Here is a 115,343-nt window from a genome sequence, read left to right on the forward strand (position 1 = left end):
CCCAGATCGAGCTTGGCGAGGCCGCGATTGCACAAGATCAGCGCGTGACCGGGGGCGAGCGCCGCCGCTTGTTCCAGGGCTGCCAGCGCTTCGCTGGGGCGCCCGGCGCCGCGCAGCGCGTTGCCTTCGTTCATCCAGGCGTCGGCGAAACCGGGCGCGATCTGGCGCGCGCGGACGAATTTGGCGCGGGCTGCGTCGAAACGCCGATGGGCAAGATCGATCTGCCCCGACAGGTTCAGCGCATCGACGGCGTTGGGATCGGCGGCGATCAATGCGGCGTAGATCGCATCGGCTTCGTTCAGCCTTCCGGCCTGATGCAGCGCCAAGGCTTGTTCGAGGCTGGCCACTAACGCGGCCAAATCAACTCGAGGCTGACATCCTCGTCCGCCGCCATGTTCTCGACGATCTGGACGACTTTGGCGCCGGCGCGCATTTCCTCGGCGAGATCCTTGGCGACACGGCCGATCTCGCGGCGCTCCGTCCCCGGCAGCTTGTCGAATTGCCGCTTGGCGTTGGCGATATCCATGCGATCGCCCGATTCGGACGCCAAACGCGCGGCGCGCGACGCATCGGTCGTCCCGCCCGACACGCGTTCGATCGCGGCGGCGAAGATCTCCAACGTGCGCTGACGCGTCTCGGGCGTCTCTTTGGGCGGCAAAGTCACCATGTTCGACGCCGGAAATTGCGTCAAAAACCAAGAAATATCAACTTCAAGCGCCCGATAGGGGTTTCCGGCGTCCGATGGCGACCCCGGCAGGATTCGAACCTGCGACCACTTGCTTAGAAGGCAAGTGCTCTATCCAGCTGAGCTACGGGGTCCGGCCGTCGGCGAAAATTCAGCGAACGCGGTCGTATTTGAAATTATCGGCGTAGCTCTTCGGTCTGACCCGCGAGGCATGTGGAATGGCCACTTCATAGGCGATTCCATGGCGCTGGGCGTAGGACAAAGCCTCGTCCTGGGTCTCGAAAACCAGGCGGATCTGGCCGTCGGTATCCGGCGAGCCCGCCCAGCCCATCAGCGGGTCGGCGCGCTTGGCCGCCGCCGGCTCGAACTCCAAAACCCAGTTCTGGGTCTTCGCCTTACCCGATTGCATGGCGTTTTTGGACGGGCGGTAGATGCGCGCGGGCTTGCTCATGGCGGATTTGGCTCGTGAAACGGCTGAATCGCCGGGACCGGCCCCGGCGTCCCGAAACATGGCGTCGCCCGCGCCCGAAGGCAACCCTTATCGGCACGGGGCGGCCGGACCGCTACCGGCCGCCATCTATGTTTTATGGATATTTCTTGAATCGTTATCTTTCAACCAATAGAGTATAATCGTATTCAGAGAAAAATATCCTTTCTTTTATCCAAAACAAAACGGAGATGCGGCATGGGCAAATCCGTCTCGAAGAAGCGCGCGGCGCATGACGGCAAGCCGCACGCCCTCGCCCCGCCCGTGGTGATGGCGCCAGACGCCAAATTGCCCGGCGGCCAGGCTTGGCGCCCTTCGCATCCGGCGCAAAATTTCCTCGGCTTCGTCGCGGCGCGCGGCTTTCCTGCGACACTCGCCGGGCCCGGCGCCGCAACGATCCGCATTCGCATCAAGCATTGCGTCGCCTACGGGGCGCGCTCGTTCCATCTGAAGCCGGACGGCAAAGGCCCGCGCTACGCCGTCGTGCTCGAACCCAAGCGCGGCGCCGACCTGCCGCCCGAAGGGCTCTACGACCTTGTGTCGGAATGCGGCTATATCGGGCGGCTGGCCGACGTGCGATTGCGCCACGTGCCCGAAGCGTTGCGCGCATCGATCGGTGGGCCGCTTTACTTCAACGTTTTGTGACGGGGTGGCGAAGCCGGGGCGTTGCGACTAAATTCGCCGCATGGCCGTCCTCCCGCCCACATTCGCTTTGCCGCACGCTTTCCTCGGGCTCGAAAACCGCGCGCCCGGCGCGAAATTCTGCGTCGCCGGTATTCCGTTCGATCTCGGCACGACCAACCGCCCGGGGGCCCGTTTCGGACCCGCGGGCATTCGCGCCGCGTCGGTGATGCTGCGCGACGGCGCGCATCCGAACTCGCGCCTCGACCCCGCGTCGCTCGATCTCGCCGATATCGGCAATTTCGACATCGTGCTCGGCGATATCGCCGCGAGCTACGCCAAGATCGAGGCGCAAGCCGCCAAGATCGGCCATTTGCTGGCGCTGGGCGGCGATCACGGCGCCACGCTGCCGCTGCTGCGCGCATTGCGCAAACGCCTGGGCAAGCCGGTCGCCCTCGCCCATTTCGACGCGCATATCGACACCTGGCCGACCAGCTTCGGCCAGGCGCTGGGCCACGGCTCGGTCTTCTATCGCGCGATCGAGGAAGGCTTGGTCGATCCCGCCCGGATGATCCAGATCGGCATCCGCAGCCCGGCCGATCCCGAGGTTTGGGATTGGACGATCGGCAAAGGCGTGACGATCCTCGATGCGCAGACAGTCCACGCGCGCGGGCCCGCTTTCGTCGCGGCCGAAATACGCCGCGTGCTGGGCGACGCGCCCGCCTACCTTTCCTTCGACATCGACGCGCTCGACCCCGCCTTTGCCCCCGGCACGGGCACGCCGGAAATCGGCGGTCTCGCAACCTGGCAAACCCAAGCGATCCTGCGCGCGCTGGGCGGCATCGATTGGATCGGCATGGATTTGATGGAAGTCGCGCCCGCTTACGATCACGCGGAGATCACGTCGCTCGCCGCCGCGACGATCGTTTGGGAATATTTGGCGCTCGTCGCCGTGCGCTAAGGGAATACGGCGGAAAAATGACATGCGCTGCACGCAGACCAGCGGACACGTCGCACATATCGATGACTCTTGAATCCGAAGCCCAAACGGTCACATAACGGCGTCGACGCAAGTCGCACGTGCCCCAGGCCCACGAGGCAGCGCTAAGAGGCAGGGCGGGAAGTTCGCGAAGAACCTCCACGTCTCTCGACCACCAGCGCTCGAGGTCAAGCAACGACGTCACGCGTCCTTTCGGGGTTTGCGCCCCGGGGGGAACGGGATTTCGCCGCGATCGACCTCGGGGGTTCTTCAACCCTCCGGCAACGCATCCGTCCGAATTCCGTCCTTCCAGGCGCGTTTGCTTGTGAGGATGCCGACCAATGGCCTTGTCCAATCTGCGTATCGCCGTCTCGCCGTTGAAGCGACGAAGCGCCGTCCAGCCTTTGCCCGTTCCCGCCGATCTGCCGACGGTCGACGCCGTCGTGGCGCGCGAGAAGCCGCAGGAGCCGGTGCACGCCTTGCGCCCGGAAACCCTGCGCTTGGCCGCGCGCCGCTTCGTCGCGGGTTTCCCGGGCGACGTTCTGTACGCGGTGAAGTGCAACGCCGACCCGCGCGTGCTGCGCGCGCTGTGGGACGGCGGCGTACGTCATTTCGACGGCGCCTCGCCCGCCGAGATCGCGCTGGTGCGTTCGATGTTCGGGACCGACGCGCATATCGCCTATATGCATCCCGTGCGCGCGCGTGCGGCGATCCGCGAGGCTTATGCGCGCCACGCGGTGCGCGATTTCGTGCTCGATGCGGATGACGAACTCGACAAGCTGCTCGCCGAAACCAAGGCGAAGCCGGGCGAGTTGACGCTCATCGTGCGCTTGGCGCTGCCCAAGGGCGGCGCGCGCTACGACCTCTCCGGCAAATTCGGCGCGGAATTCGACGCGGCCGTGGCGTTGCTGCGCCGGGCGCGTCCGCTCGCGCGCGAACTCGGGATCTCGTTCCATGTCGGCTCGCAATGCGTCGATCCGGCGGCCTACGCGCGCGCCATTGAGTTGGCGGATCGCGTGGCGGGCGAAGCCGGCGTGCGCGTCGATCTGCTCGACGTGGGCGGCGGCTTCCCCGTGACCTATCCCGATATCGACGTGCCCCCGCTCGGCGCATTCTTCGCCGAGATCGAGGCCGCGCACGCGAACGCCGCGCATCTGCGCCACGCGAAGCTTTGGGCGGAGCCCGGCCGCGCGCTGGTCGCGGGCGGCGGTTCGGTGATCGTGCAGGTGCAAGCGCGGCGCGGAACCATGCTCTATCTCAACGACGGCATTTACGGATCGTTGTCGGATGCGGGCTATCCCGGCTTCCGTTTTCCGGTGCGTTGCCTTCGCGCGTCGGAGGCGCCGACCCGCGATTTCGAATTCTTCGGCCCGACTTGCGATTCCGCCGATCGGATGGCCGGGCCCTTCCCGCTGCCCGCCGATATCGCGGAGGGCGATTGGATCGAAATCGGCCAGCTCGGCGCCTATGGCGCGGCGTTGCGCACCGCGTTCAACGGTTTCGAGCGCGCGCATTTGGTCGAAGTCGCCGACGCGCCGATGCTGACTACACCGGGCTTGGACGATTGAGGGTCAGTCGCGCGCGCGATACCAGGCGATCGTGCGCGCGATGCCTTCCTCCAAGCCGATTTTGGGCCTGAAGCCCAGGATCGTTTCGGCGCGCGCGGTGTCGGCGACCTTGCGCGCCTCGCCCGCCGGCTTGTCCACGTCCCAGCGCACGCTTGTTCCCGGCGCGCCATGGCGCAAAATCGCTGCGACGACCTCGGCGACCGTATAGCCGCGCCCGCTGCCCAGATTGATCGGCCCCTTGCCGAGCCCGCGTTCGTAACTCGCGAGCAAACCGTCGACCGCGTCTTCGACGTAAAGGAAATCGCGCACGGCGCTGCCGTCGCCCCATACGGTCAGCGGATTCTCGCCGCCCAGAGCACGGCCGATCAAGGCGGGTACCACCAAAGCGGTTTGCGGATCGAAGTCGTCCCACGGCCCGAACGTGTTCACCGGGCGCAGGATCGCGAAATTCTTGGCGCCGTATTGCACCTCGAACGCTTCGATCAGCTTTTCGGCCATGCGCTTCGACCAAGCGACGAACTCGTTGCCGGGATGCGGATTGGCCGACCATGCTTGATCTTCGACATAGCGTTCACCCGGCGGATAGACCGACACGGTCGAGACATAGACGACGCGCGCCACACCGGCTTCGCGCGCCGCGTTCAGCGCGTTGAAGCAGGACAGCGTGTTGTCGTGCAGCATTTCGGCCGCGCGCTTGATCTGAATACCGATCGAGCCGCGTGTCCCCGCCATATGGAACAGCCCGTCGCAACCCGCGACCGCTTGGCGCGCGAAGCTTGGCTCCTTCAAATCGCCCGCGACGAATTCCACGCCCGGCCCGAAGCCGGTCGCGGGAATGCGCCGCGCCACGGCGCGCACTTTTGCGCCCTTGGCCAAAAGCCGGGGAATGAGATTGCGGCCGTAAAGCCCCGTGGCGCCCGTGACCAGGATCTTCTTGCCTGCGTAAAGCGCGTCGGAGTCTGCGTTCGCCATTGCGCGGCATTATGAGAATCATTCCGAATCATGTCCATACTGGCGGTTATGGACGCGACCGCCTTGCTCAACGCCGCACTCGAACGTCATCGCGCGGGCGATGTCGAAGGGGCCGCGCGTTATTACGAGCAGGTTTTGGCGCTGCAACCGGACAATGTCGACGCGCTGAACCTGCTGGGCTTGACGCTGCATCAGCGCGGACGCGACGCCGATGCGATCGCCCCGCTCGAACGCGCGGTCGCGGTGCAGCCCGCTTTCGCCGGGGCGTGGCTCCATTTGGGCACGGTGCTGCGCCGGGTGAATCGCCCGCAAGACGCCGCGCGCGCCTATGCCCGCGTGGCGGAGGTCGCCCCCGCTTCGGCGCTCGGGCCGATGGGGTTGGGCCAGATCGCCGAATTCGCGGGCGACCGCGCGGCCGCCAAGCGCCATTACCTCGACGCGACGACGCGCGAGCCGGGTCACGGCGGTGCCCATTTCGCGCTCGGCACGCTGCTCGCCAATGACGGCGATCTGCGCAATGGGCTCGACCATGTGCGCCAGGCGATCGCGCTCGATCCCGCCGCCCCCGACCATCACCTCGCCTTGGCGACGCTGCTCTTCGTCGCGGGCGATTCGGCGGGCGCCATCGCCGCGTACAAAAAATGCCTCGAAATTGCGCCCGGTCATCTCGACGCGTGGGCGAGCCTGATCGCCGCGCTTTGCGCGGGCAACGACGCAACCGCAGCACAAGAAGCCCTCGATGCGATGCGGCTTCACGCGCCGGCGAACGATCCGCGCGTCGATATGGCGCAAGGTCAGCTCGCCAATCTGCAGGGAAAGCCCGCGGCAGCGATCACGGCGCTGAGCCGCGCTTTGCGCAACATGATCGGCGCGGCGCCCGATGCGCGCCTTCGCGACGTCGCGCGCATACTGGGCGAACAGGCGCATGCGCTCGACATGGTGCGCCGCGAGCGCATCGCCGCCGCGTGCGATGTGCTGGGCACGCTGCTGCCGCTGTTCGACGACTACGCGACCGCCGATGCGTTGTTCGCCGCCGCGGCGAAGCTCGGCCGCTTGCGCGCGCTCAAAAACCGTATCGCCGTTTCGCTCTACGATCCCGATTTGACGCTCGATCGGCGCAAGGCGCTGCATCTCGATTTCGCCGAAGCGATGCGCGACGGCACGGCCGCGCCGCCGGCACCTTGGGTGCGCAAGCCGGGCGAGAAAATCCGCATCGGCTATGTCTCGTCGGATTTCCGCCGCCATCCGGTCGCACGCTCGATGCGGCCCTTGTTCCGCGCGGTCGACCGCGAACGCTTCGCGGTCTACGGCTATAATCTTGCGTTCGGCGAAGACGATGTCTCGCGCGAATTCGCCGCGATGGCGGATGGCTGGCACCATCTCGCGGCGCGGCCCGACGCGGAACTGGCCGAGATCGTGCGGCGCGACGGCATCGATATTCTGGTGCATGTCGCCGGGCATTTCGACGAGAACCGCCTGGGCCTTGCGTGGCGGCGTGCCGCCCCCGTGCAGGTCAGCCTGTTCGATGCGGCGACCAGCGGCATCGCCGCGATCGATTATCTGATCGCCGACCGGCATCTCGTCCCCCGGCAAAGCGGCGAGTTTTATGCCGAATGCGTGATACGCCTGCCCAATCTCTATATTCATCCCTGGCTTGCCGAAGCGCGCCAACTGGCGCCGCGTGCGGCGGGCGCACCGATCGTGTTCGCGTCGTTCTCCAACCCGACCAAGCTCAACGGCCGCACGTTGGAAACCTGGGCGCAAGTTTTGCGCACGATCGAGGGCGCAACGCTGTTGCTGGGCCATGCCCGCGCGATGGACGAGCCCGAAATCCGCCGGCGCTTCCAAGCGCATTTCGCGCAAGCCGGGATCGATCCCGCGCGCATCGCCGTGCGACCCTATGTCGCCGACTTGGCCGCACATCTCGCGTCCTATGACGACGTCGACGTGGTGCTCGACCCGTTCCCGTTCAACGGTTCGACCAGCACGTTCGAAGCCTTGTCGATGGGCGTGCCAGTCGTTTCATTGACCGGCGACACGATGATGTCGCGCTGGAGCGGGGCGATGCTGGCGCAACTGGGCCTCGAACGTTGCCGGGCGGCGAATATCGGCGATTTCGTACGCGTCGCCGCCGATCTGGCCGCCGACGTCGCGTGGCGCAATGCGTTGCGCGCCGATTTGCCGGACCGGGTGAAGCATTCGGCGCTGGTCGACGAGAAACGCTGGATGCGCCGTCTCGAACGCGCCTATCGCGCTTTCGCGCGCCGCGCGATACTGGGTGGATCATGACCGACGACCTCGCCGAACTTCGCCGCCGCGCCCTCGCCCTCGCTTTGGGCGACAAGTCACCCGACGCCGATTTCGAGAATGCGGCGCGCGCCTTGGCCGCCCGCGCCGATAGCGGCGAGTTGGCGGATCTCGCCCGGCTGTTCGGCCGCGCCGCGCGCCTTGCCCCGCCGCCGCCCGCCAAGGGCGCAGCATTGGAAGTCTCCGGCGAAGCGCGCATCGTGCGCGTCCTCGCCCCGCTCGGCCTGCGCGTGGCGTTCGATATCGGCGCCAATCGCGGCAATTGGACGGCTTCCGCCCTCGCCCATTGGCCGGATTGCGCGGTGCATGGGTTCGAGGTCGTGCCAGACACGTTCCAACACTATGCCGGGCGTTTCGCGAACGACGCGCGCGTGCGCGCCAATCCGTTCGGCCTCGCCCATGTCGACGGCGAGATTGATATCAACGTATATGCCGGGTTCGACGAACTCGCCTCGATCGCGCCGTTTCCGCACGCGGCGCCCTCGCGCGTCGTGCGCTGCCCGGTGCGCCGCGCCGACGGCTACGCCGCCGCGAACGGAATCGCGCGCATCGACTACGCCAAGATCGACGTCGAAGGGGCCGAACATCTCGTCTTCGACGGCTTCGGCGCGATGTTGAACGAAGGCCGGATCGACGCGCTGCAATTCGAATACGGCCGCGTCAACATCCTGACCCACAGGTTGCTGATCGATTTCCATTTCATGCTGACGAATCTCGGCTATCGCGTCGGCAAAGCCGGCCCGTCGGGCGTGCGCTTCGCCGATTATTCGCTGGCCGACGAGGATTTCGAGAACGCGAACTACGTCGCCGTGCGCGCCGCGCGTGCGGACATGATCGCGGCGCTCAGCGCGCCCTAAAGGGGAAACCCGGGTCGGTGTGGCGGGATTCGAACTCGCGACTTCTTGCTCCCAAAGCAAGCGCTCTACCAGGCTGAGCTACACACCGTTTCCCCGGAACCCTTCCCTACACGGGGCCCGGGCCGGAGGCAACCGCGCCGCACGAGGGCGTAATTCCGACGGCTTTTTCGCGAATTCCGGGCGTCCGGTCCCTAAATGACCGCCGAAACGCCGGCGCGAAACCTCTTTTTAAGGAGTTTCCGCTTTAAAGGACACAATCCAAAAATTTGAAATTCCGCGAGATCGGAGAAAGTCTTATGGCGCCCGCCCGCACGACTTCGGTTTCAAGCCGCATGATGATGCTTTTCGGCGCCCTCACCCTGGCGCTGATCTACTTGAACGCCGGCGACATTTGGACGGCGGCGACACGGTTTCTGAACAGCGGCACCGTAACGGCGTTGACCCAGGCCGATCGCGCGATCTTCGAGGCGCTGTCGCCGTTGCGCCAGCAACGCGGCGCGACCGCCACGGCCTTGCAGACGCAAGACGATCCCAAAGCCCAGATCGCCGAAATCCGCCGCCTGGTCGCCGAGCGCACCGAGCGCGCGATCGAAGCCTTGCGCCATTCGGGCGTGGCCGGCGCCGACCGCGACGCGGCGGAGATGCGCGATCTGATGGCCGCGATGGCGGCACGCGGCGCGTCGGTCGATCGCGAAGCGGCCAAGCCGCGCGCGCAACGCGCGCTTCCCGCGATCAACGATTGGGTCTCCGCCGCCGACGATATTCTGGCGCGTTTCGACCAAACCTCGGACCGCTTGGCGACGACCGTGCGCGGCACGGACCCGACCTTCGCCGAATTCGTGCAGTTCCGGCTGACCAGCTGGACGATCCGCTCGAATTTCGGGTCCCAATGTTCCTATCTGCGCCCGACCGTCGCTTCGGGAAGCGCGATGACGCCGGAACAGCATCGCGAGATCGGCCGGTATCGCGGGATCGTCGCCAACCGTTTCGACGAAATGAGCGATCTGCTCAAGAGCCCCGGCGCATCGCCGGCACTCGCCCGCGCCGTCGCCGAAGCCAAGCAGGCCTCGGAAGCATCGATCGCCCGGATGGACGCCATCCTCGCCAAGCTTGGAACGGGCCAACCCGCCGCGCCGGCGGCCGAATGGACCGCGGTGTGCAACGCGCCGTTCGAGAAGATGGTCGCGATCGGCACGATGGCGCTCGACCTCGCCGTCGCGCGCGCCGAAACGATGCGCGCCGACGCGATCGTGGCGTTCGCGATCTCCGCGGCGGTGATGGTCTTCGTACTCGGCCTCGCCGCCTACGCGATGTTCGCCGTGCGCAGCCGCGTGGTCGCCGCCTTCGCCGCGTTGATCCCGGCGATCGGCCGTTTGGGTACCGGCGACTACGCCACGCCGGTGCCGAAATGGCGCCATGCCGACGAATTCGGCAGCGTCGCCGACGCGCTGGAAGCCTTGCGCGAAAGTGCCGCGAACGCCGAACGCTTGAGCGCCGAACAAGCCGCCCAGCGCGAAGCGCAGATCAAGCGCGCCGCCGAACTGGCGCGGCTTTGCGCCGAACTCGACGCCGTCGCGAAGGAGTTGACCGGCAAGCTCGAAGCGTCGACGGCCGATCTGTCGGGCACCGCCAATGCGATGCGCGAAATCGCGAAATCGTCGAGCAGCAACGCGTCGAGCGTGGCGTCGGCCGCCGAGGAAGCGACCGAGAACGTCAATTCCGTCGCCGCCGCGACCGAAGAATTGACCGCGTCGATCGGCGAAATCTCGTCGCGCGTCCAATCCAGCGCCAAGGAAGCCAAGGAAGCCGCCGAGCAAGCCGCGAGCACGAACGCGCTCGTCGCCGATCTGGCGCAGCGCGCGCAGGAAATCGGCGAAGTCGTCAAGCTCATCGCCGGGATCGCCGCGCAAACCAATCTCCTCGCCCTCAACGCCACGATCGAAGCCGCCCGTGCCGGCGACGCCGGCAAGGGTTTCGCCGTCGTCGCGTCGGAGGTCAAAAACCTCGCAACCCAGACCGGCAAGGCGACGGAGGATATTTCCCGCCAGGTGCAGGACATCCAATCCTCGACCGAGCGGACGGTCGCGGCGATCAACGCCATCGTCGAGGCGATCCGCCGCATCGACGGCGGCGCCACGGCCATCGCCGCCGCGATCGAAGAACAGGGCAGCGCCACGCAGGAGATCTCGCGCAGCGTCCAGCAAGCGGCCTCGGGCACGCGACAAGTCACGTCGAGCGTGGCGGGCGTCGCGGATTCGAGCACGAAGACCGAAGCCGCCGCCGATCGCGTCCTGGGATCGGTCACCGCGCTCGCGCATGACAGCCGCTCGCTGAACGCCGCGCTCGACGACTTCCTGGCGAAAATCAAAACGGTCTGAGGCGGCGGGTTTTAGATACCGAGGCCGCCCAGCGACTTGCCGCCGTCGACGAACAGCGTCTGGCCGGTCACGAAGCTGGTTTTGGGCGATGCCAGGAAGGCGATCGCGGTCGCGATCTCGTCGGGCGACGCGGCTTTGCCCGACGGCTCCAGGCTTTCCCATGCCGCGAACATCTCGGCCGGGGCCGAGCGCGTCATCGGCGTATCGGTGAAGCCGGGCGCGACCGAGTTCACCGCGATCTGCTTGGCGCGCAGTTCCATCGCCATCGCGCGCGTGAGGCCGATCACGGCGGCTTTCGACGCGACGTAATGCGCGAAGCGTGTCCCCCCGAGCGCGCCGCGCGAAGAGATCGTGACGATCCGCCCGCCCGGCTTCATCCGCCGCGCGGCTTCCTGCGCTGGGATGAACGTGCCGACGACGTTCACGTCGAGCATGCGGCGGAACTGATCCTCGGTCAGATCGAGGAATTGCGCATCGTTGTAGATGCCCGCCGCCGTCACCATCGCGTCGACGCGATCGGCTTGATCGAGGGCGGCCGCGACCGACGCGCGATCGCACACGTCGCAAGGCGCCGCGAACACGTCGAGCCCGCCCGCGCGCAGCTTGGCGCAAGCGGCGGCGAGCGTGTCGGCCGTGCGGTCCATCGCGAAGACGCGGAACCCGTCCTCGGCCAGACGCTTGGCGGCGGCAAGCCCGATCCCTTGCGCGGCCCCGGTGACGAAGGCGACGGGACTCGTCACGTCGCGTAGCCGAAAAGATGCGGCACGAACAACGTGATCGCCGGGAACAGGATCAGCAGCAGCAGCGCGACGGCCAGCGGCAGGATGAAGGCCCAGATTTCCCGGTTGATCTCGCGCATCGGCACTTTGGACAGCGCCGACAGCACGAACAGGATCAATCCGTAAGGCGGCGAGATGATCGCGATCATGAAATTGACGATCACGACGACGCCGAAATGGACGAGATCGATGCCCAGCGCCTTCACCGTCGGCAGCAGGATCGGCACGAAGACCAGCAGCATGACCGACCCGTCGAGCACCGTGCCCAGGATCAGGAACATCAGGTTCACGACCAGCATGAACCCGACTTGCGAGAACTCGTTCGCCGCGAACCAGCGCGCCACGGCGTCGGCGACGCCTTCGTTGGTGATCGCGTAGTTTACGATGAAGGACGAGACGATCAGCATCATCACGATCGTCGATTGGCGCGAGGATTCGCGGGACACATCGACGAATTTCGCGAAGGACAGGTTCCGGTACCAGACGAAGCCGATCAGCGCGGCCCAAAACGCGGCGACGGCCGCCGCTTCGGTCGGCGTGAAGATCCCAAGCCAAATGCCGCCGAGCAGCACGACCGGCAGCGTCATCGGCACGGCCGCCTGCGCCAGCACGCCCGGTACGGCGCGCAGCGGCACTACGTCGCCGCGCGGCAGATCGCGACGCTTGGCGACGATGTAGATCCAGGCGGAAATCGACGCCGCCATCAGCAAACCCGGCACGATGCCGGCCAGGAACAGCGCGCCGATCGAAGCGCCCGACAGCAGCGCATAGAGCACCATCGGGATCGACGGCGGAATCAACGGCCCGAGCAGCGAGGCCGATGCGGCGATCGCGCAGGCGAAACCGGCGGGATAGCCGCCTTGGCTGCGCATCATCCGCACCGCGACCATGCCCGCCCCGGCCACGTCGGACACCGCACTGCCGGTCATCGACGACATGACGAGATTCATCAGCACGGTCACGTGCCCGTGGCCGCCGCGCAAGCGGCCGACCAGCGCGCTGCCCGCGTTCCACAAACGGTCGGAAATCGTGACCGCGTTCATGATGTTGGCGGTCAGCACGAACAGGGGTACTGCGATCAGCAGGCTTAAACCCAGCGTGCTGTTCAGCGTCTGGTCGGCGAGCAGGCCGATATCCTGGCGCGTGACGGCGAGATACGCGATGCCCGAGGCGAACATCGACGCCGCGACCGGCAAGCGCAGCACCGCCGCGACGACGAAGACGGTCAGCAATGCGGTCATTCCGACGGACATGATTCAGCCGAGCAGATTGTTGGTTTGGTCGGCGGGATCGCCGTCGCGCACCCGGGCGCGCCAATCGCCGAAAATCGCGTCGTAGCATTTGAACGCCAAGCGCACAGCCCACGCGGCGATGTAGATCAAGAAGCACGAATAGACGAAATCGAGACGCCATTCGAGCGCCGAGGTGCGCTCGCGCCACAGGAACAAGATGTAGTCGGCGACCAGCGGCCACGCGTAAGCAAAGATCGCGGCGAACAAAGCACCCTGCAGAATCAGGATGACGCGGCGCGCGCGCGGCGAGGAGATGTCCCAGACGATGTCGAAGGCGACGTGATCCTTGTCCTTCGTGACGAAGGAGTCGGCGATGAACATCGCCCAGATCAGCATGATCATGCCGAGTTCGTCGGCCCAGGAGATCGGGCGGTTCATGACGTAGCGCATGAACACGCCCGCCAGCGTCACCGCGAAGGTCGCCGCGAGCAGCAGCGCGGAAACGGCCTCGGCCGTGCCCCTCAAGATTTCGAACGCGCGTCGCAACATCGCCAGTTCCGATCGAAAAAGGCCCCGGCGATTCGCGCCGGGGCCCATCGTTTCAGCGGATCGCTTCGACCTTTTCGGCCAGACCCGGCTTCCAGCGCGCCATCATGCCGGATTCCTTGTACTGCTCCATCACCGCCGCGCGGAAGGCGGGGATGTCCGGCTCGACGATCTTGATCCCGGCGGCGCGGAACGTATCGGCCGCCGATTTCTCGTCCTCCAGCGTCTTGGCGATTTCGAAATCGGCCGCTTCGCGCGAAGCCGCGCGCAGTTCCGCCTGCTGGGCGGGTGTGAGCTTGTCGAAGGCCGGCTTGGCGATCGCGAAGAACACCGGTTGGACGAGGTGGCGCGTCAAGATCACCTGCGCGGTCACTTCGTTGAACTTCCAATCGCGCGTCATGTTGATCGGATTGTCCTGCGCGTCGATCGATCCGGTCTTGAGGCCGAGATAGACTTCCGTGATCGGCATCGACACGGCCGTGGCGCCCAGCGCCTTGGCCAGCATCTGGAAGGCCGGGCCCGGCGGCATGCGCATCTTCACGCCCGCCAGATCGCCGGGCAGGCGCACCGGCTTGTCCATGCGCAAGTTCACCGTGCGCGTGCCGAGATACGCGGTGTCGAGGATGACGATGCCCATCTTCGACGCCACGTCGTCGGCGAATTCCTTGCCGATGTCGGACCGGAACGTCTTGATCAGATGATCGGCGTCGCGGAACAGATAGGCCGCGCTGAACACGCCGTATTCCGGCAACTGGCCTTCGATCTCGAACGTGACCGGGCTCGCCATTTCCAGGTTTCCGCGCTGCATCGCGGGCAGTTCGGTGCCCTGGCGGAACAGCGAGCTGGCCGTATGGACCGACACGCGGATCTGGCCGGGGAACTTCGCTTCCATCCGCGTCTTGATCATGCGGAAGGCGTCGCTCAACGGCGACTGATCGGGCGCCGCCGTCGAAATGCGGATTTCGGTCTGCGCGACGGCGGGCGCCGACGCGAGGCCGCCCAGCAGCAACGCGGCGGCGGCGAGTTTCAGAAACGACTTCATAGGCTTTTCGCTCCTTGAATGAGGGAGGGTTCAGCGCGGCTCTTGGATGACGACCGACAGCTTGCCGATCGTCTCAATCTCGGCGTCGACTTTGTCGCCGGGTTTCAGGAAGGTCTGTTTGGGCACGCCCACGCCCGCGGGCGTGCCGGTCAGCAGCAGATCGCCCGGGTCGAGCGTCATGATCTTCGACGCCGTCGAAATCTGTTCGGCGATCGAGAAGATCATGTCGGTCGAGCGGCCGTTCTGTTTGAGCTCGCCGTTCACCCACAGCTTCAGGCCGATATCCTGCGGGTTGGCGATCGCCGAGGCGGGCACGAAGCGCGGGCCCGTCGGGCAGCACGTGTCGTTCGCCTTACCGGCGACCCAGTCGAGCTTGTAGAAGGTCTCCGGCGCGCGGTTGTGGTCGCGCGCGGAGAAATCGATCGACACGGTGTAGCCCGCGACATACGACAGCGCGTCGTCGACCGACACATTGCGCGCGCGCTTGCCGATCACGGCGGCGAGTTCGATTTCCCAATCGAACGCCTTGGTGCCGATCGGCTGATGGACGGTCGCGCCCTCGCCCACGATGGCGTTGCGCGGCGGCTTCATGAAGAAGAACAGACGCTGGTCTTCCTTCTTCGCCCCCGGCATGCCCATCTCGGCAAGGTGATCGAAATAATTGGCGCCCGCGCACAAGATCTTGCCCGGATAGAGCAAGGGCGCGAGACGGCGCGAAGGCGTCACCGCATCGGCGGCGTCGACCAGCGTTGCGGCCTTGTCGAGCGCGGCTTGGGTTCTGGACCAATCGGCGAAGACATCGACGACATTGTCGATCCCGGCGAGTCCGGCGCGCGCCAAGGACGGCCCCAGGCGATAAAGCTTTTCGCCGACTTCCAGGACCGCGACCGGCTTGCCGCCCGCCTCGACCGTCGCCAACGCCCATTGCGCCGCGTCCCTTTTCGCCATTCTGCAACCCCCTGCCGTACAACACGAAACGACGCTTGGCGCCGTTCGCGCGCTTGACTTTGTATGAAGAAAGGCTAATTTTATGAAATCTGAGAGTCAATACGAAAAATGACATCCGTCATGGAAGAAATCGACGAACTGTCCCAATCCGAGCGCGCCTATCGCGTGCTTCGCCGCGAGATCCTTCACGGCGACGTGATGCCCGGCGAACGCTTGCGCGCGGCCGATCTGCAGGATCGCTACGATCTGGGACTGACCCCGATCCGCGAAGCGCTGATGCGCCTCACTTCCGAAAGCCTCGTCGAGGGCGAAGCCAATCGCGGCTCGCGCGCGCGCGACGTATCGATCGCGGAGCTGCGCGATTTGATGGCCACGCGCCGCGAGATCGAACGCATGTGCTTGGCCGCGTCGATCGCGCACGGCGACGCGCAATGGGAAGCGGAGATCGTCGCGAGCCTGCATCTGTTGACGCGCGGCGCCCTGCCCGCGTCGGACGGCGATCGCGATACGGCGGCACAATGGGAGGCGTTGCATCGCCGCTTCCACACGGCGCTGATCGCAGCTTGCGGTTCGCCGTGGCAATTGCGCTTCTGGAACATGCTCGCCGACCACTCGGAGCGTTATCGCAAGGTGCGCCTGTTGCGCCATCGCGAGAAAAACGCCGAAGTGCGCGACGCGCATGCCGAACACGCCGCGATCGCCGACGCGGTGTTGAGGCGCGACGCCGAACGCGCCATCGCGCTGATGGACGCGCATCTGACCGCGACCGAAAACTCCGTCGCCCGTCTGCTGGAAGCGGGCATGCGCGACGCCGGAAAGTAACAGGAGCTAAACTTGATCGTCCGTTCCGCCGTCCTCGAAGGTACCGTCGCCGAAGCCGATCGCGCGACGTTCGACGCGCTCGCGCGCAATGCGATCCTGCCCGCGATCACCCGCTATCCCGGCATCCGCGAAGTGCGCTTGCGCAAACCGGCCGAAACGGAAGCCGGCGCGCCGCCGGTCTATATGATCTTCGATCTTTATTTCGACGATTTGGCGGCGATGCATGCCGCCCTCGCCAGCCCCGTGCGCCAGGAAGTGCGCACAGAAATCGGCGCGGCGATGAAGTTCTTCACCGGCCGCGTCTATCATCTCGTGCTGGAAGATTTCGCGAAGCTCAAGCCCTGAACATCGCGTGGACCATCCGGTCGCCGGGTTTGATTCCCAGGCGCTGGACGGTGCCGCCGTTCAATTCCAGCACCGCGCGCACCACACCGCGCGATTCGATCGTCGTCTCGTCCATCGGCACGGCGCGCTCGTGGATATGGACGATCAACCCCGTCTTGTCGGCGAACAGCATGTCGAGCGGGATCAGCGTATTGCGCATCCACATCGCGACGGGCGAGTCCCGCTTGAAGTCGAACAACATGCCCGCATCGGCCGCCATCTGACGGCGATACATAAGGCCCAACGTGCGGCGCTGGTCGTTATCCGCGAACTCGACCGTGAATTTATGCGTCCTGCCGCCGCTGACGATTTCCAGCGGCCCCTTCTCGAAGGTCACGCCGGCGGCGTTTTGCGCGAGAACGGGGGATGCGGCGAAGGCCGCGAGCCCGGCGAGGAATAAACGGCGTTGGATGATCATGGTCGCGATTCCTATCACGCCGCGCGGGCGCGCCCCAAGAGGGCGCGTATTTCCGCGCGGATCGGCCCGTCGCGCGGTTCGTCGGCGAGCGTGGTGAACCAATGCTCGGGCCGGACTTGGTCCTTACGGCGATGCCAGGTGAGTGCCCGAAGCATTTCCTCGGCTTCCGGCGGCAAGCGATCGGGAATGTCGTGCCCCGCGACCTGCGCCCATAGGCCGGTCCAGGCGCGCGCAACACTCCATGGATTGTAGCCGCCGCCGCCGGTGATGAGGGTCGGCACGCCCAACGACAGCAATGCGGCCCCAGCGCGCCACAACGCCAAATTCGACAGGCCGAGATTCGACAGCGGATCGTCGGCGAGCGCATCCGCCCCGCCTTGCACGATCAGCGCTTGCGGCTTGAACGCGACGAGTGCGGGCAGGATCGCATCTTCGACCAGCAGCGCGAATTCGCTGTCGTTCAAATCGGCGGGCACGGGGAAATTCGTCGCGATCCTGCCCGCCGTTTCGTGAGCCGCACCGGTATTCGGCCAGCGCCCGGCTTCGTGGATTGAATAGAGGCGCACGCGTTCTTCGCCCGCCAAGGCCGCTTCGACGCCGTCGCAATGATGCGCGTCGAGATCGACATAGGCCACGCGCGTGAGCCCGCGGTCCAGCAAACGCAAAATCGCCAGCACGGGATCATTGAGATAGCAGAAGCCCGAGGCTTGATCCTTGCGCCCATGATGCGTGCCGCCCGCCGGGCTGTAGATGCGCGTGGCTTGCCCCGCCGCCAAACGCTCGGCGGCCGCGAGCGAGGCGCCGCACGCGGTCGCGGGGCGGCGGAAAATCTCGCCGAACACCGGATTGCCGCCGCGCCCGATATTGTGGCGTTCCGACGTCGCGTCATCGACGCTTTGCGCCGCTTCGGCCGCGATCAGCGCGTCGATATAGGCGGGATCGTGGAAGCGGATCAGCTCGTCGCGCGTCGCGATCGGGCTGTCGAGAAAGCGTTCCGCCGGCAGCCAGCCCAGCGCCCGGCACAGATCGATGCAGGTCGACACGCGCGGGATCGCCAACGGGTGGTTCGAGCCGTAGCGCGAGCGCCGATAGATTTCCGAACCGATGAACAACGCCATGCGCAAGAAGCTGGAGCCCCTTGCGTGCCGCGTCAACCCGTCGTATAGCCAAAACGTTCGCACGGGGTGCCGGCACTGGGTCGGCTGAGATCATACCCGTCTAACCTGATCCGGGTCATGCCGGCGTAGGGAATGCGGAAACCACCCTCTCTCCATTTGCGATCCGCGCGCCTTGTCTATGACGGCGTGCCGCTGTTCGAAAGCCTCGACGCCGAATTCGCGGCCGGGCGCTTCACCTGCTTGCTCGGGCCCTCGGGTGTCGGCAAATCGACGTTACTGCGCGCTTTCGCCGGGTTGGCCGAAGTCGGCCCGGACGCGGTTTCGCCCGAGCTCCCGCGCGTCGCCTGGATGGCGCAGGACGATCTGCTCTGTCCGTGGCTCGACGCGCTGGGCAATGTGACGCTGGGTGCGTCGTTGCGCGGCGAAAAAGCCGATCTCACGAAGGCGCGCGGTCTGTTGGCGCAAGTCGGCCTTGGTGATCGCGCGAACGCCGCCCCACACGAGCTTTCCGGCGGACAGCGCCAGCGCGTCGCCCTCGCCCGCACGCTTTACGAGGATCAGGACGTGGTGCTGATGGACGAGCCCTTCGCAGGCCTCGACGCGCCCACGCGCTGGCGGTTGCAGGAACTCGCCGCGACGCTGCTGGCCGGCCGCACCGTGTTGTTGGTCACGCATGACCCGCGCGAGGCGCTGCGTCTCGGCCACGATATCCGCGTTCTCGCCGGGCGGCCGGTGAAACTCGGCCCCGTGCTGTCGCCATCCGGTGCCACGCCGCGCGCGCTGGACGACATGGCGCTGCTGGCGATGGAAACGAAGCTGATCGGCGAGATCGCGGACGGTGCGACATGATCCGCGCCGTGATCATCGCGATGGGCTTCGTCGCCGCCTGGTATGCGCTGGTCACGGCAACGGGCGTGCCGCATTACATCCTGCCCGGCCCCGCGCGCGTCGCTGCCGCCTTCGCCGACAATGCGGGTTTCATCGCCGAAAATGCAGCGATCACGTTCCTGGAAATCGTGCTCGGCATGCTCGTCGGTTTGCTCGCAGGCCTGTCCTGCGCGCTGGCGTTGGCCATGTCGCGCCTGTTGCGCGTCTGGATGCTGCCGCTGATCGTCGCGAGCCAGGCAATCCCGGTTTTCGCCATCGCGCCCTTGTTGGTGCTGTGGCTTGGCTACGGGATCGCGTCGAAAATCGCGGCGGCGGCGTTGATCATCTTCTTCCCCGTCGCGTCGGCCTTCTACGACGGGCTCGCGCGCACCAATGCCGGCTTCCTCGACCTCGCGCGCACGATGGGTGCGACGAAACCGCTGATCCTGCTGCGCCTGCGCTTCCCCGCTGCCCTGCCCGCACTTGCCTCCGGCATTCGCGTCGCTGCCGCGATCGCGCCCATCGGCGCGGTGATCGGCGAATGGGTCGGCGCCTCGGCCGGCCTCGGCTTCGTCATGCTGCAATCCAATGCGCAGATGCGCGTCGATCTGGTGTTCGCAGCACTGATCGTGCTCGCCGCCTTCGCGCTGATTTTCTACGCCGCCATCGATCGTTTGATGACGGCGCTTGTTCCGTGGGACCCGAAAAGGATCGATCGATGAATCTCTCCCGCCGCGCTTTGCTCGCCGCTTCCGCCGCTTTTCTCGCCGCCCCGTCGATCTTGCGCGCACAAGCCGGGAAGGAGTTCACCGTGTTGCTTGATTGGTTCGTCAATCCGAACCATGGGCCGATCATCGCGGCGCAAGAACTCGGTTATTTCCGCGAAGCGGGCCTCGACGCCAAGATCGTGCCGCCGACCGATCCCAACGATCCGCCGCGCTTGGTCGCCGCCGGACGCGGCGACGTCGCGGTCTCGTATCAGCATTCGCTGGTTCTGCAGGCCGTGCAGGACATTCCGCTGATGCGCATTGGTGCTCTGATCGACACGCCGCTCTCGACGATCACGGCGCTGGCCGACGGCCCGATCCGCTCCCTCGCCGATTTCAAGGGCAAGCGGATCGGCTATTCGATCTCTGGCATCCAGACGGCATTGGTGCGCGCGATGTTGAATTCGGCGGGTGTCACAATCGACGACGTGCAAATGATCAACGTCAATTTCTCGCTGTCGCCCGCTTTGCTCGCGGGCCGGGTCGAAGGCGTCATCGGCGCACTCAGAAATTTCGAGCTGCATCAGCTCGACCTCGAAGGCAAGCCGGGCCGCGCCTTCTTTCTGGAGGAACATGGCATTCCGCTGCATGACGGCTTGATCTTCGTCGCCAACCGCGAACGCGCCAAAGCGAAAGACCCGGCCTTGCGTGGCTTCCTCGACGCGGTGGAGCGCGGCGCCCAATACTGCGTCAACAATCCCGACGACGCATGGAAGCTGTTCCTAAAGGGCCGCACGCAGCTCGACAACGAGCTCAACCGCCGCGCCTGGAAATCGACGCTGCCGCGCTGGGCGCATTCGCCCGCCGCCCTCGACCGCGCGCGCTACAAGCGCTTCGCCGAATTCCTGGCGGCGTCGAAGCTGATCGCCAAGGAACCCGATCTCGATAGTTTCGTGATGGCGCTTTAGACTTTTTCCGCCAGCCGCGCGGCTTCGGCGCGGATCTCGGCTTCCTGCACCTCGACCTGGCGGCGCCACATCTGGGCGTAGAGCCCGCCAAGCGCCAACAGTTCGGTGTGGCGGCCGCGCTCAGCGACGCGGCCCTTGTCGAGCACGACGATCTGATCGGCATCGACGACGGTCGACAGGCGGTGCGCGATGGTCAACGTCGTCGTGCCCGCCGAAATCTGGCGCAGCGATTCCTGGATTTCCTTTTCGGTGCGCGTATCGAGCGCCGAGGTCGCCTCGTCGAAGACCAGCAGCTTGGGCCGCTTCAGGATCGTGCGCGCGATCGACACGCGCTGGCGCTCGCCGCCCGACAGCTTCAAGCCGCGCTCGCCGACCCGCGATTCGTAACCGTCGGGCAGCGACATGACGAAATCGTGGATGCGCGCGAGCTTGGCCGCCGCGATCACTTCGTCCTGCGACGCGTCGGGCCGGCCATAGGCGATGTTGTAGCCGATCGTATCGTTGAACAGCACCGTGTCCTGCGGGACGATGCCGATCGCCGCGCGCAAACTGGCTTGCGTCACGTCGCGGATGTCCTGACCGTCGATCAGGATGCGCCCGCTATCGACGTCGTAGAAGCGGAACAGCAAGCGCGAGATCGTCGATTTGCCCGCACCGGACGCGCCCACGATGGCGATCATGTGACCCGGCTCGACCTCGAAATCCACGCCGTGCAGGATGGAGCGGCGCGGATCGTAGCCGAACCCGACATGCTCGAAGCGCAGACGCGCCCCTTCGACCCGGAGTGCGGGCGCGCCGGGCTTGTCGACGATTTCCTCGCGCGCGTGCAGCAGGCGGAACATCGAGCTCATATCGATCAGCGCTTGGCGCACTTCGCGATAGACCATGCCGAGGAAATTGAGCGGCAGATAAAGCTGGATCAGGTAGGCGTTCACCAGCACGAAGCCGCCGACCGTCATGCGGCCCGCGGCGACTTCGGTGGCGGCGAGCAGCATCACCGCCGTCAAGCCGATCGCGATGGTGAAACCTTGGCCGACGTTCAGCAGCGACAGCGAGGTCTTCGACAGGATCGCCGCGCGCTCGTAGGAATCCAAGGAAACGTCAAAGCGCCGCGCCTCATGCGCCTCGTTGCCGAAATATTTGACGGTCTCGTAATTCAGCAGCGAGTCGATCGCTTTGGTCGACGCTTCGCCTTCCGCTTCCAGCATTTTGCGCCGATAGCGCAAGCGCCACGCCGTGATCGCGAAGGTGTAGGCGACGTAAAGCCCGATGGTGACGAGCGTGACGGCGGCGAAGCGCCAATCGTAGAGCCACCACAAAATGCCGCAGACCATCGCGATTTCCAGAATCGTCGGGATGATCTGGAAGATCAGGAAATGCAGAAGGTTCTCGATCCCGGCCGTCCCGCGCTCGATGGCGCGGTTGAGGCCGCCGGTCTGCCGGTCGAGATGGAAGCGCAGCGACAGGCGATGGAGATGCTGGAAGGTTTCGAGCGCCACTCGGTGCATCGCCTGATGCGCCACGCGCGCGAACACGATTTCGCGCAACTCGGTGAAGATTTGCGACATGACCCGCGCGGCGCCATACGCCATGACGATGGCGATCGGCACGACGATTTCCGCCCCGCCCGCCCCCGACAGCGCATCGACCGCGCGCTTATAGAAGATCGGCACCGTCACGGTGGCGAGCTTGGCGCCGACCAGCATCAATAGCGCGATCGCCACGCGAATGCGGATCTCCGGCCGGTCCTTGGGCCAGAGATAGGGCAACAGGCGGCGGATCATGCCCACGTCTTGCGCGGGATCGACACCGGGAACGTTGAGCGGATCGGAAGGCTGGGAACGACGTCGCATCGGCCCTATGTAGGGCGCCCGAGACCGCTTCGCCAGGGCGTTGCTGTTTCCGGCGGTGACTTATTGCGCCGCGTCGGGCCGGCCGGTCGCCGCCGGGGCCAGCGCCAGCGTCATCGCGCGCAGCAAGGCGGTCTTGCGGAAGGGCTTGGAGATATAGTCGGTCATCCCCGCTTCCAGCGCCTTTTCGCGGTCGCTTTCGAACGCGTTGGCGGTGACCGCGACGATCGGCACCCGCCCGGCGATTCCCGGCATCGCGCGGATCGCTTGCGTCGCCCCATACCCGTCCATCTCGGGCATGTTGACGTCCATCAAGATCAGATCGAACGCCTTGCCGCGCTGCGCTTCGATCGCCTCGAGGCCGTTCTCGGCGGTGCCGATCTCCACGCCCAGCGGTTCCAGCATCGCTTCGACGATCATGCGGTTGGTTTGATTGTCTTCGGCGACCAATACGCGCACCGGCCGGCCGAACCCGCCGGCAACGGAAGCGAATTCGCGCGCCCAATCGACGTCCTTGCGCGCCGTATCGGCCCGCTCCTCGGCCGCCAATCGCAAGGGCACGGCGAAGGAGAACACGCTGCCCTGGCCGGGTTTGGAATCCGCGCGCACATCGCCGCCCATGCGCGCGACGAGGCGCTTGCTGATCGCCAAGCCCAGCCCCGTGCCGCCGAAGCGGCGCGCGATCGACCCGTCGAGCTGCTCGAATTCGCGGAACAGCAGCGGCAAGCGATCCGACGCGATGCCGATCCCGGTATCGATCACGCGCACGATCAAGCGGCTGCGGCCGTCGGCCTCCGGCCGCGCGGACATTTCCACGTCCACGCGCCCGCGTTCGGTGAATTTGACCGCGTTCGACAGCAGGTTCAGCAGCACTTGGCGCAAACGGCCCGCGTCGCCGACCAGCCGCGACGGCACATCGTCGGCCGAGCTCCATTCCAGGATCAAACCTTTCGCCCGCGCGCGCGGCTGGACGATATCGACCGTCGCGCGCACCAGCGCGCGCGGATCGAAGGGCAGATCCTCGAATTCCAGACGCCCGGCTTCGAGTTTCGAGAAATCGAGCACGTCGTTGATGATCTGCAACAACGCTTCCGATGCGTCGCGGATCGCGTCGACATAGCGGCGCTGCGTGGGATCGAGCGTCGTGTCGTTGAGCAAGCCCGCCATGCCCATGACGCCATTGATCGGCGTGCGCACCTCGTGGCTCATCGTCGCCAGGAAGTTCGACTTGGCTTCGTTCGCGGCTTCGGCGGCTTCCTTCGCGTTGCGCAAGGCTTGCGTGATGCGATGCTCCGACGTCACATCCTGCAGAATGTGAATCTGCCCGCCTTGGTGCGAAGGAATGCCGATCACGCGGATCGTGCGCCCGTCGCCCAGCGTACGCTCGTAGCGCGCGCCGTTATTGAGGCGCGCCAGCGCCGTCATCGACCAGGATTCGCGCGCATTGGCGGGTATATCGTAGATCGACGAACCCGCATGCAGCTGCATCAGATCGAAGCCCAGCATGCCGGGTTCGAGCTTGCCGTCGACATACGGGAACATTTCGGCGTAACGCTTGTTCCACAAGATCACGCGGCCCGTGGCGTCGAGCATCAGGAACCCGTCGCGCAAGGATTCGATGCCGTCGCGCAAGGTGCGTTCGCTATCCTCGGCCGAAATGCGCGCCAGCGCCAAGGCTTGGCGCGCTTCCATTTCCGCCGTCAGGTCGCGGCCCGATCCGCGATAGCCCGCGAAATTACCGTCGAAATCGTAGAAGGGCTTGCCCGAGACCGAGAAGAATTGCCGCCGCCCCAGCCTGTCCACACGCTCGAACGTGAAGTCGCGGAAGGGGTCGCGCCGCTCGAGCAACGCCAGATGCGCCTTCATCTGCGCATCGCTCACGCCCATCAAGGGCGTTTCCTCGATCCGCATGCCGTATTGCTTGGCCAGGCCCAAGCCCCACGGGTCTTGCCCGCCGGTCGAGAACCAGGTGAAGCGCAGATGCTTATCCTGTTCCCAGAACCAATCGGCGGTGGTTTCGGCGAAATCGCGGAAGCGCTGCTCGCGCTCCTCCAGCCGCGACTGGATGCGCGACAGCTCCTCCAGCCGGCGATGGAGCTGCATGGCGAGGGCCAGAATCGACAGCCCCGCGACCAGCGCCAAGCCCACCAGCAGCGCGTCCGAGCGCGTGATTTCGTCCACCGCCCGGACGAAAAACGCGCCGATATCGAAGGTGCGCAATCCGTCCACGCCGCTTAAGCGATCCCCGCGCGATTAAGGTTTACGGACCCTACAATCCCCGCCCCCGCCCGGCAAGCGACGGCAAGTCAATACCTTGCAAATCCACCTTCGGCTCCGCTAAATTCCCCGCATCAGAGCCGGGCCATTCAGCGAAGTCCGGCGCAATCAATCTTTCAGGAGAGGCCCCTTCATGTTGCTCCGTCGCGATTTCCTCAAAACCTCCGTCGCCGCCGGCGCGCTCGCCGGCCTGTCGGCCCCCGCTTTCGCCCAGACGATGGATCGTCTGCGCATGTATATCCCCGCGGCCCCGGGCGGCGGCTGGGACCAAACGGGCCGCACGATGGAACAGGCGATGCGCGCCGCCGGTATCGTCAACAATTTCCAATTCGAGAACGTGCCGGGTGCCGGCGGCGCCGTCGGCCTGCCCCGCTTCCTGGGTATGCGTGGCCAAAGCGACATTTTGATGGTCGCAGGGCTCGTGATGATCGGCTCGCTGATCGCGAATAAAAGCCCGGTGAAGATCACCGACGCCACGCCGATCGCGCGCCTGACCGGCGAATATCAAGTCGTCGTGGTGCCGCCGAATTCGCCGCACCAAGATATGCGCAGCCTCGCGGCGGCCGTGAAGGCCAATCCGGGTGCCGTGTCGTGGGCCGGCGGTTCGGCCGGCGGCACCGATCACATCCTGGTCGGCATGATCGGCCAGACTTTGGGCGTTGAGCCCAAGGCGATGAGCTATGTCGCGTTCTCGGGCGGCGGGCCTGCCCAAGCCGCGTTGCTCGGCGGCCAGACCACGGCCGGCGTTTCGGGCTGGGGCGAATTCGCCGAACAGGTCAAGGCCGGGCGCCTACGCGCGATCGGCTATTCCTCGCCCACGCGCGATCCCGGCATCAACGTGCCCACGCTGAAGGAACAGGGCATCGACGTCGAACTCGCCAATTGGCGCGGCGTGTTCGCCGCCCCCGGCATCAACGCCACCCAGCGCGCGGCGCTGACGGCGGTGGTCGAGCGTATGGCGAATTCGGCACAGTGGAAGGACGAGTGCACGAAGCGCGACTGGGTCCAAATCCTCATGTCGGGCGACGAATTCGGCCGTTACGTGTCGGCCGAAGTCACGCGCATCGAAGGCGTGCTCAAAAATCTGGGTCTCGCCACCTGATTCGATTGCGAAACCGGCGGTACCGCTTTTTCCAAGGGCGGTACCGCCGGTTTTTTCTTTGCGCCGGGGAATCATGAATTTCAAACTCACCGCCGACTCTTGGGTCGGCATCGCGGTTCTGGTCTTCGCCGGCATCGTCTATTACGAAGCCGCACAGATTCCCGCCTCGCCGCTTTACGCGCGCGTCGGCCCCGCCGTGTTCCCCTTCTTCATTTCCGGCGCCATGGCGCTGCTGGGCGTCGCGTTGCTCGTCCAGGGCTTGCGCGGCGGCTGGTCGCACGAAGACCCCGAATTGACGCTGAAGCCCGATTGGCGCGCGGTGTTCTGGGTGGCGTTGGGCCTTGGCATCAATCTCGCCGCGATCGCCGATCTCGGCTTCACGCTCGCCTCGGCGCTGATGTTCGCCTGCGTCTCGCGCTGCTTCGGCTCCAAGCGCCCGATCGCCGATTTCGGCGTCGGCCTCGCGTTGGCGGCGTTCGCGTATTTCGGCTTCTCGATCGGCCTCGGCATCAATATCGGCGAAGGCATCCTGGAAAAACTGGTGTTCTGATGGAAACGCTCGCCGATCTCGCCACCGGTTTTTCCGTCGCATTGACGCCGACCAATCTTCTGTTCGCGCTGGTCGGCACGCTGCTGGGCACGGCGATCGGCGTGCTGCCGGGCCTGGGGCCCGCGCTCACGATCGCGCTGCTGCTGCCGATCACCTACAAGGTCGACGCGACGGGCGCCTTCATCCTGTTCGCGGGCATCTATTACGGCGCGATGTATGGCGGCTCGACGACGTCGATCCTTTTGAACACGCCGGGCGAGAGCGCCACGATCGTCACCGCCCTCGAAGGCAACAAGATGGCCAAGCGCGGCCGTGCGGGGGCGGCGCTGGCCACCTCCGCCATCGGATCCTTCGTCGCGGGCACGATCGGCACAATCGGCATCACCTTCGTGGCGCCCATCGTCGTCGAACTGGCGCTCAAATTCGGCCCCGCCGATTATTTCAGCCTGATGATCCTCGCCTTCGTCACCGTGTCGGCGGTGCTGGGCAATTCGGCGATCCGCGGGCTCGCCAGCCTCGCCTTCGGCATTTGGCTGGGCCTTATCGGCATCGACATGCAAACGGGCCAGGCGCGCTTCACCTTCGGCCTGATCGAATTGCTCGACGGGATCAACGTGATCGTCGTCGCGGTCGGCCTGTTCGCCGTGGGCGAAACCTTGTGGCTCGCCTCGCGCCACGCCCATGGCAAGGACGAGTTGCTGCCGATGTCCGGTTCGCTGTGGATGACGCGCGAGGAATGGCAGCGCAGCTGGAAGCCTTGGCTGCGTGGCACGGGGCTCGGCTTCTCGATCGGCGCGCTGCCCGCGGGCGGCGCCGAAATTCCGACGTTCTTGTCCTATTACATCGAGAAGAAACTCTCGACGAAGCCCGAGGAATTCGGCCACGGCGCGATCGAGGGCGTGGCCGGCCCCGAAGCCGCCAACAACGCGTCGGCCGCCGGCGTGCTCGTGCCGATGCTCACGCTCGGCCTGCCGACCTCGGCCACCGCCGCGATCATGCTGTCGGCGTTCCAAAGCTACGGCATCAATCCGGGCCCGTTGCTGTTCGAAACCCAGGCGACATTGGTGTGGGGCCTGATCGCCTCGCTCTACATCGCCAATGTCATGCTGCTGGTGATGAACCTGCCGATGGTCGCGGTGTGGGTGAAGATCCTCGCGATCCCCAAGCCCTGGCTCTATGCCGGCATCATGGTGTTCGCGACGATCGGCACCTATGGCATCAGCCAGAGCGTGATCGACCTTGCCCTGCTCTATGCGGTCGGGATCGCCGGCTATTTCATGCGCCGCTTCGACTTCCCCACCGCCCCGGTCATCATCGGCATGATCCTGGGCCCGCTGGCCGAACAGGAGCTGCGCCGCGCGCTGACGATCAGCCAGGGCGACATGACCGTGTTCCTGACGCGCCCGCTCTCGGCCTCGCTGCTGGCGCTGGCCGCCATCGCCCTGTTCGGGCCGGTATTGTGGAAGCTCGCCAACCGGCGCAGTTAACGCGCCGGACAGGCGAATAGATCGGTGCCGTCGGGCCCGGGCGGCAACAGCGCCTCCATCGGGCGGCATTGGCCGTCCCAACAGATCGTGTAGTCGCGGGTCAGCCCCGAACGGCGCAGCGTCACATGCGTGAGCGGCGCGACGCGGGGGCTGTAGTGATACCAGCCGTCGCGCAACACGGCGTCGGACGGCGGCTCCATCCCCGCCCCGCTGCCCTGAATGCGCGCGCCGACGGGCAGGATCTTGCCGTCGTCCGTGACGCGCCAATCCTCCTCCCACCGGATCTTTTCGATCGAGTGGGTCCAGGCGAGCGTGAATTCCTGCGCCGGCACCGTCGCCCCGATCAGCGACGGCCAGACGCCAAGGCAGAGAACCGCGAGCCCGTTCACGCCCGCGCGGGCGCTTGGCGCGTGCGCCACCAATGCCAGGCGATGAACACGGCCGACAGGGCGAAGCCGAGTTCGTCGGTGATGGGAACGGCCGCGATCAGCAAGGCCGCCGCGATCGTCGCGATGGCGCGGTCGATCCAGCCCATCGGTCCGATCAAATAGCCGCTGGCCGCGCCCCCCCACAGGCCGATCGCCAGCAGCGCCTTGAAGGTGATGTAGACCACCGCCAACGGGCTGTCGGTTTGCAGCAGCAACGCCGGATCGTAGACGAACATGAACGGGATCACGAACCCGGCCAGCGCCACGCGCACGGCGATCACGCCGATTTTCATCGCCGATTCCTTCGCGATCGACGACGCCGCGAAGGCCGCCAGTGCGACCGGCGGCGTGAGGTCCGCCATGATGCCGAAATAGAAGACGAACATGTGCGACTGGAGAAGTTCCACGCCCATGCCGAGCAACGCCGGCGCCACCATCGACGCGGTGATGATGTAGTTGGGGATCGTGGGGATGCCCATGCCGAGCACGAGGCACACGACCATGGTCAGGATCAGCGCCAGAATCTTGCTGTCCCCCGCCACGCCCACGACGATGCGCGCGAAAGTGCCGCCCAGCCCCGTCATGGTCAGCGTGCCGATGATGATGCCGACCAGTGCGCACGCGATCGCCACCGCGATGGCGTTGCGGGCACCTTCGGCCAAGCTGTCGAGCATGATGTCGTAGGTCTCGCGCGCGCCCTTGAAGAACGCGGTGACGAGCAACAGCGCCGCCACGATCCCGACCAACAGGTTGAGATTCTCGGTCTTGAGATAAAGCCCGCCGAGAATGCCGAGCACGATCCACAGGAAGAACCGGAACGGCATCGCGCCGAGCTTGGCGGCGATGCGCCCACCCAGGATCAGCACCACGGTGAAGCCGAGGCCGACCGTGCCCGCGTAAAGCGGCGTGAAGCCCGCGAACAGCAGATAGACCAGGATCACCAGCGGCAGCAGCAAATACCAGCTTTTCTTGATCGCCTGCCACGCCGATGGGCATTGATCCTTCGGCAGGCCGGAGAGATTCAACCGCTTGGCTTCCAGATGCACCATCCAGAAGGCCGACGCAAAATAAAGAATGGCGGGGATCGTCGCGGCGAGTGCGATTTCGGCGTAAGGCCGGTCGAGATTCTCGGCCATGATGAAGGCGACCGCACCCATCACCGGCGGCATGATCTGGCCGCCCATGCTGGCGGTCGCTTCGACGGCGCCCGCGAATGCCGGGCGATAGCCGAAGCGCTTCATCAGTGGAATGGTGAACTGGCCGGTCGACACGACGTTGGCGACACCCGACCCATTGATCGTGCCCATCAGCGCCGATGAGACGACCGAGACCTTCGCCGGACCGCCGGTGTAATGCCCGACCGTGCCCATCGCGATATCGTTGAACAGCTGAATCATCCCCGCCTTCTCGAGGAAGGTGCCGAACAGGATGAACAGGAAGATGAAGGTCGCTGAGACTTGGATCGGAATGCCGTAGATGCCTTCCACGCCGCGATAGAGCTGGTGGAGGATCAGATCGAAATCGTAGCCGCGATGGCCGTAAGGGAACGGCAGAATGTCGCCGAAGAAAAGATAGACCAGGAACAGCGCGCAGATCAGCGGCAGCGCCACGCCCATCACGCGGCGCGCGGCTTCGAAGACCATAACGATGATGATCGACCCCACCACCATGTCCATCGGCGTGGGGTCGGGATAGGTCATCAGCTCGATATGGAAGACCCAGTGATAGAAGCCGAGCGCGAACGCCGCGATCGCGAGGATCCAATCGTAGAACGGCACGCGTTCGCGCGTTTCGCCGGGCAGCAGCCGCGAACGGAACAGCAGGAACACCAAAAACAGCACGAACCCGACATGCACCGATCGCACGATGATGCTGGAAATCGGGTTGAAGGCGGCCGTGTAGATCTGGAACAGCGAAAAGATCACGCCCATCCAAAACACGACCTTGCCCGCGAAGCCGTGCAACGTGGGTACGTGTCCCGCCGCTTCCTCCGCCTGTCGCAAGGCTTCTTGGGAGATTTCCTCGTCGCCTTTCGGCAGTGCGGCGTTCGTCATGTGCGGGACCGGAGAAAAAAGGGACTGAAATAGAACCGGCGGCGGCCCGTTAAAGCCGCCGCCGGATTGGCGTCAGATTACCCGACGCTTCGATTACTTCAAGAGGCCGCGCTCGCGATAGTAACGCGCCGCGCCCGGGTGCAACGGGGCCGGCGGGTTCTGGAAGGCATCTTCAAGCTTGATGCCCCGCGCGGCGGCGGCGCTGGCCACCATGCGGTCCAGGTTTTCGAACATCGCCTTGGTCATGGTGTAGACCTGATCTTCCGAGACGCGATCCGACGTCACCAGGAAGTTCTTGATCTGCACCGTCGCGACCGCCTCGTCCTGGCCGCGATACGTGCCTGCGGGCACCGTGCCGGGCTGATAGGCCGCGTCGCCCACCTTCGCGATGACGTCCGCCGGAACGGCGACGATCACGATATCGCTGGTCGACGCGACGTCGCGGATCGCGGCGACGCCCAGACCCGCCGAGATCAGCGTGGCGTCGAGCTGGCGGTTCTTGATCAGATCGACCGACTGGCCGAACGGCAGGAACTGCACCTGCGAGAAGCCCGTCCCCAGATTCTGCGGACCGCCATAGCCCAGACCCGCGGCCTGGAAGATCGCGCGCGCGTTGACTTCCGTGCCCGAACGCGCCGCACCGACCGAGATGCGCTTGCCGCGCAGATCGGCCAGCGACTTCACGCCCGATTCCTTCGACGCGACGATCTGGATGTAGTTGGAATAGAGACCGCCGATCGTACGCACGCGGGTCAGCGGCTGCGCGAAGCCGACTTCGGCGTTGCCGCGCACGGCGTCCGACAGCGCGTCGCCCAGCGTGAACGCGATTTCCGCGCGGCCCTGCTGGACGAGGTTGAGGTTTTCGACCGACGCGGCGGTCGCCTGGTGCTGCACGCGCGCCTGGGGCATCGCTTGCGCGTAGATGGCTTCGAGCGCCTGGCCGAGCGGGTAATAGACGCCCGTCGTGCCGCCCGAAACGATATTGATGAACTGCGCGTTGGCCGGGGCCGCCGTCGCCAGGACGGCGCCGAGCGCCGCCGCCGCGAAAGCCAATTTGCCGTGAAACGCCATCGTGTCCTCCCTTGTGGTTGCGCTACATAAGCGTTGCGCGTTTGTGCAGGATCGATCCGAAGCGGTCAAGCCGTACAAGCACTTTCGCAAGAGCGAACGTCATGGCCGCCGGAACATTCGTGCGGATTGACGCCGGCACGCCGGATCGGGCTATCTCTCACCAGCGAATCTCCAGCGATCGGCTGTGCCATGAATCTCTCCGGCGAATACAAGCTGCCTTTGCCCCGCCAAGCCGTGTGGGAAGGATTGAACGATCCCGACGTGTTGAAACGCTGCATTCCCGGCTGCGAAGAACTGATCAAAAGCAGCGACACCGAAATGTCGGCGAAGGTCGCGCTGAAGATCGGCCCGATGTCTGCCAAATTTTCGGGCAAGGTCACGCTGTCGGAGATCGACCCGCCCAAGGGCTACAAGATCGCGGGCGAAGGTCAGGGCGGTGTGGCGGGTTTCGGCAAAGGCTCGGCCGTCGTCAGTCTCGAGGAAGACGGTCCGGCCGGGACGATCCTGCGCTACACGGCCGACTCCCAAGTCGGCGGCAAGATCGCACAACTCGGCTCGCGCCTGATCGACGCCACCGCCAAGAAATTGGCCGACGAGTTTTTCGGCAAGTTCGCCGCCGCAATGGCCGAACGTGCCGGTCCGCAAGCCGCAACGCCCGGGTCCGATGGCGCGGCCGATGGTTCTGCCGCAGTGCAAACAAGCGCCCCTACCCCGGTTTCGGCGCCGCCGGCCGCTGGCGGCGGCCTGTCGCCCGCGGTTTGGATACCGGCTTTGGTCGTCGCGCTGGCCGCCGTCTACTGGCTCGCTTCGCGATAATCCCGAACGTCATCGACGCGTGCTTGACGCCGCGCCATTTGGCGCGGGAGACTTGATCAATACGTACACATGGGGGGAGCACCATGCCGAAAGTTTCGCTGACCGTGAACGGACGTGCCGTTTCGGCCGATGTTGAAGGCCGCACACTGCTGGTCCAACTGCTGCGCGAGAAGCTGGGCCTGACCGGCACGCATGTCGGTTGCGACACCAGCCAGTGCGGCGCTTGCGTCGTGCATATCGACGGCAAGTCGGTCAAGAGCTGCACCTATCTCGCCGTGGCCGCCGAAGGCGCCAACGTCACGACGATCGAGGGCCTCGCGAACGGCAACGAGCTCCACCCGATGCAGGCGGCGTTCAAGGAACATCACGGCCTGCAATGCGGCTTCTGCACGCCGGGCATGGTGATGAGCGCGGTCGATCTCGCCAAGCGCAATTCCAATCCCAGCGAACACGAAGTCCGCGAATGGCTCGAAGGCAATATCTGCCGCTGCACGGGCTATCACAACATCGTCAAAGCCGTGCAAGCCGGCGCCAAAGCGATGGCGGGGGCCAAGGCCGCCGCCGACTGATCCCAACCGCACGACAAAAAGATGCGGGCACACCGACGTTCTGAACGACACGCGGTTTCAGGGAGGATGATATGGGAGCGGAAGGGATCGGCGCCGCCGTCCGGCGCAAGGAAGATTTCCGGTTTTTGACCGGTCGCGGCAACTACACCGACGACATCAATCGCCCGGGCCAGACGCACGCTTACTTCCTGCGCAGCCAAGTCGCCCACGCGACGATCGGCAATATCGACACCGCCAAGGCCGCCAAGGCGCCGGGCGTGGTCGCGATCTTCACCGGGGCCGATTTCGCCGCCGACGGCAAAGGCGGCCTGCCCTGCGGCTGGCTGGTCAAAAACAAAGACGGCTCGCCGATGCAGGAGCCGCCGCACCCCGTCCTCGCTCAAGGCAAGGTGCGCCATGTCGGCGACCCGATCGCCGTGGTCATCGCCGAAACGCGCGAGCAGGCCAAAGACGCCGCCGAATTGATCGACGTGCAGCTCACCGAACTTCCCGTCGTCGGCACAATGGCCGATGCGGTGAAGCCGGGTGCGGCCAAGGTCCATGACGGCGGCAATGTCTGCTACGACTGGCATATCGGCGACAAGGACGCGTGCGACGCCGCGTTCAAGAAGGCGTTCAAGGTCGCGAAGCTCGACCTCGTCAACAACCGCCTGATCCCCAACGCGATGGAGCCGCGTGCCGCGATCGGCGATTTCGATCGCGCGACGGGCGAATACACGCTCTACACCACCAGCCAGAACCCGCATGTCATCCGTCTGCTGATGGGTGCCTTCGTGCTGCAAATCCCCGAAAGCCGTTTGCGCGTCGTCGCCCCCGATGTGGGCGGCGGTTTCGGTTCGAAGATTTTCCACTACGCCGAAGAAGCGACGGTGACGTGGGCGTCAGCGAAGGTCGGCCGCCCGATCAAGTGGACTTGCGATCGCGCCGAATCCTTCATGTCCGATGCACATGGCCGCGATCACGTCAGCCACGCCGAAATGGCGATGGATAAGGACGGCAAGTTCCTCGCGCTGCGGGTCAAGACGGACGCCAATATGGGCGCCTATCTCTCGACTTTCGCGCCGGCGGTGCCGACCTATCTCTACGCCACGCTGCTGGCGGGCACCTACACGACGCCGGTCATCTACGCCGAAGTGCGCGCCCTGTTCACCAACACGGTGCCGGTCGATGCGTATCGCGGCGCCGGTCGCCCCGAGGCGACGTTCCTGCTCGAGCGTCTCGTCGACAATTGCGCCGCCGAGATGGGCATGGATCGCGTCGAGATCCGCAAGCGGAACTTCATCCCCGCCGATGCCTTCCCCTATCAAACGCCGGTCGCGTTGCAATACGACAGCGGCGATTATCAAGCGACACTCGCCTCGGCGCTGAAAATCGCCGACTGGGCCGGGTTCGAGGCGCGCCGTGTGGCCGCCGCGAAGAAGGGCAAGCTGCGCGGGATCGGTATTTCGACCTATCTCGAAGCTTGCGGCATCGCGCCGTCGGCGGTGGTGGGATCGCTGGGGGCGCGGGCGGGTCTTTACGAATGCGCGAATATCCGCGTGCATCCGACCGGCTCGGTCACCGTGTTCACCGGTTGCCATAGCCACGGCCAAGGCCACGAGACGACCTATGCGCAGTTGGTCGCCGATCGTCTCGGCATTTCGATCGATCAGATCGAGGTCTCGCATGGCGATACGAACAAGATCCCGTTCGGCATGGGCACCTATGGCTCGCGTTCGCTGGCCGTCGGCGGCACCGCCATCGTCAAGGCGCTCGACAAGATCGTCGACAAGGCCAAGAAGATCGCAGCGCATCTGCTCGAAGCCTCGCCCGCCGATATCGAATTGAAGGACGGCAAATTCGTCGTCGCGGGCACGGACAAGGCCAAGGCGTTCGGCGAGATCTCGCTGGCCGCCTATGTGCCGCATAACTACCCGATCGACACGGTCGAACCGGGCCTCGAAGAAACCGCGTTCTACGATCCCAAGAACTTCACCTTCCCCGGCGGCTGCCATATCTGCGAGGTCGAGATCGACCCCGATACCGGCGTCACCAAGGTGGTGAAGTTCACGGCCGTGGACGATGTGGGCCGGGTCGTCAATCCGATGATCGTCGAAGGCCAAGTTCATGGCGGCCTCGCCCAAGGCATCGGCCAAGCGCTGCTGGAAACTTGCGTCTACGACGAAAACGGCCAGCTACGCTCGGGCTCGTACATGGACTACACGATGCCCCGCGCCGACGACCTGCCCAGCTTCGACGTCGCCACCCAAAGTACGCTTTGCACCCATAATCCGCTGGGCGTAAAGGGTGTGGGCGAAGTCGGCGCGATCGGCTCGCCCCCCGCCGTGATCAACGCGGTGGTGGATGCGCTGCGCGAGACGGGTGTACGCCATATCGACATGCCCGCAACGCCCTCTAAGATCTGGGCGCTGCTGAATTCCGGCCGCCGCGCCGCGGCCGAGTGAGGGAGACGGACGATGTATGATTTCGCCTATCACAAACCCGCCAGCGTCGCCGACGCGGTGAAGCTGCTCGGCGCCGACGGCGAGGCGAAGCCCCTCGCCGGCGGCCAGACTTTGATCCCCACCCTCAAGCAGCGCCTCGCCCGCCCCTCGGCGGTCGTCGATCTGGGCGCCATCAAGGACCTCGCCGGTATCTCCGTCGCCGGCGGTAAGGTCACGATCGGCGCCATGACCAAGCATGCCGATGTCGCCGCCTCGGCTGACGTCAAGAAGGCCATCCCGGCGCTCGCCGCGCTCGCGGGCGGCATCGGCGATCCGGCCGTGCGCCATCGCGGCACGATCGGCGGGTCGATCGCCAATAACGATCCGGCCGCCGACTACCCGGCCGCGTGCTTGGCGCTAGGCGCCACGATCAAGACCAACAAGCGCGAAATCGCGGCGGACGATTTCTTCCGCGGCATGTTCGAAACGGCGTTGGACGCGGGCGAGCTGATCGTCTCGGTTTCCTTCCCCGTCGCCGAGAAGGCCGCGTATCAGAAATTCGACCAGCCCGCCTCGCGCTACGCGCTGGTCGGCGTGTTCGTCGCCAAGACCGCTAGCGGCGTGCGCGTCGCGGTGACGGGTGCCGCCGCGTCGGTCTTCCGCTGGAAGGAAGCCGAAGCGGCCCTTTCGAAGAACTTCGCGGCCGCTGCGCTCGACGGCGTCAAGGCCTCGGCGAACGGTCTCAACTCCGATATCCACGGTTCGGCCGAGTATCGCGCCCATCTGATCGGCGTGATGGCCAAACGCGCGGTGGCGGCGGCCTAAGACCGCCCCGTACCAAGACTATGGGCCGGCGTCCTTCGGGCGCCGGCCTTTTTCTTTGGTGCGCATGAGCGAAACTCTCGCGCAATCAAAGCATAGCGGGTCGAAGCTAAGGCCCTTCCGGAGCGGCCCGGCGGCGTGCGATGCTGGGGCTTCATCGCATCTGGACACCGGACTCCCATGGAATTGCCGAAAACGGTCGAAGCCACGCTCGACCTGCTCGCCGCCAAGAACTACGTCGCCGACCGCAGCCTCGCGACCGCCTTGCTGCTCTCGCTCAAACTCGGCCGCCCCTTGTTCCTGGAGGGCGAGCCGGGAACCGGCAAGACCGAGATCGCCAAGGTTCTGGCCGCGAGCCTGGGCCGCAAGCTGATCCGCCTGCAATGCTACGAAGGCTTGGACGCCGCCGCCGCCGTCTATGAGTGGAACTATCCGCGCCAGATGATGGAAATCCGCCTCGCCGAAGCGGGCGGCGACAGCAAGACGACGCTGGAAAGCGAGATCTTCTCGGAGCGTTTCCTGATCCGCCGCCCGTTGCTGGAAGCACTGGCCCCCGATCCCGCCGGCCCGCCGGTGCTGCTGATCGACGAACTCGACCGCGCCGACGAACCGTTCGAGGCCTATCTGCTCGAAGTCCTGTCGGATTGGCAGGTAACGATTCCGGAATTGGGCACGGTCAAGGCCCCCGCCCCGCCGCTGACCATCGTCACGTCCAACCGCACGCGTGAAATCCACGACGCGTTGAAGCGCCGCTGCTTCTACGCCTGGGTCGACTTCCCCGACGCCGCGCGCGAATTGCAGATCGTGCGTAGCAAATGCCCGGGCGTGGGCGAGAAACTGTCGCGCCAAGTCGTCGGCTTCGTGCAGAAGCTGCGCGGCGAAGAGCTTTTCAAGCAGCCGGGTGTCGCCGAAACGCTCGACTGGACCAACGCGCTGGTCGCCCTCGACCGTATCGCGCTCGATCCCGCGACGATCGACGACACGCTGGGCGCCTTGCTCAAATACCAGGACGATATCGCGCGCATTCGCGGCACGACCGCGATGAAGCTGCTGCAGTCGGTGGAAGAAACGGCCGCATGAGCGACGGCGAAGGCACGCTGGTCGAGAACATCGTGCGCTTCGCGCGGCTGCTGCGCGCGGCCGGTATTCCTGTCGGCCCCGGCCGCGCGATCGAGGCCGTGCGCGCCGTCGGTGCGGCGGGTGTGGCCAGCAAATCCGATCTTTATTGGTCGCTGCACGCCACGCTGGTCAATCGCCGCGATCAGCGCGAAGTCTTCGACCAAGCCTTCCGCATGTTTTGGCGCGATCCCAAGCTGCTCGAACGCGCGATGAGCACGCTGCTGCCGCCCTCGCCCGTCGGCGACGACAAGGGCGAGGTCGAGGAACCGCTGCGTCGCGTGGCCGAAGCGTTCAATACCGTCGATCGCGCGCCCAGGCCCGTCGAGCAGCAGGAAGACGAAGAGCGTTTCGACGCGGCGATGACGTTCTCCGAGCGCGAACTCCTGCAAAAGAAGGATTTCGAGCAGATGTCGGCCGACGAGATCGCGCGCGCCCAACACGCCATGGCGCGGCTCGTTTCGCCCTTCCCCATGCGGCGCACGCGCCGCCATCGCCCCGACAAACGCGGACGGCGCCTCGACCATCGCGCGACGATCCGCGCGATGCTGCGCTCGGGCGGCGATATGGCGACCCTCGCCTTCAAGGCCCCGCGCGTCGAGGAGCCGCCCTTGGTCGTGCTGCTCGATATCTCGGGCTCGATGGAACGCTACGCGCGCATGCTGCTGCATTTCCTGCATCTTCTGGCGACCGACCGGGCGCGCTTGCAGGTCTTCCTGTTCGGCACGCGCCTCACCAACGTCACGCGCGCGATGCGCCAGAAGGATGTCGACAAGGCGTTGTCGAGGATCGCCGAGCTGGTCGAGGATTGGTCCGGCGGGACGCGCATCGGCGCCTGCTTGCGCGAATTCAATTGGCGCTGGTCGCGGCGCAGCCTGGCGCGCTCGCCCACGGTGCTTCTTGTGACGGACGGGCTCGATCGCGAAGCGGGCGACGGTTTGGCCGTGGAGGCCGAGCGTCTGGCCAAATCCTGCGGGCGGCTCGTCTGGCTCAACCCCCTCTTGCGCTACGACCGCTTCGAACCCAAATCTTTGGGGATCCGGGCGATCCTGCCGTTCGTCGACGAGTTCCGCCCGGTCCATAATCTCGACTCGCTCGAAGCGCTGGTCGAAGCCCTGGGCGAAGCCCCGCGCATTCGGGGCCGTTACGTTTGGCGAGGGATGGCCGCATGACCGAAGACGTGCTCGACCAAGCCGAAGCTTGGCGCCGCGAAGGCCGCAAAGTGGCGCTCGCCACCGTGGTCACGACCTGGGGCTCGTCGCCCCGGCCCGTCGGCTCGCAACTCGCCGTCGACGGCGAAGGCAAGTTCTTGGGCTCGGTCTCCGGCGGCTGCATCGAAGGGGCCGTCATCAAGGAAGCGCTCGCCGCGATCGGCGACGGCAAGCCGCGCTTGCTCGATTTCGGCGTGACCAACGAGCAAGCCTGGGAAGTCGGCCTCGCCTGCGGCGGCAAGGTCCAGGTCTTCGTCGAGAAATTGGGCTGACGCGATGGACTCCGCCATTCTCGCCGCGTTGCAGGAAGCCCGCCGCGCCAAGCGGCCGGTGGCGCTCGCCACGAATTTGCGCTCCGGCGCGCAGAAGCTGATCTTCAAGGACGGCACCGAAGGTCCGTTGTGCCTGGACGTCGACATGATCATCGGCATGCAGGACATGCTGGCGCGCGATGAGTCCGGCACGCTGCAAACCGGTGCGGGGCCGGTCTTCGTGCAGGTTCACAACCCGCCGCCGCGTTTGATCGTCGTCGGTGCGGTCCATATCGCCGATCCGCTCGCGCGCATGGGCGTGATGGCGGGCTATGGCGTCACACTGATCGATCCGCGCCGCGCCTTCGCCACGTCGCAGCGTTTCGAAGAATACGCCGTTTCGACCGATTGGCCGGACGACGCGATGGCGGAGTTGAAGCCCGATACGCGCAGCGCCATCGTCACGCTGACCCATGATCCGAAGATCGACGACCCCGCCCTCGACGCCGCACTCAAATCGCCGGCCTTCTATATCGGGGCACTCGGTTCGCGGAAGACGCACGCGGCACGCCTCGCGCGCTTGAAGGAACTCGGCCACGACGACGCGACGCTCGCGCGCATTCGCGGGCCCGTCGGGCTCGATATCGGCGCGTTGTCGCCCGCCGAAATCGCGGTGTCGATCGTCGCGCAAATCGTCCAGGCGCGCCGGAAGCCCTGATGTTTTTCGGCCCCGTCCCGCCCGCCCAAGCCGAAGGGGCGATCCTCGCCCATGGCGTGCGCGCGGGTGCGGTGTCCTTGCGCAAAGGCCGCAAGCTCAACGCGGCCGATATCGAGGCGCTCAAAGCCTCGGGTGTCGCGTTGGTGATCGTCGCAAGGCTCGACGCCGACGACGTGGCCGAGGACGACGCGGCGCATGCGTTGGCCAAAGCGTTGGCGGGCGACGGCATCGAGGTCGCGGCCCCCTTCACCGGGCGCTGCAATCTGTTCGCCAAAGTCCCCGGCCTCGTGCGCATCGACGCCGCCAAGATCGACGCGATCAACGCCGTGCACGAAGCGATCACCGTGGCGACGCTCGCCGATCTCGCGCCCGCCGAACCGCGCACGATGCTGGCGACCGTCAAGATCATTCCCTTCGCGGCACCGCGCGCGGCGCTGGAGAAATGTTTGGCGCTCGCCGCAAACGCCGTGACCTTCGCGCCCTTCACGCCCAAACGCGCGGCGCTGATCCAAACGCGCCTGCCCGGCACCAAGCCATCGGTGCTCGACAAGACCGAGGACGCGACGCGCCAACGTCTCGCGGCGTTGGGCGCCACGTTGAAATCCGCGCGCATCTGCGATCACGACGCCGCCGCGATCGCGCAGGAACTTCGCGCCGCATCCGGTTGCGATCCCATCCTGGTCATCGGCGCCTCGGCCGTCGTCGATCGACGCGATGCGATCCCCGCCGCGATCGAAGCGGCGGGCGGCAATGTCGAGCATTTCGGCATGCCGGTCGATCCCGGCAATCTGCTGCTCGTCGCACGCCTTGGCGGTGCCAGCGTGATCGGTCTGCCCGGCTGCGCGCGTTCGCCCAAGCTCAACGGTTTCGATTGGGTGCTGCGCCGTCATGCGGCGGGTTTACCCATCGGTCGCGACGCGATATCGCGGATGGGCGTGGGCGGTTTGCTCGCCGAAATCCCGCGCCCGACCCCGCGTGCGGGCGAATCCCCTTCCCCCAAAGCGCCGAAGATCGCTGCCATCGTGCTCGCCGCCGGCAAATCCAGCCGCATGGCGCCCGCCAACAAGCTGTTCGTCGAGATCGACGGCCAAACGATGCTGTCGCGCGCCTTGGCCGCCGCCACGCGATCGCAAGCCGCCCACACCATCGTCGTGGTCGGCAACGACGCGGTGCGCGCCAAGGCCGCGCTACCGCCCGACGTCGCGGTCGTCGAGAACCCGGATTTCGCTTCGGGTCTCGCAAGCTCCGTCCGCGCGGGCATCGCGCAAGTGCCGGCGGATTGCGACGGCGCGGTCGTGTTGCTCGGCGACATGCCGTTGGTTACGGCGGCGCATGTCGATCGCCTGATCGCCGCCTTTTCGCCCATCGAAGGCCGCGCGATTTGCGTTTCGGCCTTCGACGGCAAGCGCGGCAATCCCGTCCTCTGGGGCCGCGATTTCTTCGCCGAAATCCTCGCCCTCGATGGCGATCAGGGTGCACGCGTCGTTATGCGCAAACACGAAGACATGCTCTGCGAAGTGCCGATGCCGGATGACGGCGTGCTGGTCGATCTCGATACCGCCGAAGCCTTGGCCGCCTTCCGCGCGGCGCGGGAGAAATCCGCGTGACCCTGCGCCGGCATTTTCCATTGTTGAACCAGACGGGTCCGCGCGTCGCCTATCTCGATAGCGGTGCGACGGCGCAAACGCCCGATATCGTGCTCGACGCTGTACGTGCGTTCGAGACCGGCGCGCGCGCCAACGTCAAACGCGGCGTGCATCGTTTGGCCGAAGCGGCGACCGAGGCTTACGCGAATGCGCGCGCGCAGATCGCCACATATCTTTCGGTGCCCGCCGAGGAGATCGTGTTCACCAGCGGCTGTACGGCTGCCATCAATCTCGTCGCGAATTCCTTCGGCGCGTTGCTGAAGCCCGGCGACGAGATCGCGGTCTCGGAACTGGAGCATCATTCCAACATCGTGCCGTGGCACATGTTGGCTGCGCGCAGCGGCGTGAAGGTCACTTTCCTGCCGGTCGATGGCCAAGGCCGCATCGTGCCGCAAGCCCTGTCGCCGCGCACGAAGCTCGTTGCGCTCGCCCATGTGTCGAACGTGACGGGCGCGGTTCTCGACGTCCCGGCGATCGTGGCGGAAGCCAAGCGCGTCGGCGCGCGCGTGCTGCTCGACGGCGCGCAGCGCACGCCGCACGGGCCGGTCGATATCCCCGCCCTGGGCGTCGACTTCTACGCCTTCAGCGGCCACAAGACCTTCGCGCCGCATGGCGTGGGCGTGTTGTGGGCGCGAGCCGAATTGCTCGACGCGATGCCGCCCTTCCTGGGCGGCGGCGAGATGATCGCGAGCGTCACCACGCAAGGCTTCACGCCGGCCAAGGCGCCCGCGAAGTTCGAAGCGGGCACGCCGCCGATCTCCGGCGCGATCGGCTTGGGGGCGGCGTGCGAATGGCTCGGCACGCTCGATTGGGCGGCGATTGCGGCGCATGAGCTGCGTTTGACCGGCCGCTTGCTCGACGGATTGCGCGCGATCGATGGTGTGACCGTGATCGGGCCGCAAGGCTTGCAAGGCCGCGCACCCGTCGTGTCGTTTGATCTCGCGGGCGCCCACCCGCACGATATCTGCCAGATCATGGATCGGCATGGCGTGGCGTTGCGCGGCGGGCATCATTGCGCGCAACCGCTGCACGCGAAATTCGATCTCGCAGGCACGACGCGCGCATCGCTCGCGCTCTACTGCGAAGAGGACGACATCGACCTGTTCTTCGCCGGCCTCGCCGACGCCAAGCGCGTGCTGACATGAACGACGCGCTTTATCACGACGCGTTGATGGCGCTGGCCAAGGACCGCACGCACGCGGCCGCGTTGCCGCCGGGAACGGGCGTCACGGTCGACAATCCGCTGTGCGGCGATCGCGTGACGCTCGACGGCAAGATCGAGAACGGGATCGCGCGCGACATTCGTCACAAGGTGCGTGGATGCGCGTTATGCCAAGCGTCGGCGGCGGCGTTGGCGCGCGTGTTGGACGGAAAACCCGCCGCGGCCACCCTCGCCGAAGCCCAAGCGGCGGTCGAATCGGTGCTCGCGGGCGGGTGCGCCCCGGCCCCGTGGGACGCGTTTGCGCCCGTCGCGCGGCACAAAAGCCGGCACGACTGCGTTAAGCTCGCGTTTTCGGCCGTAAAAACGCTCTTTTCCGGCACTTGATTTGCGCCGCACAAGCGGGTACACAGGCCCGCTTTCGCGAAGGATGTCCCCTTCGTCTAGAGGCCTAGGACACCACCCTTTCACGGTGGTGACAGGGGTTCGAATCCCCTAGGGGACGCCATTCCGGAACAAAACTGAGAACTCCAGCTTTGTTCGTCGCCTGCCCCGAAATGGCAGCTTCGGCCAAAGCCGATTTCATCCCAGATATATGGATTTCGGTTCCGGAAACGCGAACCGTACTCACGAATTTTCGAAGATATGTCTGCCGAATTTTCGGATCGCCGTTGCGCAGCCGATCGCCAACGGATTGCACGAGAGCATCGAGCTTCTTGTCGTCGATGATCATAAGCTCGGCTTGACGGGTGGGCTTTCTGGCAATCTCTTGCTCGGCCATCAGCTGATCGCGGCGTTTGGTCAAATCGGTAATCCTCGGCTTCAGGCTCGGATCCTCCGCTGAGACCGTTCCCGTCTCGACAAGCCTCAACAGATTGCCAAGGCTCTTCACGACATCTGCAATCTCTCGCTCGAGGCGGACGACATCCTCTCCGGATTTATTGAGTCGCTTCGCGGCCGCCGCGACATATCCCTCGACCAGCGAACGAAGGCGCTCGGGCGTGAAGACACGTCCCGTCAATTCGTCGAGTACGACACCGTCCAACCAATCCATGGGTACGCGGTTTCCCGCACACTGAGTCGCCCCTTGCTTCAACCTGGTCGAGCACGAGTAATATCGATACCGGCCTCCCTTACCCGTATTTATGACCATCGCACCGCCGCAGGATTCACAGCGGACTATGCCGGCAAGCAATGTCGGGCCGTTCACGAGGCGTGGTGCAATGGTGGTAGAGCGCCGCGCCGTCAGGCTCGACTGAACTTTTGAGAACAACTCTTCGCTAACGATTGGCGGCGTCGGATTTACGACCCACTCCGATTGCGGACGGGGTCGCTTGTTACGCGTATCGAATTGATTGAAATATCGACGCCCAACATATGTCGAATCACGAAGAAGGCCATGCAAACTGCCGATCCCCCACGGACGTCCGCGCCGACGCGAGCCGCGTGAGTTAAGAAGTTTGCATATCTCTTTTATGCCGAACGGCCTACCGAAACGCTCTCCTGCCGCGAGCTCGAAGACTTCGCGAACCTGATCGGCTTCGAGCGGCTCAACGGCGAGGCGTTTCTTCGCCTTCTTTCCACGCCATTCTGCAATTTCCACCAAATAGCCGAACGGTGGCGGCGCTCCATTCCAAAACCCTTGGGCCGCATTTGCGAGCATTGCGCGCGAAGTATGCTTCGCATTTTCGCGGCTTTGCATTTCGTCGATGATATTCAACATCTTTCGAACGACCTCACCTGTCGGATCGCTCGAAATTTCTTGGGTTGCCGCGACAAGAGATACACCGCGCTTCCGAAGATCGCGTACATAGATTTCGGAATGGAGCGTGTCTCTTGAAAATCTCGAAAAGGAATGCACAACAACGACATCAAACGGTCGCGGATCGTCTTTCGAAGCCTCGATCATTTTTTGAAAAATCGGACGGCCATCATCAAGCGCAGAGGCTCCCGGTTCTTCAAAGACCTGAACGACGCACCAACCTTTGCCTTCGCAGAACGACCTGCAACGCGCGACCTGATCCGGCATCGACAAATCCGCCTCGGCTTGCCGGGCGGTCGAGACACGAGCGTAGATCGCTGCACGCATAGTCATTTCGTCTCCTTATCGACAGCGAGCACGGCCTCGACCAAATCGCCGAAGAGCGAACCGAACATCTGGACCTCCACCTCTGAGACTTCGGCCACGATGATCTCAGCCTTCACGCGATAGTCCTTCGGCGCGGTGCGGGATGCGCGCGCGCGTTTGGCGGGAGAGGAATCTCCGGATTGCGAGGTCAAAGCCCGCGATGACGCCGCGGGCGGATGGCTGGGCCGAGTTGCCATGCCCAGAAGTTTGCGGCCACCGACTTAACTTCGGCCGTCGCGCCAGCCCCAAACTGATGGACCGCAGCACAGGCATCACTTCAACGCCTTCCATAAGTATCTGAATACACGACGCATTCGACTATCTCGACTGACCTTTAGCTCCGAACGCCCATGCGCGGCTGGGATCTGTAACTCGGAGCTTACCGCCGCAACGCCGCCATCCGTTTCCAGAATGAGCGCAGACTGCTGCGGGCCGCTTTTGATTTGCGCCGAACTAACGTTCGCGAAGTTGTTTGCCGTATACGCCAGAGAGCCACGCCGCTCGAAAGTTGGAAAAATAAGCTCACCGGATTCCAATAAAGCACGCGTTGTCAAAGTCTTGTGACCCTCTGCGATACACAAGATCAAATAGTCTTTGACTGACAATCCAAGAGCATCGGCCGTCTCTTTAGCCGACTCATAAGCCTCACCCTGGCTCGCAAACCGCAACTCGATCATCGAGCAATCCTTGAGGCGAGACTATTTACGCTAGCTTAATACCATTTTGGTATAATTAAAACGATTTTGGTACAAATTGGGTAACTCCTGGTCAATCATGGCAAAACCCAAGAAATCTCCGCCGAATCGAATTCGGGAATGGCGCGAAGCCCGAAAGATGTCGCGCGCCGCCTTGGCAGAACGCGTTGGGACAGTAGCGGCCCAGATCCAAAAGCTCGAACTCGGCCTTCGTCAGCTCACGCAGACTTGGATGTCGAAGCTTGCGCCAGCACTGGGCTGCGCTCCCGCCGACCTCCTCCCCGAAAGCGATCAGCACGGATTGCCCGATCGAGAGAACGCGGTCGCGACGAAGCTACTGGCCAGAGCCATAACCGCACTACTAGATGCAAGACTGCCGATCGACCTGCTCACCGAACGGCTCGAGCAGTTCGGATTACCGACGGCGACCATAGATCTCGCGTCAAAAGTTCTGCTTCACATCGGCAAACAAACTGAAACGACGAGTGATCGAAATGAATTGATCGAGATTGTCACTGCCACGCTCGTGGCCTCCGCTGCTGCGCAACCTGCGCCTGGCATTCTGGCGAACTTAGGGCAAATTGACGCTGAGACCCTCCTTTCCAAATTGATCGACAGCGCCGACGACAGTCTGTCAGGGCAGTTTGGATTTGATGCCGAAACAAAGGAACGTTTTCGAACAATCGCGGCGACATTAGCGACGGGTGGCGTTGTTACGTTCGATAGCTTCGGTCGCGCATTGATCAAGCTCCCAAATGAAAATACACCGAAGCAGATCGTTCCATTTCTTGGAATACCTGGATCGCCATCGTTCTATGTGCCCAGATCCAGACGCGAATACATCAACTGGAATTCAAAGGCATTCGCTCTGATTAAACCAGCTGGTCCTAATGCATTTGTCATTGAGTTAGCAAAGGATTCCGGAACCGGACAGGTCAGGAGCGGAGAGAAAATTATAGTGGATCCTGATGTTGTACCGAGCAAACACGAAGAGATTGTTCTATTTGAGAGAATTCATTTTCAAGATCCAGAAGATTTATACTTTCTTGCACAGATTGAACACGATGATCGCCCACAGTCCCACGACGAGGCTTGGGACTATAGTTATGTAAGGTACAACTTCGATGGAACGATCTATGCGGAACTACGGCAGCGGCGTTCACAGATCTTCTGCGTCGGCGTCGCCCTCTACAAACTACCGACGCCTAACATCGACATTTGATCTGTGAGAAAAAGCCGACGAAGACGCCGACTATCCACTATCTCGGTTCAATATAGGCCGCATATGACCGTGACTAGCGCAGCAACAGTCGCGAGAAGAGCGCACACCAGATAAAGCGTGCGGCAAAGCGCAAAGAATCTGATTCCGAAACGACTCTCGCCGCGGCGTCGGTTGGACGCTTCACGCCCGACGCGCGCGGCGATCGCGAACGCGACGACGATGCCGGGGATGACGGCCGCATCCACGGCTTTGCCGCCGGGCGCCCCGGATAGTTGCATGGCGAGAACGATGGCGCCGGCGACCACCAGCGCTACCGTATCGAGCGGGCGCGGCAGCGCGCCATGCGCGGCGTTTTCGAACCGGCGAAATGTCAGCAATGGGCTCATAGGCTCCGCCAAACCTCGATAATCGGATATCGATACGTCAGAGATGGGTACCGTTGCACGAAATCGAAGACATCACGCTCCCACGGTAATTGCAGACAAGCTTGAGATCATTTCATTTCTCGCTTTATTGTCTGGATCACTTTCACCAACTGAGGCCGCTTATCGAGGAGCTTCAGAAGAATCATCGTCGGATGACTGGGGATCGCGTGACCCAACACATACTTACTGAAACTGTTGGGAGAGCCAGTCAGTAAGTCGCTTAGAGATTTTTTCGAATTTTTTCCGTAAGGTTGAATATCCGAAATCTTTGCGACAACTCGCTGAGCGAGCATCCGCACGCCGCGCGCGTACTCCGCCTTCATTTCGGCGAGCGCGCGATCGGCGGCCGCACCGTCATCGCGCCACTGTATTCCGTCGCCACCGCCTTCCGGGAACCATCCCGCCATTCTGACGACGCGCTTCATACCCTTGAACTCGACCGATATAGCGCGCTCGCCGCGATACAACGTTTCGCCCGTCTCGGGATGGATCCGAACATATGGCACTCGTTTTGTTGCCATGACCGTCTCCTTGCATAACCATTTTTAACCTTAAAGGTTACATTTTAAGTTATCAATCTCAAGTGTCGTCCTGAGAGGGCTCTATAGTGACCGGGAGTGATCAATTTCCCTCGTCGTCGCTGTCGACCTCCAGTTCAGCCAAGGGCGGTGCGACGTCGGCGGCAACGGTCTCTTCCGCGGCTGACACGGGTTCGCCCGACGCTTGATCCAAAAAAATGCGGCGACGTACCTCCGCGAGATCGAGTTGGGCCGTGTCGATATCCTGTAACAAGGCGCCGAGCCCAAGGAGGTCGAACCCGCGCCTCGCCATGTCAGGCCCCAGGATATGAAGTACGGCGCCCGTCATCGCGCGGCTCACGACATCTATACGCCGGGCGTCGGCGGCGCGCTTGCGCGCCCGGGCGAGCTTGACCTCTGATTCGAGCGCTTCGAGCTCCAACGCAAGCCTTTCGTACGTTTGCTGCGCGTCCAACACTTCTGGCGTGTCGCCGCCCTTGGGGATTTCCTTCGCCATGCCGCCATCGCCCTCTTCCAGCCAGGCCTCAGGACCCGGCACCACGACCTGATTATGCATGGCGACACTGAATATCCGGCGACGCGGGCCCTTCGGACGCCGGCAAGCGTTGTCCGCCAGGGCGTCGGCCGCGTTCTAACGGCCACGCCGCCGATGCGTACCCAAGCCCCCTATCACTTCCTATCGACAGCCAGAACCGAAGGTCGGCGGGCGCGAGCCCGCACGCCATTTGAGACCATCAACAAGGAGGACAGCGGGCTGGGTCAGGGCAGACAGAAGGTTCCGGAGAAACTGGCTGCGCCAGCACGAGATCTTTAGTGCCACGGGTTTACCCTCCCGGGTGTCCAGATCGGGAAATCCGTTCAGGGCGCAATAACGCATCCTGCGCTTTTGTGAGGGACAGGATGCATGCTCAGAGGTGAATTTCGATGGCAACGTATGACAGCGAACTAGATTGGGACAGCCTGAAACAGGGCCGCCTCGAAGAAGGCAATCACGACGAATTGGGCCTGACCGGGAGTGGCCGCGCCGCTCGGCAAGCCCCGGTTCATCTGCGACTACGCACCCGCCCCGCGCCACGACGGATTGCGCCCCTGCTGAGCAGTGGCGTGGTGACTGGTATTGCCTATCGACCGACCGGTGCCCACGGGGTCGCCCCGTTTCATTTTGCCCATAGCTTCGTCTCCCGCCCTCGAACCTGGACCCGCCCCCGGGCGGTCGAAAAGGGCGAGCGCGTCCAGCTGTTTCCACGCAAGGGCGAGGTCGCTGGCTTACGGGCGATCCCGGAGGCCCGGTATCACGACCGGCATCGGGTCTGGACGATCCCCAAGTCTCATCCCTTCGCGCAGTCGCCGGAGGGCCAAGCGATGCGGAATGGCTTCGCCGGTGTCGCTCATTACCGTCGTCGCGCGGGCCAAGGTGCGGTCCGGCGGACCGACACCGGCCGGGCGTTCCAAAACTACATAGAGCGGACGTACTTGTCTGAAGCCAAGCGCGCCGAAGAGGTTGAAAGCGATGCCAATGGCCCAATCTCGATGGGTACGCTCGGGCCTGCGATCGATGCTCGACGCGCGTTTTGGCACGCTGTCGAAGAGCGCGAACGGCGCAATGACGCGCGGCTGCAATGCCGGATCATCGCCGAGCTTCCCCATTGGCTCGCCCCCGCCGACCGGCGTGAGATTGTCGAACGCCTCGGGGCCGCCTTCGACGAACGTGGCCTTGGCTGGTGGGCAGTCGTGCATCGGCCTGACGTGGCAAAGGGCTCCGACCCGAGAAATTTCCATCTCCACGTCGTCTATCACGATCGGCCCGTCACCCATGTCCGGATCCGGTTCGACGGCACCGCCGACGGCCCTGTTATCGACGGGATCGCCTTTGCCGAGCGTAAGGATCGCGGGGCGCAGGGCGAAGAGTGGGTCGTGGCGCTGAAACGCCGCTATGCCGAGATTGTGAACGACGTCGTGGCGCGATGGGCCACGCGGGAGAACCGAACTGTACCATTTTGGTACTTCCCTGGCACATATGCGGATCTCGGGATCGAGATCGAAGGTCAGCGCCATTTGGGCGCCAAGCGCACGGCGCTCGAGCGGTTCGGCGTGGCGACGCTGGTTGGCAGCGCAAATGCGGACCGTGCGGATCCCGCCGGCGACGCGGCCCTCCAGGACTTCGCAAACCGCCGACGCCGGGCGCGGCTGACTATTCGTTTCGACCAACGAAAAGCGGATGCCATCGATCCCAACACCAAACTCGGGGCTCGGCTGCGCGAGGCGACGGCCGACGCCACCGCCGCCGGGATTACAGCGGCGCACGCCGGCAAATCCTTCTACGAGGCGGTCGCCTTGCGCGAGGACCCGTTGGACGCGCCCGTGGTCCGGGACGCTCTCGCCCGCCTCCCGGCCGAGACCTCGGCGGTGCCGCCAGCACCCACGCGCGAGCTGCGCCTGGAGGTCCGCGTGCGCGGACTCGACCGACTGGCCGCCGCTGAGCCCGAGGGCTCGCCGATCGGCGTTGAACTCGCGCGACGCAAGGCCGAACTACTCGCCTGGGAGGGTGCGGGTTCGCCCGATGCAGCGATCCGTGATCGCCGCCGTCTTGAAGACGCGCTGGCGGCGGCGGCGTGCGACTACGATCGAGCCCTCGCGCGGTTCGAGAAGCATGCCGAGGCGGCCGCCTGGATCGCGATCGCCGCCGACTTGGCGAAAGCCTATGGCGCCTGGCGGCGCTGGTGCGTCGGGTCCGGCCGCGTGGAAGTCCGCACCCTGCCCCCGGGCCTCGATCGGCTGCCCACGCTGTCGGCGTTGCCGACGGGCTGGGAGAGCCAAGTGGCGGTCCCCGCCCCCAAGGCCCGCCGGCGCAACGACGGCATCGACGAGACGGCATGGATCGAGCTTGCGGCGCGGCGGCGAATGGCCGAGTGCGCGGAGCTCGCGCGCATGATGACGCGGAACGGGATTACCGGCGCTCGCCTGGAGGCGACAGTAGCGGCCGAGATCGGTGTTCCGGCCGGCGGGTTGGCGCGGGCATTCGACGCGCTGGCCGAAACGGCCGGCGCCCGCGTACGACGGCTCGCGCGGTCAATCCAACGCGACCGCGGCTGACGCGGTAAGAAATTGGCGTTGTCACCGATGTGAATCGGCATGTCACCGTTGAATTCGCTTGGAAATTCGATGGCGCGCGATCAGCGTTGTCACAGCTCGCGCATGATTCGGCGCGAACTGTGACAATCGGTATGAAAACCACCAGTTTTAACGTGCCGGAAAGAGGATCGTTGTCACAGCTGTGAATGCAGGTTTCTCCGTTGAATTAGCACGAAAATTCGATAGCGCGTGAGTCGCGTTGTCACAGGCGTTTTGATCCGTGCTTTAGCTGTGACAACGCACCATTTTGGACATTGTCGCTAAAGCGACAGAAATGGACGTTGTTTGTGGGGACAAGGCAGCGTTCGTGGATCGAGCGAGGGGCCGGGTAAATGGCCGTAAGACCGGACAATCATCGAAGAAAAGCGTAATCCCGCATCGCGACTGGCGGCTAGACCGGCAAGACGCAACAATGGTCAAATAAGCGGCGTCGAAGTACCGATCGCGTAAATGAAAAGCTGTAGAGGAACAAAAAATTGCGTTGGGTAGCTGCAAGTCAAAAAGCGAATGAGTCCGTCACACTTGAGAAGCGCCTTTGGGATGCCGCCGATCAGTTCCGGGCAAATTCGGGCCTAAAGGCCCAAGAATATTCCGGCCCCATCCTGGGCCTGATCTTCCTGCGCTTCGCCGAGGTGCGCTTTGCCGCCCAGCGCGCCAAGCTCGAAAAGGCCGGCGCCTCGTCGCGCCGCGGCAGCCGCGTCGATGATCCCGCCGCCTATCACGCTGACAATGTCATCTACCTTGCCCCCGAGGCTCGCTTCGACTTTTTGCTGACGCTGCCCGAGGCCGCCGACATCGGCGCCAAGGTCAACGCCGCAATGCGCGAAGTTGAGAAGCAAAATCCACAGCTTGCTGGCGTGTTACCCAAGACCTACAACCTCTTCACCGGCACCCTGTTGAAACAGCTGCTGAAGAAGATCTCCGAGATCCCGGCCACACTCGAATTCGACGCCTTCGGCCGCATCTACGAATATTTCCTCGGCGAATTCGCGATGAGCGAGGGCCAAGGCGGCGGCGAGTTCTACACGCCCGCCAGCATCGTGCAGCTACTCGCCCAGGTGATCGAACCCTTCCACGGCCGCATCCTCGATCCCGCCTGCGGCTCGGGCGGCATGTTCGTACAGTCGGCGCGTTTCGTGGCGGAGCATCATAAGAACCCCGCCGCCGAACTTTCGATTTGCGGCGTGGAAAAAACCGATGAGACGGGCCGCCTCGCCCGCCTCAATCTCGCCGTGCACGGGCTGGAGGGCGATATCCGCCACGGCGGCAACGTCAACAGCTACTATGACGACCCGCATACGGCCACGGGCGCGTTCGACTTCGTGCTCGCCAATCCACCCTTCAATGTAAACGCGGTGGACAAGGATCGGCTGAAGGACATGGTGGGGGCTAGCCGCCGCTTCCCCTTCGGTCTGCCGAAAACCGATAACGCCAATTATCTGTGGATCCAGCTCTTCTACTCATCGCTCAATGCCAACGGCCGCGCCGGCTTCGTCATGGCCAACTCAGCCTCCGACGCGCGCTCCAGCGAACAAGAGATTCGGCAGAAGCTGATCGAGGCACGAGCGGTGGACGTGATGGTCGCCGTTGGCCCCAACATGTTCTACACCGTCACCCTGCCCTGCACGCTGTGGTTCCTCGATCGGGGCAAAGCAAAGACCAAGCGCGCTGACTCCGTGCTGTTTATCGATGCCCGCCACATCTACCGGCAGGTGGACCGCGCGCACCGCGACTGGACGCAAGCGCAGATCGGCTTCATCGCCAACCTCGTGCGCCTCTATCGCGGCGAAGCGCCCGACCTAACCGTGGGCGGCGAGGAGACAGTCGCCAAATTGAAGGAGATTTTTGGCAAGAAGCTTGCTTATGCCGACATCCTGGGCCTGTGTAAGGCAGCAACGCTCAAAGAAATAGAAGCGCAAGGCTGGTCGCTCAACCCCGGCCGATATGTGGGTGTGGCCCCCGGCGAGGAAGTGAGCGACGAAGACTTCAAAGCGCAGCTTGAAACGCTGAACGAGGAGTTGGAAACGCTCAACGCCCAGGCTCGGAAGCTGGAAAAGACCATTGCCACCAATGTGGCGGGGATCTTGGAGGCGTGAGGATGACCAGGTTTCCAAATACAAAATTAGAAGCCTGCGTCGATCTCCTCGCTGGATTCGCCTTCAAGAGTAAGCTATTCACGAACAATCTCAGCGACATTCCTCTGGTCAAAGGGGAAAATGTTAGCCAGGGTTGTATACTTTGGGAAATTTCAAAGCGTTGGCCTGCGGCCGATTGGGCAGATATCAAGAAGTACCAACTACAGCCGGGCGACGTTGTAATAGCGATGGATCGGCCTTGGGTGCCAGCGGGCCTAAAGTGGGCTTACATCCGTACAAACGATCCGAAGGCACTACTTGTTCAGCGGTGCGCTCGGCTACGAAGCAACACTTCGAGACTAGATCAAGATTTTCTACGCTTCGTCATTGGAAGCTCTGGTTTCGAGTCATACGTCAGACCGATAACGACAGGCGTAAATGTTCCACACATTAGCGGCAAACAGATTCTTGATTACGAGTTTCCGCTCCCGCCCGTCCCGATCCAACGCCGTATCGCGGGTATCCTGTCGGCCTATGACGAGCTGATCGCGAATAGCCAGCGGCGCATTGAGATTCTAGAGTCAATGGCCCGCGCCCTCTATCGCGAGTGGTTCGTCTACTTCCGTTTCCCCAGTCACGAAAACCACCCACGCGTCCCGTCACCCATCGGCAATATCCCAGAGGGGTGGGAGGTGAAGTCGTTCTCAGGAATTGCAACCTATCTAAATGGATATGCGTTCAAGCCGGATGACTGGGGTGACGAAGGCAAGCCGATCATTAAAATCAAGGAATTGAAGGCTGGCATCACAGCGCAAACTCCACGCAATCCAGGCAATAGCATTCCCAGCAAGTACTGTGTTCGTGATGGAGATGTCTTGTTCTCGTGGTCTGCTGATCTAGACGCATACCTTTGGATGGGAGGCGAAGCGCTACTGAATCAACATCTTTTCAATGTGCTGCCATCCGATGGCTTCACTCGTAGCTACTGCTTTCATGCACTTAAGGAAGAGATGCCGCGTTTTCGCGCACTGAGTTTGGGTGCCACAATGCATCACATCAAAAGATCCGCACTCGATCAGGTCACTACCGTCGTTCCACCAGTCGCATTGCGGTTTAAATTTGAGCAAGTCATCCAACCCCTACACCAGCAACTGATCACTCTGACAAAGCGCGTTCAGAACCTCCGCCGCACGCGCGACCTGCTACTGCCGCGTCTCCTTTCCGGCCAGATCGACGTCGAAGCGATCGCCGCATGAGCATCAAGACCAACCTTAGCCGACTTGAGCGCGTACCCCTTCGTGAAGCGTGGAGGCACGAAGCGGGCGACTTCACGCCCTGGCTGGCGGAGGCAGACAATCTCGATGCACTGGCGCAAGCCCTCGGGTTGAGCGAGTTGGAGGTTGTGGCGACGGAGCACTATGTCGGCGACTTCAAACTCGACATCCTTTGCACGGATGGTGACCAGCAGGTCATCATCGAAAACCAGCTCGCCGAGACCGATCACAAGCATCTCGGCCAGATCCTCGCTTACGCGGCCGGCGTGGGTGCGCGCAAAGTGATCTGGGTGGCGGAATCCTTCCGGCCCGAACACGTGGCCGCGCTACGGTTCCTCAACGAGAATACGACCGACGACCTCAGCTTCTTCGGCGTGCAAGTCGAATTGTGGCGGATCGGCAGTTCCCCGCTGGCACCCAAGTTCGAAGTCGTGGTCCAGCCCGACAACTGGGCCAAGACGGGCCGCGAGCAGGCGCGCGCCGCCGCGTCCGCGTCGCCCACCAAGCAGTTGCAGCTCAAGTTCTGGTCGGCCCTGATAGAGCGATTGGCAAAGAACGCGCCGCAAATCCGGCCGCAGAAGCCGCGACCGCAGCATTGGCTGAACAACTCGATCGGCCGCGCCGGTTTTGGCCTCAACATTACGGCGAACACCCGCGATGCGCGCCTCGGTGTCGAGCTCTGGATGCCCGGCGAGGAGGCGAAGAGGCGATTTGCGCGGCTCATCGAGCAACGCCCGAACATCGAACTTCAGCTCGGTTTCCAGCTCGACTGGCAAGACCTACCCGACGCAATGGCCTGCCGAATTGCGACATGGCTCCCCGACGCTTCCATCGAGGACGAAAGTCGCTGGGACGAATACCTCGCATGGTTGGAGCAGCGGCTTGTCGTGATGGATAGGGTGCTGCGGCCGATCGTGAAGGCGCTGCCGTGAGTCCTAGCGCCTACACCGAAAACCAGCTCGTCGAGCAGCCCGCCATTGGGCTGTTTGCGGCGCTTGGTTGGCAAACGGTGTCGGCGCTCGAGGAAACGTTCGGCAAAGATGGCACGCTTGGCCGCGAGACCAAGGGCGAGGTCGTGCTGGCGGAACGCCTGCGGGTGGCGCTCACGAAGCTCAACCCTGCCCTGCCTGGCGAGGCGATCCAAACCGCCATCGACGAACTCGCCCGCGATCGCTCGGCAATGAGCCTCGAAGCGGCCAATCGCGAAATCTATCGGCTAATGAAGGACGGCATCCCGGTCTCCCTCCCCGACCGCGAGAACGGCGGGCAGAAGACCGAGCGCTTGCGCGTGATCGATTGGGGAAACCCGCAACAGAACGACTTCCTGCTCGTCAGTCAGTTCAGTGTCGTCGGCAGCCTCTATACCTGCCGACCCGATTTGGTCGGCTTTGTGAACGGTCTGCCCTGGGTGGTGGTCGAACTCAAAAAACCCGGCGTAACGGCACGCTCGGCCTTCGACGAGAACTTGACGCACTACAAGCAGCAGATTCCGCAGCTCTTCTGGTTCAACGCCCTTCTGATCGCCAGCAACGGAACCGATAGCCGCGTCGGCTCCCTGACCGCCGACTGGGAGCGGTTCTTCGAGTGGAAGCGTATCGAGCGCGAGGACGAACCACGCCGCGTGTCGCTGGAGGTGATGCTACGAGGCACTTGCGACCGCAGCCGCCTCCTCGATCTCGTCGAGAACTTCACGCTGTTCTCTGAGCACAAGGCGGGGCTGGTCAAGATCCTGGGGCAGAACCACCAGTTCCTTGGCGTGAACAACGCTATCGCGTCGATGCTGGAGGCGCGCAAGCTCGGCCACGGGCGCGGCGGCGTGTTCTGGCAGACTCAGGGCAGCGGCAAGAGCTTCTCGATGGTGTTCTTCGCCCAGAAGATCCTGCGCAAACTCGCGGGCAACTGGACATTCGTCGTCGTTACCGATCGCGTGGAGCTCGACGACCAGATCGCGAAGACCTTCAAGACCGTCGGTGCGGTCAGCGAGGCCGAGGGCGATCAATGTCATGCCGAGAGCGGCGCGCATCTGCGGGAACTCTTGCGCGGCAATCATCGCTACGTCTTCACCCTGGTGCACAAGTTCCAGACGCCGGAGATGCTGACCGACCGCAGCGACGTCATCGTGCTGACCGACGAAGCGCATCGCAGCCAGTACGACACGCTGGCGCTCAATATGCGTGCCGCCCTGCCGAAAGCGCTCTTCCTTGCCTTCACCGGTACGCCGCTGATTGCGGGCGAAGAACGAACAAAGGAGGTGTTCGGTGACTACGTGTCGATCTACGACTTCCAGCAATCGGTGGAAGACGGCGCAACGGTGCCGCTGTTCTATGAGAATCGCACACCCGAGCTGCACCTCGTCAATCCGGACCTCAACGAAGACATTTACGATCTGATCGAGGGCGCCGATCTCGACGCCGACCAGGAGGAGAAGCTCGAAAAGGTCCTCGGACGACAATATCACCTGATCACCCGCGACGACCGGCTCGAGACGGTCGCGCAGGACATCGTGCGGCACTTCCTCGGCCGCGGCTTCATCGGCAAGGCAATGGTTGTCTCGATCGACAAGGCGACCGCGCTTCGCATGCACGACAAGGTGAAGACGCACTGGACCGCCGAGATCGATCGCGTACGTAAGGAACTCCGCCGCAGCAGTCTATCGCCTGCCGAACAAACCGCGTTGCGCCAACGCCTCGACATTCTCGAAACAACCGATATGGCGGTAATTATCTCACCGGCACAGAACGAGATCGAGCAGATGAAGAAGCTCAGCCTCGATATCGCCCCCCATCGCAAGCGCATGAACGAGTCTAATCCGGCGCTCGATGAAAGGTTCAAGGACACTTCCGACCCGCTACGCCTCGTTTTCGTCTGCGCCATGTGGCTGACGGGCTTCGACGCACCGAGCTGCTCGACGGTGTATCTCGACAAGCCGATGCGCAATCATACGCTGATGCAGACGATTGCGCGCGCCAATCGTGTCTTTCCGGGAAAGCACAGCGGCGTGATCGTCGACTATGCCAATGTCTTCGCGTCGCTCGAAAAGGCACTCGCCATCTACGGCGCCGGAAAAGGCGGCGCAAATCCCGTCCGGGACAAAGCCGAACTCGTTGCCGCACTACGGCAAGCCGTGGCGGATGCGACCGCGTACTGCCTGACGCACGGCATCGATCTCGCGGCGATCGAGGCGCTACCGCTCGCTGGAATGGCGCGTCTGACAGCCATCGAGAATGCCATCAATGCGCTGATCGCACCCGACGCGGTCCGCCGGCAGCTCTTCGGACACGAGAAATTCGTGGGGACCCTCTATCGCGCGGTGAAGCCGGATCCGGCGGCGATCGAGTTTTCCGTTCGCATCGCCGGTATCGACACGTTGGCCGCCGCCATACGCGCGAAACTCAATCCTAATCCCCCCGACATTTCGACTATTCTTCAAGAGATCGCCGGCCTACTGGATCAGTCGATCATCGGATCGACGATTCAGCAAGCCGGCCCTCCGGCCATCGATCTTTCGAAGATAAACTTCGAGGCGCTCGCGCAACGCATCAAGGATTCCCAGCACAAAAATACAGACCTCGAAGCGCTCAAAGCGGCCATTGCCGCCAAGCTGGAACATCTGGTGCGGCTCAATCCCACCCGAGCCGACTTCGCGGGGAAGTTCGAAGCGTTAATTGAAAGCTATAATAACGGCAGCCGCAACATCGAGCAGCTCTTGGAGGAATTGCTCAAGCTCTCGCGTAGCCTCGACGACGAAGAGGCGCGCCATGTTCGCGAGAATCTCAGCGAAGAGGAGCTCGTGATATTCGACATTCTGACGCGCCCTGCCCCAACCTTGAGCGCAGCCGAGCGAGACGAGGTGAAGAAGGTCGCGAAGGACCTGCTGTCACGTCTCAAGACGCTCCTCGTCCTCAACTGGCGGCAAAAATCGGCGGCAAGATCGACGCTGAAACTTGCGATCGAAGACGCTCTCGACACTTTGCCCGAATCTTACGATCGCCCGCTATACGCGCAAAAGTGCTCGGCCGTTTTCGAGCATGTCTACGAGAGCTATCCGGAAAGGAACTCGGGTGTGTATGCTTGACGGCCAAACCTCAATCTTCAGAATATTCTGCCGTTTAGTTGTAAAAAAATCGGAACAGTTTGAATTCGCCGTTAACAGAGCCTTCTGATAGGAGACACTCGCCCTTACAGCTTCTCCAAATCTATGTGTTATCTCGGAATAGAACTAACGGGCATTTAGGCAGTATCTCTAACCCTCCAAGTGCCCAATGAAAAATTGTTCATCAGCATTTACCAACTAAGAATCAAACTGGAATTCTTTTATTAGCTCTTTGTAAACGCAGATTTGACTTTGCTATGGATATCTTCATCTGCGAAATACGTACCAAGATTGTCCAGCATGTATTTTTCGGATCGCTGCAGCACCGTCTCGTCAAAGCTCACAAATCCTAGAGGAACCGCATAACCGCGCGGAGACCTGATGGGGGCATGAACAAGTATGGCGACCGCAACGGATGGCACCATCAGTATTTCAAGCGGCGCAGGAAAGCGCCGATAGTCGCTTGTGCAAACGGTATCAAACGCCTTCTCTAAATAACGCGGCGGCCGCGGCGCTGTTAGGCATATCGACTTAAATCTTTCAGAAAGACCGTCGGATTGCGGCTCCGTCAAACGCTTGCCGATACCTGCGACGGTTTCATTCAGGAGTGTAGTTGCATTCCAGGAAGGTACCTGCGGAGCAAGCCATAAAAGGAGTTCGGGAACATTGGGGGTTTGACGAAAACCATGATTAATGACCTCGAAAAGGCGCTTTCGGTTTTCGAGTAAAAGCAGTGAACCGACGATTGGCACCGTCTTACGGTTCGCCCGCACATCGCCAGCGCGCGTGATCGCCTCACGATAGTAGCGCTCAACAGCTAGCCCATCGCGTCTAGCAAAGTCGCTCAAGAACTCCGGTGCGAGGCTGATAAGAGTATCATAGGCCTCCGCGTTATCTTCGCTTCTCGACTGCTGCAACCCATCAACAAACGAGGCCACAGCACTCACGATTTCCGGTCGATCTGCTTGTTCATGTTCGGGGCGCCATAGAATAAGGTCACTTTCCTCCGCACTGGGATTCGATGCCCTTGCTCGCACGACCGTACGCACGGTACCCAGAAAGCGATTTTTCGCTGTGACTTGATCGACCGAATATAGGTCCTTTTTCTCGGCTTTTGTACGTTCGCGGCGATCTGAAATTTCAAAGAAGAACCTTCGGAATGCTTGTGGAATTCTTGCTGCTGCGGACCCAGCTGCCTCCTCGTCCTGGATCGCCAGCTCTGGGAGCCCACGTTCAAACTCAGTCAGGAATCTGGGGTGCAGAGGCGCAAGCGATATCAGATCGAACCCAACTTCGCGATGCTGTTGCTCAACAGCGAATATCTCAGGCTCGGGACTTCCGTCTCGGAAAAGCGCGGCGCCAGCTTTAGCTAGCCAGAGACGTCCATTGCTCCGTTCGATGTAGCCCGGTCCTTCTGCTTCGGCAAAAACAAACGATGCCTCACGCAAGTTGAAGCCGAAAAAAGCAGCTGCATCCTCTTCTGAAATACCTGGAATCGCTTTCACCAGTCGCAGCAAGAATTCTGTTGTCAGCGAGGCGCGCCCAAGCACAGCTACTTTGTGATCGACGGCGTACATTCGACATGGAAGTAGAATATCATAGACAGCAAGTTCAATAGATCTATCCACTTCTGGATCGATCAATCCATGACTCTTTAGGTGCAAAACTGACCTTCGCGTAGCCATCTCAGCTTTGTCCATTTCTCTTCTTGAGATGTTCCGGGTCCTTTGTGCTATCGAGAAGCTCGCTCGCAATTATCACCGAAGCTTCCCGGGCTTTGAGCGCCTTGTCGAAATTGTCGACGAGGCGATGCATCGCTCCCTCTCGCGGCCAACGTGCGTTGGTACCGACGATCACTAGGCGGTCCATTGCACGGCTAATTGCAACATTGATGCGATTGCTACGTGATAGAAATCCCTCTCGTACCGTTATCGCGCCAGCTTGATGTGGCCCGTCTGCGTTATTGCGCACGAGCGAGAGGACAACTATCGGATTTTCTTTTCCCTGGTAGCTATCAACCGTGTCTACTTTTACATGCCGCAAAAGCGTGTCACCGTGCGGGGCTCTGAGAAGTCGCCTTCTCAAATGATCGCGTTGCGCTGCGTACATGCAGATAACCCCGATTCCCTGGGGGTGCTGCGTTTGTGTCGTTAACCATTTGCGAAACGGATCATGGTCGTACCACCGCGCAAGCATGCCAATTATGCAGTCCGCTTCGACTCGGTTTATGCGGCTAGTCCGCCCTGCCTCAAAGCTCTCAAAACCCTGTTCGCCAAGACCATCCGTCGCGACCCAAGTCAGGGGGGCTGCGAGATCGCTGGGGAGGACAGAAGGATCGACTTCGGGGGTAACGCGGCCGTGTTCCAGGTTGATTTCTGGATAGAAAGTGTCAGAGACAAGCCGTCCGATGGGTGGGAGCATCCGATACTGTGTTCTCAACTTCCTTCCAGCGGCAGCGCCATAGCTAGTTTCAAATACACGCTCGAAATCACTGCGGATAATCTCGCTTTCTGCGAATCCCGTCCTCGTTCCTACCTGCTGTACGACCTCCGGTTTGTGCAACGGCTCTAGTTGCGCTTGGTCTCCCACTAGAATGATCCAGCGCCCTGCTTGAAGTGGCACTGAAAGCTCGCTCGCCGTGCAACGCGCTGCTTCGTCAACAATAACGAGGTCGAACGGCGTACTGGTCAATCCCAGAGATGGGCGCCCAAGCCCGACGCACGTGCCGGCCACTATTTGACGCGTACCGGCGAGAAATGGCTCGAAACCCCTATGTGCTGTTGATGCGCTCGAAACAAAGTCGCGAGCAATCTTGCAAGCACTACGCAGCTTGGCCGCGTTTGCTGCGCTCACACCCGGCTCGTGTTTATGCCGATCGATAAGGGCAACAATCGTATCATCAACTAGGGTTCCCGGATTGCGTTCGATTACAATCTGGCCTTGGGAAAATCCCAGATAGGACAGATGCGCAAGTAAGGTTTGGTGAAGGCTCTCAATGCGGCCATTATCCACTTCGGAGCTGACAATAAGTTCCGCAATCCGTTCGCACACCGAACGGACTGTCGCCTCGACAAATAAAATTTCATCAACGAGGTCTTTGGGTAAGCCGAGGGCGGCACCTGCAATCCGCAAGCGCTCGCTTTGTTGGGCTCGAAAGCGGTCTTTGAATAGGAGCTCTACCCTCTCAGAATGGAACGGTAGTAGCCGATCGGATACGACACTTTCGGAGCCAACGCGAAGAATACTCGGCTCACCGCCAGATTTGCGAAACAAACCTAGCACCGACTCTGCCGCATTGTTAACCGCTTCGTGCGATTGGCTCGCGAGCAACACGTTGCGCACAAGCCCTTTTGCAAGGGCGTAATGTGTCAGTGCCGCGATGAATTTTGTCTTACCAGTACCGGGCGGTCCTTGCACCAAGCCAAGAGGCCTAATACTCAGAAGCGCACGTAATGCCTCTTTCTGGCTGGGATTCAGGCCATAGGTTTCAACCAAATTATCGTCCAGGGTGCCTGATATCAATGTCGGAAGCAGGTTCTTACGCGGGTCGAAGACGTCAATAAGCCCCGGTACGCGCGCCTGATGCGATAGGATTTTTCTAACTGCGCCTTCGCGCCGACGAAGACTTTGCAATTCAAAATGACTGATGAAGCGTAGCCTTTGATTCTCTTCAACGATGTGCGTTTGATTCGGGTTTGCGTATTCCGTTGGATCGATAACTACCAAGCCGGGCTTTGACCGAGATGTATCGAGCTCACCGACGCGGCGCCAGATGCCCTTCGCGTCTAGCTTCTGCACACCGACAGTGTCCGCACGATCAAAATCGAAGGAACCACAGGAAAGCTCGAAAGGCACGAGGTGGCGCCTGAGAGTTCGGTTAAAAGCACTTTCAGAAATCGCAATTCCTTCTGTCGTAAGCTCCGCCTCAACGTCAATGAGGCTCCTCCATAAGGCCGGAAGATCTGTATCTACTATTTGGGTCGCAGCTGAATTTGCTGCGATCTCTTCGACAAGCGTATCTTCGGCGACATCCTCTAATTCATCCAGCTTCTCGGGCTCCTCCTCATCTAGCGCGACAACACCATGGACCTTAGTCGCTCCCCAAAGTGCCTCTCGCACCTGTGCGTCTTGAAGGAGTGCGGCTAGTTCATTGAAGTCGTTGAATGCCGAACTTACAATCGTGATGTCTGCCTCAATCGACTTAAATTCATGCTTGGAGATGCGCGTGATCCATCCTTGACTAACAGTTCGACGGTGGCCTGAAAGCGGATTGCCATTCTTGCTAATGCGGATTTCAACTTCCTCGGCGATGCCGCGGATGACCAGCGCGGACACATCTCTTCGTACCCGAAGGTAAAATCGGCCTTCATCTGGAACAACTGTACCTGTAACAGCGTTGCGGATTGACAACGCTATGGTCATGCGGGGAGGCGTCGTGCTCGGTGTCAGCGCTGAACTGAGGGCTTCGACTAGTGGCAATAGTGTCGCATTCTGCGGCACGTTGTTTCGGCAAACTTCGATTGCAGCAGCGATATTGATCACTGCGTGCGGATTGATAGGGCACTTAGCTAGAATCTCTTCGACGATCTTCGTAACAGCGAAATTGTCACGTTCCTGACGATTACCTGTCTCGGGCGCATAAGCGCTCGACGCTATATCTCCATCCAACGTCGGCGAAAAATCAATCGTGTCAATCAATACCGGCTCAACTCGCTCGCCATCTTGAACGATGATGTTGTCCGGTTTCAGGTCGCCGTGTGTTACGCCGCGTGCATGGAGCTCCACTACGATTTCGGATAGTCGCAACAAAAATCTGAGCGCAACATGCCAATCAAGCCAGGAGTCTGGCTTCGTCGCGAGACTACTCGCTAGCGTCTCTCCAAAAATCCAGTCCTGAATCAAAACGATGGCATCGCCAAGCCACAACACATCCTTAATGGCGGCGCATCCCGCTAGCGGCGACACCTTCAAATCCAGCGCCCGCTCGAGAAAACTTAGGATACGCGGGCCCTCGCGGCCTTGATCACCCCAAGCCTGCCGCTTCCACATTTTTACTTTGACGGCAGAATCACTTTGCCAGACTTCAGAAATGTCATTCGACGCAATGTCTTTTATGGATGGATAGGTATTGAAAAGATGCCGTTGCGTGCGAACAGCTCCACGAAAGCGCTCAAGACCATCAATTACCTCCTTCGGAGTGGGACGTGACTCTGTTGCTGAATTGAATGCTTCAAGCGCAACTACAGCGTCTGGGAATCTCTGCGCCGGGTCGGTATCGAGCGCCTTCTCAAACCAGTGGTGCAGCAGTTCATATGCCCCATCGGTGTCGATCGAGGCGTCCCAGTCTGGTGGATTACTGGGCGAGGAACTGGCAGGCCCACGCCCGAACAAAACTTCATGGACTACAATAGCACTTAGAAATACGTCTTTTGCCTTGGCGCTTGAATTTCCGCCGAGAACATCTTCAGGCGCAGTTACTGTTGAGAGGAACTGATAGCGTGCTTTGCCGAGCGATGCGACTTCTGGAAACTTTGCTGTAAGTAAATGCGAAATTCGAACAGTCGAAGGCGCTTCTAACCAAACACTATGACCACCCAGATCGAGATGTGCCGTATTCGCGACATGAAGTGCGGCAACGCGCGCTAGTATTTGGCGCGAAAGTTCGATGCGGTCGTGTGACGAGAGGTTCGGGCCTTCGCTGGCGACAAAATCATGGAGCCTTTTTAGACGACGCCGACGGTCGTAGACTTCCCAATAGCTGGCGCTCTGATTCGGATCAGCAGACTTCGGAATGAGAATCCAGTTTTCACAACCTTCACTTCGGTCGCGAAGGTAATAAAAGACTTTACCTTCTCGTCCTGCAATCTCCGCGCGTCCCTCTTCAGTTTGAAATCTGCCATCCTTACAGTTAGCGAAATTCCATAGTCTTAATGTTCCTAAATTCTGTGGCGTGCTCTCTTCTTCAGCTTCATACTCGCGATAAATATCACTCGGATGCTGGAAGGTGGCCTGTTCTGATGTGGCGATGTACCGATCGTAGCGTGTGCGCCCTGGTTTGAATGGACCTGTTCTGACATTGAAGAATTTAACGAGGCGATCCTTCCAAGAAGCAGTAGTCAATGGCTCCAGCATAATGCGTCGATCCACATCGCCAAAAGCTGTGTGGAGCGCCCTCTCGGAGCCGAGAGTCTTTAAGAAATCGTCAATCTCAAAGACGCTGCCTCGCTCGGTTTCGGAGATTCCGCCTAAGTCCGCAGTGCCAGTGACAACGACGACCCCGACGATTTTCGGGATCGCCAATGCTTTGCTTTCCGGCCGGGACTTCAACTGCCTTGCAAGCAATTGCAGAACGTCTTTTACGTTGCTGTGGATTTTTGCGACTGGAGACGGCCCGGTATCGCGTCCGTTATGCAGCCAGTTCCCCGAATCACTTTCGATCGTCCCGGACCAATCTTTGAGGTCGATGAGGAAAATCATGCGATCTGCCACTATGATCACGTCGAGTTCGCGCGATCGTCCAATGCGCGTGGCCAACTCTAAATTCGTAAAGGCGTACCAGTCTTTCGGAAGACTTTTCAGGCGTTCAACGCCCTTTACCTCTCGTGCATGAAGGCCGCGCCCACCAATTGTGACTTGCATCCATGCCTCCGGTTAATCTTTACAAGATTAAAATCTATCGGAGGCGGAAATAAAAGGCTGTATTCGATCTAAATAGTACCCAATTGCCGCTCAATACGTCCGATTTCTCGAAATCGAAGGCTTGAGCTGCCCCGGAGTTTGGGGAACGCATAGATAGAAGTCCAGTAGTGTCGGCACAGACCAAACTGCACAATGGCATTGGTGGCCTGATACCTAAGAACTCGATCGTTCTTGGCTAGAGTTTTCAGCTGAATGTTTCTGGCTGAAAGGAGCGAAGAACAATCAACGCATCGAAGTTTTCAGAGGCTCAGACCATCATTGATTTTGAGAATCAATTTTTACAAGGCAGCAAGCCATTTCTTTTCCACTAAAATTTTGATCGACCGCGCGAGCATGTCCTTCGCATCGTCTCGCGTAGGCTCGCAATAGAGTTTAGTCATAGTAGTATCAATTTCTAACGCAATTTGAATCACAAAATAGATGTGTAAGCAGTAAAGCTGAAACGTTAATTCCTTATTATAAATTGGCACTACAGAACCAGCTCGCGTATCACTCTTCAGTTGGAGCGAGATAATGTTTCCCAAGTATGTTTGATCAGCGACGTGAGCGACAGAGTTCAAGTCTCCATAAATTTTGGCAAACTCACTACCGAGGTGTTTAACGTTCGGCGTGCGTTTGTTCTTTCTGCTACCATCCTGACACTCACGAAGTGCTGCTAGCGTCTCCATCTCTTGTTTTAGTAACGCGGTCGCTTGTACATAAAACCCCTCAGATATCGAGGTTTCGCAAAGATCTATTCCCTGAACAAACGATGATGCGAGTGATATCCGCTGTTCCAAAACGTCTGACGACTTCCCTGGCACACCACTCTTACTATCCACCAGAATTGCTATTGCGCTTACCGCGAGCCAGTGGCCGGTAAGAAGCTCTTTGGCGTCAACCATCCAGCGTTCACGAACTTTTTTACCTTCTTCTTTTTGCTTCTGAAGAAACGCCAAGCCGCTGACGAGCGCCTTTTGCACTTCCGTTCGCTTCGGAGAAATCTCCGTGTCTTTGCTGTCACTATCGTGTTTATGAGACGTCATCGTCTCCCCTTGGTTTGGTGGGCAACGGGATAGTTGTCAACTGAACTTGGGGTATCTCTGGTCTGTGCCTTTGAACTCACCCGTTTAGAACTAGAGTCCGCTCGTCACTTGAACCTACTGGCCTTCCAATTGTAGAGCGTCGCCTCGCTATTTCCCCGTTGTCGGCACAACTAACCGGCCTTTCCGCCGGCCGTGTGCAGCTTCAAAATCTCGATGATCTTCTCTTCCGTGGACCGTCTCTTCTTCATCGTCCACTCTTCTGTCAGGGCGGATGCTACACTTCTCAATGGAAAGATTTCATGGACTCAGGCCAGCCCCGGTCAATTTGCGCCTCACGAGGACATGTATAGCTACCATAGCAAAAGCTAGCGAAGCGCATGTGGGAGCTCAAGAACCAGTCGATACGCTGAAGGCCATCCATGGTCAGCAAATAGATTGAGTGCCTCGGTAAGCTTAATCCGAAGCTCCGCATTTTCAGAGAAGACCCACCTGTGCTCCGCCAAATACTGCCTCACAATTGAAACAGCGAGATCTAAGCCTAAAGTCTCGAATTGAAAGCCACCACGAGAGCCCCCTACCAAAATAGCTTCCGCAATTATGCTGAAGACGGCCTTCGGATCATCAGGCACAAAGTACTGGAGCGTTTCCAGTAAATGATACGTGACGTTTGGCATCCCAACCTTAGCCATAGTCTGGAAGATCAGGTCAAATTCTGCCAAGAAAGCTCTTCTACCAGCTGGGGACATCCGCGGCGGCGCGTCATCGTTCTCACTTCCGGATTTTTCGCGATATGCGCCAGAGCCGAAATAAATTTGCGTCATTGCGCCATCTAGGATCCGAGCTGCATGCTGGGCACGCAACTTTTCGTCTTCAAGCGCCTCACGTTCGAGGGCGTTAAGTTTAGTTAACTCCTGCTCCGCAATTGGCAGAACAGTTGCGAGTATCCGGATGCTCAGTTGGCGACACCGAATGTCGGTTGGTGAACTGCCTTCAGCGACCTCCAATCTAATTGCATACCGAAGATCCTGGAATAGACGGACAATAATTCGCCAATTCGGAAGTGGATCTGCAATCCAAGTGTTCAAAACAGCATACGCGCCGTCAAAATTACCCGCCCAGTACAAACGCCCCACACATGTTCCGACATCCGCAAGTAAGCTATCTGTATTGTCATCTTCGCGCCAATCTCGCGCTGCAATCGCCTTCAATGCGTTGGTTGCACGCAAATGATCCACACCAAGGCAATTAGATAGTGCGCGCACAAGCGCGTGCATTGCCTGCACACTGTGTTCGTTCGCCAGCGCCCAATCGACGACTTCCCACATCAGACTTGGATCAGCACGACAGATGACATTTATATCTCCAAAGACAGATTCCCTGACTTTTTCAGACGCTGTTGCCACCAGTCTTCGAAGGGCTACGGTCAGCTGCTCGTCTGGAGATCCGCCCGCACGAATAATACGAAGAACGGCCTCCGCGGCCGCCTTCAACAAGGCTTCAGATTCGCTTTCACTTGTCGAGTCCGATGCCGTTGCTCGTTCTAACGCCCCAAACGTGATATTGCGCGCGCTCTCGAAGAACGAAGGCGATTCAATCTTTGTTTCGGTGTGAATTTCGTCGAATACACGCTGAACAAGGCTTGCCAACTGCAGCCATCCCCATCCGCTCAACTCCGGAGCATGATTTCCAGAACCTTTCAATAGTGCAGTATGCAATTCGTTCAACTTTGGCCAATGCTCATGCCAATACGCCAATCGGTTCTCGCTTTCATCATGGTGGCGCAGCAGAGTTCCTGTTTGCCGCAATGCTTCGACCAGGCGATGCGCCTCCTCACTCTGCAGATCAATGCCTTTTCTGATCAGCCAATCAAATTCCTCCGGCTCCGACCGAGTATACAGGCCGTTATGATCAGCATTCGATGCCTCGGCTGGCATCGGTTGAGCAGCCTCAAGCTGAGGGAATGTCTCCGGCAACACACAGTTTTCCGGTTCAAGATTCCGGAGCAGTCCGTGCCTAACTGAAACTTCTGGGATCGAGAGCAGCGCGCGCTCAAGCACCTCTCGATCACCCGTGCCAATTACAAGATGAAGCACCCGCACAAGCTCGCTGACGCCCGGCCTCAACCGATGTTCAACAAGCACATCTGCATCAAGGATCACCGGGAGGAATTTTCGTCCGATATGCTGTGGATGCCGTGATGCAAACTGGAGCATGCGGTTCCAAATTTTATCGGAGCGAATACTACGTATTGCAACATCGATTGCGTCCGACACTTCTTGATCGGCAGGATTGGAGGCAAGCCGCGCCTCCAAGCCCTCTATCCATCGTTCAGCCAGCGACTTCCGATCTTCGGTCCCGTAACTGATGATCGGTCGATCAGCCAAAAGCACGTATGATGCCTCTCCGATGCGGATCGTAATGATTTCTCGAGATTGACCTAGAGCGCGCAGCTTGTGGTCGACCACAAAAATCAAAGTCGCCGTGGCGAGGCCGGGTACGGCCGCAGTGACTTTTCCAAAACCATCAGCAAGCAAGTCTCGAGACAAAGTAAACTGACTTCGCTTGCTGGTCGTCATTGGCAAAATTCGACTTTCGCCGAGCGAGACCATTTCGTCGGCGGCCGGCGGCTCAAAGGTAAAAGTGCGCCGGAACACCTTTACGAGAAATTCCGGCACACTTGAGACAAGGCTCTCCAGGCAGCGACTGAGCGTGAAAAGATCGTCGTGCGCTCGGACATTGAAGCGTGGAACTTCGAGCAATCTTTCCAGAACTGCGGCGGCTCTTTCTGGGTCGGAAATAGCAGTCATTGATACAGATTCGATCAAAGGCGTAACGATGTGTTGATCGGGCGTTGCCCTATCCAGCTCTCTGCTTAGTGCGGAACAGGCCGCACTACCCAAACACTCCAACTGCTCGCCGGATATATGCAGATTCTTAGATGTGAGCTTTGCGATTAACGCGCGTAACGAATACCTAACTTCCGCGAGATCAAGCTTCGCGACTTCGCTCGATAACCAAGACCATGGGCCCGCATCGGCACCCGTCAATCTATCTGTCGATAGAGTATTTGATACAATCGCGCGAGTTATATGCCCGAACATCAGCACTGCACTTTGCCGAATTGAAGTATCGGCATTACCCAATCGATCGATGAGCGCTTTTAAGTCACGGGCACGCCGCGCCCGCTCAACGATTGTCTGAGCGACGAGCATGATCGTGAATGAGCCGACAGCACGGTAGTCTATACCAGCCAATCTAAACGCCATCACCCAGAAAGGGGTTCGGTCCGCACCTTCACTGTCTTCCCCCCACAATGACCAGAATGCGATCGAACTTGCGGGGGCGAGCCTGAGCAGCGTTTCAGCATTGGATAGCATTTTGACAAGATCGTCCGTGCTTCGTCCCAAGCGAAGGAGAACACGCGCTGCGGCATAGTCAAAGAGAACATGATGCGAGAACGCGATCAGATCGTTTGGCTGCCAGCTATCAGGAGATGTTTCGACCAGCACCCCATTTGACAACAGTGCCTCGAAGTCCACGGTGTCAGCCGCTGAAAGGTTTATGCTTCGGATATCGATTGTCAGTGAACCCGCGAGAATTTGTGCATTGAGAATTCGTTCAAGTAATGCTTCGCGAGAAATCATTGCAACACGACCATCAGCCCCTACTCGAGATTTCCAGTATTGGGCGAGCAACCCATCTCGACTTCCGATTTTCCCGGTTTCTTGAGGAGACAGGCCCGCTGAAATAACGTCGATTGCACGCTGAAGATTAAACGGCGAATGCAAGAGGCTTCGAAGTTGCGGATTCGCCGTTTCGAGCATCTCCTTTACAGAGGGCAGTTGAGCCGCCGCTTCGGCAAGCTCGCCATCGGTCAATAGAGGAATATTGATGTGGCGTTGGCCGGCAAATTCCGGATCTTGGAAATCCGCAACCCCCACCGAACCAGCAAACATCCTACGCCAAGTCTCTCCATATCGAAGATCGAACTTTCGAATACTGGCAACGATTCTCCACCTTGAAGAGGTCGTCAGCACTCGCTGGATTAGGAACTGCAGGTCGGCTGCTGCTTTGCCACCTCGTGCTGCGTCCAGCGCGTCGATAAACAACACACCACAAGCGCCTTCGTTCCAGTGCTGAAGGATGTCACAAAATTCACGCGTCAAACCAGGTGACGGTCCGTCCAGAGCAAGTATTGGCACTCCAGGCTGATCGGCCCGCAAGACGAGTACAGGATGACCACGCGCAGAAAGGAGTTGCGCCGCGCGGTATATCGCCCCTGATTTGCCCGCGCCTGGCTCTCCGACAACCAGAAAGGAACCGCACAAGGCGGCGTCGCAGATTGCGCTAACAACAGGTCGATCTAAGAAAACATGCTGACTTGCTGTCGAAGCACTGCGCATTTCAAGCTGTGCAAAGGACGCCATCGTCAGCATCGTATTTGCGGTACGGCGCTTCAGCTCAGCTATATCGATCTCATAGTCTGGGGCAGCCTTTAGGTTGATCCCTGAACGCCGCATAACCGAATAGAGGGCTTGGCGGTCAGTTGCACTTCGTTCAGTACCCAAGCGTAGCATTTCGTCGATGAGAACCGTCCAAGCTGTCTTTGACTTGGTATCGACGACGCTGCGCCTTAGCACTGCTAACGCGCTATCCAGATCCGCACCGCCGCCATCGAAGTCAAACTCATGAATGATGATCAGACCAAGCAGCCGATTTCGATCTTCGACTGTCGGGATACGACTGGCGTGCTTCGTCCATGCGGCATCGGCGAGTTTGCAAAATCGTTCATACGCCCGCCTTTCGCCGGCGGTCGTCGCCAACAATGATACATCAGCATCGAACGGCTGCTCCGCAGCGCGGCGACAAACCGAGGCAAGGTCTCCGGTGACCGTCGACGAGCTGATTCGGCTTGTAGCGAGAATGAAGCGATCTTTGGATAAATCGAGGGGAGCACGGATTTGCTCTGCGACAAATTGGTCTATGACCTTGCCCAGTGGAGAATCCAAGCGTCGGCTCAGGCTTACATTTGTTTTTGCATTGATATGGCAACGACCGGAGGGATTTGTGGCCACTGAGATATCATCAACGAGTGCAAATGCCTCTAGTCCAACCCTCTCAAAGAGTGTTTCAACCGGCAACCGCCATACTGAAGGTGCGGGCTCACCTGCCAGCATTCGAACGGCGCACCAGGCGGCTACTTGATCCTGGAACCGAACACCTGAATGTGTCGCCTGGCCTCCGGTCAATTTGGTGCTCTCCCCCAGCATGCGGTCGGCGTGAACCTGCCGATTGAACCCAAATTAAGCAGCGCCCGCAATGAAACGTAGCAAAGTTCTGAACCGCGTTGGGGATCACCGAACGACGTTCGCTGATAAACTCTCTATCAGGTACTCCTGTGAGCGTCTCATGCCATGCCTCTAGCCCTTGAAGTACCGCTCGATTAAGCTTATCTCGACCTCGTCGGCCCAATTGGCCGATGGAAGGAGCTCATTCTTATGAAGATTCTTCCGATAGCCGAAACACCCCACTCACGGGGATAACCACAGCCCCCCGGCTGATCAGCTAGTAGGAGCAATAGGGGGCGCCCGCCGCACAATGCGGCTGTGGTTCAGTGGCATGGCATTCGAATGCTGCTGGGTCAAAGTTTGCAGCGGCCGAGGCAAAGTCGCCTACTCGATGAGCCTCGGTTATCTTGATAAAATTGCGCTATTGCGCGTCGTCGATTGTGGCGACGGTTTTAAACGTTTCGGAGTTATGGATTCGATTGAGAACCACCGTCCGGCTCTGAGCGTGATCTCGGATTTCAATACGGTTCGCGCGCATCGTCGGCCAGTTTGCGGAAGCTACCGCAATTCGAGCCACAGTCTCCGCCGATTCGAACTGCCCAAACGGCGATGAAAAGGGTGCGGATGCGCATTGCTCCGTCCATCTCTGAGTGAAAAATTCCGTGGTGAAGCTTTTCATCAATTATGATGTGGACGTCGCCGAACGAAATTCAATAGAAAAACGTGCGACGAAATGGGTCCGACATGGACCCAACGTTACCTTACGGAAGATATTGACGGTCGCGCGGTCCGAATCGCAACTAATTGATAATTTGAAATTCTAGACGGCACGGACGCTTTGGATAGTGTTTGTGAAATATATCGAAACTCGAAATCTATGCGACTTTTGCCTTAGCCCAACGGCTGACTCGATCAAAGGGAACCGCAACGGCCTTTTTTGCTTCCGACGAGCCAGCACTGCCGAAATCCGATCGGTTGCCGCGTGCGCAGGATCCGGCGCAAGGTTGGCATAGCGGTCGGTCATCGTCGGGTTGGAATGGCCCAGCAGCTTGCCGATCGCCACAAGTGACCGCCGCGCGCGGCTCCCGCCTGACCGGATGTATGCCGCAAGTCATGTATCCAAAGGTTCTCAATCTTCGATCAAGTGCAGAGCGCGCTCCAAGCTTTGCCAATACTGGCCTACCCCGCGTTTGGTCAACACCGGGATAGGTTGAAACTCGTCCCAGAGATGGGCAGCCAAAAAGCAATGGCATAACGAGATGGATTTCTCGCCCCCGAAAGAATTCGCCCCCGGATTTCAATCCGGGGGCGAACATGCCTTTCCGATGATCAGAGACCGTACTGATTCGGAAGGTACCGATACTTTATTGTCTCAACACCCGCGCCGAAACGCGGGTTCCTATTGAATTCAGCCTTAGCTCGCTGAGCCAATACTTGTTTCAACACCCGCGATACTCATCGCAGGTTCCTAGTCTAACGCCAGCCTTGCCACACGCTGTTACGCGGCCCAAAAACTGTGTCGCCTCGAAGGAATTTACCAATCACTAGCGACTTCGACAGAGGTTTTAACTGGGTCGCTGCCGACTACGCCTTTAAGTGAAAGAAAGCATACCGAATGGAAGGACAGTTTTCAAGAAAAACATCAATATGTTTCATTGTCTTAGGCGAACCCCTTATCGCTCAGCCATTACTTCAAGACCGGTGGTTCGATTTCCCAACGAAGGTGAATCCTCTGGCTCATTCCAAAATGTCTGAACTAGCGTGAAATTGATATCAGCCAACGGTTCTCATCTTCGTTGCCTATGGCACGCCAACTTTTGATTATTATTTTATATTTTTAATTCTTTTATTTATATTTCCGAATGAAGCGCGCAGTTAAGCGATAAAACGGCGCTCATCTTCGGCTCCCGGCACGCCGTAGAACGAAGGCCCGCTGGGGCGCCTTTATACCGATGCCCGAACGATCTTAAGCGGACGCGATCGCGGCGCGAAGTTTCTCGCCGGTGTCGTCGGCAACAGCTGCCTTGCGCCACGCGGCGACGATGCTCGATCTGGGCATGTCCGGCGCCAGACCGTCCATCGCCGCGAAGATCGCGCGATAATTCGATAAGCCGCGTTCGAACGTCTCGCCATAACCTTTGACGAGGTTTCGACATTCGGCGATTTCAAGCGCCAGCGTGTAGTCACGCCCGGCCGCCACTTCGATGCGGCGCAGCCAATCCCCGAGATCGGCCTGAGTTTCGGCGAAGCGCATCGATGCCGGGCGAAATCCGCGCAGCCGCGCCGTCAAAAACAGCAGCAGAAATCCCGAAAGCGACGTTGTCGCGACGATTCGGCCTTTTGACGTCAAAGCCGAAAGAATGCGGCGCGCGATGGCGTTCGACGTTAGAAACCGCCCAAGCCACGCAGGCACGCTCTCGACGATCTCCTGCGCGCGCGGATGTAGGAATTCCGCGATCCGCAAGACCTGCCCGTCGCGTACGCCGACTTCCGCTGCGACACGGGCAAAGCGGCTTTTGCGCGTCTTCAAATCGGCAACACGATAGATATCCTCGTACGCCATCGCCAACGCGAGATGCCGCGCGACCAGCGCCGTCAATTGGAAGCGCCCCGCCCCGGACGCCGCATCAACCCGCGCGATGCGCCGCAAGCGCTTGAGATAAAGCGACGCGTAGGCTGCGTTCTGATAATCCGTCAGCCGTTCGACACCGATTGCCGCGAAGCCTGCCGCGGGTGCGGGAATGTCGCGGGGTTCCAACATCCGTTCAGCAACGGGCGGCGTAACGACCGCAGGCGGCGGCAGGCCTGCGACGAGCTCGAACGCCGCCCCGAAGGCGCGTTTCGATGCGGCGACGCCGATCCCGCCGCGCTCGATCGTCGCCTCGAAGATCGCGCGCCTGAACGGCAACACTTCCGTCGCGGCGACGACGCCGAAAATCGCGGCCGAGATCACGCTGCCCGTCTCGCGCGCGACCCGCGCTAGATCCAAGCCGACGAAGCGTCTCGCGGCAAGTTCGCAAGCCTCGCGCAAAGCGGTTTCATCGACGCGTCCGTCGGCGACGGTTATCTTCTCCGTCATCGCATGGACGCGCGACGTCGATGCGACCAATACCGTCCTGTCGGATGTTACGAAGCCGCGCTGGATCGCGCGCCCGGCTTCCATCAGCTCCGAGGCGATCACGAGATCGACGTCCCCCGGCACCGGCATCAGCGCCATATTCGGGCCTTCGTCGGGCGCGCAAGGGGCCGCCGTCATCTCGACGTAGTAGATCGTGGCGCCGGTACGCTGCGCCACGCCGGGAACCGACGTCATCTGCGCGAGATGACCGTTATGCTCGGCGAGATCGACCAGCCAATTGGCCAGCACGCCACCGCCCTCGCCGCCCATGGCGAGGATCGCGATGCGGATCGTGCGATGCGCGCTCATGCCGTCGCCACCCGGTTCTGCAGCCAACCGATCACGCGGCGCGTCACGGCTTCCTTGAACCGTTCCCAGCGCGACGGATTGCTGACGATCGACGCACGATAGAAGGACGGGCACAGCACGGCGGCATGCGCGACCTCGCCGCATAGACCGCAGCCCACGCAGGACTCGATCACTTTCGTGACCGGATCCGTGCGTAACGGATCGGGATGCGGGGCGATCGTCAGCGACGGACAGCCCGACAGGCGGATGCAGGAGCGATCGCCCGTGCACGTATCCGCGTCCACGCCGAAGCGCTCGCGGACGACGCGCTTGCCCTCGCGCGCCGCGCGCTCGCGCAACGGCTTCTCGCGGCGCTGGCGGTTCAACATGCATTCGGATTGCGCGACGACGACTTTCGGCCCCGTCTCGGGCGTGGTCAACGCCTCGCGCAACGTCGCCATCATGCGTTTGAGATCGTAGGTCGGGTTGATCGTGCGCGCCCAATTGACGCCGATGCCGCGTACGGCCTTCTCGATCGCATTGCCGGTCTGGCGCGTTGCGCTGGGCTGATGCGAAGACGGGATATCCTGTCCGCCCGTCGCCGCCGAATAGCCGTTATCGACGACGATGAACACGTTGTCCGATTTGTTGAACACCGCGTTGCCGATCGACGACGTCAATCCGTTATGCCAGAAGCCGCCGTCGCCCATCACGGCGATCACGCGCTTGTCGGGCTTCAAAGCACCCTGCCCGTTCCAGGCCGACGCGGCCGCACCGCCAAGGCCGTACCCCATCGTCGCCGACCCGATATTGAACGGCGGCAGGATCGAAAACAGATGGCAGCCGATATCGCTGGCCACGTGATGGGGGCCGAGTTCGCGCTCGACCAGCTTCATCGCGGTGAAAATCGGACGCTCGGGACAGCCCGTGCAGAAAGACGGTGGGCGCGCATGGACTTGCCCGTCGATACGGGTCAGCGCCGTCTTCAGCCGATTGTCGCCCGCCCCCGGCGATGCGCTTGCGGGCAGAAGCTCGGGCCGATAGGCGCGCACGAATTTGGTCAACCCGTCGCGCAAGACTTGGCCGGAATATTCGCCGGCCATCGGCAGCATATCCTTGCCGTGCAGGACTGTTTGCACATCCGCGCGACGCAAGATCGTGCCGATCGCCTGTTCGATAAATTCCGGCTGGCCTTCCTCGACGACGAGGATCGCCTTCCGGCCGCGCGAGAACCGGACGACTTCCGCGTCCACCAGCGGATAGGCGACATTAAGGACATAAAGGGGAACGCGCGACGATCCGTCTGGTCCGGCGAGGCCCATCAGTTCCAGCGCGCGCAGCGCCGTGTTGTAGACGCCGCCTTGCACCACGATGCCCACGTCGTCGACATCGCCGTCGAAGAACTCGTTGAGTTTGTTTTCGACGATGAACCGCACGGCGGCGGGCCAGCGCCGCTCGATCTTGTCTTTCTCGTGCTGATAACTTGCCGGCGGCAGCACGATCCGGCTCACGTCGCGGCGCGGCGCCGATGCCGCGCGCTTCATGTCGTAGGCGGGGCGTTTGTTTGTCTTCGTCGCGAACCGCCCATGCAGATGGCAGGTGCGGATGCGGACTTGCAGCATCACGGGCGTGTTCGAAGCCTCGGAAAGCTCGAAACCCTTCGCCACGCATTCTACAACCTTCGGCAGATTGGGACGCGGATCGAGCAGCCAGATTTGGCTTTTCATCGCGAAGGCGTGGCTGCGCTCCTGCATGATGGAGGAGCCTTCGCCGTAATCCTCGCCCACGATGATCAACGCGCCGCCTTCGACGCCCGACGACGCGAGATTGGCGAGCGCGTCCGACGCGACGTTCGTGCCGACCGTGGATTTGAACGTCACGGCGCCGCGGATCGGATAGTGCACCGAAGCCGCGAGCATCGCCGCCGCCGTCGCCTCGCTGGCACTCGCCTCGAAATGCACGCCAAGCTCGTCGAGCACGGGTTTCGCGTCGGCAAGCACGTCCATCAAATGCGAGATCGGCGCGCCTTGATAGCCGCCGACATAAGCGACACCCGATTCGAGCAACGCCTTGGTGATCGCCAGAATTCCTTCGCCGCGAAACTCGTCGCCATCGCCCAGGCGCAGCGTGCCGACTTCCTCGGCGAAGGAACGCTCGGCCATTACGCCGCCTCGGCGATGAGGGCCAGAACGCGCAGCGGGCTGCCCGAGCCGCGCTCGATCTTCAACGGCGGCGTGATCAACACCGCCCCGGTCGGCGGCAATTGATCGAGATTGGTGAGGCTCGCCAGACCGAATTTGTTGGCGCCGTGCATCAACGCGTGCGCGGGGAACGCCGGTTCGAAGGAGAATGCCTGCCCCGCATCGGTGCCGACGGCTTCGACACCCCAGCCATTGACATGGCGCTCCTCGACCAGGAAGCGGATCGCCGACGCGGCCGGTCCTGGCACATGGGGGCCGTCTTCCTTCATGTTGAGGAAGGCGGCGGGATCGCTGCGCTTCGACCAATCGGAGCGCATCAGCACCCACGATCCGGCGGGGATTGTCCCGTGCTTTGCTTCCCACTCGCGGATATGCGCGTCGGTGACGGTGAATTTCTCGTCCTCGGCGCATTCCTTGGAGAAATCGAGCACGCAGGCCGGCGCCACCAGACGCTGCGGATCGACTGTATCCGTGGCGCCGTCCTTCATGTCCTTGCCGCTGATCCAATGGATCGGCGCATCGAAATGCGTACCCGTATGCTCGCCGCACGCGATGTTGTTCCAGTACCACGCCGGGCCGCGCTCGTCGAAATTCGAGATCGCCTCGGTCGCGAACGGCTTCGTCTGGCCGAACTCCGGCGGCAATGCGATGACCGGCGTGGATGGCTTCAACGTCTGCGTCAGATCGACGATCCGGATTTTCCGGGCGGCGATGGCTTTGGCGAAATCCGCGAGCAAATTTGTCGACATCTTCAAGCCTCCTGTTGGATCTATTTTCGGTCTTATGCGGTTATGCCGGGCGCCAAATCACGTGCTGCCCCAGCCCCATATCCCGCGCATTGGCGACGGCGCGTAAGGTCGCGGCCATGTCTTCGACGGCCATGCCCAGCGATTTGAACAACGTCACGGCTTCGGTGCTCAAGCGTCCGGGATGCGCGCCCGCCAGCACGTCGCCGATCTCCGCGCGGATATGCGTCGCGTCGATCGCGCCCTCGCCGATCGGCAGCAATAACTCGCCGCATTCGGTCAACGCTTGCGCACGAGAGTCGACGAAAAACTCCGACGCCGCGACGATATCGGTGCCGATTTCGCGCGACGACGGCGAGCTGGCGCCGACCGCGTTGATGTGACAGCCCGGCGCGATCCAGCCGCGCTTCAACAACGGCTCGCGCGACGCGGTCGTGGTGCAGACGATATCGGCGCCGGCGACCGCGCTTTCGATGTCGCGCGCGCAAGCGACGCCCAAGCTTTCCGCGACCTGCTCGGGCTGATCGGCTTCGCGCGCCCATAACACGATCGATGCTTGCGGCAGAACCAGACGCAACGCCGCGACATGCGCGCGCGCTTGCGTGCCGCCACCCACGACCGCGATTCGCCGTGAATCCTTGCGCGCCAAGGCGAGCGTGGCGACGGCGCTGGTCGCCGCCGTGCGCAAAGCGGTGATGGCGCTCGCATCCACCAGCGCCAGCAACTCGCCCGTCGTGCCGTCATGGACGAGGATCGCGCCTTGATGGGTGTCCAAGCCGCGCACGCGATTGTCGGGCGCCACCAGAACGTCCTTTACGCACCACGCAGGATCTTTGCCGCCCCGGAACACGGGCATCAATCCCATCAACGGTCCATCGGATGTGGGCTTCAGCTGGAAGCGCGCGAATTGCTCGCTCTCGCCGCGCGCCAGCGCGATCAATCCGTCGCGCACCGCCGCGATACAATCGGCCATCGGCAATGCCGCGCGCACGTCTTTTCCATTCAGAACGAACATCGTCACAACCCCGCCCGATGATCTTGCCAACGCGCCTGCGCGATCGCGAAAGATGGTGCTGCCGCCGCCAACATGCGCATCGGCACGCCGCCCGGTTTCGTGATCCCGATCGGCAGATCGCACGGATTGGTGCCGGAGATCGCGTCGGCGAGGATTTCGCCCAGCATCGCCGTCAACGCAATTCCCCTTCCGTTGCAACCGATCCCGCCCAGAAAACCGGTCCCGAATTCGTAAAGATGCGGCAGGAAATCCATCGTCATCGCGGCGGTGCCGCGCCAAACGAAATCGACCGATGGCGTTTCCGCCAATGAAAGCTCGTGCCGCAACCGCGCGGCGATCATCCGCGCCATACGGGCTTCGGCGTCGATCGGCAGCATCGACATGCCGCCACTGATCAAGCGGTTGTCGCGATCCAGCCGATAGGTCAGCAGATTGGCGCGCGTATCGGCGACCGGATTGCGATTGGGAGATATCCGGCGAATGGTCGCCGCGTCGAGCGGTTGGGTCGCGATCTGATAGACGACAAGCGGCACGGTCGAGCGGCCAAGCGGGCGCGCGGCGCCTTGCGTGAACGCATTGGTGCAGAGCAGAACCTTATCTGCGCGCAATGTCGTGCTGCCGCAGGCGAGTTGCCAAGCGTTCCCGACACGCGCGATCCGATCGACCGGCGTATTCTCGTGCAACACCGCCCCCACCGCGATGGCGGCCGAGGCAAGACCATAAGCGTAATTCAGCGGATGCAGCATGCCACCGCTTTCGTCGATCAACGCGCCGACGCAATGGCGCAACCCCGTGCGGGCGCGCGCTTGCGCTTCGTCCAACATCGAGACGGGCCGGCCCAATGCGCGCCACGCCGCCGCGCGCCGCGCCAGCGTGTCGAACATCGCCAGCGAATGGGCGACATGCAGCCAGCCATTCTGTTCGGCATCGCACGCGATCGAATGGTCGCGGATCGTCGCGAAGACACGATCGGCGCCGACACCGATCATTTTCAACAGGCGCGTGCCGCGTTCCTGCCCCAGGCGCGCAACCACCGCGTCGGGATCAGCCTTGGCGAAATTCGGCACGACGAACCCGGCATTGACGCCGCTTGCCCCCGCACCGACCGCGTCCGCTTCGAGGATAACGACCTTGGCGCCGCGACGCGCGAGATGCAGTGCCGCCGTCAATCCGGTGAACCCGGCACCGACGATCACGACATCGGCGGCGATATCGGCGCGTAACGGCGCCGCGACAGGGCGCTGCCCAGCCGTCGGGAACCAAACCGTGTGGCGATATTGCGCGATACTCATCGGCCGACGAACACCGGCAGATCGAACGCGCCGAGACGCGGCAATTCCCCGCGCCACGCTGCAATTTCGACAAGGCAGGTCTGTGCGCTGCACCCTTGCGACAGCGACGAGGCGGGCGCATCCAGCGTCAGCACGTTGGGATTGCCGTGCCGATCGAGCCCGGTCTCGGGATCGGGGTCGTACCAGGCGCCGGTGCTGAGCCGTGCAACGCCCGGCATGATATCTTCGGTCAGGATTGCCGCCGCCAGGCAACGGCCGCGATCGTTGAAGATTTCGACGATCTGGTATTGCGCGATGCCCCGTGCGGCGGCATCGGTGGGATTGAGATAAACGGGTTCGCGCCCCGCGATCTTGCCCGCCCGGCTATGCGGGCTCGCGTCGAGTTGGCTGTGCAAACGGCGCGCGGGCTGGTCGGTCAGCAGATGCAACGGAAAGCGTTTGGCGGTTTCGCTGCCCAGCCATTCCGCCGGCGCGCGCCAAACGGCATGGCCGGGGCAATCGGACAGTGCGAAACCGGCAACGCGGTCGGAATGGATCTCGATCCGCCCCGATGGCGTCGTAAGCGGATGACGCTGCGGATCGGCGACGAAATCGGCAAGCATCGTCGCCGGGCGATCCTGCAACGTAAAATCGACGATGCCTGCGCGCCAGAAATCGTCGAAATCCGGCAGATCGATCCCGCGGCCTTGGTTGATCTGCCGGCATTCGGCGTAGAGCCGCCGCAACCAGCCCATCGTGTCGAGATTTTCGGTGAAGGCCGCGGCACTGCCAAGGCGCGCGGATAATGCCGCGAAGATATCGTAATCGTCGCGCGCCTCGCCCGCCGGCGGAACGGCGCGCTTCATCGTGACGAGATAGGCTTCGAGAGTCGCCGAGCCGATATCGTCACGCTCCAGCGTCGTCGTGGCCGGCAGCACGATATCGGCGTGTTTGGCCGTCGCGGTCCAATATTGCTCGTTGACGACGATCGTCTCCGGCTTTCGCCAAGCGCGTCGCAGGCGGTTCAGATCCTGATGATGATGGAACGGATTACCGCCCGCCCAGTAGATCAGCCGGATATCGGGATAGACATGGTTTTGGCCGTTATAGGTGAACGTCGCGCCCGGCTGGAGCAGCATATCGGCGATCCGCGCCACCGGAATGAAATCGGGAATGCCGGCACGCAATTGCGACAGCGTCGGCCCCTTCACCCGCGCATGCGAACTGCCGACGAGATTGGCCGCACCGTAGCCCACACCGAAGCCGCCACCCGGCAGACCGATCTGGCCCAGCATCGCGGCGAGTGAAATCACCGCCCAGAAGGGCTGCTCGCCATGCGAGGCGCGCTGCATCGACCACGAAACATTTAGCATCGTGCGCAACGCCGCCATGCGCCGGGCAAGCGATACGATCGTCGCGGCGGGCACACCGCTGATCGCTTCCGCCCATTCGGGCGTCTTGGCGACACCGTCGGCCGCACCGGTCAGATAAGCTTCGAACCGCTCGAAGCCGACGCAGCAGCGATCGAGGAATTTCCGGTCGTGAAGCGCCTCGGCGATCAGGACGTATCCCAGCGCCAGCATCACCGCCGTATCGGTATTGGGTCGGCACGCGATCCATTCGGCATCCGCACCGGCGGCGCCGAGATTATCGCGCACGGGACCGATATTGACGAAGTGCACGCCCGCTTCGCGCATCGCGGCGAGGCCTCGTGCCACACCGTGGCGCCCCACGCCGCCCGCATTCATCTGCGCGTTCTTCACCGGCACGCCGCCGAAGGTGACGAATAATTCCGTATGCCGCGCCATCACGTCCCACGACGTGTGCGACGCCATCAGATCATCCATGCCGGCGACGACATGCGGCAAGATCACGTTGGCCGCGCCCAAGCTGTAGGAATCGACATGCCGGACATAACCGCCGGCCGCGTTCATGAAGCGATGGACTTGGCTTTGGGCGTGATGGAACCTGCCGGCACTCGACCAGCCATAGGAGCCCGCGAAAATCGATCGATTGCCGAATTGGCGGCGCACGCGATCGATATCGCCCGCGACGAAATCCAGCGCCTCGTCCCAACTCACCTCGACGAACGCATCCTGGCCGCGCCGTTCGGGTGCGGCACCGGGGCCGCCACGCAGCCAGCTTTCGCGGATCGCGGGACGCCGCACCCGCAACCGCGCGAGATCCGGATCGAGCGCATGCAAGCCGATGGGGCTCGGGTCCGGATCGTCACGGAACGGCACGAGTGCGGGACCGGCATCGCCGGCTCGCGCGACCTCGTAAAGTCCCCAATGCGACAGCGTGTAGTTCGTCATGCTCGGCTCCTCGCCCGCGTCGATCCGGATCGGGACCGACGCGGGCGCGGTACGTCAGCCGTCGATGCGCTTGAACAGCTTCAGCATATCCTCGATCGAATAGCCCTTATCGATGACCATGTTCTGGCCGTCGATACGCCACGAGATCGCGGGGCCGCTGACATCGCCATAGGCATCGAACTCGATCGGCCCGGTCGCGCCGGTATACTTTATGGCGGTACCCTTCGCGATGAATTCGCGCGCCTTCTTGAACTCCGCCGGACCGGTCGCCACGTTCTCGCCGCCGGGCGTATGGATCTTGCGGATTGCGTCGCGAACGGACGTGCCCGATAGATCCGGCGCGATGTTCATCGCGAGACCGAGCGCCATCACCGCGTCGTAGATGTTGTAGATGCCCGGGCCCGCCGCACTCGCCTTGTACTCCGTCTCGAAGGCTTGCTTGAACGTCTCGACCGACGGACCGCCGGTCGTCGTGTTGTCGGTGCCGAAAGCCTTGGTCAGATAACGCTCGCCCACGGCCTTGACGAAATCGGGGCTGCGCAGCGCGTTGTTGAGGATCAGATTCTGCGTGCCGCCGAGCGAGATCCACTCGCGCGCGATCGTGGCGCCATCCAACGGGAAGGCGACCAGGAACATCGCGTCCGGCTTTTCGGCCAACGCTGCGGTGACTTCCGCGCGGTAGGAAGCTTGGTTCTCGTTGAAGCCGACAGCCTTCACGACCTTGCCGCCGGAAACTTCCGTGGCCTTAGTGAAATCCTTGACCAAGCTGGTGCCGTAATCGGTGTTGACGTAGATCAGCGCGATGCGCTTCCAGCCGCGCTCGGCCGCAAGGGCTGCCGGCAGATAAGCGAGGCTCTTCACCGTCGGGATGGTGCGGAAGAAGAACCCGCCGGTCTTCCCTTCCTGCGCCATCGCCGTCAGGATCGGCGCCGAGGAGCAGCACGAGATCTGCGGAATCTTCGACGGTGCGGCGACCGACGTCAGGACCGGGATGGTGACGCCGCTCGAAATCGCGCCGACCAGGCCCGAGACACGCTCGACCTCGACCAGGAATTTCGCGGCGTCGACGCCAACACTCGGCTGGCCTTGATCGTCGCGCAACGCGAGTTCGGCCTGGCAACCCTTGATGCCGCCGCCTTCGTTGATGTGGCGGACGGCAAGTTGCGCGCTGTTGGCGATGTTCTTGCCGACGGCACCCATCGAGCCGGTCAGCGACAAAACGGCACCGATTTTCACCGGGCAAGCCACGGCTTGCGCGGCGGCGGGCGCCGCCATCAACGCCGGCAATGCGGCAACGGCGCACACCGTCAGCAAAGAGCGAATTCCGTAAGACATGAGCTTCCCTTCTTTTTGTTGGTCGCGATGCGTGGCGCGAGCTTGATATCCGGCGAATTCGTCCGGGTGCGCGTTACATCATTTGATCATAAGAGCATAAAAAAGAAATCCGGTAAAGCGCCGCGATATATCTCCGAAAGCTCCGCTCAGGCATTTATAGTGCACTGAAATTATTTATGTTTTAAGGACTTTCACGCACTTCCCGGACAACGTAAATAGATAATCGCCACGACCGCCTCTCCTTTCCAAATCGAAGGAACTTGCCCTTGAATAGCCCGTTCAAATATGTTGAAAATCTAAACATCGTTTGATCAAAAAGCAGGCCGAGATGTCCGTCGATTTCCTCGAACCGGTATCGTCGCGTTCGACGATTCAGGACGAAGTCTACAAGCGGCTGCGCCATGCCCTGATGTCCGGCCATTTCGAGCCGGGCCAAACGCTGACCATCGCGTTCCTCGCGGAGACGTTCCGGACCAGCCACATGCCGGTGCGCGAAGCGCTGCGCCGCCTGACGGCGGAAAACGCGCTCGTCGTCGTGCCCAACGGCTCGGCCAAAGTGCCGACGGTCAGCCTCGACGGGCTCAACGATCTTTGCCTGACGCGGATAGCACTCGAATCGCTCGCGACGAAACTCGCCGCCGAACGCGCCACCCCCGCCGAGCGTGAACGCTTCAAAACACTGATGCTGGAGCATGAAGCGGCGACATCCGCGCGCGATCTCGCATTGATGCTGGCGAAGAACCAGGAATTCCATTTCGCGATCTACGAAGCCTGTGGATCGCCCGTTGTCGTCCAGTTCATCCAGACGCTGTGGCTGCGCTTCGGCCCCTATATGCGCATGTTGTCGAATTATATCGAGCCGCTGTTGATCGCCGACGGCTACCGGCCGAGTTCCCATCACCGCGATTTGATCGCCGCGATGGAAGCGGACGATGCAAGGGCCGCCGTTAAAGCGATCGAAGGCGATATCAAGACGACGCAGGGATTGTTGCGCCGTCTGTGCCGGAATTTGGTCGAAGATACGCCGACGCGCCGCCGGCGCGACGTTTGATCTACGCCGCGTGGCGCGATGCCGTCGCGCGCTCGCCGATCAATCCGCGCGGCCGCAGCAGCAGCGTCAGCACCAGGATCAAGCCGATCAAAACCGCCTGCGTGGCACCGCCATAAATCTGGAAATGCGGCGGCAGGAACTGCACGGTCACGGCGCCGATCACGCTCCACAAGCCCCAAATGACGACCGCGCCGAGGATGGCGCCCTTGTTGTTGCCGCTGCCGCCAATGATCAGCATCGTCCAAACTTGGAAGGTCAGGATCGGCATGAAATCGGCGGGGCTGACGAAGCCAATGAAACTGACGTAAAGCGCGCCGCCCAGGCCCATCAGCATCGCGCCGAGCACGAAGGCTTGAAGGCGGAACATGTCGATGTTCTTGCCGAGCGTGCGCGCCGCAATCTCATCCTCGCGGATCGCCTTGAGCACCCGTCCCCAGGGCGACGCGACGATGCGTTGCAGCCCAGCATAGACGACGGCAACCAGCGCCACGATCAGCGCCAGATAGCAAAGATTGTTGAGGATCGGCGCCGGGAAAAGACCACGGAACGGATTGGGCAGCGACGATATCCCCATGGCGCCGCCGGTCAACGGATCGAGATTGAGCGCCAGAAGCTGGATCGTCGCGGCGATGCCGAACGTCGCGATGGCGAGATAATCGTCGCGCAGGCGCAACGTGGCGATCCCGATCACCAATGCGATGAAGGCGGAAGCCGCCATGGCGCCCGCCACGCCCACGATCCACGGCAATCCGAAATTGCCGATCAAATCAGCGCGCGGTGCGGCCGTCAAAATCGCGAAGCCGTAGGCGCCGATCGCATAGAAGCCGGCGATCCCGGCGTTGAACAAGCCCGTATTGCCCCATTGCAGATTGAGGCCGAGCACGACGATCGCCAGGATCAGCGCCACGCTGCAGAAGAACACGAAATAGGACAGGATGCCGATCATTCGTTCCTCACGCGCGTACGGATTTTGTGAACAGCCCCTGCGGCCGGACATACAGCACGATCAGAAGCAGCAGGAACGGGATCGCCGGCTTGAAGCTCGCCGGGATGATCAGAACCGAAAGGCTTTCCGCGAGTCCGACGATCAACCCGCCGACGACCGCACCGAACAGATTACCCGCCCCGCCCAGCACGGCGGCCGTCAGCACGGCCAGCAACATATTGAAGCCGAGCTCAGGCCGGATCTGAACCGTCAAACCCGCGAACACGCCCGCACACGCCGCCAGCATGCCGGCCAGCAACCAGGTCCAGCGAATGATGCTGGCCGTATCGATGCCGCAAGCCTGCGATAGCGCTGGGCTATCGGCCATCGCGCGCATCGCCACGCCGACGCGACTGGTTTGCAGGAAGAAGTGCAGTGCCAAGACGAGCAGGAACGTCAACACCAGGACGAACACGTGATCGGGCAACATCCGCACATCCGGCAGGACTTCGATCGCGATCTGCAATTCCTGTCCGTAGTAATGCGCGTTGGGCCCCCAAATCAGCAGCACGAGATTGCGCAAGACCAGCGCCATCCCGAAGCTAGCGAAGACGAGGGTCAAGGCGGCCGCACGCCGCGCGCGCAACCGGCTGAAGACGAGCCGATCAACCAAGATCGCGATCACGCCGGTCGCAACACCCGCGACGATCGTGGCGACGATCAACGGCACGCCGAACGAGAACGGGTCGATCGGCGTCCCCGCCCCCATCAGCGTCGCCAGCGTCAGCGCCAGATACGCGCCGACCGTCAGAAACTCCGCATGCGCGAAATTCGCGAATTTGAGGATCTTGGCGCTCAGCGAATAGCCGATCGCGCCGAGAGCCAGAATGCCACCGGTCAAAATTCCGTCGGCCAGCGCCTGCCCGATCATGAATGCCTCCGCGATCCGAGAAAGGCTTCCGCCACCGCCACGTCTTCGAGCAACGCGCTTGCGCGCCCCGAAATATGGTTGCGGCCTTCGACCAGAACGTAGCCGCGATCGGATACGCGCAGCGCCGCCTTCGCGTTCTGCTCCACCATCAGTACCGCCACCCCGCCCTCGGCGAGCTTGCGCAGATCGGCGAACACTTCTTGCGCGATTTTGGGCGCCAACCCGGCCGTCGGCTCGTCGAGCATGATCAACCGAGGTTCGGTCATCAACGCACGGGCGACGGCGAGCATTTGGCGTTGACCGCCCGACAACACATTGGCCATCGAGCGGCGATGCGCGGCGAGTGCGGGGAACCGTTCGAAGGCGCGCGCGAGACGTTCGCGCAGTACGGGCTTAGCCAGCGTATGTCCGCCCGCGATCAGATTATCCTCGATCGACAGGCTGGCGAAGACGTTGCCGGTTTGCGGCACGAAACCCACGCCCGCCCCGACGATCGCATGGGTCGATTGTCCGGCGAGGTTCACGCCGCCGAGAAGGATCTCGCCGCTTTCGATCAGAACGAGACCGGCCAGCGCCTTCATGAAAGTCGATTTGCCGGCACCGTTGGGACCGACCAGCGTTACGATCTCGCCGCATGCGACGTCGACCGAAATGTCATGCACGATCGGCAGACCTCGCCGATAGGACGCGCGCAGATTGCGGGCGACGAGAAACGGCGTTCTCATAGCGCGATATCCGAAACGTCGCCGAGATAAGCGTCGATGACGCGCTGCTCGCGCACGACTTCCTGCGGACTGCCGGAGAAGATCAAGCGTCCTTGCGCCATCACCACGATCGATCCGCAGATGCGCATCACCATATCCATATTGTGCTCGACGATCAGAAAGCCGATGCCGCGCGCGTTAAGCGCCAGGATTTTGTCGATCAAGGTTTCGAGCAAGGCGGGATTGACGCCGGCCGCCGGCTCGTCGAGCAGAATGAGCCGCGGCTGCGCCATCATGACACGCGCGAGTTCCAGCAGCTTCTGCTGACCGCCCGACAGAATTCCGGCCGGATCCTGCGCTTTGGCGGCGAGGCCGGTGAAACTCAGTACCTCCATCGCACGTTCCCGGCAGCGTCGCTCTTCCTCGCGGACCAGCGACGGACGGAACCAATTGTTCCAGAACCGCTCGCCCGATTGGCCGGACGGCGCCAGCATGGCGTTCTCGAGTACGGTCATCTGCGGAAAGGGGCGTGGGATCTGGAACGTGCGCGCGAGCCCGGCATGGAAAATCCGATCCGGCGACAATCCTGCGATCGGCTTACCGTCGAACGCGATCTCGCCGCCGCTCGGCTTCACCTCGCCCGCGATCAAACCGAACAGCGTGCTTTTGCCCGCCCCGTTCGGACCGATCAGGCCTGTGATCGCACCATCCCGCACCGACAAATCGACGCCATCAACCGCGCGCAACGCGCCGAAATTCCGGCGGAGCCCCTGCGTGGTGAGGATGACTTTTTCCATTGTCGCGATCACATCCGATTGAAGAACGTGCTCAAGCGGTCCATGCCTTCCTGCAACCGCGCGAGGCTTTCGGAGCCAAAACAGATCCGCAGATGCCCCTCACCCGCGGCACCGTAGAAGCTACCCGCTTCGACGACGACATCCGCGCGCTCCAGGATCATATCGGCCAATTGCTGCGAGGGCACGCCCGTGCCTGAGATATCCGGGAAGGCGTAGATGGCGCCTTGCGGCAACGCGCAGCGCACACCCGGCATCTGGTTGAGGCGCTGCACGACGAAGTCGCGCTTGCGGCGGTCCTCGTCGACCAATGCGGCCAGAACCTCGCCAGGGCCGGTGATCGCGGCGAGCGCGCCGCTTTGAATGAACGTGTTCACATGCGTCACGTCATTCGCCGTGATCTTGACGAGCCCCGACATGGCCCACGCGGGTGCGGATAGATAGCCGATACGCCAGCCATCCATCGCGAAGGATTTCGTGAACGCGTAAGCGGAGAAGGTTCGCTCTGCCATGCCGGGCAGCGATGCGATGCTGATATGCGCCGCACCGTCATAGACGATGTCTTCGTAGACTTCGTCGGCGAACACCAGAAGATCGTGCCGGCGCGCGATATCCGCGAGCCCTTCGAGCTCGTCCTTCGAAAACACCCGGCCCGTCGGATTGACCGGATTGACGAGCACGATCATGCGCGTGCGCGGTGAAATTTTGGCCTCGATCCGTTCCGGCGTCAGGCGGAAATCGTCGACGGGATCGAGGGCCGCGAAAACCGGAACCGCGCCGGCAAGTTCGATCTTGCCAATATGCTGGGGATAATGCGGATCGATCAGGATGACTTCGTCACGCGGATCGAGCGTGGCCATGAGAACGGCGAAGGCCGCATGCGTCAGCCCGTTCGTGACGAGCACGGTTTCGGGCGTCGCGGGAATACCGTTGCGGGTGCGCAGCTTTTCGACCAGCGCCGTGCGCAGCTTCGCAATACCCAACAGATCGCTGTAATGCACGTCACCCGCGCGCAGCGCGTCGATCGTCGCGCGCTTGATATGCTCGGGCGTGTCTGCCGCCGGGCGGCCCAACTCCAGATGAATCAGATCGCGGCCGCTGTCGCGCAAGGCGGCGGCTTTTTGATACATGCCGAACGATTTTTTCGGCGTATCCGAGATGCGCCGTGCGACGCGCTTCATCGCCGTCCGCCCGCGCGGCGCGCGACGACTTCGATCTCGACCTTGATCTCGTCGACGGCGAAACCGCAGATGATCGTGGTGTTGGTCGGTCGCGGATCGGCGAACGTGGCGCCCAGCACTTTCGAAACCGGCATCACGTGATCGCGCGACGAGAGGAAAACGCGCAGCGACACGATATCCGCCAGCGTCGCGTCGGCCTGCGCCAATGCTTCGGCGATCGTCTTTAACGCGCGGTGCGTCTGGTCCTCGGCCGAGTCAGGAAATGTGCCTGTCTTCGGATCGAAACCGGCGGTCCCGGAGACGAAAACCCACTCGTCGTCGATCACGGCGCGCGAGTAGCCCGCCAAGTCTTCGAACTTCGATCCCGAATATATCGCGCGCCGTGCCATGCTTCACCATTAGTGCTCGTTTGATCAAATAATCGAGAATCCTTTTAACAGATTCGGAAGCGTGCGCAACCACCGTGTGACGACGGCGCGGCGCGAAGCGCTTTCATTCGTTCGAATCACGATTACAAACCAATATCTTAGGAAAACGGCCGATGCATAAACGTCCACTCGCGAATGGGGAGTCCGCCACTGGCTGGCCGGGGCAGGCCTGTCGTCTCTCGGGGGGGCCCGAACGGTGAGGTTCGAATCCTATACGACACCATTGTGCGGTCTGCTTCCCGGAGCCAACGGGTTCCAATATGCGTCATCGGCATCTAGACGCTGACGGCGGCAATCTTCAGGTCGATACAAATTCCGTGAGTTCACTATCGAGAAACGATCGATATCCAACAACAGTTCTCACCTTCGTCACTCACGGCACGCCATTCTTTTAGATGTTTTTATTTTTATTTTATATTATCTATGTTTTATACACTTGTGAAAGCCGAAAAGACTTTGCTCTTCGGCGATTTCAATAGGTCGGAATAACCTATCCGTTTTCAAAAATGACTTACGACGCGTCGGCAAGTTCGATGTCGATATCGAACACGATCTCGTTGCCCGGCGCCGTCGGCGGCACATCGGCGTTCGTCCCGTCGGCATTTCGCCCCGCCGAGCATGGCTCAACGCTCAGCACGCCGCAGCCTGGCCGCAGATCGCGCCACAACTGAAGCCATGGCAACGTCACGGTACTCCAGCTGAAATTGGTGGCGATCCCACCGCCGCCCTGCACGCGGCAAACGGCACGATCGCCCGTCACAGGATAAAGGACCGACTGTTTTACCGCCGGTTCCTGTTGCGCCAACGGCCCCGTGAGATCGGCGCCGTCCAATTGGATGCGCGTGCCCGCGCGATGCAGCGGATAACCGAGATTGAAATGGTACAGCACCATGATCGGCAGCGGCGTCGGACCAACGACCTGGACGCGATCAATCATGCGCAAACGATCACCGCCGATCGGCGCTTCGATCCGGCGGCGCAGCCGATATCCGCCCACGCCGGACACCCAGATCGGCGCCTCACCTTCGCAATAGAGGATGGGAACGGGCGCGTCCCAATCCTCGCCGTAGCCGGTCAGGCGCGCGGGCATGTGGGGCGCCGAGCCATGCATCGGCTTGCCCCCAGTGGGTTGGCGAATATGGTCGAATCCGCAGGTATTGAGGAAGCCGCCGAAGGCGCGGCTGAAATCGCGTTCGCCCCGCGTGATGGCGGCCGGCATGGGACGAAATCCCGCCGGGCTTTGCCACGCGACTTGAACGCCACGCCAGGACAACGTTGCGATGTCGAGCAAGCGGCCGGGCAGAACCCAAAAATCGAGCCCGCCGCCGGTCGAAAACGCCAAGGCATCGACGCCCGCTTCGGCCCCGTCGGCGAGCGTGAAACGGCGGACTGATGCGATCTGGCGGGGATCGCCGGCAAGATAGCGTGGCGACTCTTCCTTCGACATCGCTAGCGCCGTTCGATGAGCGTGCCGGCTGCGTCGAAAAGATGCCAGCCTTCCGCGGCGAGCCGGATATGGAGTTGGTCGCCCACCGCGACGACGCGTCCCGCGACCTTGAGATCGGCCGGCAGCTTGACGACCAGTTGCCAGGCGTCCGCCGTCGCCAACGCATAGGCGTCGGAACCGGTATATTCGATGGCGCCGATCTTGGCGGCCAAAGCGCCCGATGCGGGACCGGCGAGTAGTTCGAACGCTTCGGAACGCACGCCCAGCGTTGTCGCATCGTCGATAGCGCCGACCAGACCCGGCAGTTCCAAAGCGCCGAACCAACACCGCCCGTCGCGCGCGATAACGCGCCCGTCGAGCATGTTGATCTCGGGCGAGCCAATGAACGTCGCCACGAAGCGGTTCTTGGGCGCTTCGTAGATTTCGCGCGGCGCGCCAATCTGCTGGATACGTCCGCGATCGAGCAACACGATGCGATCGGCCATGGTCATCGCTTCGATCTGATCGTGCGTCACCAGGATCGACGTCGCCTTCAGACGATCATGGAGTTCGCGCAACTCCAGACGCGTGCGCGCGCGCAGCTTGGCGTCGAGATTGGACAAGGGCTCATCGAAAAGGAAAACGCGAGGCTGGCGCACGATCGCGCGGCCCATCGCCACGCGCTGACGTTGGCCGCCCGACAATTGCCCGGGCTTGCGCCCTTCGAGCCCTTCGAGCGACAGCATCCGCAACGCGTTCGCTAGCCGCTCCCGGATTACGCTCTCCGACGTGCCGCGCATGCGCAGCGCGAAGGTCATGTTCTCCGCGACCGTCATATGCGGATAGAGCGCATAGGATTGGAACACCATCGCCATGTCGCGGTCGCCCGCGTCGCGGGCCGTCACGTCCTCGCCGTCGATGTGCACGGCGCCGCCATCGATCTTTTCCAGGCCCGCGATCATCCGCAGCAGCGTGGATTTGCCGCTTCCCGACGGTCCGACCAACACGACGAATTCGCCGCTGCGGATATCCAGATCGAGCGGCGGGATCACTTCGAATCCGCCGTAGAACTTCCGGAAACCCCGAAGGGAAAGATCAGACATATGCGACACCGGGAAACGCGGGGGTGGAACTGCGCGGCTCGATCATTTGACGGCTCCCGCGAGGAGCCCGCGCACGATGAATTTCTGGCCGACGAGGATCAGGATCAGCGCCGGGACGATCGACAACAGCGTGCCGGCGGCCATTTCGCCGTATTTGATGTCGTATTCCTGCGCGAAGGTGGAGATCGCGACCGGCACCGTCATCGTTGCGCGCGAGGACAGCGTCAACGAGATCGCGAAATCGCTCCAGGAGAAGATGAAGGTCAGCGCCGTCGCCGCGATCATGCCGCCGCGCACAAGCGGGAACACGACCCGCCAGAAGATTTGCGCGTTGGCGCAGCCGTCCATTCGCGCGGCCTGAATCAATTCGCGCGGCAGGGCGCCGACGAAACTCATCATCAAGAACAGCGCCATCGGCAGATTGTGGACGGTGTGCGTTACGATGAGCGCGAAATAGCCGCCTTGCAGCCCGACGGCGGAGAACATCAGATACCACGACCCTAAGAAGGTCAGCGTGGGCAGCATATGGAACATCAACGCCCAGCCCAGCACGGCCCAGCGCACCCAAGGGCGGACTTCCAAGCTCACGAGCGTGAACGCCGCCATCGTGGCGATCACGATAACGATCGCGGTCGAGACCAGCCCGATCAGTGTGCTGTTGAAAAGATTGAGGAGGAATTCCGACTGCCGGGAAAACAGCAACTCCTCGAAATTTTCCAGAGTGAACGGCGACAACGTCGCGCCGGTGATGATGTCGATCTTGTATTTGAACGCGTTCGACAGGACCCACACGGTCGGGCCCAGAATGACGAACGCGTAGCCCCAGGCGGCCGAATTGGCGATCGCTTGCGCGGCGGAACTGGATTTCATGACGATGCCGCCTTCCTGGCGGCCCGGCGCTGGGCGTAGCCGCGGGCCAAAATGATGATCAGGCTGATCGCGAACAGCGTCACGATCGACATCGCCGAGCCGAAGCCGACCTGATCTTGGCGGAAAAAGGTGCGGTAGATCGAGAAATTGACGACTTCCGTCGCCGTTCCTGGCCCGCCCGACGTCAATAGATAGACTTCGTCGAACACTTTGAATGTCAGGATGACGCGGAACAGCAGCGTCACGACGATCGTGGGCAGCATCATCGGCAGCACGACGTGACGGATTTCCTGCCAGCGCGAGCGCGTGTCCATGCGCGCGGCCTCCAGCACTTCGCCGTCGAGCGATTCGAGTCCGGCCAGCATCAGCAGAAACACGAACGGCGTCCAATGCCAGATATCGACGAAGATAACCGAGGCGAGCGCCAAATTCGGATCGCCCAGCCAATCCACCGGGCCGAAACCCAGCAGTCCGAGCAGTGCGTTGGCGAGGCCGAACTCGCGCCCCATTATCAAGCGCCACATCGTTCCGATGACGATCGGCGGCACGACGATGGGCAGAAGGAAGATCGCGGTCAGGACGGAGCGGCCGTAGACACCTGACGTTTTGACCGCCAGCGCCATCGAAAACCCGATCACCATCTGGAAGCCGACCGCAACGACCGCGAAGATCAGCGTGTTGCGCACGCCGTCCCAGAAAATCCGCTCCGCCCCGAACAAACGCCGGAAATTGTCGAGCCCGACAAACTCGAAGACAGAGGCGCCCTGTTTCCATTCGACATGGAAGAAGCTCAAGCCGAGCAGATTGAGGACCGGAAACGCCGTCAGAATGACGAACAGCAGCACGACCGGCGCCAGAGAAAGCGCGATCCAACGCCGGTTGCGCGCCGCATTGTCGGTCGGACGTTTGGAACTCATCGAATGACTCTCACCGCGCACGAGCGGGACTGCCGGATCGATCCGGATCCTCGTTCCCTCACAGATCGGGAAGACGCGTGACGGCGAAGCCGCCGCGTTCCAGGATGCGCACGAGATCGGCTGCGGCTTGGTTGAGCGCCTTGGCCGGCGTCAATTCGCCGATCACCGCGCGGTTGAGGCTCAGCGCGATCGCGTCCGATGCTTCGACCGCCTGAGCAAACGGCAAACCCAGCACTGCGTGCTCGGCGTTGCTTGAGTATGCCTCGATGAAGCGGAACGCGTCGCCGCCGCCGAGATCGGCGCGGGTGATATCGCCGCGGATCGGCACGCCGCTCGCGCGCACATAGTCGACTTGCCGCGGCTTCGCGGCGAACCAGTCGAGGAACGCCAGTGCCGCTTTCTGCTTCTCGGGCGAAACGTTCTTCGGCACGCCGGCGATCCAATGCCCGGCGCTGGACGCGACGGTACCGTTCGGGCCGGCGGGCAGCAATGTCGCGTTGATTTTGCCGACGACGCGCGACGCCTTGGGATCCTCGAGCTGGCCCCACGCCGCGATGACGGCGATCGCTTGGGCGGTGCGGCCGGTCGCGAGAAGCTGGATCAATTCGCCCTGCGCGACGTTGCCCGGCCCCGGCGTCCCGGATTCGGTCGCAAGCTTCACGTAGAGCTCCAGCGCCTTCAGCGCGTTGGCGCTGTTGACGACGACCTCCGCCTTGTTCGTACCGGCGATCTTCACGAAGGCCGCGTCGTGGCTGAACAGATAGGGCGTGAAGTTATAGACGATCGAATCGCGGGCGGCGCGCGCCGTGAAGCCATAATACTTACCGCCCTTGCGGATCGCCTGCGAATTGGCGACCAACTCGTCCCATGTCTTCGGCGGTTTGAGGCCGAGTGCCGCGTAGGCATCGACGTTGTAGTACAGCACCTGCACGTTGCCGTTGGTCGGCACCCCCATCAGCGTGCCGTTCGCCGCAAAAGTGCCCGTCGAGAAATTCCAATGGGTGGTGTCGCCGAAGGTCAACACGCCGTCTGGCAGTTTGTAGCCGGCGCGGATCTCGGCGAGCGGCGTCAGAAAGCCGCCCGAATAGATCTCGGTCAGCCAACTCGCGTTGATGTTGACGATGTCGTACTCTCCTTGCGCGCCGCGCACGGAGTTGCGGATTTTCTCCAGCAAGCCGCCGAAGGGCAGCACGTCGAGCTTCACTTTATTGCCGGTCGCTTTTTCGTAATCATCGACCTCGGCAATGAAGGATTTGAGCCATGGCGATTGGTTGATCACCATGGTGATCGGGGGCTGGCTTTGCGCAAAAGCCGTTCCGGCGGCGAATGCCAACGCTCCCGCCAACGCACAACGCCGCGTTACACTCGCGAAAACCGCCTTGGTTTTATCGATCCGCATGGTTGTTTCCTCCGTTCGCTTTTTTCATTCCGCCGCTTGCGGCGTGAGCGTCAGCCATTCGAAATATTCCCGCGGCGCGTCGTGCGCACGCAGCAGCCGGATCGCCGCATCCTTCAACTTCGCCTCGATGGCCGGCATATCGATCGGGTTCAATTGGTTTGGATCGCGCGCATTGTCGTAGATCGCGGATTTGAACTGAGCCTGGACGCGATTGTTCGGCCCCGGCGCGCGGCTGGACTCGTTGAGCGCGCTATAGCGCATCAACTTCAACCCCTTGGTGAAGTCGAAGGGCCCCGCCAAAGTCGCCGTTTTCAATTCGTTGGAATTGAAGAACCCGGTCAAATGGGTCGGCATCAGCGTGTACTCGCCCAGCGTCTCGTCGAACAGATCGCGCGGATAGCGAAAATAACTGTAGGTGCCGTCGGTGATTCCGATTGGCCCGCCGAACATGCCGAAGATGATCGCTTCGCGCCCCGGCGCCCCGGCGATCAGCGGCAATACCGAAACTCCGGTCGTTTCCGACGGAATGGGAAGGCCGAAAATCTCCAGCATCGTCGGCATCAGATCGCTCGTCTGCGACAGCGCGCGCACGCGCGTGCCCGCGCGCGCCGCGTGATCGGGATGATGGACGATCATCGGAATGTGCGAGATTTCCTCGTAATAGGGCGTCTGATTCTTGCCCCACCAATCGTGCTCGCTGAGCAGGAAGCCGTGATCCGTGGTCAGGATCAGGCAGGTGTCTTTCCACATGTCGTGCGCATCGAAATAATCGAGCAGCTTGCCGAAATACGCGTCGCACATCGCGACCAACGCCGCGTAATTGGCGCGGATCTCGGCGATTTCCAGCTTGTTCTCTTTAACGGGGCCGTATTTCGGCCAGTCAATGATCGGGCCGTTATAGGCTGTGCGATAGGCTTCCTTGAACCGGTCCGGCGCGTGGAACGGCTCGTGCGGATCGAAGCATTCGAGATGCAGCATCCAATCGTCGGCGCCGCGATTCTCGTCGAGGAATCGGAAGGCGCGCTCGAAACATTGCGGGCCCGGGAAATCCGCTTCAGCGACCATCTTCTCGCGGTTGATCTGGTGCTGGCGGCGCTTGAAATCGCCGGGCGCGTTGTAGTGATGGTCGGAGTATTTTTCCTTGAAGCGCTCGATCGGCGGCTTGACCATCGCGACCCAGGGATCGTTCTCCTGCCCGCGCACGAACTCCCAGGTGTTGTAGCGGTTGTGATAGGTGGCGCCGCCATCCTCGAAATAATGGAAATGGTCGCTGATCAGATGGCTGTAGATACCGGCCTTCTTCAAAATTTCCGGCAGGGAATTATCGAACGGCTCCAGCGGCCCCCACGAGCGATGCATGAAATTGAGCCGACCGGTATGGATGTCCCGCCGTGCCGGCATGCAGGGCAGCGAGCCGACATAGTGATTGTCGAAGCTGACGGCGCGACGTGCGAAACGATCGAAATTCGGCGTCGCGATTTGTGTTCCGCCGTAACTGCCCAAGGCGAGACGATTGAGCGAATCGAAAAGCACGAACACGGTGCGCATGGACGTCCCTCCCCGGACGGTTCATTTCTAGCCGCATCGTCGAATTTGGGTAATAGTTTTACAGATAGGTGATATAACTAATATCTATGGAACAGATTTGGCGCGTTCATCATTTCCTGGCGGTCGCGGAATTCGGCAGCGTGCAAGGCGCCGCGCGCAGCCTGAATATCAGCCAGCCGGCGTTGTCGAAGTCGCTGCAATTGCTTGAGGAACATCTGCTGACGCCGCTTTTCGACCGCTCCGCGCGCGGGGTGGTGCTGACGCCAATGGGGCAAGCCTTCTATCGGCGCGCGCGGGCGATCCAAGGCGAATGGAACGGCTCGCTGATGGAGCTTACCGCCGCGCGCGACGGGGCGCGCGGCGAATTGCGCATCGGCATCGGTCCGACCTACGCGTCGGTGTTCATGCCCAGCATCCTGGCGCGTATGGCGCGCGACTATCCCAATCTTCATGTGTCGGTGCGGATCGGCGTCGGCCAGTTGCTGCTTCCCGCATTGCAAGCGGGCGAGATCAGCCTCTATGCTGGCGGCCTCGCGACCGAGCCGATATCGGGCGAAGGGCTCGACGAGATGTTCCTTTACAACCAAGGTAACTGTATCGCCGCCGCACGGCAATCTCCGATTGCACGACTGGCCGATGTACCGCTCGCCGAAATCGCCCGCCGGCCTTGGGTGACGCTCAATTACGGCGGGGTGTCGCGCATGCAGCTCGATCGGCTGTTCAAAGCCAACGGTATGCAGTCCCCGCGCGACACGGTAACGACCGACTCCCTCGATTTGGCGCTGAAGCTCGTGCGTAACGACGGATTCCTGACGAGCCTGCCCAGGCCCCTGCTCCGGCCCAGCGTCACGCCTGGGCTGCAAGCGTTGAACGTGCGTGGCTACGACTGGACGATCCGGACCGGCGTCACGTACCGCGCATCGATGCGAACGCTAGCACCGGTCCGATTTATCTTGTCGACGCTCAAGCGCGACGTCGCAGCGCTCAAATAGCGTTTGCGCCGGCGCGCGCGATCGCGATTAACCGAGCCAACGTTTGGGACCTGTTGCCCGTCCGCCAGGCGACGGCGAGTTCCGCGTTTGGCGCCTGGCCTTCGGCGAAGGGACGATAGACGACGCCGCCCATCCGCAAGGTCGACATCGATTCCGGCAGGATCGCGACGCCCAGCCCAGCCCCGACCAGCCCTAGCATCGTGTGGAGCTGATCGACCTCGTGTGCGATCGGTAAGGCGATTTTCGCCTTCTCCAAGCGCGCGCGAAAGCGGCCTTCGACATAGCGGCGCTTCTTCGCTGGCCGCGTGATCAAACGCTGACCATCGAGATCGCGCAGCCGGATCGCCTCGCGCGCCGCCAGCGGATGACGCAAGGGCAGCGCCACGAGATAGGGCTCGCGATGGATCAGAAAATATTCGAGGCCGCGCCCCAGCGTAATCGGCCGCAGAATGCCGACATCGACGCGGCCGTCGGCCAACGCGTCGATTTGTTCGGCCGTTACCATTTCGCGGAAATCGATCGACACCTCGGGCACCGCCTCGTTGAATTTCGCGACCAGATCCGGCAGCACGGGTGCCGCCTCGACAAAGGCGATCGTCAGCCGCCCGATCCGGCCGGCGGCGGCGCTGCGCACCCGGGCGACCGCCTGATCCATCCGGCGCAACGTTTCCGTCGCCTCCTCCAGAAATATGCGCCCCGCGTCGGTCAACGCCACGTGCTTGGGCCCGCGCGAAAACAGCCGTACGTTCAGCTCCGCCTCCAGCCGCGCGATCTGCTGGCTCAAGGCCGGCTGGGTGATGCGCAGCCGTGCCGCCGCTCTCGAGAAGTGAAGATCGTCCGAGAGAGCGACGAACGAAGTCAGTTGCCGACGATCCACGCGTGTCTCCTTCGAGTCTTCAATAAATATTATTTATTTTAAGATAGGATATAATTAATTCACGATTTGCCCAACGATCAAGAGGAAGCGTCATGGGCAAACCGACGGACGGCGTACGTCCGAACGTTCTTTTCGTCTCGGTAGATCAATGGCCCGGCTCGCTGCTAGGCGCCGCCGGTCATCCGACGATCGAAACGCCTACGCTCGACCATCTCGCGTCGATCGGCACGCGCTTCACCCGCGCCTATGCCGAATGCCCGATCTGCATCCCCGCGCGCCGCAGCATGATGACGGGCACCAGCCCGCGCCGTCACGGCGACCGCGTGTTCCAACCCGCCTTGCCGATGCCCGCCGATCTGCCCACGCTGGCCGCGACATTCGGCGATGCGGGTTATCAGACCTTCGCGATCGGAAAGCTGCACGTTTATCCTACCCGCGACCGGATCGGCTTCGACGACGCAATGATCGCCGAAGAAGGCCGCAGCCATCTGGGCGCGGTCGACGATTACGAGCTGTTCCTCGCCGATCGCGGCCATGCCGGCGCGCAATTCCTGCACGGGATGAGCAACAACGAATATTCTTGGCGACCCTGGCATCTGCCCGAGGAACTGCACGTCACCAACTGGACCACGATGACGGCGGCGCGTTCGATCAAGCGGCGCGATCCGACCCGGCCCGGTCTGTGGCACGTCTCGTACACGCATCCCCATCCGCCGATCGCGCCGCTGGCGAGCTATATCGAGCGCTATCGCGATCGCGAGATTCCGCTGCCGGAGATCGGCGATTGGGCAAAGGACACGGAATCCCTGCCCTATGCCGCGCGCGCGGTGCGAAATTTCTGGGCGACGTTGAAGCCCGAACAGCATGCCGACATGCTGCGCGCCTTCTACGCGCAATGCACCCATATCGACCATCAACTGCGCTTGCTGATCGGTACGCTGCGCGAAGAAGAACTTCTCGACGACACGATCATCCTGGTGACCGGCGATCACGGCGACATGCTCGGCGCCAACGGTTTCTACGCCAAGCGACTGATGTATGAAGGCTCGGTCGGTGTGCCCATGATTCTGGTCGGCACCGCGAAGGACGAAACGCTCGTCGGCCGGGTCGATGAGCGCCTCGTCGGCTTGCAGGACATCATGCCGACCTTGCTGGATATGTGCGGCATTCCCGTGCCAGCGACCTGCGAAGGCCGGTCGATGGTGACAGGCGCTAAGCGCGAAACGCTCTATTGCGAATCGCTGCTCGGCAAAAAGGCGACGCGCATGATCCATGACGGCCACCACAAGCTGATCTGGTATCCGGCCGGCAACGTAATCCAGCTATTCGACATCGCCGAAGACCCGGCCGAGTTGCGCGACCTTTCCGCCGATCCCGCGAAAGCGGCCTTGCGTACGAAACTGGAAGCCGCACTCGTCGCGGAACTCTACGGCGACGATCTCGCCTTGGTGCGCAACGGCAAGCTCGCCGGAATGCCGGACGCGCCCGACGACGCGAAACCCAATCGCGGCCTTTCGGGGCAACGCGGCGTGCATTACCCGCCGCTGACGCCGACCGATCCCGCGAAAGTCGTGGGGGCCGGATGAACGGGAAACCCGCCATGCACTTGCCGAGCCTCGCCGGAAAACGCGTCGTCGTCACTGGTGGCGCCTCCGGTATCGGGCGCTGCATCGTAGAAGCGTTTCTCGAACAGGATTCGATCGTCGAGGCGATCGACATCGATGCGGCGGCGATCGACGATATCCGTGCGGCCAATGCCGCGCGCCGACTGACGGTCCGGCGCGCGGATCTGACGGATCCGGCGGCACGCGACGGCGCTTTGCGCGAAATCGCGGATTCCGGCTCGATCGACATCATGGTGACCAACGCCGCCAACGATATGCGCCACGCCTGGTCAGACGTGACGCCCGAATCCTGGCGGCAAACCCTGGCCGTCAATCTCGACCACCAATTCTTCTGCGCCCAGGCCGCCGCGCGCGCGATGACCGCGCGGGGGACCGGCGTCATCGTGATGATGGGCTCGGTCTCCTCGCGGCGCGGTTGGCCGGCGATGGCGGGCTATCTCACCGCCAAAGGCGGGATCGAAGCGCTGGTGCGCGGCTTGGCGCGCGAATTGGGGCCATCGGGCGTGCGCGTGGTTGGTGTCGTGCCCGGCGCCATCGACACCGAACGCCAGCGCCGCTTGTGGCAGACACCCGATCGCGTGCCGCAGATCCTGGCGACGCAAGCAATCCCCCAGCGGCTCGACGGTTGGGACGTCGCGCAGATGGCTTTGTTCCTCGCCTCGGACAACGCGCGCGGCTGCACCGCGCAAAGCTACATCGTCGACGCCGGCCTCACTTGAAAACCCGAAACGATAAAACGGAGGAACCCATGACCATTCGTCTTTCCCGCCGCCAAGCCCTGGCGGCCGCCGGTGCAGCCCTCGCCGTACCGTCGCTCGCGCGCGCGCAAAGCGCCGACAGCCTCACCTATCTCGGCTGGAGCCATACCGAAGCCGGCAGCAAGCCGTTCCTGGACGGCGTGTTCGGCGACTTCAAGACCGCCAATCCCAATATCCGCTTCGAAACCGTCGGCGTGCCGTTCGGTCAGATGGAAACGACGGTCTTCCTGCGCAAGCGCTCCAGTCAGCGAACCGACGTGATCCAGATGCAGGAACGCTGGCTCGCGACCTTCGTCGCCGCCGGCGGCATGATCGACGTCGACAAAATCTTCGGCGCCGATTTCGTCGATCGCACCTACCATCCCAACGCGGTCGCGATGGCGCGCGTGCGCGGCGGCCGTTACGGCCTGCCGTGGGTCACCGGCTCGACCGGTTTCGTCGTCAACAACAAGCTGCTGGCCGAAACGGGCGTGCGCAAGCCCGAGACGATGGACGAATTGCTCGACGCGATGCGAAAGATCAAGAAGGCGAAGCCCAATTCCAGCCCGCTCGGCATCACGACCAAGAATGCGTCGCTGACCCAACTCGAAACGCAGCTGTTCTTCTGGCAGTTCGGCGCCAAGTTCTTCGACGAAAGCGGCAAGGTGACGATCGACAGCCCGGCCGCGCGCCAGGCGCTGGAACTGCTTGCTACGATGACCAAGGAAGGCCTGATCGTTCCCGGCAACGACCGCTTCGACTTCCGCCGCCTGTTCGCGCAGGAATTGGTCGCGTTCTATCCCGACCCGCCGCTCGCCCGCGCCTTCGCGCGCGCGCAATCGGGCCAGGGCGAAGCCTACGACCGCAACATCGCGCCGATGGCCACGCCCGTGCTGCGCAAGGGCGACGATCCGGTGTCGATCCAGTGGGCGCATCTGCTCGCCTTCCCGGATTACGGCAACGCCAAGCCCACGGCCGACGGCGCTGTCGGCAAGTTCGTCGCGCACCTGTCGAAGACCGAAACCCAGCTCGCCTATTTCAAGACGGCCGGCGTGTTCCCGGCGACCAAAGCGGCGCTCGACACGCTCGCCTCGGACAGCTACGTCACCGATTGGATCGCGCTGTCGAAATTCGCGCGCCCCGACGAGATCGCGCAATTCTCGAACGGGCCGCAGTTGCGCGACGTGATCGGCGAGGAAGTCGTCGCCGCGATGCTCGGCCAGAAGACCGCGTCCGACGCGGTGTCCTCGATGGCCAAGCGTCTCACCGAAATCGGCCCCAAGACCTGAAGGGACCGATGGCATCGATCGCGCACAAGATGGGTGCCGCGCGAGCGCAGGCATGGTTCGGCTTAGGCCTCACCGTGCCCGCGCTCGCGGGCTTCTTCGTTCTTATTCTCGGCCCCTTCCTGGCGTCGGTCTATTTCGCGCTGCACGAGTACCGGATCGATTCCGCCGTGCCGACCTTCGTCGGCACGCGCAATCTCGAAGCATTGTGGCGCGAAACGACCTTCTGGCAGTCGTGGCGCACGACGGTGCTCTACGTCGTCGTCACGACCGGATTGACGGCCGTTCTTGGAACCGCCTACGCGCTGTTCCTGAACGAGCCGTTCCGCGGCCGCAACATCGTGCGCGCCGCGTCGCTGCTGCCGTGGGTGTTGCCCAGCACCGTGACGGCGTTCCTGTGGGCCTGGATGTTCCACGGCCAATACGGCGTGATCAACGCCGCGCTGCTGACGCTCGGCACGATCAACCAGCCATTCTTTTGGCTGTCGACGTCGAACGGCGCGCTCGCCGCCGTCATCCTCGCCAAGGCTTGGCTCAGCACGCCGATCGTCATGCTGTTCGTGCTGGCGGCGCTGCAATCGCTGCCGATGGAACAAGTCGAAGCCGCGCGCTTGGACGGGGCCGGCGACGGCGCGGTCCTGCGTTACGTCGTGCTGCCGCATATTTCGCGCACGCTTGGCATCGTGCTCGTGCTGCAAGCGATGGGCAATCTTCAGGTCTTCGACGTGATCTACGCGATGACGGCCGGCGGCCCCGTGCGCGCCACGACCGTGCTGTCGATCGAGGTCTATCGCCGCGCGTTCGAACAATGGAATCTCGGCATGGCCGCCGCCGTCGGTCTCGTCTGGTTCGCGACGATCGCGGGCGTGGCGCTCGTCTATCTACGCATGCTGCTGAAGGACAACGATTGATGGCGCCCGTCGTTCTCACCGCGCGCGCACCCGGTGCGGTCTTCCTGCGCATCGTGCTGTTCGGATTGCTGCTCTTCTTCCTGTTCTTCCCCGTCTATTGGATGGTGGCGACGTCGTTTCGCCCCCAAGGCGAAGTGTTCGCGCAATTTCCGACGATCTTCCCCTACGCGCCCACACTCGACAATTTCCGCCGCGCTTGGGGGCAATCGGATCTGCCGCTCTACCTCGTCAACAGCCTGTTGACCGCCGGCGGATCCGCGCTGCTGACCACCACCCTCGCCTCGCTCGCCGCCTATGGCTTCGCGAAGTACAAGTTCCGGGGGCGCAAATCGCTGATGTATCTGATGATCTCGGCGCAGATGTTCCCCTTCGCCGTGATCCTGATCAGCATTTATTCGCTGTTGCAGACGCTGAACTTGCTCAACACGCTCGCGGGATTGACCATCGCCTATATCGTGTTCGCGCTGCCGGCGGCGATCTATATCCTCTATTCCTTCTTCATGCGCCTGCCGAACGAACTGCTCGAGGCCGCGCGTATCGACGGTGCGGGCGAGCTGCGCATCCTCACCAAGGTTATTCTGCCATTGTCGGGCCCCGCTTTGATCGCGGTCGGGATCTACTCGTTCATGTGGGCATGGAACGATCTGCTCTATTCGCTCACGCTGATCACCCGCGACGATTCGCGCACGATCGGGCCGGGCTTGTTGCTCGCCTTCTTCGGCGAAATGCAACAGGACTGGGCGGGTGCCATGGCCGCGTCGATCCTCGCCTCGTTGCCCGCCGTGATCGTCTTCGGCGCATTGCAGCGCTATTTCGTCCAAGGGCTGACCGCCGGCGCCGTCAAATCCTGAGCGACAGCCGCAAGCGCGCCGAAGTCCTTCGCCAGTGTCCCAAGCAAGCATCTTCGTTTTGGCATGATAACCGGCCACGAAGAAACTTCACGAGAAACGGAATCCGCCCAAGAATCGACTTTTGACGGAGATATGGTGATTTTTCGTCGCGGGCATTCGACGAAAAAGGCCCCGGTCGGAAACCGGGGCCTTTGTTTCATCTGGGCCGATGGTGGGCGATGTAGGGCTCGAACCTACGACCCGCTGATTAAGAGTCAGCTGCTTTGTCGCGCGGCAAGACCTTTAACGCCGAAGCCCGCCGCTGGTTTCCCAGGGCAGGCTTCTTTCTTGGTCAGAGCGGTAGGATTCAAATCCCGTGACGCGTCGCGTCGCGCCCAGTCCCCCAGCTATGTACGCGATCAGCAAATTAGAAACGGCGTCTGGGTCCGCGTGGAAGCGCCGGCTTCGGCAACGACGCTGGTCTTACCATAATCACAAAGCATGCTTTCCACCGCTTAAATATTTGAATTCACTTCATTTGGCCTCTTCACTATCCGACGCCAATAGTTCTCATCTTCATCGCCTACGGCACGCCACGCGAAGCTTTCGGCGCCGTTCGCAACGGTCAAATGACTTTGCGGCGGACTCCGACCTTCGGCATCAATTCCGTGACATGCGATAGATCGCGCAAGGCTGCGATCAGCACTTCCGTCACGCGCGTGCCGGATGGCGCGATCAGGCGTCCGCTTTTCGTCGTCATGTTCTCGGCCAGCATGTCGCCGACCCGGATTTCTTCCCAGGCCAGCGAGATGCTTTGCTGACCCGATGCGATCGCCACGTCCCCGGCCCGAATCACCGCGACGACGCTTTCGGCGAGCTTGCCCACGTCGGTTTCGATCGTCGAAGCGTCAAGTTCGGGGATCACCAGCATTTTGTAGATGTCCGCCGGCTTCAACTGCAACGGCATCTGGAGCCCCCGCAAGACGCGGTCGGCCACGGCCTTCTGACTGACCGGTTTCGAGGCGAAGCCTTGCGCGTCCAACGCGACGGCGGCGCCGATCAGCGCTTCGTCGGAATGTGCCGACATGATGACGACAGGCAGGTCGCGCGGCGCCACCGTCATACCCGCGCGGATCGCCTTCAGCATTTCCAGCCCGTTCATCGGCAGCATGCGTATATCGCTGACGACGCAGTCGATCTTCTGGCTGACATGTGGACCGCCTTGGAACAGGTCCGGCCGCTGGCGTTTCAAGGTTTCGATCGTGCTGCCCGACATCGCATCGCCCAGCCCCAGGATCGTCAAGGCTTCGAACCCGTCGGACGCTTCGACCGTCGTGGCGCCGAACGCCTTCAGGCCTTGCGAGATCATGCCGCGAATGAATTTCTGATCGTCGACGACCATGACTTTGATTTCGTAGAGCGGGCGATCGGGAATGACGGACATGTCGAATATCTTTCAGTTCGGAAGCTTGTCGATATAGGCGCCGAGCTTGGCGAAACCCGTGCGGATGCGTGCGGCGAATGCGCCGACGCGCGGAAGATCGCCGTCGCGTGCCGCGGTTTCGGCTTCCCTGCACAGATCGGAAAGCCAAGCGGCACCGACGGAGGCGGTCGTGCCCTTCATCGCGTGCGCGGCTTCGCGCGCCTTGGCAGCGTCGCCTGCGGCCAGTGCCGCATCCAGATCGTCCGGACCTTGCATCGCCGTTTCGGCAAAGAAACGCAATGCCGCATGGATGGTCGAATCATCGTCGCTGCCGAGCTGATCGACGAGGACGTTCCGGTCGATCAGCGGCGGTTCGCTGGTCGGCACGGGATTGGCGCTGCTGCGCCGCAACGCCAGGGCGGCCGGCAATCGACGCTCCAACTCGTGGCGCACCACGTCGTAGCGCATCGGCTTGGTGAGATAGCCGTCCGCCCCCGCCGCCGTCACCAGACGGCCGGTTTCAGGCAACGCATCGGCGGTCAGCACGACGATCGGCAGGCGCGGCGCGCCATCGCGCGCTTCGGCGGCGCGGATGGTTTTGGCAAGCTCGAGCCCGTCCATCTCCGGCATGTGATAGTCGGTGAGCAGCACGCCGTAGCCCGGCTCCTCGCGCAGCGCCTGTAGCGCCTCCTTGCCATTGAAGACGAAACGGGACGCGAAGCCGGCGCGGTCGAGCACGCGCTTGATGACGTACTGGTTGGTCTTGTTGTCTTCGGCGACGAGGACCGCGGCATTGGCCGCGCGCGCCGCCTCAAGCGACGGCGGCACGAAGCGTTCGGCGGCCGCGGACGAAACGGCGCTCTGCGCGTCGGCGAGCGAAGCGCGGTCGAGGGCGGCGGCGATCGCCAGCCACACGCGCTGACGGCGCAGCGGCATGGTGATCGCGTCGAACGCGCCGGATTCCGGCGCCGCCTTCAACGTCGATGCCAGCGAACGCGGTGCCGCCAGGATCGCGCGGGCTCCCGGAAACGCTTCGATCAGGCGCTTCGAGACGGCGATCGCCTCGCTCGACGTACCGCGCAACATCAACACCGGGACGGAGCCGGCGGGAATGTCGCCCTCCTCCACATGGTCGCGCAAAATCGGTTTGATCGCGGCGGCGCCGAGGATCGCGTCCAACGCATCGCGGGCGATCCCTTTGAATCCGATCGCGACGACTTTGGCGTCGGAAATATCCACGGCCGGACGCGAAGGCGCGCGTTCCACCACCTCGGCCGGCAGGCGCACCCAGAAGGTCGAACCTTCGCCCGGCGTCGAGCGCACGCCGACATCCCCGCCCATCAATTGCGCCAGACGCTGGGTGATCGACAGGCCTAGCCCCGTGCCGCCGAATTTGCGCGAAGTCGAGGAATCCGCCTGCGTGAAGGCCTGGAATAATTTCTCGGTCTGCGCTTGCGTCATGCCGATGCCGGTATCGCGGATCTCGATCAACACGCTTTCGTCGCGATCGCCCTGGCGCACCTGTTCGAACTTCACGCGTGCGACGATGGCGCCTTCGTCGGTGAACTTGACCGCGTTGGAAAGATAATTGAGCACGATCTGGCGCAAGCGCGTCGGGTCGCCCGCGATCCGCGCGGGCATACTCGGATCGACTTCGACGATCAGATCGAGCCCTTTCTCGTCCGCGCGCGACGCGATCAATTCAGCCGCTTCCTCCACCACGTCGCCGATATCCAGCGGCAGGCGTTCGAATTCCAAGCGCCCGGCTTCGATCTTCGAGAAGTCGAGAATGTCATTGAGGATCGTCATCAGCGCTTCGGCCGAGCCGCGAATGACCTTCGACATTTCGCGCTGATCGGCGCTGAGCTCGGTCTGGTCGAGCATTTCGGCCATCGACATCACGCCGTTCATCGGCGTGCGGATTTCGTGGCTCATCGTCGCCAAGAAGTGCGACTTCGCCTTGGTCGCTTCCTCGGCCGCATCCTTGGCCTTCTGGAGTTCGATCTCGGCCGTCTTGCGCGCGGAAATGTCACGCACCGAGGCGGCGATAACGTCTTCGCCGGGAATGGGGTTGAGCGAGACTTCGACCGGAAACTCGCGGCCCTTGCGATCGATGCCGATCAGATCCTGCCCCGTCCCCATCGCGCGGCTGGTCGGGTTTTTCGCGTAGCCGTCGCGCATCCCGACATGCTTGCCGTGGAACCGCGCGGGAAGAAGAATTTCGATCGGCTTGCCGAGCATCTCGTCGCGCCGCCAGCCGAACAGCGTTTCCGCCTGGCGATTGACGAAACGGATGACGCTCGTCCGATCGACGATCAGCATCGCGTCGGGCGTGCCTTCGAGCAACGCTTCGGTGCGCACGCGTTCGCGCCGCACACGCTCCTCAGACTCGCGCTGCTGGGTTACGTCGAGCAGCCAAAGCAGCGCACAAGGCCGCTCGTGATATTCGATCCGCTCCGCCGAAATCGACATAATCGGTGAATTCGCGGGGCCCGCATCGATGCGGAATTCCTGCGCGGTCACGATGGACCTGCGTTTGAGGCTGCCCAACAATTCGTCGAGGATCTCGCCGCCGTCCTCCCGGCGCAGCGCGAGCGGCGCGCTGGCGAGGTCGCGTTTCGTCGTATCCAGCAACGCCGCCGCGCGCTCGCTGGCGAACAACACGCTGCGATCGTCGAGAGCGACGACGACGGCGCCGGCCGGGCCGCTATCCAGCAAGCCCGCGAGCCGCGCTTCGCCTTCCTTGAGTTTCGCGTTCAGTTGATCGGCTTCGAGCAGCGTTTCGCGGAACGTGACCATACCGGCGGCGAGGCGCCCGATCTCGTCGAGGCGTTCGGTGTGCGGCACGTCGATCGTGTGATTGCCCGTCGAGAGGCGCGCCAGCGTGCCGGTCAACGCCACGATCGGCGCGCCGATGCTGCGCGCGAACAGGCCCGCGAAGGCCGCCAGCACCAGGCACAATATCCCCGCGACGACGAAATTGAAGGTCAGTTCCTCGTAGATCGCCGTTTGGACTTCGGCGAGATCGGTCTTCGCGGTGATCGCCCAATGCACCCCGTAGATGTCCAGCGGCTTGATCGCGCTGATCGCCGTAATTCCGCGATAGTCCCTATAGTGAACCGTGGCGGTTTCACCCGCCAGCGCGCGCCGCACGCCTTCGGTTTCGACGCGTAGCACGAGCGGCCCGGCCGACGAAAATCGCGCGGCGTTGCGGGCGATGAAGTCGGATCCGACGATCACGATTTCGCCCGTATGCCCAAGATCCGGCGCGCCGCGCACCACGTCCCGGAAATTCGTGTCGGGTAACGCCATCAGAACAGCGCCGATCACAGCACCCGCGCCGTCGAGCACTGACATGGCCAGAAAACCGGTCGGCTCGTCCCCGGCCGGCTTGTAGAATCCGATATCAGAGAAAGCTGGCGCGGAGGGCGGATTCTTGGCCATCGTGTCGATGAATACGCGCACAGCCAATGCGGCCGGATCGCCGTCGAGCAGATTGCTGCCGAAGTCGCTCCGCTTGCGGACCGTGTAGAAGACGTCGCCGCGCCGATCGACGAATAGCAGGTCGGGAACGTCGTTTTCCTGGATCCAACGCAACCACGAGCGATGATAGGCGCGATGGAAGGAATCGTAGCGCGATCCATCACCCGCGAGTTCGATCGTACCGCGCAGCGCCGCCGGCGTAGCGTCGTCAGACGCAAAACGTGCGACCAGCGCCTTGCGCGCCTCGGGGCTCAACTCGCCAAAGGCCGCCGCCATATCGCCGAACGAGGACCGCAAAGCCGGATTCAAAACCAGCGTGCGCAGCACCGCGACGTTTTGCGTGATGCTGCTTTCGATACCGGCGGCGACGACGTTGCGGATATCCTCGACTTTGCTTTCCGCCGCTCGGACGAGTTGGCGATAGGTCTGAAGGGCCGACAAAGCGGCGACGGCAAGCCCCGTCGCCAAGCACAGAGCCGCGACCACAAACACGATCCGAGCCGCGATCGATCGACGCAACATTGTATCAATACCGATGAATATCAGACGACGTCAGCTTCCCACCGGCATCGGATTTCGTCAAAAGACAGCTATGGAATATGCGCCGAATGAAGTTTCAACCGCTATTTGCACCTGACCTGACCATCTCCGCCTATCTTGTTACCGCGATCGCCCAGTAGTTCTCACCTTCATCGCCGATGGCACGCCAACTTTTGCGGGAGTGTTTTCACATATTAGTATAATTTTGGCATCGGCCGAGCGGAACAACGCACCGTATTCGACCCACGCCGGCGAATCCCAGCGAACTCGTATCTAGACGAACTTCGCATCGTCCGGATGGATGACGACATAGGGCTGCCCGGCGAGGTCGGCGCCGAGGCCCGGGGCGAAGATCGGCCCTTCCCCGCTGTCGAACACCACATAGAACTGGATCGGATAGTTCGATTCCGTGAACGCCGCCGGCAGCGTTGCCGTGAAGCCTTGGCCGTCGGCCGACATCATGGTCTTCGACCAGATTTCGCCCTGATGAACATGGCGGAAATACAATATCGCCGCCGAATCTTTCACGGGATTGCGAACGGCGATCGTCAGCGCTTTGCCGCGCGCGTAACGCTGCGGATACGTGCCGGAAAGCGCCGCACTCGGCCGCGCTCGCCAGTTTCGCATCGCCGCCAGCCGCGCCGCGACTTTTGCCTGCTCGACGATCGGGCGATCGCGATCGTTGATGTACCAGAACTCGAAATCCTGGATGTCGCGATCGATGCCGGCGAGTCGGTCGCGCCAAGCACCACGCAACCACGGCTGCGGCCCGTAGGAGAGATCGGTCTGATAGACGCCGTCGGCCGCATTGACGATCGCGACCCACGCGTCACGTGCGCGGACGTAATCGTTCATCGCCGCGTCGTAAGCCGCGCGCCCGCCCGCGATCAGATAGAGTTCGTGCGCGCAGGCCGAGCGGAATCGCGCGGCGAAAAAGCGCGCGAGCGATGCCTGGATCTGCGCATCGACGACATAGCGACGCGTCGCGGGACGATAAGCATCCGCGCAAGCCCGCACCGCGCGCAATGCGGCCTCGCATTCATCGGCGAGTGCGTCGAGCCACACCGCGACGTCGAGCGCCGTGTATTTCTCGATCGGCGTGCCGTTCCACAGCGCCGCGACCGTATCGCGCGGATTGGCGAAAAGCTGCGGATCGAAAGTCGGCACGTCGCCGAAACGCGTCGAGGAATCCGAATCGTAGCCGTAGGGATAGGTCGTCGGCGGATAGACCAGCGACATGTTGTCGTAGATCTCCGGCCAATAGGTGTTATTGCAAGCCGAAACGCCGTGCGCGAGCGTGACCAGCGGTAACACGCGGCTGGCATGCGCGAGTGCCTTCTCGCACGCTTCGGCGGCATCGCCCGCCGTCGCACGCAAAAACCGCAGCCAGCTTTCGCGCGGCGCGTCGGTCGAGTAGGCGAACCGGCCTTGCAGCAAATAGCCGTATTCGAATTTCGACCAATCGTAGCGGCCGCGTAGCTCTTCGGGCTCGTAGCAGAAGCGTTCGCCCAAACGCCCCGACCCCATCCGGCCCTTGAAGGACAAGGGCTCGCAGAATTCCATGCCCGATGCGCCACAGAACCGTGCCGCGCGCGCATAGGCGGCCGCGAAGGCCGGGTCGCCCGACAGCAACACGCGCTGCGTGCCCGGCCAGACGCGCACGAGCACATCGTAATCGCGATCGCTCGCCAGCAGATCGCCATAGCCATAGCGCAGGAAGCGACGCGAACCTTCGCTAAGCTTGAATATCTGCCCGACGGCTTCGTCGGACGGCATCTCGCGCCGGCGCACGGCGGATTGGTGATAGGGCAAACCCGTATGCTCGGCCATGAACTTGGGCGACATCGTCATCTTGTGCCCGGTCGATAGGGCGATCTCCATGATGCGGCGATCGGTGCCCTTGGCGTGAACGTCGAGCGCGATCGGCCGGCCGATATCCTTGAGCGAGGAGAACACCGTCTCCCAGAACGGATAGCTGCCTTCCGGGACGCCGCCTTCGACATGGACGCGGATCGTCAGGCCGGTGATCTCGGGCACTTGCCGCATCAACGTCCCGAGCGCATCGCGGACGTATTCGGCCTGATTGCTCCGATCGATGCCGGTGATCTGATAATTCGCGCGCGGCACGTCGTGGAAGTCGTAGCCATGCGTCCAGAGCGCGACCTGGAATTCGAGCCCGCGCCGCGCCGCCTCGCGGCCGATGAAGCGCAGCATGCCCAGATTGCGTTGCCGTTCTTCGGCCGACAGACCGTGGACGCGCACGTCATAGCCCGGCACGTCGACGAGGAACGGATAGGCGAAGTAGAAATACACGTCCTCGATGAGGCGGTTGTAGTACGGGTAGTTATATTGAAGTCCGAAACCGATCGAGAAGCGCGTGAAGCGATTGCTCGCGAGCATCGTCAGGTAATCGCGCCACATCTGCTCGTCGTAGAACCAGCGCTTGTCCTCCTCCTCCGAACAGAAGAAGCGGCACACGCTGCGCACGCGCGTCGACGGCGCTTCCGAAACCTCCGAGACCAACGCGAGCGGATCGCCGTCGTCTGTGGCCAGACGCGCGCGCTCGGCGAGTTCGGTCAGCGCGTAAACGGCGCCGCGCATGTCGCCCGCGAATATCTGAAGTCCGCCCGCGATCGGTTTAATCGTGAACGAATCCGCCGCGCCGCCGGCGCGCTTCGTGACGACGATGCGCGTGCGCGCGCTGGCGGTGCGCCGCGCCGTGCCCACGATTTGCGCGAGATGGCCGGTCGCCCAGTCGATCGCTTCCGCGCGTCCCCACGCCGGATCGACGTCGTACTCAATGCCAGATACAAGCGTGTCGGCCATGTCGTGTCACTCCGGGGACCGTGTTTGGTTCTCGTGATGCATGCGCGATCGGAATCGTTTGGCGCGGTCGATTTCGCGCGTGATTTGACGCGCGCCAGCGTGTAAAATTTTTCGAGTTGCGGCACTTCGTCCCGCACCGGCTTCGAGCGACGGCGATGGAACCATGAACGTCGAAAGCAATACGCAAAGCCAAGCGCGCGCTTGGCCCGATATTTTCGCCGAGGAGACCGATCGTTCCGCGATCGGCGCGCCGAGCTACACGCTCGCCGCCGACGCGATCCGGCGCGACATCATCGACGGTCGCTTCGCCGACGGCGAAAGGTTGATGACGAACGATCTGGCCGATCGCTACAAGTTGAGCCTCGCGCCGATCCGCGAAGCGCTGCTGGCACTCTCCGCCGAAGGCATCGTCATCCTGCAGCCCAAGCGCGGCGCGGTCGTGCGCACCATCACGCCGGCCTTCATCGAAGAAATCTACGAGATCCGTCTCGGCTTGATCCCCTATCTCGAAGGCGAACGCGCGGCGATCGCCTCCGACGAAGACGTGTCGCGGATGCGCCAAATCCAGGCGGATTTCGAGGACGCCGCCGCGCGCGGCACGCGCGACGCCGTCATCCAGCGCAACATCGAATTTCACGGCGTTGCGCTCAACATCCGTCCCAACCGCGAGGCGTTGCAGATCTTGCGCCGCCACCACACGCTGATCCGCGCGTTGCGCGCGCGTTTCGGCTACGGTCCCAGCCGGATGGACGACATGATCGACGAGCATCATCGGATCATCGACGCCTTCGCCCGCCATTCCCGCGAAGCCGCGCAGGAGGTCAGCCGTCAGCATCTCGGGAACGCGTATCGCGAACTGATCGAACGCATTTCCGGCACGTCGCGCTAGCATCTCAATCGACCGGAATGGGCGACGGCTTGGCGAAATGGCACGCGACGGCATGCCCAGGCGCCGCGACGTTCAGCGCCGGATCGACTTTTCGGCAAATATCCTGCGCGATCGGGCAGCGCGGATGGAATCGGCAGCCCGACGGCACGCGCGCGGGGCTCGGCACGTCGCCGGTCAGCACGATCCGCTTGTTGCGCCGCTGCGGATCGGGAACGGGTGCGGCCGAGATCAGCGCTTGCGTATAAGGATGATGCGGCCGGGCGAACAAGCTGTCCTTGTCCGCAAGCTCGACGATTCGGCCGAGATACATCACCGCCACGCGCCGTGCGATGTGCCGCACGACCGCCAGATCGTGCGCGACGATCAGATAGGCGATGCCGAGCTTCGCCTGCAGATCCTGCAGCAGATTGATGACCTGGCTTTGCACCGACACGTCGAGCGCGGAAACGGGCTCGTCCGCGACGACGAGTTTGGGATTGAGCGCGATGCCGCGCGCGATACCGATGCGTTGACGCTGCCCGCCGGAGAATTGATGCGGGAACCGATCGATATGCCCGGCATTGAGGCCGACTTGTTCCAGCAATTCGACCACGCGGTCCTTCAATTCCGCGCGCGTGCGGCACACGCCATGCGCCTGAAGCGGCTCGCCGACGATGTCCAAGATGCGCTCGCGCGGACTGAGCGAGGCGAAAGGATCCTGGAACACGATCTGGAAATGGCGCCGCGCCTCGCGCAACTCGGCCGCCCCCAGCGACGCGAGATCGACGCCGTCGAATATGATCCGGCCCGATGTCGGGTCGAGCAAGCGCACGACCATCCGCGCCGTCGTCGTCTTGCCGCAGCCGGACTCGCCGACCAGCGCCAGCGTTTCGCCATGCGCCATCGCGAAGGAGACTTTATCGACCGCGTGGATTCCCGCGCGGCCGCCCAGCAATCCGCCGCCGCCATAGACTTTGGAAACGTCTTGAACGTCGAGAAGCGGTGCGGCACTCATCGCACGCCCTCCGCCGGTGCCACGAACCCGATTTGCCGCCAGCACATCGTGGCGCCACCGTCTGACGTGGAAAACGATGCCGGCTCGCGCGTTCTGCAGATATCGCGGACCTGATCGCAACGCGGATTGAACCGGCATCCCGTCGGGCGCTCCAAAGGATTGGGCACGGCGCCGGGAATCTGCTCCAGCCGATCGCGCGGATCGTCCAGACGCGGGATCGAGCGCAGCAAGCCTTCCGTATAAGGATGCGCGGGCTGCGCGAAGATCGCATTCACCTCGCGCTGTTCGACGATCCGGCCCGCATACATGACCAATACCTCGTCCGCGATCTCCGCGACCACGCCCAGATCGTGCGTGATCATCACGATGGCGGTCGACAACCGGCCCCGCAGATTGCGCAGCAGATCCAGGATCTGCGCCTGGATCGTGACGTCCAGCGCCGTCGTCGGCTCGTCGGCGATCAGCAGTTTCGGTTCGCAAGCCAGCGCCATCGCGATCATCACGCGTTGACGCATCCCGCCGGACAATTCGTGCGGATAATTGTCCGCGCGGCGTTCCGGATCGGGGATGCCGACCAGCGCCAGCGCATCGACCGCTTGGCGGCGCGACGCACGGCGGCCGAGATTCATATGCAGCTGGATCGCTTCGGCGATCTGATCGCCGACCGGAAAGACCGGATTGAGCGACGTCATCGGTTCCTGGAACACCATCGCGAGTTCCCGGCCCCGGCGGCGCTGCATCTCCGCCTGCGACAGCCGCGCGATATCCACGCCGTCGAGCAGCACCGACCCGCTCGCAATGCGGCCGTTAGGTTCGGCCAGCAACCGCATGACGGCGAGCGCGGTGACGCTCTTGCCCGACCCGGACTCGCCGACGATGCCCACGCAGCCGCCGCGCGGCACATCGAAACTGATGTCGTCGACCGCGCGGATCGTGCCCGACCGCGTCGCGAATTCGACGACGAGATTGCGGACCGACAGGATCGGCCCCTGCCCCGCGACGTTGCTCATTCCCGCGACTCCGGATCGAGGATGTCGCGGATCGCGTCGCCCACCATGTTGAAGGCGAGCACGCAGGCGGTGACCGCAAGCCCGGCGGTCACGACCGACCACGGCGAAACCAAAATTTCCGTCAAACCGTCACGGATGATGTTGCCCCAGCTCGGCGACGGCGGCTGCGTGCCGAGGCCCAGGAAGCTGAGCGTCGCTTCGATGCGGATCGCGGTCGCGACCCAGAGCGTGGCGACGACGACCAACGGGCCTGAGATGTTCGGCAGAACATGACGCAGCAGGATGCGCCACGGCTTCTGCCCGGCGGCGATCGCGGCATCGATATAGGGCTCGGCCTTGATCGACATCGTGGAGGCGCGGGCCACGCGGATGAAGCGCGGCAGGAACGCGAAAGCGATCGCGACGACGAGATTCGAGAAACCCGGCCCGAGCGCGGCCGCGATCATGATGCCGATCAACAAGGCCGGGAACGCCATCAGCACGTCGCTGATGCGGCCGGTGATTCGATCGACGATGCCGCCGAA

General features: G+C 62.3%; 91 protein-coding genes, 3 tRNA genes, 2 pseudogenes and 1 riboswitch (2 of these 97 only partly in view). Of the genes and pseudogenes, 41 read left to right on the top strand and 55 right to left on the bottom strand.

What is annotated here, in order from left to right:
• The 4 genes from J0H39_10515 to J0H39_10530 all read right to left on the bottom strand — a co-directional run.
• On the bottom strand, positions 1 to 347 hold the beginning of the coding sequence (locus tag J0H39_10515) for a tetratricopeptide repeat protein (GenBank protein MBN9497177.1). The gene continues 1,477 nt to the left of window position 1, outside the view; the window shows 347 of its 1,824 coding nt (coding positions 1-347); it begins with the start codon at positions 345 to 347; the stop codon falls past the left edge of the window.
• Complete coding sequence (locus tag J0H39_10520) at positions 347 to 667, bottom strand: hypothetical protein (GenBank protein ID MBN9497178.1); 321 nt, start codon at positions 665 to 667, stop codon at positions 347 to 349. The genes J0H39_10515 and J0H39_10520 overlap by 1 nt, the downstream gene beginning before the upstream one ends.
• A gap of 75 nt (positions 668 to 742) precedes the next feature.
• Positions 743 to 819: transfer RNA gene (locus J0H39_10525), tRNA-Arg, on the bottom strand.
• 17 nt (positions 820 to 836) lie between these two features.
• Positions 837 to 1,136 (bottom strand): ETC complex I subunit, encoded by a 300-nt coding sequence (locus J0H39_10530; protein MBN9497179.1) that lies wholly within the window; start codon positions 1,134 to 1,136, stop codon positions 837 to 839.
• Positions 1,137 to 1,370: 234 nt separating this feature from the next.
• Between J0H39_10530 and J0H39_10535 the strand changes: the two genes are divergently transcribed.
• The 3 genes from J0H39_10535 (at position 1,371) to J0H39_10545 (ending at position 4,340) form a co-directional block, all read left to right on the top strand.
• Positions 1,371 to 1,817 carry a hypothetical protein gene (locus J0H39_10535; GenBank protein MBN9497180.1) on the top strand — a complete coding sequence of 149 codons (447 nt, stop codon included), beginning with the start codon at positions 1,371 to 1,373 and terminating at the stop codon, positions 1,815 to 1,817.
• A 40-nt stretch (positions 1,818 to 1,857) separates the two neighbouring features.
• Positions 1,858 to 2,754, top strand: coding sequence for an agmatinase (gene speB, locus J0H39_10540; GenBank protein ID MBN9497181.1), 897 nt, complete (start codon positions 1,858 to 1,860; stop codon positions 2,752 to 2,754).
• 359 nt (positions 2,755 to 3,113) lie between these two features.
• Positions 3,114 to 4,340 carry a type III PLP-dependent enzyme gene (locus tag J0H39_10545; GenBank protein ID MBN9497182.1) on the top strand — a complete coding sequence of 409 codons (1,227 nt, stop codon included), beginning with the start codon at positions 3,114 to 3,116 and terminating at the stop codon, positions 4,338 to 4,340.
• A 3-nt stretch (positions 4,341 to 4,343) separates the two neighbouring features.
• Here the strand turns inward: J0H39_10545 and J0H39_10550 are convergent, their stop codons facing one another.
• Positions 4,344 to 5,312 (bottom strand): NAD(P)-dependent oxidoreductase, encoded by a 969-nt coding sequence (locus J0H39_10550; protein MBN9497183.1) that lies wholly within the window; start codon positions 5,310 to 5,312, stop codon positions 4,344 to 4,346.
• Positions 5,313 to 5,342: 30 nt separating this feature from the next.
• On the opposite strand from J0H39_10550, the gene J0H39_10555 reads away from it, so the two are divergent.
• Positions 5,343 to 7,601 (top strand): tetratricopeptide repeat protein, encoded by a 2,259-nt coding sequence (locus J0H39_10555; protein ID MBN9497184.1) that lies wholly within the window; start codon positions 5,343 to 5,345, stop codon positions 7,599 to 7,601.
• Complete coding sequence (locus tag J0H39_10560) at positions 7,598 to 8,476, top strand: FkbM family methyltransferase (protein ID MBN9497185.1); 879 nt, start codon at positions 7,598 to 7,600, stop codon at positions 8,474 to 8,476. Before J0H39_10555 ends, J0H39_10560 begins: the two co-directional genes overlap by 4 nt.
• A gap of 14 nt (positions 8,477 to 8,490) precedes the next feature.
• Here the strand turns inward: J0H39_10560 and J0H39_10565 are convergent.
• Positions 8,491 to 8,564, bottom strand: a tRNA-Pro gene (locus J0H39_10565).
• Positions 8,565 to 8,808: 244 nt separating this feature from the next.
• Here J0H39_10565 and J0H39_10570 point away from each other — a divergent pair.
• A complete protein-coding gene (locus J0H39_10570) occupies positions 8,809 to 10,854 on the top strand; it encodes a methyl-accepting chemotaxis protein (GenBank protein MBN9497186.1) in 2,046 nt (681 codons plus the stop codon).
• An 11-nt stretch (positions 10,855 to 10,865) separates the two neighbouring features.
• Here the strand turns inward: J0H39_10570 and J0H39_10575 are convergent, their stop codons facing one another.
• The 5 genes from J0H39_10575 to J0H39_10595 are packed head-to-tail and all read right to left on the bottom strand — an operon-like array spanning position 10,866 to position 15,401.
• On the bottom strand, positions 10,866 to 11,594 hold the full coding sequence (locus J0H39_10575; GenBank protein MBN9497187.1) for an SDR family oxidoreductase: 729 nt from the start codon (positions 11,592 to 11,594) through the stop codon (positions 10,866 to 10,868).
• Positions 11,591 to 12,874: a TRAP transporter large permease gene (locus J0H39_10580; protein MBN9497188.1), complete on the bottom strand. Its 1,284-nt coding sequence runs from the start codon at positions 12,872 to 12,874 to the stop codon at positions 11,591 to 11,593. Before J0H39_10580 ends, J0H39_10575 begins: the two co-directional genes overlap by 4 nt.
• A 15-nt stretch (positions 12,875 to 12,889) precedes the next feature.
• Positions 12,890 to 13,414, bottom strand: a complete 525-nt coding sequence (locus J0H39_10585) for a TRAP transporter small permease (protein ID MBN9497189.1) — start codon at positions 13,412 to 13,414, stop codon at positions 12,890 to 12,892.
• A gap of 52 nt (positions 13,415 to 13,466) precedes the next feature.
• Positions 13,467 to 14,453, bottom strand: a complete 987-nt coding sequence (dctP, locus tag J0H39_10590) for a TRAP transporter substrate-binding protein DctP (protein ID MBN9497190.1) — start codon at positions 14,451 to 14,453, stop codon at positions 13,467 to 13,469.
• A gap of 30 nt (positions 14,454 to 14,483) precedes the next feature.
• Positions 14,484 to 15,401: a fumarylacetoacetate hydrolase family protein gene (locus J0H39_10595; GenBank protein ID MBN9497191.1), complete on the bottom strand. Its 918-nt coding sequence runs from the start codon at positions 15,399 to 15,401 to the stop codon at positions 14,484 to 14,486.
• A gap of 108 nt (positions 15,402 to 15,509) precedes the next feature.
• Here J0H39_10595 and J0H39_10600 point away from each other — a divergent pair, with 108 nt between their 5' ends.
• Positions 15,510 to 16,223, top strand: coding sequence for an FCD domain-containing protein (locus J0H39_10600; protein ID MBN9497192.1), 714 nt, complete (start codon positions 15,510 to 15,512; stop codon positions 16,221 to 16,223).
• A gap of 12 nt (positions 16,224 to 16,235) precedes the next feature.
• Positions 16,236 to 16,568: an EthD family reductase gene (locus tag J0H39_10605; GenBank protein MBN9497193.1), complete on the top strand. Its 333-nt coding sequence runs from the start codon at positions 16,236 to 16,238 to the stop codon at positions 16,566 to 16,568.
• On the opposite strand, the gene J0H39_10610 is transcribed toward J0H39_10605, so the two are convergent.
• Both J0H39_10610 and J0H39_10615 read right to left on the bottom strand, forming a co-directional pair.
• Positions 16,558 to 17,025 carry a DUF192 domain-containing protein gene (locus J0H39_10610; protein ID MBN9497194.1) on the bottom strand — a complete coding sequence of 156 codons (468 nt, stop codon included), beginning with the start codon at positions 17,023 to 17,025 and terminating at the stop codon, positions 16,558 to 16,560. The genes J0H39_10605 and J0H39_10610 overlap by 11 nt on opposite strands.
• A 14-nt stretch (positions 17,026 to 17,039) precedes the next feature.
• Entirely contained in the window at positions 17,040 to 18,143 is a 1,104-nt protein-coding gene (locus tag J0H39_10615) for an acetoin utilization protein AcuC (GenBank protein ID MBN9497195.1), read from the bottom strand.
• A gap of 52 nt (positions 18,144 to 18,195) precedes the next feature.
• A riboswitch (TPP riboswitch) is annotated at positions 18,196 to 18,293 on the top strand.
• Here J0H39_10615 and J0H39_10620 point away from each other — a divergent pair.
• From J0H39_10620 to J0H39_10630, 3 genes are all read left to right on the top strand, one after another.
• Positions 18,276 to 18,992 (top strand): ABC transporter ATP-binding protein, encoded by a 717-nt coding sequence (locus J0H39_10620; protein ID MBN9497196.1) that lies wholly within the window; start codon positions 18,276 to 18,278, stop codon positions 18,990 to 18,992. It overlaps the preceding riboswitch by 18 nt.
• Positions 18,989 to 19,732 carry an ABC transporter permease gene (locus tag J0H39_10625; protein ID MBN9497197.1) on the top strand — a complete coding sequence of 248 codons (744 nt, stop codon included), beginning with the start codon at positions 18,989 to 18,991 and terminating at the stop codon, positions 19,730 to 19,732. The genes J0H39_10620 and J0H39_10625 overlap by 4 nt, the downstream gene beginning before the upstream one ends.
• Positions 19,729 to 20,685 (top strand): ABC transporter substrate-binding protein, encoded by a 957-nt coding sequence (locus J0H39_10630; GenBank protein MBN9497198.1) that lies wholly within the window; start codon positions 19,729 to 19,731, stop codon positions 20,683 to 20,685. The genes J0H39_10625 and J0H39_10630 overlap by 4 nt, the downstream gene beginning before the upstream one ends.
• On the opposite strand, the gene J0H39_10635 is transcribed toward J0H39_10630, so the two are convergent.
• Both J0H39_10635 and J0H39_10640 read right to left on the bottom strand, forming a co-directional pair.
• Entirely contained in the window at positions 20,682 to 22,469 is a 1,788-nt protein-coding gene (locus tag J0H39_10635; GenBank protein ID MBN9497199.1) for an ABC transporter ATP-binding protein/permease, read from the bottom strand. The genes J0H39_10630 and J0H39_10635 overlap by 4 nt on opposite strands.
• 129 nt (positions 22,470 to 22,598) lie before the next feature.
• Positions 22,599 to 24,764, bottom strand: a complete 2,166-nt coding sequence (locus J0H39_10640; protein ID MBN9497200.1) for a response regulator — start codon at positions 24,762 to 24,764, stop codon at positions 22,599 to 22,601.
• Positions 24,765 to 24,945: 181 nt separating this feature from the next.
• Here J0H39_10640 and J0H39_10645 point away from each other — a divergent pair, with 181 nt between their 5' ends.
• From J0H39_10645 to J0H39_10655, 3 genes are all read left to right on the top strand, one after another.
• A complete protein-coding gene (locus J0H39_10645) occupies positions 24,946 to 25,914 on the top strand; it encodes a tripartite tricarboxylate transporter substrate binding protein (GenBank protein MBN9497201.1) in 969 nt (322 codons plus the stop codon).
• 73 nt (positions 25,915 to 25,987) lie between these two features.
• Positions 25,988 to 26,464, top strand: coding sequence for a tripartite tricarboxylate transporter TctB family protein (locus J0H39_10650; GenBank protein MBN9497202.1), 477 nt, complete (start codon positions 25,988 to 25,990; stop codon positions 26,462 to 26,464).
• Positions 26,464 to 27,951, top strand: coding sequence for a tripartite tricarboxylate transporter permease (locus tag J0H39_10655; GenBank protein ID MBN9497203.1), 1,488 nt, complete (start codon positions 26,464 to 26,466; stop codon positions 27,949 to 27,951). The genes J0H39_10650 and J0H39_10655 overlap by 1 nt, the downstream gene beginning before the upstream one ends.
• Here J0H39_10655 and J0H39_10660 read toward each other — a convergent pair.
• The 3 genes from J0H39_10660 to J0H39_10670 all read right to left on the bottom strand — a co-directional run bounded on the left by J0H39_10660 (position 27,948) and on the right by J0H39_10670 (position 31,504).
• The gene (locus J0H39_10660) at positions 27,948 to 28,340 is read right to left on the bottom strand and encodes a DUF1850 domain-containing protein (protein MBN9497204.1); all 393 of its coding nucleotides are present in this window, start codon (positions 28,338 to 28,340) and stop codon (positions 27,948 to 27,950) included. The two genes, J0H39_10655 and J0H39_10660, sit on opposite strands and share 4 nt — an antisense overlap.
• Complete coding sequence (locus tag J0H39_10665; protein MBN9497205.1) at positions 28,337 to 30,433, bottom strand: TRAP transporter permease; 2,097 nt, start codon at positions 30,431 to 30,433, stop codon at positions 28,337 to 28,339. The genes J0H39_10660 and J0H39_10665 overlap by 4 nt, the downstream gene beginning before the upstream one ends.
• Positions 30,434 to 30,526: 93 nt before the next feature.
• Positions 30,527 to 31,504: a TAXI family TRAP transporter solute-binding subunit gene (locus J0H39_10670; protein ID MBN9497206.1), complete on the bottom strand. Its 978-nt coding sequence runs from the start codon at positions 31,502 to 31,504 to the stop codon at positions 30,527 to 30,529.
• A 189-nt stretch (positions 31,505 to 31,693) separates the two neighbouring features.
• On the opposite strand from J0H39_10670, the gene J0H39_10675 reads away from it, so the two are divergent.
• The 13 genes from J0H39_10675 (at position 31,694) to J0H39_10735 (ending at position 43,079) form a co-directional block, all read left to right on the top strand.
• A complete protein-coding gene (locus tag J0H39_10675; protein ID MBN9497207.1) occupies positions 31,694 to 32,320 on the top strand; it encodes a carbon monoxide dehydrogenase subunit G in 627 nt (208 codons plus the stop codon).
• Positions 32,321 to 32,403: 83 nt separating this feature from the next.
• Positions 32,404 to 32,889: a (2Fe-2S)-binding protein gene (locus tag J0H39_10680; protein MBN9497208.1), complete on the top strand. Its 486-nt coding sequence runs from the start codon at positions 32,404 to 32,406 to the stop codon at positions 32,887 to 32,889.
• A 71-nt stretch (positions 32,890 to 32,960) separates the two neighbouring features.
• Positions 32,961 to 35,333 carry a xanthine dehydrogenase family protein molybdopterin-binding subunit gene (locus tag J0H39_10685; GenBank protein ID MBN9497209.1) on the top strand — a complete coding sequence of 791 codons (2,373 nt, stop codon included), beginning with the start codon at positions 32,961 to 32,963 and terminating at the stop codon, positions 35,331 to 35,333.
• A 12-nt stretch (positions 35,334 to 35,345) separates the two neighbouring features.
• Positions 35,346 to 36,137, top strand: a complete 792-nt coding sequence (locus J0H39_10690) for a xanthine dehydrogenase family protein subunit M (protein MBN9497210.1) — start codon at positions 35,346 to 35,348, stop codon at positions 36,135 to 36,137.
• 177 nt (positions 36,138 to 36,314) lie between these two features.
• On the top strand, positions 36,315 to 37,214 hold the full coding sequence (locus tag J0H39_10695) for a MoxR family ATPase (protein MBN9497211.1): 900 nt from the start codon (positions 36,315 to 36,317) through the stop codon (positions 37,212 to 37,214).
• Positions 37,211 to 38,422: a VWA domain-containing protein gene (locus J0H39_10700; protein MBN9497212.1), complete on the top strand. Its 1,212-nt coding sequence runs from the start codon at positions 37,211 to 37,213 to the stop codon at positions 38,420 to 38,422. Before J0H39_10695 ends, J0H39_10700 begins: the two co-directional genes overlap by 4 nt.
• Entirely contained in the window at positions 38,419 to 38,733 is a 315-nt protein-coding gene (locus J0H39_10705; GenBank protein MBN9497213.1) for an XdhC family protein, read from the top strand. The genes J0H39_10700 and J0H39_10705 overlap by 4 nt, the downstream gene beginning before the upstream one ends.
• Positions 38,734 to 38,737: 4 nt before the next feature.
• Positions 38,738 to 39,430, top strand: coding sequence for an XdhC family protein (locus J0H39_10710; protein MBN9497214.1), 693 nt, complete (start codon positions 38,738 to 38,740; stop codon positions 39,428 to 39,430).
• Complete coding sequence (locus tag J0H39_10715) at positions 39,430 to 41,037, top strand: molybdopterin-binding/glycosyltransferase family 2 protein (protein ID MBN9497215.1); 1,608 nt, start codon at positions 39,430 to 39,432, stop codon at positions 41,035 to 41,037. The genes J0H39_10710 and J0H39_10715 overlap by 1 nt, the downstream gene beginning before the upstream one ends.
• Complete coding sequence (locus J0H39_10720; protein MBN9497216.1) at positions 41,028 to 42,221, top strand: aminotransferase class V-fold PLP-dependent enzyme; 1,194 nt, start codon at positions 41,028 to 41,030, stop codon at positions 42,219 to 42,221. The genes J0H39_10715 and J0H39_10720 overlap by 10 nt, the downstream gene beginning before the upstream one ends.
• Positions 42,218 to 42,622, top strand: coding sequence for an iron-sulfur cluster assembly scaffold protein (locus tag J0H39_10725; protein ID MBN9497217.1), 405 nt, complete (start codon positions 42,218 to 42,220; stop codon positions 42,620 to 42,622). The genes J0H39_10720 and J0H39_10725 overlap by 4 nt, the downstream gene beginning before the upstream one ends.
• Positions 42,623 to 42,667: 45 nt before the next feature.
• Positions 42,668 to 42,743: transfer RNA gene (locus J0H39_10730), tRNA-Glu, on the top strand.
• Positions 42,744 to 42,830: 87 nt separating this feature from the next.
• Positions 42,831 to 43,079: a hypothetical protein gene (locus J0H39_10735; protein ID MBN9497218.1), complete on the top strand. Its 249-nt coding sequence runs from the start codon at positions 42,831 to 42,833 to the stop codon at positions 43,077 to 43,079.
• A 174-nt stretch (positions 43,080 to 43,253) separates the two neighbouring features.
• On the opposite strand, the pseudogene J0H39_10740 reads toward J0H39_10735, so the two are convergent.
• From J0H39_10740 to J0H39_10755, 4 genes and pseudogenes are all read right to left on the bottom strand, one after another.
• Positions 43,254 to 43,388, bottom strand: a pseudogene (locus tag J0H39_10740) (zinc ribbon domain-containing protein).
• An 87-nt stretch (positions 43,389 to 43,475) separates the two neighbouring features.
• Positions 43,476 to 43,958, bottom strand: a pseudogene (locus J0H39_10745) (recombinase family protein).
• 368 nt (positions 43,959 to 44,326) lie between these two features.
• Positions 44,327 to 44,515 carry a hypothetical protein gene (locus J0H39_10750; GenBank protein MBN9497219.1) on the bottom strand — a complete coding sequence of 63 codons (189 nt, stop codon included), beginning with the start codon at positions 44,513 to 44,515 and terminating at the stop codon, positions 44,327 to 44,329.
• Between the two features lie 120 nt (positions 44,516 to 44,635).
• The gene (locus J0H39_10755; protein ID MBN9497220.1) at positions 44,636 to 45,040 is read right to left on the bottom strand and encodes a hypothetical protein; all 405 of its coding nucleotides are present in this window, start codon (positions 45,038 to 45,040) and stop codon (positions 44,636 to 44,638) included.
• Between the two features lie 97 nt (positions 45,041 to 45,137).
• Between J0H39_10755 and J0H39_10760 the strand changes: the two genes are divergently transcribed.
• Positions 45,138 to 46,280, top strand: a complete 1,143-nt coding sequence (locus J0H39_10760; protein MBN9497221.1) for a helix-turn-helix transcriptional regulator — start codon at positions 45,138 to 45,140, stop codon at positions 46,278 to 46,280.
• Between the two features lie 47 nt (positions 46,281 to 46,327).
• Here J0H39_10760 and J0H39_10765 read toward each other — a convergent pair whose 3' ends face one another.
• The 3 genes from J0H39_10765 to J0H39_10775 all read right to left on the bottom strand — a co-directional run bounded on the left by J0H39_10765 (position 46,328) and on the right by J0H39_10775 (position 47,800).
• Positions 46,328 to 46,666 (bottom strand): hypothetical protein, encoded by a 339-nt coding sequence (locus J0H39_10765; protein MBN9497222.1) that lies wholly within the window; start codon positions 46,664 to 46,666, stop codon positions 46,328 to 46,330.
• Between the two features lie 107 nt (positions 46,667 to 46,773).
• Positions 46,774 to 47,226: a type II toxin-antitoxin system MqsA family antitoxin gene (locus tag J0H39_10770; GenBank protein MBN9497223.1), complete on the bottom strand. Its 453-nt coding sequence runs from the start codon at positions 47,224 to 47,226 to the stop codon at positions 46,774 to 46,776.
• A 100-nt stretch (positions 47,227 to 47,326) separates the two neighbouring features.
• On the bottom strand, positions 47,327 to 47,800 hold the full coding sequence (locus J0H39_10775; protein MBN9497224.1) for a hypothetical protein: 474 nt from the start codon (positions 47,798 to 47,800) through the stop codon (positions 47,327 to 47,329).
• A gap of 368 nt (positions 47,801 to 48,168) precedes the next feature.
• Here J0H39_10775 and J0H39_10780 point away from each other — a divergent pair, with 368 nt between their 5' ends.
• The 5 genes from J0H39_10780 (at position 48,169) to J0H39_10800 (ending at position 57,800) form a co-directional block, all read left to right on the top strand.
• Positions 48,169 to 50,337, top strand: a complete 2,169-nt coding sequence (locus tag J0H39_10780) for a MobA/MobL family protein (GenBank protein MBN9497225.1) — start codon at positions 48,169 to 48,171, stop codon at positions 50,335 to 50,337.
• 515 nt (positions 50,338 to 50,852) lie between these two features.
• The gene (locus tag J0H39_10785) at positions 50,853 to 52,472 is read left to right on the top strand and encodes an SAM-dependent DNA methyltransferase (protein ID MBN9497226.1); all 1,620 of its coding nucleotides are present in this window, start codon (positions 50,853 to 50,855) and stop codon (positions 52,470 to 52,472) included.
• A 2-nt stretch (positions 52,473 to 52,474) separates the two neighbouring features.
• Positions 52,475 to 53,707, top strand: a complete 1,233-nt coding sequence (locus J0H39_10790; protein ID MBN9497227.1) for a restriction endonuclease subunit S — start codon at positions 52,475 to 52,477, stop codon at positions 53,705 to 53,707.
• Positions 53,708 to 53,709: 2 nt separating this feature from the next.
• Positions 53,710 to 54,657: a DUF4268 domain-containing protein gene (locus tag J0H39_10795; GenBank protein ID MBN9497228.1), complete on the top strand. Its 948-nt coding sequence runs from the start codon at positions 53,710 to 53,712 to the stop codon at positions 54,655 to 54,657.
• A complete protein-coding gene (locus tag J0H39_10800) occupies positions 54,654 to 57,800 on the top strand; it encodes a type I restriction endonuclease subunit R (protein ID MBN9497229.1) in 3,147 nt (1,048 codons plus the stop codon). Before J0H39_10795 ends, J0H39_10800 begins: the two co-directional genes overlap by 4 nt.
• 242 nt (positions 57,801 to 58,042) lie before the next feature.
• Here J0H39_10800 and J0H39_10805 read toward each other — a convergent pair whose 3' ends face one another.
• The 11 genes from J0H39_10805 to J0H39_10855 form a co-directional block, all read right to left on the bottom strand.
• On the bottom strand, positions 58,043 to 59,461 hold the full coding sequence (locus J0H39_10805; protein ID MBN9497230.1) for a hypothetical protein: 1,419 nt from the start codon (positions 59,459 to 59,461) through the stop codon (positions 58,043 to 58,045).
• Between the two features lie 43 nt (positions 59,462 to 59,504).
• Positions 59,505 to 64,457: an AAA family ATPase gene (locus J0H39_10810; GenBank protein ID MBN9497231.1), complete on the bottom strand. Its 4,953-nt coding sequence runs from the start codon at positions 64,455 to 64,457 to the stop codon at positions 59,505 to 59,507.
• A gap of 338 nt (positions 64,458 to 64,795) precedes the next feature.
• The gene (locus J0H39_10815; protein MBN9497232.1) at positions 64,796 to 65,542 is read right to left on the bottom strand and encodes a hypothetical protein; all 747 of its coding nucleotides are present in this window, start codon (positions 65,540 to 65,542) and stop codon (positions 64,796 to 64,798) included.
• Positions 65,543 to 65,907: 365 nt separating this feature from the next.
• Positions 65,908 to 70,791, bottom strand: coding sequence for a hypothetical protein (locus tag J0H39_10820; protein ID MBN9497233.1), 4,884 nt, complete (start codon positions 70,789 to 70,791; stop codon positions 65,908 to 65,910).
• 2,005 nt (positions 70,792 to 72,796) lie between these two features.
• Positions 72,797 to 74,257, bottom strand: coding sequence for an indolepyruvate oxidoreductase subunit beta family protein (locus tag J0H39_10825; protein ID MBN9497234.1), 1,461 nt, complete (start codon positions 74,255 to 74,257; stop codon positions 72,797 to 72,799).
• A complete protein-coding gene (locus tag J0H39_10830; GenBank protein ID MBN9497235.1) occupies positions 74,254 to 76,398 on the bottom strand; it encodes an indolepyruvate ferredoxin oxidoreductase subunit alpha in 2,145 nt (714 codons plus the stop codon). Before J0H39_10830 ends, J0H39_10825 begins: the two co-directional genes overlap by 4 nt.
• On the bottom strand, positions 76,398 to 77,186 hold the full coding sequence (locus J0H39_10835) for a cyclase family protein (GenBank protein ID MBN9497236.1): 789 nt from the start codon (positions 77,184 to 77,186) through the stop codon (positions 76,398 to 76,400). Before J0H39_10835 ends, J0H39_10830 begins: the two co-directional genes overlap by 1 nt.
• Before the next feature lie 40 nt (positions 77,187 to 77,226).
• Positions 77,227 to 78,198 carry an ornithine cyclodeaminase family protein gene (locus J0H39_10840; protein MBN9497237.1) on the bottom strand — a complete coding sequence of 324 codons (972 nt, stop codon included), beginning with the start codon at positions 78,196 to 78,198 and terminating at the stop codon, positions 77,227 to 77,229.
• Positions 78,199 to 78,200: 2 nt separating this feature from the next.
• Entirely contained in the window at positions 78,201 to 79,490 is a 1,290-nt protein-coding gene (locus J0H39_10845) for an FAD-binding oxidoreductase (protein MBN9497238.1), read from the bottom strand.
• Entirely contained in the window at positions 79,487 to 81,784 is a 2,298-nt protein-coding gene (locus J0H39_10850) for a molybdopterin guanine dinucleotide-containing S/N-oxide reductase (GenBank protein ID MBN9497239.1), read from the bottom strand. Before J0H39_10850 ends, J0H39_10845 begins: the two co-directional genes overlap by 4 nt.
• 54 nt (positions 81,785 to 81,838) lie before the next feature.
• Positions 81,839 to 83,119, bottom strand: a complete 1,281-nt coding sequence (locus tag J0H39_10855; protein ID MBN9497240.1) for an ABC transporter substrate-binding protein — start codon at positions 83,117 to 83,119, stop codon at positions 81,839 to 81,841.
• Positions 83,120 to 83,447: 328 nt separating this feature from the next.
• On the opposite strand from J0H39_10855, the gene J0H39_10860 reads away from it, so the two are divergent.
• On the top strand, positions 83,448 to 84,170 hold the full coding sequence (locus J0H39_10860) for a GntR family transcriptional regulator (GenBank protein MBN9497241.1): 723 nt from the start codon (positions 83,448 to 83,450) through the stop codon (positions 84,168 to 84,170).
• A 1-nt stretch (position 84,171) separates the two neighbouring features.
• Here the strand turns inward: J0H39_10860 and J0H39_10865 are convergent, their stop codons facing one another.
• The 12 genes from J0H39_10865 to J0H39_10920 form a co-directional block, all read right to left on the bottom strand.
• Entirely contained in the window at positions 84,172 to 85,116 is a 945-nt protein-coding gene (locus tag J0H39_10865) for a branched-chain amino acid ABC transporter permease (GenBank protein MBN9497242.1), read from the bottom strand.
• Positions 85,117 to 85,123: 7 nt separating this feature from the next.
• A complete protein-coding gene (locus J0H39_10870) occupies positions 85,124 to 86,026 on the bottom strand; it encodes a branched-chain amino acid ABC transporter permease (GenBank protein ID MBN9497243.1) in 903 nt (300 codons plus the stop codon).
• Positions 86,023 to 86,751 (bottom strand): ABC transporter ATP-binding protein, encoded by a 729-nt coding sequence (locus J0H39_10875; GenBank protein MBN9497244.1) that lies wholly within the window; start codon positions 86,749 to 86,751, stop codon positions 86,023 to 86,025. The genes J0H39_10870 and J0H39_10875 overlap by 4 nt, the downstream gene beginning before the upstream one ends.
• Entirely contained in the window at positions 86,748 to 87,527 is a 780-nt protein-coding gene (locus J0H39_10880) for an ABC transporter ATP-binding protein (GenBank protein MBN9497245.1), read from the bottom strand. Before J0H39_10880 ends, J0H39_10875 begins: the two co-directional genes overlap by 4 nt.
• A gap of 8 nt (positions 87,528 to 87,535) precedes the next feature.
• Positions 87,536 to 88,705, bottom strand: a complete 1,170-nt coding sequence (locus J0H39_10885; protein ID MBN9497246.1) for a pyridoxal phosphate-dependent aminotransferase — start codon at positions 88,703 to 88,705, stop codon at positions 87,536 to 87,538.
• A complete protein-coding gene (locus J0H39_10890; protein MBN9497247.1) occupies positions 88,702 to 89,094 on the bottom strand; it encodes a RidA family protein in 393 nt (130 codons plus the stop codon). The genes J0H39_10885 and J0H39_10890 overlap by 4 nt, the downstream gene beginning before the upstream one ends.
• Positions 89,095 to 89,644: 550 nt before the next feature.
• The gene (locus J0H39_10895; GenBank protein ID MBN9497248.1) at positions 89,645 to 90,580 is read right to left on the bottom strand and encodes a DUF4432 family protein; all 936 of its coding nucleotides are present in this window, start codon (positions 90,578 to 90,580) and stop codon (positions 89,645 to 89,647) included.
• A gap of 2 nt (positions 90,581 to 90,582) precedes the next feature.
• A complete protein-coding gene (locus tag J0H39_10900) occupies positions 90,583 to 91,662 on the bottom strand; it encodes an ATP-binding cassette domain-containing protein (protein MBN9497249.1) in 1,080 nt (359 codons plus the stop codon).
• 42 nt (positions 91,663 to 91,704) lie between these two features.
• A complete protein-coding gene (locus J0H39_10905; protein MBN9497250.1) occupies positions 91,705 to 92,532 on the bottom strand; it encodes a carbohydrate ABC transporter permease in 828 nt (275 codons plus the stop codon).
• Positions 92,529 to 93,449 carry a sugar ABC transporter permease gene (locus J0H39_10910; GenBank protein MBN9497251.1) on the bottom strand — a complete coding sequence of 307 codons (921 nt, stop codon included), beginning with the start codon at positions 93,447 to 93,449 and terminating at the stop codon, positions 92,529 to 92,531. The genes J0H39_10905 and J0H39_10910 overlap by 4 nt, the downstream gene beginning before the upstream one ends.
• A 58-nt stretch (positions 93,450 to 93,507) precedes the next feature.
• Positions 93,508 to 94,848, bottom strand: coding sequence for an extracellular solute-binding protein (locus tag J0H39_10915; GenBank protein ID MBN9497252.1), 1,341 nt, complete (start codon positions 94,846 to 94,848; stop codon positions 93,508 to 93,510).
• A gap of 24 nt (positions 94,849 to 94,872) precedes the next feature.
• Complete coding sequence (locus tag J0H39_10920) at positions 94,873 to 96,396, bottom strand: sulfatase (protein ID MBN9497253.1); 1,524 nt, start codon at positions 96,394 to 96,396, stop codon at positions 94,873 to 94,875.
• Between the two features lie 86 nt (positions 96,397 to 96,482).
• Between J0H39_10920 and J0H39_10925 the strand changes: the two genes are divergently transcribed.
• Positions 96,483 to 97,388 (top strand): LysR family transcriptional regulator, encoded by a 906-nt coding sequence (locus J0H39_10925; GenBank protein MBN9497254.1) that lies wholly within the window; start codon positions 96,483 to 96,485, stop codon positions 97,386 to 97,388.
• Here the strand turns inward: J0H39_10925 and J0H39_10930 are convergent.
• The gene (locus J0H39_10930) at positions 97,381 to 98,265 is read right to left on the bottom strand and encodes a LysR family transcriptional regulator (protein MBN9497255.1); all 885 of its coding nucleotides are present in this window, start codon (positions 98,263 to 98,265) and stop codon (positions 97,381 to 97,383) included. The genes J0H39_10925 and J0H39_10930 overlap by 8 nt on opposite strands.
• 92 nt (positions 98,266 to 98,357) lie before the next feature.
• Here J0H39_10930 and J0H39_10935 point away from each other — a divergent pair, with 92 nt between their 5' ends.
• From J0H39_10935 to J0H39_10955, 5 genes are read left to right on the top strand one after another with little or no spacing between them, the layout of a single operon-like run.
• Positions 98,358 to 99,851, top strand: coding sequence for a sulfatase-like hydrolase/transferase (locus J0H39_10935; GenBank protein MBN9497256.1), 1,494 nt, complete (start codon positions 98,358 to 98,360; stop codon positions 99,849 to 99,851).
• Positions 99,848 to 100,609, top strand: a complete 762-nt coding sequence (locus J0H39_10940) for an SDR family oxidoreductase (protein ID MBN9497257.1) — start codon at positions 99,848 to 99,850, stop codon at positions 100,607 to 100,609. The genes J0H39_10935 and J0H39_10940 overlap by 4 nt, the downstream gene beginning before the upstream one ends.
• A gap of 29 nt (positions 100,610 to 100,638) precedes the next feature.
• Positions 100,639 to 101,916 (top strand): extracellular solute-binding protein, encoded by a 1,278-nt coding sequence (locus J0H39_10945; GenBank protein ID MBN9497258.1) that lies wholly within the window; start codon positions 100,639 to 100,641, stop codon positions 101,914 to 101,916.
• Positions 101,917 to 101,924: 8 nt separating this feature from the next.
• Entirely contained in the window at positions 101,925 to 102,824 is a 900-nt protein-coding gene (locus J0H39_10950; GenBank protein MBN9497259.1) for a sugar ABC transporter permease, read from the top strand.
• Entirely contained in the window at positions 102,824 to 103,675 is an 852-nt protein-coding gene (locus J0H39_10955) for a carbohydrate ABC transporter permease (protein MBN9497260.1), read from the top strand. Before J0H39_10950 ends, J0H39_10955 begins: the two co-directional genes overlap by 1 nt.
• A 604-nt stretch (positions 103,676 to 104,279) precedes the next feature.
• Here J0H39_10955 and J0H39_10960 read toward each other — a convergent pair.
• From J0H39_10960 to J0H39_10970, 3 genes are all read right to left on the bottom strand, one after another.
• Complete coding sequence (locus tag J0H39_10960) at positions 104,280 to 105,098, bottom strand: response regulator (protein MBN9497261.1); 819 nt, start codon at positions 105,096 to 105,098, stop codon at positions 104,280 to 104,282.
• Positions 105,099 to 105,110: 12 nt separating this feature from the next.
• Complete coding sequence (locus J0H39_10965) at positions 105,111 to 109,082, bottom strand: PAS domain S-box protein (GenBank protein MBN9497262.1); 3,972 nt, start codon at positions 109,080 to 109,082, stop codon at positions 105,111 to 105,113.
• Between the two features lie 291 nt (positions 109,083 to 109,373).
• On the bottom strand, positions 109,374 to 111,926 hold the full coding sequence (locus tag J0H39_10970) for a hypothetical protein (protein MBN9497263.1): 2,553 nt from the start codon (positions 111,924 to 111,926) through the stop codon (positions 109,374 to 109,376).
• Positions 111,927 to 112,089: 163 nt separating this feature from the next.
• On the opposite strand from J0H39_10970, the gene J0H39_10975 reads away from it, so the two are divergent.
• Positions 112,090 to 112,815, top strand: coding sequence for a GntR family transcriptional regulator (locus tag J0H39_10975; GenBank protein ID MBN9497264.1), 726 nt, complete (start codon positions 112,090 to 112,092; stop codon positions 112,813 to 112,815).
• Positions 112,816 to 112,819: 4 nt separating this feature from the next.
• On the opposite strand, the gene J0H39_10980 is transcribed toward J0H39_10975, so the two are convergent.
• The 3 genes in view from J0H39_10980 to J0H39_10990 are tightly spaced (each overlapping or abutting the next) and all read right to left on the bottom strand, a layout consistent with a single transcriptional unit that may run on beyond the window.
• Complete coding sequence (locus J0H39_10980) at positions 112,820 to 113,809, bottom strand: ATP-binding cassette domain-containing protein (protein ID MBN9497265.1); 990 nt, start codon at positions 113,807 to 113,809, stop codon at positions 112,820 to 112,822.
• Positions 113,806 to 114,819, bottom strand: coding sequence for an ABC transporter ATP-binding protein (locus J0H39_10985; protein ID MBN9497266.1), 1,014 nt, complete (start codon positions 114,817 to 114,819; stop codon positions 113,806 to 113,808). Before J0H39_10985 ends, J0H39_10980 begins: the two co-directional genes overlap by 4 nt.
• Positions 114,816 to 115,343, bottom strand: partial view of an ABC transporter permease gene (locus tag J0H39_10990; GenBank protein MBN9497267.1) — the 3' portion only. Its footprint extends 339 nt past the window's final position; the window shows 528 of its 867 coding nt (coding positions 340-867); its start codon lies off the right edge, out of view; its stop codon occupies positions 114,816 to 114,818. The genes J0H39_10985 and J0H39_10990 overlap by 4 nt, the downstream gene beginning before the upstream one ends.

This window comes from Alphaproteobacteria bacterium (assembly GCA_017308135.1).
Taxonomy (GTDB): domain Bacteria; phylum Pseudomonadota; class Alphaproteobacteria; order CACIAM-22H2; family CACIAM-22H2; genus Tagaea.

Coding starts and splice junctions, on each gene's coding strand:
- J0H39_10520 (MBN9497178.1), bottom strand. CDS start 667: ATGGTGACTTTGCCGCCCAAAGAGACGCCCGAGACGCGTCAGCGCACG.
- J0H39_10530 (MBN9497179.1), bottom strand. CDS start 1,136: ATGAGCAAGCCCGCGCGCATCTACCGCCCGTCCAAAAACGCCATGCAA.
- J0H39_10535 (MBN9497180.1), top strand. CDS start 1,371: ATGGGCAAATCCGTCTCGAAGAAGCGCGCGGCGCATGACGGCAAGCCG.
- speB (MBN9497181.1), top strand. CDS start 1,858: ATGGCCGTCCTCCCGCCCACATTCGCTTTGCCGCACGCTTTCCTCGGG.
- J0H39_10545 (MBN9497182.1), top strand. CDS start 3,114: ATGGCCTTGTCCAATCTGCGTATCGCCGTCTCGCCGTTGAAGCGACGA.
- J0H39_10550 (MBN9497183.1), bottom strand. CDS start 5,312: ATGGCGAACGCAGACTCCGACGCGCTTTACGCAGGCAAGAAGATCCTG.
- J0H39_10555 (MBN9497184.1), top strand. CDS start 5,343: ATGTCCATACTGGCGGTTATGGACGCGACCGCCTTGCTCAACGCCGCA.
- J0H39_10560 (MBN9497185.1), top strand. CDS start 7,598: ATGACCGACGACCTCGCCGAACTTCGCCGCCGCGCCCTCGCCCTCGCT.
- J0H39_10570 (MBN9497186.1), top strand. CDS start 8,809: ATGATGATGCTTTTCGGCGCCCTCACCCTGGCGCTGATCTACTTGAAC.
- J0H39_10580 (MBN9497188.1), bottom strand. CDS start 12,874: ATGACCGCATTGCTGACCGTCTTCGTCGTCGCGGCGGTGCTGCGCTTG.
- J0H39_10585 (MBN9497189.1), bottom strand. CDS start 13,414: ATGTTGCGACGCGCGTTCGAAATCTTGAGGGGCACGGCCGAGGCCGTT.
- dctP (MBN9497190.1), bottom strand. CDS start 14,453: ATGAAGTCGTTTCTGAAACTCGCCGCCGCCGCGTTGCTGCTGGGCGGC.
- J0H39_10595 (MBN9497191.1), bottom strand. CDS start 15,401: ATGGCGAAAAGGGACGCGGCGCAATGGGCGTTGGCGACGGTCGAGGCG.
- J0H39_10600 (MBN9497192.1), top strand. CDS start 15,510: ATGACATCCGTCATGGAAGAAATCGACGAACTGTCCCAATCCGAGCGC.
- J0H39_10610 (MBN9497194.1), bottom strand. CDS start 17,025: ATGATCATCCAACGCCGTTTATTCCTCGCCGGGCTCGCGGCCTTCGCC.
- J0H39_10615 (MBN9497195.1), bottom strand. CDS start 18,143: ATGGCGTTGTTCATCGGTTCGGAAATCTATCGGCGCTCGCGCTACGGC.
- J0H39_10620 (MBN9497196.1), top strand. CDS start 18,276: ATGCGGAAACCACCCTCTCTCCATTTGCGATCCGCGCGCCTTGTCTAT.
- J0H39_10625 (MBN9497197.1), top strand. CDS start 18,989: ATGATCCGCGCCGTGATCATCGCGATGGGCTTCGTCGCCGCCTGGTAT.
- J0H39_10630 (MBN9497198.1), top strand. CDS start 19,729: ATGAATCTCTCCCGCCGCGCTTTGCTCGCCGCTTCCGCCGCTTTTCTC.
- J0H39_10635 (MBN9497199.1), bottom strand. CDS start 22,469: ATGATCCGCCGCCTGTTGCCCTATCTCTGGCCCAAGGACCGGCCGGAG.
- J0H39_10645 (MBN9497201.1), top strand. CDS start 24,946: ATGTTGCTCCGTCGCGATTTCCTCAAAACCTCCGTCGCCGCCGGCGCG.
- J0H39_10650 (MBN9497202.1), top strand. CDS start 25,988: ATGAATTTCAAACTCACCGCCGACTCTTGGGTCGGCATCGCGGTTCTG.
- J0H39_10655 (MBN9497203.1), top strand. CDS start 26,464: ATGGAAACGCTCGCCGATCTCGCCACCGGTTTTTCCGTCGCATTGACG.
- J0H39_10665 (MBN9497205.1), bottom strand. CDS start 30,433: ATGACGAACGCCGCACTGCCGAAAGGCGACGAGGAAATCTCCCAAGAA.
- J0H39_10670 (MBN9497206.1), bottom strand. CDS start 31,504: ATGGCGTTTCACGGCAAATTGGCTTTCGCGGCGGCGGCGCTCGGCGCC.
- J0H39_10675 (MBN9497207.1), top strand. CDS start 31,694: ATGAATCTCTCCGGCGAATACAAGCTGCCTTTGCCCCGCCAAGCCGTG.
- J0H39_10680 (MBN9497208.1), top strand. CDS start 32,404: ATGCCGAAAGTTTCGCTGACCGTGAACGGACGTGCCGTTTCGGCCGAT.
- J0H39_10685 (MBN9497209.1), top strand. CDS start 32,961: ATGGGAGCGGAAGGGATCGGCGCCGCCGTCCGGCGCAAGGAAGATTTC.
- J0H39_10690 (MBN9497210.1), top strand. CDS start 35,346: ATGTATGATTTCGCCTATCACAAACCCGCCAGCGTCGCCGACGCGGTG.
- J0H39_10695 (MBN9497211.1), top strand. CDS start 36,315: ATGGAATTGCCGAAAACGGTCGAAGCCACGCTCGACCTGCTCGCCGCC.
- J0H39_10700 (MBN9497212.1), top strand. CDS start 37,211: ATGAGCGACGGCGAAGGCACGCTGGTCGAGAACATCGTGCGCTTCGCG.
- J0H39_10705 (MBN9497213.1), top strand. CDS start 38,419: ATGACCGAAGACGTGCTCGACCAAGCCGAAGCTTGGCGCCGCGAAGGC.
- J0H39_10710 (MBN9497214.1), top strand. CDS start 38,738: ATGGACTCCGCCATTCTCGCCGCGTTGCAGGAAGCCCGCCGCGCCAAG.
- J0H39_10715 (MBN9497215.1), top strand. CDS start 39,430: ATGTTTTTCGGCCCCGTCCCGCCCGCCCAAGCCGAAGGGGCGATCCTC.
- J0H39_10725 (MBN9497217.1), top strand. CDS start 42,218: ATGAACGACGCGCTTTATCACGACGCGTTGATGGCGCTGGCCAAGGAC.
- J0H39_10735 (MBN9497218.1), top strand. CDS start 42,831: ATGGATTTCGGTTCCGGAAACGCGAACCGTACTCACGAATTTTCGAAG.
- J0H39_10755 (MBN9497220.1), bottom strand. CDS start 45,040: ATGATCGAGTTGCGGTTTGCGAGCCAGGGTGAGGCTTATGAGTCGGCT.
- J0H39_10760 (MBN9497221.1), top strand. CDS start 45,138: ATGGCAAAACCCAAGAAATCTCCGCCGAATCGAATTCGGGAATGGCGC.
- J0H39_10765 (MBN9497222.1), bottom strand. CDS start 46,666: ATGAGCCCATTGCTGACATTTCGCCGGTTCGAAAACGCCGCGCATGGC.
- J0H39_10770 (MBN9497223.1), bottom strand. CDS start 47,226: ATGGCAACAAAACGAGTGCCATATGTTCGGATCCATCCCGAGACGGGC.
- J0H39_10775 (MBN9497224.1), bottom strand. CDS start 47,800: ATGCATAATCAGGTCGTGGTGCCGGGTCCTGAGGCCTGGCTGGAAGAG.
- J0H39_10780 (MBN9497225.1), top strand. CDS start 48,169: ATGGCAACGTATGACAGCGAACTAGATTGGGACAGCCTGAAACAGGGC.
- J0H39_10790 (MBN9497227.1), top strand. CDS start 52,475: ATGACCAGGTTTCCAAATACAAAATTAGAAGCCTGCGTCGATCTCCTC.
- J0H39_10810 (MBN9497231.1), bottom strand. CDS start 64,457: ATGCAAGTCACAATTGGTGGGCGCGGCCTTCATGCACGAGAGGTAAAG.
- J0H39_10815 (MBN9497232.1), bottom strand. CDS start 65,542: ATGACGTCTCATAAACACGATAGTGACAGCAAAGACACGGAGATTTCT.
- J0H39_10825 (MBN9497234.1), bottom strand. CDS start 74,257: ATGAGCGCGCATCGCACGATCCGCATCGCGATCCTCGCCATGGGCGGC.
- J0H39_10830 (MBN9497235.1), bottom strand. CDS start 76,398: ATGGCCGAGCGTTCCTTCGCCGAGGAAGTCGGCACGCTGCGCCTGGGC.
- J0H39_10835 (MBN9497236.1), bottom strand. CDS start 77,186: ATGTCGACAAATTTGCTCGCGGATTTCGCCAAAGCCATCGCCGCCCGG.
- J0H39_10840 (MBN9497237.1), bottom strand. CDS start 78,198: ATGTTCGTTCTGAATGGAAAAGACGTGCGCGCGGCATTGCCGATGGCC.
- J0H39_10845 (MBN9497238.1), bottom strand. CDS start 79,490: ATGAGTATCGCGCAATATCGCCACACGGTTTGGTTCCCGACGGCTGGG.
- J0H39_10850 (MBN9497239.1), bottom strand. CDS start 81,784: ATGACGAACTACACGCTGTCGCATTGGGGACTTTACGAGGTCGCGCGA.
- J0H39_10855 (MBN9497240.1), bottom strand. CDS start 83,119: ATGTCTTACGGAATTCGCTCTTTGCTGACGGTGTGCGCCGTTGCCGCA.
- J0H39_10860 (MBN9497241.1), top strand. CDS start 83,448: ATGTCCGTCGATTTCCTCGAACCGGTATCGTCGCGTTCGACGATTCAG.
- J0H39_10865 (MBN9497242.1), bottom strand. CDS start 85,116: ATGATCGGCATCCTGTCCTATTTCGTGTTCTTCTGCAGCGTGGCGCTG.
- J0H39_10870 (MBN9497243.1), bottom strand. CDS start 86,026: ATGATCGGGCAGGCGCTGGCCGACGGAATTTTGACCGGTGGCATTCTG.
- J0H39_10875 (MBN9497244.1), bottom strand. CDS start 86,751: ATGAGAACGCCGTTTCTCGTCGCCCGCAATCTGCGCGCGTCCTATCGG.
- J0H39_10880 (MBN9497245.1), bottom strand. CDS start 87,527: ATGGAAAAAGTCATCCTCACCACGCAGGGGCTCCGCCGGAATTTCGGC.
- J0H39_10885 (MBN9497246.1), bottom strand. CDS start 88,705: ATGAAGCGCGTCGCACGGCGCATCTCGGATACGCCGAAAAAATCGTTC.
- J0H39_10890 (MBN9497247.1), bottom strand. CDS start 89,094: ATGGCACGGCGCGCGATATATTCGGGATCGAAGTTCGAAGACTTGGCG.
- J0H39_10895 (MBN9497248.1), bottom strand. CDS start 90,580: ATGTCGAAGGAAGAGTCGCCACGCTATCTTGCCGGCGATCCCCGCCAG.
- J0H39_10900 (MBN9497249.1), bottom strand. CDS start 91,662: ATGTCTGATCTTTCCCTTCGGGGTTTCCGGAAGTTCTACGGCGGATTC.
- J0H39_10905 (MBN9497250.1), bottom strand. CDS start 92,532: ATGAAATCCAGTTCCGCCGCGCAAGCGATCGCCAATTCGGCCGCCTGG.
- J0H39_10910 (MBN9497251.1), bottom strand. CDS start 93,449: ATGAGTTCCAAACGTCCGACCGACAATGCGGCGCGCAACCGGCGTTGG.
- J0H39_10915 (MBN9497252.1), bottom strand. CDS start 94,848: ATGCGGATCGATAAAACCAAGGCGGTTTTCGCGAGTGTAACGCGGCGT.
- J0H39_10920 (MBN9497253.1), bottom strand. CDS start 96,396: ATGCGCACCGTGTTCGTGCTTTTCGATTCGCTCAATCGTCTCGCCTTG.
- J0H39_10925 (MBN9497254.1), top strand. CDS start 96,483: ATGGAACAGATTTGGCGCGTTCATCATTTCCTGGCGGTCGCGGAATTC.
- J0H39_10935 (MBN9497256.1), top strand. CDS start 98,358: ATGGGCAAACCGACGGACGGCGTACGTCCGAACGTTCTTTTCGTCTCG.
- J0H39_10940 (MBN9497257.1), top strand. CDS start 99,848: ATGAACGGGAAACCCGCCATGCACTTGCCGAGCCTCGCCGGAAAACGC.
- J0H39_10945 (MBN9497258.1), top strand. CDS start 100,639: ATGACCATTCGTCTTTCCCGCCGCCAAGCCCTGGCGGCCGCCGGTGCA.
- J0H39_10950 (MBN9497259.1), top strand. CDS start 101,925: ATGGCATCGATCGCGCACAAGATGGGTGCCGCGCGAGCGCAGGCATGG.
- J0H39_10955 (MBN9497260.1), top strand. CDS start 102,824: ATGGCGCCCGTCGTTCTCACCGCGCGCGCACCCGGTGCGGTCTTCCTG.
- J0H39_10960 (MBN9497261.1), bottom strand. CDS start 105,098: ATGTCCGTCATTCCCGATCGCCCGCTCTACGAAATCAAAGTCATGGTC.
- J0H39_10965 (MBN9497262.1), bottom strand. CDS start 109,082: ATGTTGCGTCGATCGATCGCGGCTCGGATCGTGTTTGTGGTCGCGGCT.
- J0H39_10970 (MBN9497263.1), bottom strand. CDS start 111,926: ATGGCCGACACGCTTGTATCTGGCATTGAGTACGACGTCGATCCGGCG.
- J0H39_10975 (MBN9497264.1), top strand. CDS start 112,090: ATGAACGTCGAAAGCAATACGCAAAGCCAAGCGCGCGCTTGGCCCGAT.
- J0H39_10980 (MBN9497265.1), bottom strand. CDS start 113,809: ATGAGTGCCGCACCGCTTCTCGACGTTCAAGACGTTTCCAAAGTCTAT.
- J0H39_10985 (MBN9497266.1), bottom strand. CDS start 114,819: ATGAGCAACGTCGCGGGGCAGGGGCCGATCCTGTCGGTCCGCAATCTC.